This is a genomic window from Klebsiella sp. 141240 (assembly GCF_050600805.1).
Lineage (GTDB): Bacteria > Pseudomonadota > Gammaproteobacteria > Enterobacterales > Enterobacteriaceae > Klebsiella > Klebsiella aerogenes.
This window is the reverse complement of sequence record NZ_JAQIRK010000001.1, coordinates 514,661-626,207: the sequence shown is the minus strand read 5'-3', so window position 1 is coordinate 626,207 and position 111,547 is coordinate 514,661. Positions and strand designations below refer to the sequence as shown.

The following is a 111,547-nucleotide window of genomic DNA, read 5'->3' as shown; positions in this document are numbered from 1 at the left end:
CGCCTGCTCTTGCGGCGCGTTATCGCCGAAGTATTTTTTCAGCTCTTCCGGCATATTCTGCACCGGCGAGGCGGTGCCTTCTACCTGCACGCTCACCACCGCAGGCAATACTTTTTCCAGCATCGGCGCGAGGCTCGGTAGCGCGCCCTGGCCTGGAACCTGGGTCGGCAGTGATGCCGCCGCCGGAGGCAGGACCGACAACGATAATCCAATGCTTAACGCTAACGCACTCAACAGCAAAGTCTGTTTCTTCATTAGATGCTGGCTCTCGTAACCTGAGGTGTATGGAAAAAACGTCCGAATGATTTGATGTTATTGAATTTTCGACCGGCTAACAATGCGGTCCGTGCTTAAATTGTAGCTGGGATGCAGGGGGAAGACGGGCGCGGAAGGCGCGCCCGGTAAATATTTTTACGCAGACAGCGGGATCAGTCGCGTTTCGCGCCACCGCGCAGCAGGCCGGATGCGCCTTCAGAATAATCGCGCGGCATCTGGACAGGCGCCTGATCGTTGCTGGCTTCGGACTCCGCCAGGCGATTGCGGAACGGATTAGCTTCCGCCATCGCGTCCGGCAACAGACTGCTGGAGCTTTTTGCCATGTGCTGATACAGCTGACGGTAGTCATCCGCCATGTTGTCCAGCAGTTCTGCGCTGCGCGCAAAATGGCTGACCAGCTCTTCGCGATACTCTTCAAGCTCTGCTTTATTCTTTTCCAGTTCGAACTGCAGCGCTTGTTGCTGACGCAATTTGCGGTTACCAAAACGCATGGCGACGGCACCGATGATGATACCGACGACTAATCCAATTAGCGCGTATTCCCAGGTCATGAACATCTCCCGTTGTTTTGTGGTTCCGTAGGGTGGCTGTTAGGCTCTCCGCCTGCGCCCGATAGTGCCACTATAACCGCTAATTCCACAGAAGTGGAATCCTGGCGTATCATCGCGTACTGTAGAACCGCCTTTTTTTCGTCAATCGTGCGTCACGGCGCCACGGTTTTCAAGGAATAACAATAAGATCATGCAAAGCCTGTCCCCAACATCGCGTTACCTTTTAGCTCTCAAAGAGGGCAGCCATCAACCTGACGACGTGCAACAAGAAGCGGTCAGCCGCCTCGATACCATCTATCGTGAACTGCAGGAAAAACCTGTAGCCGCAGCGCCCGCGGGCGGCGGTCTGCGGGCGAAATTCAGCAAACTACTCGGCAAGCGCGAACCGACGGCGGAAGCAACCGCCGTGCGTGGCCTGTATATGTGGGGCGGCGTGGGGCGCGGTAAAACCTGGCTGATGGATATGTTTTATCAAAGCCTGCCGGGCGAACGTAAACAGCGCCTGCATTTCCATCGCTTTATGTTGCGCGTGCACGAAGAGTTAACCACCCTGCAGGGGCATAGTGACCCGCTGGAGATCGTTGCCGATCGCTTTAAAGCGCAAACCGATGTGTTGTGCTTTGACGAGTTTTTTGTCTCCGACATCACCGATGCCATGCTGCTCGGCGGCTTAATGAAAGCGCTGTTCTCGCGTGGGATTACGCTGGTCGCTACCTCGAACATCCCGCCGGACGAACTCTACCGCAATGGTCTGCAACGCGCGCGTTTCCTGCCGGCGATAGACGCCATCAAACAGCACTGCGACATTATGAACGTGGATGCAGGGATTGATTACCGCCTGCGCACGTTGACCCAGGCGCATCTGTGGCTGTCGCCGCTCAATGGCGAGACCAGCCAGCAAATGGATAAGCTCTGGTTGGCGCTGGCGGGGGCCAAACGCGAGCAGATGCCGACGCTGGAAATTAACCACCGGCCGCTGCCGACGTTGGGCGTGGAAAACCAGACCCTGGCGGCGTCGTTTGACACCCTGTGCGTGGATGCGCGCAGCCAGCATGATTACATCGCGCTGTCACGCCTGTTCCACACCGTGATGTTGTTCGATGTGCCGGTGATGACGACGCAGCTCGAGAGCGAAGCGCGGCGTTTTATCGCGCTGGTGGATGAATTCTACGAACGCCACGTGAAGCTGGTGGTCAGCGCGGCGGTACCGCTGTATGAGATCTATCAGGGCGAACGCCTGAAATTTGAGTTCCAGCGCTGTTTATCGCGCCTGCAGGAAATGCAAAGCGAAGAGTATCTGAAGCAGCCGCACATGCCCTGAATCCAGCCTTCTTCTCACGCTGAGAAAAACCTGCTGCAAATCACATAAAGGGGTCGATCTTTGGCCCCTACTTCTCTATAATCTTGCGACCCCACGTTACGAGAAGGTTTTTTTTCCCGAAATCTTCTATGTGCTGGCATAGGCTATTCGAAGGGGTAGGTTTGCCGGACTTTGTCGTGTGAACCTCAACTGACTAAACGTTTGGGTGTTCACCAACGTGTAACTTATTTATTTGGGTAAGCTTTTAATGAAAACTTTTACAGCTAAACCAGAAACCGTAAAACGCGACTGGTATGTTGTTGACGCGACCGGTAAAACTCTGGGCCGTCTGGCTACTGAACTGGCTCGTCGCCTGCGCGGTAAGCACAAAGCGGAATACACTCCGCACGTTGATACTGGTGATTACATCATCGTTCTGAACGCAGAAAAAGTTGCTGTAACCGGCAACAAGCGCGAAGACAAAATGTACTACCACCACACCGGCCACATCGGTGGTATCAAAGAAGCGACCTTTGAAGAGATGATTGCCCGCCGTCCTGAGCGTGTGATTGAAATCGCGGTTAAAGGCATGCTGCCAAAAGGCCCGCTGGGTCGTGCTATGTACCGTAAACTGAAAGTTTACGCTGGTAACGAGCACAACCACGCGGCACAGCAACCGCAAGTTCTTGACATCTAATCGGGATTATAGGCAATGGCTGAAAATCAATACTACGGCACTGGTCGCCGCAAAAGTTCCGCAGCTCGCGTTTTCATCAAACCGGGCAACGGCAAAATCGTAATCAACCAGCGTTCGCTGGAACAGTACTTCGGTCGTGAAACTGCCCGCATGGTAGTTCGTCAGCCGCTGGAACTGGTCGACATGGTTGAGAAACTGGATCTGTACATCACTGTTAAAGGTGGTGGTATCTCTGGTCAGGCTGGTGCGATCCGTCACGGTATCACCCGCGCTCTGATGGAGTACGACGAGTCCCTGCGTTCTGAACTGCGTAAAGCTGGCTTCGTTACTCGTGACGCTCGTCAGGTTGAACGTAAGAAAGTCGGTCTGCGTAAAGCACGTCGTCGTCCGCAGTTCTCCAAACGTTAATTGTTTTCTGCTCACGCAGAACAATTTGCGAAAAAACCCGCTTCGGCGGGTTTTTTTATGGATAAAACGGCTGTTATCCACAAAGAAATGGCCTGTTCTTACCACTTTTTCAGCATTTCCAGAATACCCTCACCACAACGTCCGCAAAATCTGGTAAACTATCATCCAATTTTCTGCCCAAATGCTGGTGGTTGTTCATTTTTTAGTTAATCAATGAACATATCGTCGCCGTGCGAATGGGGTTTATACATCTGGCTGGCCATGCGTGGTCGGCAGCAGTAAAAATTCTGAATATACCTGGAGGTTTTCATGGCTGTCGCTGCCAACAAACGTTCGGTAATGACGCTGTTTTCTGGTCCTACTGACATCTATAGCCATCAGGTCCGCATCGTGCTGGCCGAAAAAGGTGTCAGTTTTGAGATAGAGCACGTGGAGAAGGATAACCCGCCTCAGGATCTGATTGACCTCAACCCGAATCAAAGCGTCCCGACGCTGGTGGATCGTGAGCTCACTCTGTGGGAATCCCGCATCATTATGGAATACCTGGATGAGCGTTTCCCGCATCCGCCGCTAATGCCGGTTTACCCGGTGGCGCGTGGTGAAAGCCGTCTGTACATGCAACGTATCGAGAAAGACTGGTATTCGCTGATGAATACCATCCAGACCGGTACCGCGGCCCAGGCTGATGCCGCTCGTAAGCAGCTGCGTGAAGAACTGCAGGCGATTGCGCCGGTCTTTACTCAGAAGCCTTACTTCCTGAGCGACGAATTCAGCCTGGTCGATTGCTACCTGGCTCCGCTGCTGTGGCGTTTGCCGGTTCTCGGCGTAGAACTGGTGGGTGCTGGCGCGAAAGAGCTTAAGGGCTATATGACTCGCGTCTTCGAACGTGATTCTTTCCTCGCTTCTTTAACTGAAGCCGAGCGTGAAATGCGCCTCGGCCGGGGCTAAATAATGGATGTATCACAGCTGACGCCGCGTCGCCCGTACCTGCTGCGGGCGTTCTATGAGTGGCTGCTGGATAACCAGCTGACTCCGCACCTGGTCGTCGATGTGACGCTGCCAGGCGTTCTCGTGCCGATGGAGTACGCTCGCGACGGCCAAATCGTTCTGAACATTGCGCCGCGTGCGGTGGGCAATCTGGAACTGGCGAATGACGAAGTGCGCTTTAACGCTCGCTTCGGCGGCGTACCGCGCAACGTTTCCGTGCCGCTGGCTGCGGTACTCGCTATCTATGCCCGTGAGAACGGCGCAGGAACGATGTTTGAACCTGAAGCGGCCTATGACGAAGATGTCAGCAGCCTCAACGATGATGACGTTGCGCCTGAGAGCGAAAACGAAACGGTGATGTCGGTGATTGATGGCGATAAGCCGGATAATCACGATGACGATCCTGACGATACGCCACCGCCGCCGCGCGGTGGTCGTCCGGCGCTGCGCGTTGTGAAGTAATTCCTGACAGGCCCTCCGGGGCCTGTTTTTTTTGCCCACGCTTAACCACGATCAAGCATAAAAAAGCCCGGTGGCGTTAACCATCGGGCTTTTATGCGCTGAGACTCAGGCTTTAATCAGACTTCAAGGTAATTGAGGATACCGTCCGCCGCTTTGCGGCCTTCGGCAATCGCCGTTACCACCAGGTCTGAACCGCGAACGATATCGCCGCCGGCAAAGATTTTCGGGTTGCTGGTCTGGAACGCGTTGTCGCTGCCTTCCGGGGCGATGATGCGGCCCTGAGAATCCAGCTCGACGCTATGCTTCGCCAGCCATTCCATGCTGTGTGGACGGAAACCAAACGCCATCACCACCGCGTCTGCGGGCACCACGTGCTCGGAACCGGCGACGATTTCCGCGCGGCGGCGGCCTTTCGCATCCGGCTGGCCCATTTCGGTGCGCGCCATTTTCACGCCGCACACTTTGCCGTTGGCGTTCACTTCCACGCCCAGCGGCTGGACGTTGAACTGGAATTCGACACCCTCTTCACGCGCGTTTTTCACTTCACGTTTGGAGCCTGGCATGTTTTCTTCGTCACGGCGATAGGCGCAGATAACGTGCGTCGCCCCCTGACGAACAGAGGTCCGCACGCAGTCCATCGCGGTGTCGCCGCCGCCGAGAACTACCACGCGTTTGCCTTCCATACTGACGAAGGGTTCGTGCGCCGTTTCGCCAAAGCCCATGATCTGTTTGGTGTTGGCGATAAGGAACGGCAGCGCGTCATACACGCCGTTGGCATCTTCGTTTTCCAGCCCGCCGCGCATGGACTGGTAGGTGCCCACGCCCAGAAATACCGCGTCGTATTCTTTCAGCAGATCGTCGAGCTGGACGTCACGACCCACTTCGGTATTGAGCCGGAATTCAATCCCCATGCCGGTGAAGATCTCGCGGCGGCGGGTCATCACCTCTTTTTCCAGCTTAAACGCCGGGATGCCGAAGGTCAGCAGACCGCCGATTTCCGGATGACGATCGAAGACGATCGCCTTCACGCCGTTGCGGGTCAGCACATCCGCGCAGGCCAGGCCTGCCGGACCGGCGCCGATAATGGCGACGGTTTTTCCGGTTTGCTTCACGCCGGACAAGTCCGGGCGCCAGCCCATCTCAAACGCTTTATCGTTGATATAGCGTTCAATGTTGCCGATGGTCACCGCGCCGAACTCATCGTTCAGGGTGCAGGAACCTTCGCACAGGCGGTCCTGCGGGCAGACACGTCCGCAGACTTCCGGCAGGGTGTTGGTCTGATGCGACAGCTCCGCCGCTTCAAAAATACGCCCCTCGTTGGCCAGTTTCAGCCAGTTAGGGATGTAGTTGTGCACCGGACATTTCCATTCGCAGTACGGGTTGCCGCAGGAGAGGCAGCGATCCGCCTGCGCCTTGGCCTGGCCTTCTGAAAACGGCTCGTAAATTTCTACAAATTCAATTTTACGGATCTTCAGCGGTTTCTTTGGCGGATCAACGCGCTGCAGGTCGATAAATTGGTATACGTTCTGACTCATCTTAACCCCTTACTGCGCCTGCACCCGCAGCTCAGCTGCGGAACGACTACGGTGACCCAACAGTGCTTTAACATCGCTGGACTTCGGTTTAACCAGCGTAAACTTCGCCGCGAAGGCCGGCCAGTTGGCGAGAATCTCTTCGCCGCGCTGCGAACCGGTAAGCTGGACGTGCTCGGTAATTAAGCCGCGCAGGTGCTCCTCATGGATAGCCAGCGTGTCCACGTCCAGAACTTCCACCAGTTCGGGGTTAACGCGTTTACGGAAGTCGCCATCTTCATCCAGGACGTAAGCAAAGCCGCCGGTCATACCTGCGCCGAAGTTCACGCCGGTTTTCCCCAGGATACAGACAATACCGCCGGTCATGTATTCACAGCCGTTGTCGCCGATGCCTTCCACCACAGTGATGGCGCCGGAGTTACGAACCGCAAAGCGTTCGCCCGCGCGTCCTGCCGCGTACAGACGACCGCCGGTCGCGCCATACAGACAGGTGTTGCCAATGATGCTTGCTTCATGGCTACGGAAGGCGGAGCCGACCGGAGGACGAATCGACAGCAGACCGCCCGCCATGCCTTTACCCACGTAGTCGTTGGCGTCGCCGGTCAGGTGCAGCTCAACGCCGCCGGCGTTCCAGACGCCGAAGCTCTGGCCCGCGGTACCGCTAAAGTGGGCGGTAATCGGGTCGGCGGCCAGCCCCTGGTCGCCGTGAGTCTGGGCGATATAACCGGACAGCGACGCCCCAACGGAACGGTCGGTGTTGCGAATATCGAACCAGAACGTTTTGCTCTGTTTGTTATCCACATACGGCTTCGCCTGCTGCAGCAGCTGCGCGTTGAGCACGCCGTTATCGAACGGCGGGTTGCTCTCGGTGCAGTACAGCGCCTTGCCTGGCAGCGGCTCAGCGGTTTCCAGCAGCTTGCCGAGCTCCAGTTTCTGCTGTTTCGCCGTAAAGCCTTCCAGTTCTTTCAGCAGGTCGGTGCGGCCGATCAGGTCCACCAGACGCTTCACGCCCAGCTGCGCCATCAGCTCGCGGGTTTCGCGGGCGATGAATTCAAAGTAGTTGGTCACTTTGAACGGCAGGCCGTGGTAGTGGTTCTTACGCAGTTTGTCGTCCTGGGTCGCCACGCCGGTGGCGCAGTTGTTCAGATGACAGATACGCAGGTATTTACAGCCCAGCGCGACCATTGGGCCGGTGCCGAAGCCGAAGCTTTCCGCGCCAAGGATCGCCGCTTTGATGATATCGAGGCCGGTTTTCAGGCCGCCGTCTACCTGCAGGCGAATTTTATGACGCAGACCGTTGGCGACCAGCGCCTGCTGGGTTTCCACCAGGCCAAGTTCCCACGGACAGCCGGCATATTTCACCGATGAGAGCGGGCTCGCCCCGGTGCCGCCATCGTAGCCGGCGATAGTGATAAGGTCTGCGTAGGCTTTCGCCACGCCGGTGGCGATAGTGCCGACACCCGGTTCGGAAACCAGTTTGACGGAAATCATCGCCTTCGGATTGACCTGCTTGAGGTCGAAAATCAGCTGCGCCAGATCCTCGATAGAGTAAATATCGTGGTGCGGCGGCGGGGAGATCAGCGTCACGCCCGGTACCGAATAACGCAGTTTGGCGATATAAGGCGTCACTTTGTCACCCGGCAACTGTCCGCCTTCACCAGGTTTCGCGCCCTGGGCGACTTTAATCTGGATCACGTCGGCATTCACCAGGTAGGCTGGGGTAACGCCGAAACGACCGGAAGCCACCTGCTTAATACGCGAGACTTTGTTGGTGCCGTAGCGCGCCGGGTCTTCACCGCCTTCACCGGAGTTGGAGAAGCCGCCGATGCTGTTCATCGCTTCCGCCAGTGATTCGTGCGCTTCCGGGCTCAGTGCGCCGATCGACATGGCCGCGGTATCGAAGCGTTTAAACAGCTCTTTCGCTGATTCCACCTCATTGATGCTTACGGCTTCATCGCCTGGGTTGAGCGCCAGCAGATCGCGCAGCGTGGCCGCCGGGCGTTCATTAACCAGCTTCGCGTATTCCTGATAATCACGGTATTCGCCGCTCTGAACCGCCTGCTGCAGGGTGCGAACGACGTCCGGGTTATAGGCGTGATATTCGCCGCCGTGGACATATTTCAGCAAGCCGCCCTGAGCCAGCGGTTTACGCGCCAGCCATGCGCGTTTCGACAGATTCAGCAGGTCCTGCTGGAAATCGTCGAAACCGGCGCCGCCGATGCGGCTCACTACGCCCTGGAAGCAGAGGTCGGCCACGTCGCGATGCAGACCGACCGCTTCGAACAGCTTCGAGCAGCGGTAGGAGGCGATGGTCGAGATCCCCATCTTCGACATGATTTTGTACAGGCCTTTGTTGATGCCGTTACGGTAGTTCAGCATCACCGCACGGTATTCTTTATCGATAGCTTTGCTATCTACCAGCTTCGCCAGGGTTTCATAAGCTAGATACGGATAGATAGCCGTCGCGCCAAAGCCCAGCAGCACCGCAAAGTGGTGCGGGTCTCGGGCGCTGGCGGTTTCGACGATGATGTTAGCGTCGCAGCGCAGGCTCTTATCGACGAGGCGCGTCTGGATGGCGCCAACGGCCATCGGCGCCGGTACCGGCAGACGATCTTTCGCGATGTTGCGGTCGGACAGCACCAGCAGTACGGTGCCGTTACGCACCATCTGTTCCGCTTTATCGCACAGCGCTTTTACCGTCTCGGCCAGCGTGGTTTCGTTGGCATCAAAGGTAATATCCAGGGTGTCGGCGCGATAGTGCTCCTCTTCCATGGTGGTCAGCTGTTTAAAGTCTGAGTACAGCAGGATCGGCGATTTGAAGCTCAGGCGGTGCGCCTGGCCTTCCGCTTCGCAGAAGACGTTCATTTCACGGCCGATACTGGTAGCCAGCGACATCACGTGCGCTTCACGCAGCGGATCGATAGGCGGGTTTGTCACCTGGGCGAACTGCTGGCGGAAATAATCGTAAATGATACGCGGCTGGCTGGAGAGCACGGCGAATGGGGTATCATCGCCCATCGAACCGACCGCTTCCTGGCCATTTTCCCCAAGGACGCGCAGGACGGAGTCCAGCTCTTCGGCGCTGTAGTTAAACTGTTTCTGGTAGCTGGCGAGCGTGTCATCATCCAACTGACGGCTGCCGACTTCTTCTTCCGGCAGGTCTTCGAACGGCACCAGACGGCGGACGTTTTTCTCCATCCACTCTTTGTACGGATGGCGGCTTTTCAGATCGTTATCGGTTTCCGCCGAGTGCAGAATACGCCCGCTGCGGGTATCGATGACCATCAGCTCGCCAGGCCCAACGCGGCCTTTTTCCATCACCTCATCCGGCTGGTAGTCCCAGATACCGACTTCAGACGCACAGGTGATGAGTTTGTCTTTAGTGATGACGTAGCGCGCCGGACGCAGACCGTTACGGTCGAGGTTACAGGCGGCGTAGCGGCCGTCGGACATGACGATGCCCGCCGGGCCGTCCCACGGCTCCATATGCATGGAGTTAAAGTCGAAGAACGCGCGCAGCTCCGGATCCATGTCCGGGTTATTCTGCCAGGCTGGCGGTACCAGCAGGCGCATCGCGCGGACGATATCCATCCCGCCTGCCAGCAGCAGTTCCAGCATATTATCCATCGAGCTTGAGTCAGAGCCGGTTTCATTGACGAACGGCGCGGCGTCATGCAGATCGGGGATCAGCGGGGTCTGGAATTTATAGGTACGGGCGCGGGCCCACTGGCGGTTACCGGTGATGGTATTGATTTCACCATTGTGCGCCAGATAGCGGAACGGCTGCGCCAGCGGCCAGCGCGGCACGGTATTGGTGGAGAAGCGCTGGTGGAACAGGCAGATGGCGGATTCCAGGCGCAGGTCCGCGAGGTCCAGGTAGAAGCGCGGCAGATCCGCCGGCATACACAGACCTTTATAGATATTAACCAGGTTCGACAGGCTACAAACGTAGAAATCTTTGTCTTCTTGCAGGCGCTTTTCAATGCGACGGCGGGCGATGAACAAACGGCGTTCCATATCGCGCGGACGCCAGCCTGCCGGGGCGTTAACAAAAATTTGTTCAATACGAGGCAGCGAGGAGAGGGCGATTTCACCGAGTACGCCTTCGTTAGTTGGCACATCGCGCCAGCCAACGATAGACAATGTTTCGCGTTGCAGCTCTTCTTCAACGATACGGCGCGCAGCGCTTGCCAGCTCGGGGTCTTTATTCAGGAACAGCATCCCGACGGCGTAGTTTTTGGCTAAGCGCCAGCCGCGCTCTTCCGCCACAATCCGGAAGAAACGATCGGGTTTTTGTAACAGCAGGCCGCAACCGTCGCCGGTTTTACCATCGGCAAGGATCGCGCCGCGGTGCTGCATTCGGGCCAGTGCGTGTATAGCGGTGCGCACTACCTTGTGGCTAGGTTCGCCTTCTATGTGGGCGATCAGGCCGAAACCACAGTTATCCCGCTCAAGGGATTTGTCGTACAACATATCAGTGAACCTCCCCAGGCTCTACGGGACGCCCCCTTAATCGATTGCGCGCAAGGCACAGCAAGAGCATGGCGACGGGGTAAGGGCATCTTTGCCTACCTCGCATTCGCCCTCTTTAAATCCTTTTCGCATCGGTACACAAGTTTGAGGACTTGCTATTAAGAGGGAATCTCAATTACTGCATAAATATGATGAGCAGAGCGCTCATCCAGAAAGCTTCCAGCGGATTCCCAACTTATCGAGAATCCACACTTACGTCAAATGGCAATCTTATTTATACAAAAGTGTGCTAAGAGGTGTTTAATATTATGATTTTAAAAAGAATTGTTGTTTTTTTAAAGGCATATAAACTCTCAGGGATGCGTAATCTAGTGTGATCTGTCTCACTATATCCGCAGCCTAAGATTACCTTTCTGTGCTGAATTGTTTTTTTATAGCAGAGTATTTGACTGCTGGTGTTCTTAATGGCAGGAAATAAAACTGTTTTTTGCTGCGTCAAAGATAATTGAAACTCAGTATTGAAGTATAAGTAAATGTTATTACCGCGGGCGTGAATGAAACCGCATTTATTTTGATTGATTATGCAATGAGGTAAGCGGCCGCGCTGACGATTGATCCAGGTCATCGCCGTCGGAGGCTAAAAATGGCAGGCTTGGCCCCTTTCTTGAGGCCGGTCTATCAGATTATGCAGTTACAAAAATTAGTCAACATGTTTGGTGGGGATCTTACGCGCCGCTACGGCGAAAAGGTACATAAACTGACGCTGCATGGTGGATTTAGCTGCCCGAATCGCGATGGCACAATCGGCCGCGGCGGCTGCACATTTTGTAATGTCGCCTCCTTCGCCGACGAGGCCCAGCAGTACCGTTCGATTGCCGATCAACTGGCGCACCAGGCGCAGTTGGTTAACCGAGCGAAACGCTACCTTGCTTATTTCCAGGCCTACACCAGCACCTTTGCCGAAGTACAGCTGCTGCGTTCAATGTATCAGCAGGCGGTGAGCCAGGCGAATATCGTTGGGCTGTGCGTCGGCACCCGTCCCGACTGCGTTCCCGATGCGGTGCTGGATCTGCTCAGCGAATATCGGGAGCAGGGCTATGAAATCTGGCTGGAGCTGGGATTGCAGACCGCGCATGATAAAACGCTGCATCGTATCAATCGCGGCCATGACTTTGCCTGCTACCAGCGCACCACCCGACTGGCGCGCGAGCGCGGATTAAAGGTCTGCGCGCATCTTATCGTCGGTCTGCCGGGCGAAACCCAGCAGCAGTGCCTGCAAACCTTGCAACGGGTAGTCGCAACCGGGGTCGATGGCATCAAGCTGCACCCGTTGCACATCGTGACCGGCAGCATCATGGCGAAAGCCTGGCAGGCGGGGCGCCTGAACGGTATTGCGCTGGATGATTATACGGTCACCGCCGGTGAGATGATTCGCCATACCCCGCCGGAGGTGATTTATCATCGCATCTCGGCCAGCGCCCGTCGCCCGACGCTCCTGGCGCCGCTGTGGTGCGAAAACCGCTGGACCGGTATGGTCGAGTTGGACAAATACCTTAATACCCATGGCGTTCAGGGGTCGGCATTGGGGACGCCGTGGGTCCTGCCCGCCTGATGTTCCACTTCCTTAACGGCTGATTACCGCCGCATTTTTTGCACAACTTACAGCGTAATGTTCAGAATTGGGTATTATTGTGCGGAGTTGGCGATAAGGAATCCCTCATGAAGCAAATTCGTATGCTGGCGCAGTACTATGTCGATCTGATGATGAAGTTAGGTCTGGTGCGCTTTTCAATGCTGTTGGCTCTGGCGCTGGTGGTGCTGGCTATCGTGGTGCAGATGGCCGTCACGATGGTGCTGCATGGGCAGGTTGAGAGTATCGATGTTATCCGCTCTATATTCTTCGGGCTGCTGATTACCCCCTGGGCGGTCTATTTTCTGTCGGTGGTGGTCGAACAACTGGAAGAGTCGCGCCAGCGACTCTCGCGGCTGGTGGAAAAGCTGGAAGAGATGCGCGAGCGCGATCTTAAGCTTAACGTGCAGCTCAAGGACAATATCGCCCAGTTGAATCAGGAAATTGGCGAACGTGAGAAAGCGGAAGCGGAACGTGAAACCACGCTGGAACAGCTGAAAATAGAGATGAAAGAGCGTGAAGAGACGCAGATTCAGCTGGAACAACAGTCCTCCTTCCTGCGCTCTTTCCTTGATGCCTCACCGGATCTGGTTTTCTATCGTAACGAAGATAAGGAGTTCTCCGGCTGTAACCGGGCGATGGAGCTGTTGACCGGAAAAAGCGAAAAGCAGTTGATTCACCTCAAGCCGCAGGATGTCTATAGCGAAGAAGCCGCGGTGAAAGTGCTGGAGACCGATGAGAAAGTCTTCCGCCATAATGTCTCGCTGACCTACGAACAATGGCTCGATTATCCCGATGGGCGTAAAGCCTGCTTTGAGATCCGCAAGGTCCCCTACTATGACCGCGTGGGCAAGCGCCGTGGCCTGATGGGCTTTGGCCGCGATATTACCGAGCGTAAGCGCTATCAGGACGCGCTGGAGCGCGCCAGCCGGGACAAGACCACCTTTATCTCAACCATCAGCCACGAGCTGCGTACGCCGCTCAACGGCATCGTTGGGCTCAGCCGCATCCTGCTGGATACTGAACTGACCAACGAGCAGGAAAAATATCTGAAAACTATCCATGTTTCAGCGGTGACGCTGGGGAATATATTCAATGATATTATCGACATGGATAAAATGGAGCGGCGTAAAGTGCAGCTCGATAATCAGGAAGTGGACTTCACCAGCTTCCTTGCCGACCTGGAAAACCTCTCAGGCCTGCAGGCGCAGCAGAAAGGTTTACGCTTTGTGATGGAGCCAACCCAGCCGCTGCCGCATAAAGTGGTAACTGATGGTACGCGCCTGCGGCAGATCCTGTGGAACCTGATCAGCAATGCGGTGAAGTTTACCCAACAGGGCAATGTCACCGTGCGCGTCCGCTATGACGAAGGCGATATGCTGCACTTCGAAGTTGAGGACTCCGGTATCGGTATCCCGCAGGCGGAGCAGGACAAAATTTTCGCCATGTATTATCAGGTGAAAGACAGCCACGGCGGTAAACCGGCAACCGGTACCGGGATTGGCCTGGCGGTGTCGCGCCGTCTGGCGCGTAATATGGGCGGCGATATCAGCGTGACCAGCCAGCCGGGGCAGGGGGCGACGTTTACCCTGACCGTACACGCGCAGGCGGTGGCTGATGAAGTTGAAGATACGCTGGCCGAAGACGATATGCCGCTGCCGGCGCTGAACGTGCTGCTGGTGGAAGATATCGAACTGAACGTGATTGTCGCCCGTTCGGTGCTGGAAAAATTGGGCAATAGCGTGGACGTGGCGATGACCGGTAAAGCCGCGCTGGAGATGTTCGAACCCGGCGAATACGACCTGGTGTTGCTGGACATTCAGCTACCGGACATGACCGGCCTCGATATCTCGCGACAGCTAAAACAGCGCTATGCCGCCGATGAGCTGCCGCCGCTGGTGGCGCTGACCGCCAACGTCCTGAAGGATAAAAAAGAGTATCTTGATGCCGGCATGGACGATGTGCTGAGCAAGCCGCTGTCTGTACCCGCATTAACCGCAATTATTAAGAAGTTCTGGGATGCGCCGGAAGACGATGGCCATGAGCCGCCCGCGGTGGATGTGGCGAAATCGGCATCGGTACTGGATACCGACATGCTGGAACAATATATCGAGCTGGTGGGGCCGAAGCTGATTACCGACGGGCTGGCGGTGTTCGAGAAGATGATGCCGGGCTACATGTCCGTGCTGGAATCGAATCTCACCGCGCGCGACCAGAAAGGTATCGTCGATGAAGGCCATAAAATTAAGGGCGCGGCGGGGTCGATAGGCTTGCGCCATATCCAGCAGTTGGGGCAGCAGATCCAAACGCCAGATTTACCTGCCTGGGAAGACAACGTAGGTGAGTGGGTGGAAGAGATGAAATCCGAGTGGCAAAACGATGTTGCGGTACTGAAGGCCTGGATTGCGGCGGCGGATAAAAAATGACCCCGGATAAACCGGGGTGCGCGAATACTGCGCCAACACCAGGGAACTGGTTGTTGAGCCAGGATTGTTCGAGTGATTTTTTTACACGGCGCAACCTGAGGATTTGGCTTGCTCGCTCATTAAGATAGCAAACCATAAATATTTTGTTACGTGAATCGGTAAAATATGTGAAGCATAGCGAGTAAATCAAAATTATTTACTTGTTTCATAGAGTTGCGCTAAGGGGTTAGCAAGATGAAGAAGATTGGCGTGGTACTAAGCGGCTGCGGCGTTTACGACGGCGCAGAAATCCATGAAGCGGTCATTACCCTGTTGGCCATTGCGCGTCGCGGCGCGCAGGCGGTTTGCTTTGCGCCGGATAAGGCGCAAACCGACGTGATCAACCATCTGACCGGCGAAACGATGGCGGAAAGCCGCAATGTGCTGATTGAAGCGGCGCGCCTGGCGCGCGGCGCTATTCAGCCTTTGGCCAGCGCCCGCGCGGACGAGCTGGATGCGCTGATTGTGCCAGGCGGCTTTGGCGCGGCGAAAAACCTGAGTAATTTTGCCGCCCAGGGAAGTGAATGCGTTGTTGATCGCGATCTGCAGGCATTAACGCTGGCGATGCACGAAGCGGGTAAGCCGCTGGGCTTTATGTGTATCGCGCCGGCGCTGTTGCCGAAGATTTTCCCGACGCCGCTGCGGATAACCATCGGTACCGATCCGGATACTGCCGAGGTGCTGGAAGAGATGGGCGCGGAGCACGTGCCGTGCCCGGTTGACGACATCGTGGTCGATGAAGACAACAAGGTGGTGACCACGCCTGCTTATATGCTGGCGCAGAATATTGCCGAGGCCGCCAGCGGTATTGAGAAACTGGTCGATCGCGTACTGGTTCTCGCTGAATGAGTAAGCGTGTTGCGCCGCTGGCGATGATCAAGCGCCTGCTGTTACGCCTGGCGCTTATCTGCGTGGTGTTCTGGGGCGGCGGTATCGCCTTATTCAGCGTCCTGCCGGTGCCGTTCTCAGCGGTGATGCTGGAGCGCCAGGTTAGCGCCTGGTTCTCCGGTGATTTTCATTATGTCGCCCATTCTGATTGGGTTGGGATGGACGAGATTTCCCCCTGGATGGGGCTGGCGGTGATTGCCGCTGAAGATCAGAAATTCCCCGACCACTGGGGTTTTGACGTGCCGGCAATCGAAAAAGCGCTGGCGCACAACGAACGGAATGAAAATCGAATTCGCGGCGCGTCGACGCTCTCTCAGCAGACGGCGAAAAACCTGTTTTTATGGGATGGCCGTAGCTGGTTGCGCAAGGGGCTGGAAGTGGGCTTGACCGTCGGTATCGAAACGGTCTGGAGCAAGAAACGCATTCTCACCGTGTACTTGAATATTGCCGAGTTTGGCGACGGTATTTTTGGTGTTGAAGCGGCGGCCCAGCGCTATTTTCATAAGCCGGCCAGCCGTTTAACCCCTGCAGAGGCCGCGCTGCTGGCGGCGGTATTACCGAACCCGATTCGTTTTCGCGCCGATGCGCCGTCAGGCTATGTTCGCAGCCGACAGGCGTGGATCCTGCGCCAGATGCGTCAGTTAGGCGGCGAAGGCTTTATGCGGGCCAATAAGCTGCATTAATCGCGATCCCGCCGGGAGATGATTAGTCTTCATCAAACCCGGCGTTGAACAGCGCAATCACCGCCGCCAGCGCTTCGACTTCCTGCGGGCCGCTGGCCTCAACCTCAATTTGGCGTCCTTTGGCGGAATCCAGCATCAGCAGGGCGATAACGCTGTTGGCTTCCGCCTCCGTGCCTTCGTCGTTGCGTAGCAATACTTCCGCATCGAAATTCTGCATCAGCTCGAAAAGCTTCATTGCCGGGCGCGCGTGCATGCCCAGCTTGTTGGTGATTTCAACGGTGTGCTTGACGGTCATGATTTACGTTTTTCCAGCGTCCGGTGACGAGATTGTACGTTCTTACCGCGCGAGCGGAAGTAGTCAGCCAGCTGTTCGGCAATATAGACCGAGCGATGCTTACCGCCGGTACAACCAATGGCCACCGTCAAATAGCTGCGGTTATTGGTTTCCAGCATTGGCAACCATAGCTCAAGATAGCTACGCGTCTGATAAATAAAGTTATGCACTTCCGTATGGCGATCGAGGAAGGCGGCAACCGGTTTATCGAGGCCGGTCATCGGGCGCAGCTTTGGATCCCAGTGCGGGTTTGGCAGGAAGCGGACGTCAAAGACGTAATCGGCATCGATAGGGATACCGTGTTTGAAGCCGAATGATTCAAACACCATCGTCAATTCACGCTCGCGTTTACCTAACAGACGAGTACGCAGCATCTCGGCCAGTTCATGCACCGACATTTCGGAAGTATCGACGATCAGATCCGCACGGGAGCGCAGCGGCTCGAGCAGATCGCTCTCTTCGTCGATCGCGCTTTCGAGCGACAGATTCTTGCTGGAGAGCGGATGCAAGCGGCGGGTATCGCTGTAACGGCGGATCAGGGTGTTGCGGTCGGCATCAAGGAACAGCAGCTGCGGGGAGAAGGATTCCGGCAGATTCTGCATCGCTTGTTCAAAGATTTCCGGTGATTCCGGCATATTACGCACGTCAATGCTGACGGCCGCGGAGATATCGCGGTCGGCCAGCGTTCGCGCCAGCTCAGGCAACAGCACTACCGGCAGGTTATCCACACAGTAGAAGCCCATATCTTCCAGCGCTCGCAGGGCGACGGATTTCCCCGAGCCAGAGCGGCCGCTGACGATCATCAGTACCATGTACCGTTTCTCCTCAGTACGATAAAGGTTAAGTCGCGACTCACGTTAAGCGTCATCGCTGCTTCCTGCTTCGGTGATGATCTCATACAACTCTTCATCGCTCACCGCAGCGCGCAGGCGACGGCAGATGGTTTTGTCCGCCAGACGTTTGGCGACCAGCGAGAGCGTATGCAGATGGGTTTTGGTTTGATCGGCCGGCACCAGTAGCGCAAACAGCAGATCGACCGGCTGATTGTCGATAGCATCGAAGGCGATCGGCGTTTCCAGCTGCACAAAGACGCCAACGGCGCGCAGGGTATCCTCTTCAAGCTTGCCGTGAGGGATCGCAATGCCGTTGCCGATCCCGGTACTGCCCATTTTTTCACGGGTCAGGATCGCTTCAAAGACCACCTGCGGCGGTAAACCTAGCTGCTTCGCCGCCAGTTCGCTGATGATTTCCAGCGCGCGTTTCTTGCTCTGGCAGTGAACCTGGCTACGGGTACAATCCTGGTTAAGGACATTGCTCAGTTGTAGAGCGGAATCGTTGTTCATCATAATTTCACCTGAGCTGCCCTTATCCGCGGGCTGCGGATAAGGGCGATCGCCCGGACAATTAGTGTTGTTTCAGTTTATCTTTATGTTTTGTTAACTGTCTTGCCAGCTTATCGATAAGACCATCGATAGCGGCATACATATCCTGCCCTTCCGCACTGGCATGGATTTCGCCACCGTTGACATGCAAATTGGCGTCCGCGATTTGCGTCACCTTCTCTACTTTTAACACAATATAGACCTGGTTGATCCTATCGAAAAACTGCTCCAGTTTGCTGAACTTCGTGGTAACGAAGTCGCGCATGGCGGGAGTGATCTCGACGTTGTGTCCTGTAATGTTGAGCTGCATAGTGTCTTCCTTATCGGTTGTGTCAGACCAGTTGTTTGCGCTGGTTTGACGGCGGAATGGATAAAGACTCTCGGTACTTAGCAACAGTGCGTCGCGCCACCATAATACCCTGATCGGAGAGCATGGTGGTGAGCTTGCTGTCGCTCAACGGCTTCGCGGGGTTCTCCGCGGCGATTAACTTCTTCACCAGCGCGCGAATGGCGGTAGACGAGGCTTCGCCGCCGCCTTCGGTATTGACGTGGCTGGAAAAGAAATACTTCAACTCAAAAATACCGCGTGGACTGTGCAGATATTTTTGCGTGGTAACGCGTGAAATTGTTGATTCATGCATCTCGACGGCCTGGGCGATGTCCGCCAGCACCATCGGTTTCATAAATTCTTCGCCCTGCTCAAAGAAGGCCTGCTGTTGCTCGACGATGCAGCGGCTCACGCGCAGCAGGGTATCGTTACGGCTCTCAAGGCTTTTAATCAGCCAGCGGGCTTCCTGCAGGTTGCTGCGGATAAACTGGCTGTCGGCGTCGTTGCGCGCATTATTGCCCATCGCCGCGTATTGCTGATTGATTTTCAGCCGCGGAATGCTGTCGGAATTGAGCTCGACGACCCAGCGGCCGCTGACTTTACGCACCAGCACATCCGGGATCACGTATTCCGGCTCGCTGGTTTGAATGGACTGCCCCGGGCGCGGATCCAGCGACTGGATCAGGCAAACCGCCTCTTTCAGAACGTCTTCTTTCAAGCGGGTGACGCGCATCAGGCTGCGGAAATCATGGTTGGCCAGGAGATCAAGATGCTCGCTGATGATCAACCGGGCTTCTTCCAGCCATGGTGTCTCTTTGGCAAATTGTGAAAGCTGGATCAGCAGACAGTCACGGAGATCCCTGGCGGCGACGCCGACCGGATCGAAGCGCTGTACGCGCTTGAGTACCGCTTCAACTTCCTCAAGACCAATTTCATCATCTTCGATACTGTCGACAATGTCCTGAATGGGAATAGTGAGGTAGCCGGTATCGTCAACGGCATCGACGATGGAGGTGGCAATTGCGCGGTCGGTATCGGTGAATGGCGTGAGCTCGACCTGCCACATCAGATAATCCTGCAGGCTTTGGGTGGTCTCGCCCTGATAGATCGGCAGTTCATCGTCCTGGTAGTCGACGCCATTACCCGACGGCGTGCCGGCGGTGTAGATTTCATCCCAGCTGGCGTCCAGCGGAAGCTCATCCGGCATCTCTTTTTGTTCGAGCGCGTCGACGGTATCCAGAGATTCGCGGTCCTCGGCTTCTGTGGTCTCAACCTCTTCGTGAAGATCGGTTTGCTCAAGCAACGGGTTACTCTCCAGCGCCTGCTGGAGTTCTTGCTGGAGTTCTAACGTGGACAGCTGCAACAAGCGGATAGCCTGCTGCAGTTGGGGCGTCATGGCAAGCTGTTGGCTTAGCCTTAATTGCAAACCTTGCTTCATGTTCAGGGTCAATATCTCCGGCTAAAACGTCTATAACCTCTACCCTATCAGAGTCTGAAGTCTTCCCCAAGGTACACGCGTTTTACCTGCTCGTCTTCAAGGATTTGCTGCGGGGTGCCGTGGGCGATGAGGTGGCCCTGGCTTACGATATAAGCTCGTTCACAAACCGCCAGCGTCTCCCTGACGTTATGGTCAGTAATGAGTACGCCCAGCCCGCTGTCGCGCAGGTGTTCGATGATGCGTTTAATATCGATAACGGAGATAGGGTCAACCCCGGCGAACGGTTCATCCAGCAGGATGAATTTTGGGTTCGCCGCCAGCGCGCGGGCGATTTCGACGCGGCGGCGTTCACCGCCGGAGAGCGCCTGACCCAGGCTATCGCGCAGGTGTTCGATGTGGAACTCTTCCATCAGCTCTTTAGCGCGATCTTCACGCTGCTCGCTGCTGAGATCGTCGCGGATTTGTAGCACCGCCATCAGGTTATCGTAGACGCTCAGGCGGCGGAAAATAGAGGCTTCCTGCGGCAGGTAACCGATGCCGCGGCGCGCGCGGGCATGTAGCGGCAGCAGGCTGATATCTTCATCGTCAATGATAATGTTGCCGGCATCGCGCGGCACGATGCCCACTACCATATAAAAGGTGGTGGTCTTACCGGCGCCGTTCGGGCCCAGCAGGCCGACTATCTCACCGGAGTTGACGGTCAGGCTGACGTCTTCCACCACACGGCGGCCTTTGTAGGCTTTGGCGAGGTTTTTTGCAGTTAATGTTGCCATAACGGATTACTTACCTTTTTTCTGCTGATCGCCGCTTTTGTCCTGCAACTGCGAAGGCACCAGCACCGTAGTCACGCGACCGCCTTTGTTGCTGAAGGCCTGCATTTTCTGCTCTTTCACCAGATAGGTGATTTTGTCGCCCTGAATATTGCTATCCAGCTGTTCCAGATGCGCGTTGCCGGTCAGCACCACGAAATCGTTCTGCAGTTCATAATGCATTTTCGACGCGCGGCCTTTCACCGGCTTACCGTTGTCCTGCATCTGATAGAAGGTGGCCGGATTGCCGAAACCGTCGATCACTTCTTTGCCTTTTTCACCGCCAGGGCGGGTAACCACGACTTTGTCGGCATTGATCTTAATGGTCCCCTGGGTGACGACCACGTTGCCGGTGAAGGTCACGACGTTGCCCTGCATATCCAGCGACTGCTGATCGGATTCGATGTGAATCGGCTGATCGGTATCGCCGGTTTTTGCCAGAGCCGGCAGGCTGGCGGCCAGAAGCGCGCTTGCGAGCGCAATGTTAAGGCTGAGTTTGTTTGTTCTGAATTTCATAAGAGGTTCTAACCTTTTCAATCAGCTCGGCATTTTTGCTGCGTAGGTTCCCGCGCATTTTCAGGCCGCTGGAATTAAATGTTGTTCCGTATAACGTCACCATATCGTCAGAGGTTACATCCTGGGTCACCAGGTTTACCTGCGCGTTATCGGTGGTAATTTTGCGCAGTTGAGAGTCGGGACTCAACGCGTCGACCTCAACGTGGCCGTAAAGATACAGCATACGGTCGTTGGTTAACTTGGCTTTATCCGCTCTGATTGACCAGGTCGGAACCTTATTGGTATCAAAGGTGGTCATCACCGGGTTGGTGAACCACGATACTTCTTGTTCGGAAAAGTATTCGACATGCTCGGCTATCAGACGATAGCTCAGCGCGCCTTCCGGGCTGTACACCACGGTATCGGTATGCTCGCTTTTATACGTCGGATCGTTAGGATTGACCGCGACGGTCGCGGTGTCGTCCGTACTCGCCAGGTTCAGGCCGATCAGGATCAACGCGACCAGCGATAGTAAGATGATAACCCAACGTCTGGTTTTACTCATATTGATTGCCCTTTGGCCTCATCAAGCTTGCCCTGCGCCAATAGTAACAAATCGCAGACTTCGCGTACCGCGCCGCGTCCGCCGTTAATTCGCGTGACGTAATTCGCCCGTGGCAGCAGCAGCGGATGCGCATCGGCGACGGCGACGCTTAAACCGACTTCCGCCATTACCGGCCAGTCGATCAGATCGTCGCCAATATAAGCCACTTCATCCGGGCGAACCGCCAGTTTGCTTAATAATTCACGAAACGCCAACAGCTTATCGGACTGACCTTGATACAGATGCGTAATGCCCAGCGTCTGGCAGCGGTCTTCTACCAGTTTAGCTTTTCGCCCGGTAATAATCGCGACTTCAATACCGGAAGTCAGCGCGCAGCGGATCCCGTAGCCATCGCGGACGTTAAACGCTTTCAGCTCTTCGCCGTTGTTGCCCATATAGATAAGGCCGTCGGAAAGCACGCCGTCGACGTCGAGGATCAGTAAACGGATCTTCGCCGCCCGGTCGATAAATTCCTGGCTTACCGGCCCGTAGCAGGTGTCGACCTGGGCATCAGCATTATTCATTATTTTATCCTTACTTACACTACGCCAGCGCGCAGCAGATCGTGCATATGTACCACACCTAGCAGTCGGTCGCCATCGGCAACCAGCACGCAGGTGATATGGCGGGACTGCATCAGGTTGAGCGCATCTACCGCCAGCATGCCCGGACGAATGCGGATCCCGCCTGGAGTCATGACTTCAGCGATGCTGGCGTTGCGCATATCGACGCCGGTATCGAAGACGCGGCGCAGGTCGCCGTCGGTGAAGATGCCGATGATATTCATCTCGTCATCGCAGATGGCCGTCATGCCCAGATTTTTGCGGGTGATTTCCAGCAGCGCGTCGCGCAGGGTAGCCTGCAGGCCGACGTGGGGGATCTCGTCGCCGGTATGCATAATATCATTGACCCGCAGCAGCAGCTTACGACCGAGTGCGCCGCCGGGGTGCGACAGGGCGAAATCTTCGGCGGTAAAACCGCGCGCTTCGAGCAGCGCCACGGCGAGGGCGTCGCCCATCACCAGCGCGGCGGTGGTGCTGGAGGTCGGCGCCAGACCTAGCGGACAGGCTTCTTTCGGCACTTTCACGCACAGATGAATATCGGCGGCGCGCGCCATGCTGCTATCCGGACGGCTGGTGACGCAGATAAGCGGCACCTGCTGGCGTTTAAGCACCGGAATCAACGCCAGGATTTCATTGGATTCACCGGAGTTAGATAACGCGATGACCACATCCTGCGGCGTCACCATCCCCAGATCGCCGTGCGCGGCTTCACCGGGATGGACAAAAAAAGCCGAGGTACCGGTACTGGCGAAGGTCGCCGCCATTTTGCGCCCGATATGACCGGATTTGCCCATACCCATCACGACGACCTTACCGCCGCAGCGGAAAATCGTCTCACAGGCGCGGGTGAAATCTTCATTAATATACTGATCGAGCTGGGCCAGACCTTCACGTTCAATTTCCAGAACCTGACGTCCTGCCTGTTGAAAGTCAAAATCCGTTGGCAAATCTATTTGCGACATGATGTTATCCCAATTCATTCAACGAAGTACGGCGCTGAACAAAACAGCAGCGCCAACCAAACCATAAAGCCGCCGACCAGCAAGGCGCCCGCTACGCGACCCGGCTGCCGTTTACGCCGCCAGCACAGCAGCGCGAAGATCGCGCTCACCAGCAGCATCACGCTGTAGTCGCGCGTAAAAGCTTCGGCAGGGAAGGCGCCAGGGGCGATTAACGCCGGCAGCCCGAGCACCAGCACGAGGTTAAGAATATTGGCGCCAATGATATTCCCGATGGCGATATCGTCTTCCCCTTTTCGTGCGCCGGCGATGGCGGTGGCCAGTTCCGGCAGGCTGGTGCCGATAGCAATAACCGTTAAGCCGACCGTCAGTTCACTAATGGCGAAATAGTTCGCCAGCACCGTGGCGTTATCCACCACCATGCGGGTGGCCATCGGCATGACGATCATCGCCACCCCGAGCCACAGCAGGGCGACGGGCAGCGAACCGCCGCGCGGCAGCTCCGCCAGCTGTTCCCGCGTCAGGCTATCGCTGCCCTGACGTTCCGCCAGGCGCGCTATTTTTAGAGTGAACACCAGCCATAGTATGGCCAGCGCCAGTAAAAACAGACCATCCAGACGCGACAGCTGGCCATCGTAGAGCACAAATCCCGCCAGTAAACTAACCAGCAACATTAACGGCAATTCGCGGCGCAGGATATCAGAATGCACGGTAAATGGATGGAGCAGGGCGGCAAGACCGAGAATTAATAGAATATTCGTAATATTGGATCCCAACGCCGTACCGATCGCCAGATCGGTTTGCCCGTGAAGGGAGGCCGCGGTGGAAACGATGATCTCTGGCAGGCTGGTACCGATGCTCACGACAGTCATGCCGATGATGAGCGGCGGGATCCCCATCATGCGACACAGTATTGAAGCGGCGTATACCAGACGATCGGCGCTGTAAACTACCAGCAGTAAACCAATTATTAACAGAGCCGTTGCTAAGAGCATCTAAAGTCCTTTCTTCAGGTATAATCGTCGCCTCGCTGGCCGTCCGTACACAGCGTAACGAATTCTTAATTTTGACTTTATGTGTGGCAAAAGTAAAACAAATGCCAGCTTTCGCTAACCCGGGCAGGTAAGATTCTGTAAAAATGTTGGGTTTGTGGTGAAAGAAAGCGCCATGCTTAGCCCGAAGGTTTAGTAAGGATGATTTTATGAGCCAAACTCTGGCGAATTTAGTCGAGGTTCGCGGTATTCGTTTCTCTCGGGGCGACCGCGTCATCTTCGATGATATCTCGCTATCGGTGCCTCGCGGCAAGATTACCGCCATTATGGGGCCATCGGGGATCGGCAAGACGACCCTGCTGCGTTTGATAGGCGGCCAGATCCCGCCGGACAGCGGCGAGATCCTGTTTGACGGCGAAAACGTGCCGCAAATGACGCGCTCGCGGCTGTATACCGTGCGTAAACGCATGAGCATGCTGTTTCAGTCCGGCGCGCTATTCACCGATATGAACGTGTTTGATAACGTAGCTTACCCGCTGCGCGAACATACGCAGTTGCCGGATGCGTTGCTGCATACCACCGTCATGATGAAGCTGGAAGCGGTTGGGTTACGCGGCGCGGCGAAACTAATGCCTTCGGAGCTCTCCGGTGGGATGGCGCGGCGCGCGGCGCTGGCGCGGGCGATTGCCCTTGAGCCGGATCTGATCATGTTTGACGAACCCTTCGTCGGACAGGATCCCATCACCATGGGCGTATTGGTTAAACTTATCTCAGAGCTGAATAGTACCCTGGGAGTGACCTGCATTGTGGTATCGCACGACGTGCCGGAAGTGCTGAGCATTGCGGATTACGCCTACATTGTGGCGGATAAGAAAATCGTTGCCCACGGCAGCGCGCAATCGCTGCGTGAAAATAGCGATCCGCGCGTGCGCCAGTTCATTGATGGCATCGCTGACGGCCCGGTGCCGTTCCGCTATCCTGCGGGCGATTACCACCATGATTTATTAGGCAAAGGGAGTTAAACGACTCATGCTATTTAATGCGCTGGCAGCGCTCGGACACCGCGGCATCAAAACCACCGCGACCTTCGGGCGCGCCGGATTAATGCTATTTAATGCCGTGGTGGGCAAGCCGGAATTTCGCAAGCATGCGCCGCTGCTGGTACGCCAGCTGTATAACGTCGGCGTGCTATCGATGCTGATTATTATCGTCTCGGGGCTGTTCATCGGTATGGTACTGGGGCTGCAGGGCTATCTGGTATTAACGACCTATAGCGCAGAGACCAGTCTGGGTATGCTGGTGGCGCTGTCGCTGCTGCGCGAGCTGGGGCCGGTGGTGGCCGCGCTGCTGTTCGCCGGACGAGCCGGTTCGGCGTTAACCGCTGAGATTGGCCTGATGCGGGCGACCGAGCAGCTCTCCAGCATGGAAATGATGGCGGTAGATCCGCTGCGCCGGGTGATTTCGCCGCGCTTCTGGGCCGGAGTCATCTCGCTACCGCTGTTGACGATCATTTTCGTCGCCGTGGGCGTCTGGGGCGGTTCGCTGGTTGGCGTCAGCTGGAAAGGCATCGACGCGGGGTTCTTCTGGACCGCGATGCAAAACGCCGTCGACTGGCGAATGGATCTGGTTAACTGCCTGATTAAAAGTCTGGTTTTTGCCGTTACGGTAACCTGGATTGCGTTATTCAATGGTTATGACGCTATCCCCACTTCCGCTGGGATTAGCCGGGCAACGACGCGCACCGTGGTGCATTCGTCGCTGGCGGTTCTGGGGCTGGATTTTGTGCTGACTGCGCTGATGTTTGGGAATTAAGTTCATGCAAACGAAAAAAAATGAGATCTGGGTAGGTGTGTTCTTACTGGCAGCGCTGCTGGCGGCGCTGTTTGTCTGTCTGAAGGCGGCAAACGTGACCTCGTTACGTACCGAACCGACTTATCGTCTTTATGCGACCTTCGATAACATCGGCGGCCTGAAAGCGCGTTCACCGGTGCGTATTGGCGGCGTGGTGGTTGGTCGCGTCGCGGATATCACCCTCGATCCAAAAACCTATCTGCCGCGCGTTGCCATCGATATCGACGAAAGCTACAACCACATTCCGGATACCAGTTCGCTGGCGATTCGTACTTCTGGTTTGCTCGGGGAGCAGTACCTGGCGCTGAACGTCGGTTTCGAAGACCCGGAACTGGGCACCGCTATTCTTAAAGACGGCGGTACGATTCAGGACACCAAGTCCGCGATGGTACTGGAAGATCTGATAGGCCAGTTCCTCTATAACAGCAAGGGCGGCGATAATCAGAATTCTGACAATGATAAGGCGGCGGCTGAGGGTCATACTGACGCTACGCCGCAGGCCGGCATGACGCATTAATTTCAGGAGAGACAAGATATGTTTAAACGCTTACTCATGGTCGCCATGCTGGTGATTGCTCCACTGACCGCCGCGCATGCCGCGGATCAAACTAACCCGTATAAGCTGATGGACGAGGCGGCGCAGAAGACCTTCGATCGTCTGAAGAACGAACAGCCGAAGATCAAAGCGAACCCGAACTATCTGCGTGATATCGTCGATCAGGAACTGCTGCCTTACGTGCAGGTGAAATACGCCGGCGCGCTGGTGCTGGGCCGTTACTACAAAGAGGCTACGCCTGCACAGCGTGAAGCCTACTTCGCCGCCTTCCGCGAGTATCTGAAACAGGCTTACGGTCAGGCGCTGGCGATGTATCACGGCCAGACATACCAAATTGCGCCTGAGCAGCCGCTGGGCAGCGCAACCATCGTGCCGATTCGCGTGACCATCCTCGACCCGAACGGCCGTCCTCCGGTACGTCTGGACTTCCAATGGCGTAAAAATACCCAGACCGGCAACTGGCAGGCTTATGACATGATCGCCGAAGGCGTCAGCATGATCACCACCAAACAAAACGAGTGGAGCGACCTGCTGCGTACGAAAGGCGTTGATGGTCTGACCGCGCAGCTGAAAGCTATTTCTGCCCAGCCGATCACTCTGGATCAGAAGAAATAATGAGCGAACAACTGAGCTGGAACCGCGACGGTGAACGCCTGGCGTTGCGCGGCGAACTGGATCAGGAATTTATACTGCCGCTATGGAATGCACGCGCGCAGGCGACCGACGGCGTATCCACTATCGACCTCAGCGACGTTTCACGGGTCGATAGCGCCGGGGTGGCGTTACTGGTTCATTTTGTCGCGCTGGTACGTCGGCAGGGCAAAACGGCGCAAGTGGTGGGGAAAAGCGAAAACCTGCAAACGCTGGTCAGTCTTTACAACCTTCCGGCGGACATGATCCCGTAATTTTTTCAGTGAGTTAATGCTGAAGCTATTCTGAAAGCCCCATCAATCTGTTCGATGGGGCTTTTTGCTTGTTTAAGACAGCGCCACTTTCCTCTAAGATGTTGGGCTGTTTTCACACTCAGAAAAATGTGATCCCATGGAAAATCATGAAATTCAGACCGTGCTGATGAACGCACTCTCCCTTCAGGAAGTCCACGTCTCTGGCGATGGCAGCCACTTTCAGGTTATCGCTGTGGGTGAGATGTTCGACGGCATGAGCCGGGTAAAAAAACAGCAGGCTATCTACGCGCCGCTGATGGAATATATTGCCGACAATCGCATTCATGCGCTGTCGATCAAAGCGTTTACCCCGCAAGAATGGGCGCGCGATCGCAAACTTAATGGCTTTTAAGCTGTAGGGATGTTCCCTACAGCATTGATGAATTTTTAACCGAGAACAGAATCAATGGATAAATTCCGTGTTCAGGGGCCGACTCGCCTGCAGGGCGAGGTCACCATTTCCGGCGCTAAAAACGCTGCCCTGCCAATCCTCTTTGCCGCGCTGTTAGCCGAAGAGCCGATTGAAATCCAGAACGTACCGAAGCTGAAAGATATCGATACCACCATGAAGCTGCTGAGTCAGTTGGGCGCGAAGGTCGAGCGCAATGGTTCCGTATGGATCGATGCTGGCCCGGTAAATGTTTTCTGTGCTCCGTACGATTTAGTGAAAACCATGCGTGCTTCCATTTGGGCGCTGGGGCCGCTGGTGGCGCGTTTCGGCCAGGGCCAGGTTTCTCTGCCGGGCGGCTGCGCTATCGGCGCGCGTCCGGTCGACCTGCACATTACCGGCCTGGAACAACTGGGCGCGGAAATCAAACTGGAAGAAGGTTATGTGAAGGCGTCAGTCAACGGGCGTCTGAAAGGCGCGCACATCGTGATGGATAAGGTGAGCGTAGGCGCGACCGTGACTATCATGAGCGCGGCGACGCTGGCTGAAGGCACCACCGTTATCGAAAACGCCGCGCGCGAGCCGGAAATCGTCGATACCGCCAACTTCCTTAACGCGCTGGGTGCGAAAATCAAAGGCCAGGGCAGCGACCGTATCACCATCGAAGGCGTCGCGCGTCTGGGTGGCGGCGTTTATCGCGTACTGCCGGACCGTATCGAAACCGGTACCTTCCTGGTTGCCGCGGCGATCTCCGGCGGTAAAATTATGTGCCGCCATGCGCAGCCGGATACCCTGGATGCGGTACTGGCGAAGCTGCGTGAAGCTGGCGCGGATATTGAAGTCGGTGAAGACTGGATTAGCCTCGATATGCACGGTAACCGTCCGAAAGCGGTCAACGTGCGTACCGCGCCGCACCCGGGTTTCCCAACCGACATGCAGGCGCAGTTCACTTTGTTGAACCTGGTGGCTGAAGGGACTGGTGTTATCACCGAAACCATCTTCGAGAACCGCTTCATGCACATTCCGGAACTGATCCGTATGGGCGCGCACGCGGAAATTGAAAGCAATACCGCGATTTGCCATGGTGTCGCGAAGCTGTCTGGCGCACAGGTCATGGCGACCGACCTGCGTGCATCTGCAAGCCTGGTGCTGGCGGGTTGTATTGCGGAAGGGACGACCATCGTCGACCGTATCTATCACATCGATCGCGGCTATGAGCGCATCGAAGATAAACTGCAGGCTCTGGGCGCGAATATCGAACGCGTCAAAGGCGAGTAATCCCGCTTCGGTAGCAGCCCTCTGACGTCCGTCCGGGGGCTGTTATCGAGCTCTCCCTCACATTAGGTCTTATTTCTCTTCTGACGCATCATCTGCGTTCTGTCGATGAACTGATGGGTAATGGGATCGTGATAACGCGATGGCCAGATAACCCACGGCTCGGTTCCCAGCGCGTTAGCAATAATCAATTCGCCCTTTGGCCACGGACGGGTTAGCGCGTTGGCAAGCGTAGAAGAGCTTAAACCGTGACGTCGCGACTCAGCTGCGAGCGACGTCCCCTTTTTGCGAAGGCCGGCAATAATATCCGCTGAATGCCAGTCGATGAACTTATCCATAAATTCTCCCGGTGATAACTGTCTGCGCGTCAATACGGACGGCTGGAATACTATACCCTGGTTCTTATATGGTTTTAACAAGTTCCCTTATTGTTCCTGTATATTCAGAATATATTAAGGTTTCTAGCGTCATTTGAAGGATATTGGATTTTATTGGAACTCTCCCGCGCAATGCGCGCGGGAGAAAGGGGGGGATTAGTGGTCGCGCTGAACGGCGATATGGGCAAGGCCGATGAGCGCCTCGCGCCACGGCGTATCCGGCAGAACCTGCAGCGCGGCGATAGCTTTATCGGCTTCTTCTTCCGCACGTTTCTGCGTCCACTCCAGCGAACCGCAGGCCGCCATGGTTTCAAGTACCGCGTCAAGCAAATGGCGCCCGTTCCCCTGCTCGATAGCGCCGCGAATCATCGCCGCCTGATCCGGGGTACCGTGATGCATCGCGTGCAGCAGAGGCAGCGTTGGTTTGCCTTCGTTCAGGTCATCACCGACGTTTTTGCCAAGGCGTTCGCCATCGGAACTGTAATCCAGCAGATCGTCAATCAGCTGGAACGCGGTGCCGAGGTAACGGCCATAATCCTGCAGCGCCTGCTCTTCTTCCGCGCTGCAACCAGCCAGGATGCCGGAACACTGCGAAGCGGCTTCGAACAGACGGGCGGTCTTACTGTAGATGACCCGCATATAGTTCTCTTCCGTGATATCCGGGTCGTTGACGTTCATCAACTGCAGGACTTCGCCTTCGGCGATGACGTTTACGGCTTCCGACATCACTTCCAGCACCTTCAGCGAACCGAGACGGGTCATCATCTGGAAGGCGCGGGTGTAGATAAAGTCGCCCACCAGTACGCTGGCGGCATTGCCGAATGCGGCATTGGCCGTCGCCTTGCCGCGGCGCATATCGGACTCGTCGACGACGTCGTCATGCAGTAGGGTCGCGGTATGAATAAATTCGATCAGTGCGGCAATGTTGACGTGCGCATTCCCCTGATAGCCGACCGCGCGAGCTGCAAGCACGGCGATCATCGGACGAATACGTTTACCGCCTCCGCTGACGATGTAGTAGCCTAACTGATTGATAAGCTGAACATCTGAGTTGAGCTGCTCAAGGATTGCCGCATTGACACCCGCCATATCCTGCGCGGTTAACTCATTGATTTTTTCTAAATTCATCGCAAAAGCCGGGCCAAATGTCCTGTTACCGCGAATCCAGGTGGGATCACAGAAGGATTAAGATAGAATTAAAAGAAGATATGATTGTACTGAAAAATCAGCGCAGATAAACGTTAGCGTGAAAGTTGTGTTTTTTTTCTGCGTTGATCGATGATCGCTCTTGTCAAAGGGTCGCGTTTTGCGTAATATTCGCGCCCTATTGTGAATATTTATAGCGCACTCTGAATCACACGAAGAGGTGCGCGGAAGCGGAGTTTTATATGTACGCGGTTTTCCAAAGTGGTGGTAAACAACACCGAGTAAGCGAAGGTCAGACCGTTCGCCTGGAAAAGCTGGACATCGCAACTGGCGAAGCTGTTGAGTTCGCTGAAGTTCTGATGATCGCAAACGGTGAAGAAATCAAGATCGGCGTTCCTTTCGTTGAGGGCGGCGTGATCAAAGCTGAAGTTGTTGCTCACGGTCGTGGCGAGAAAGTTAAAATCGTTAAGTTTCGTCGTCGTAAACACTATCGTAAGCAAGCAGGCCACCGTCAGTGGTTCACTGATGTGAAAATCACTGGCATCAGCGCCTAAGACTTGAGGGAGTAGATTTAAATGGCACATAAAAAGGCTGGCGGCTCGACTCGTAACGGTCGCGATTCAGAAGCTAAACGTCTGGGCGTAAAACGTTTCGGCGGTGAAGCAGTTCTGGCAGGTAGCATCATCGTTCGTCAACGTGGTACTAAATTCCACGCTGGCACCAACGTTGGTTGCGGCCGTGACCACACTCTGTTCGCTTTGACTGACGGTAAAGTCAAGTTCGAAGTTAAAGGCCCGAAAAACCGTAAATTCATCAGCATCGTTGCTGAATAAGTTTTTCGCGTCCTGGTGACGGATGAAAGCCCCGCAACACGTTGCGGGGCTTTTTACATTAGAATCCCGGAAAAAATTTCTGCAGGGAAAACGGGCATCATGAAGCAGCAGGCCGGCATTGGCATTCTTTTGGCGCTAACCACCGCGATGTGTTGGGGAGCACTGCCAATTGCAATGAAGCAGGTTCTCGAAGTGATGGAGCCGCCAACGGTGGTCTTTTATCGCTTTTTGATGGCCAGTATTGGTCTTGGCGCGATCCTCGCCATCAAAGGCAAGCTGCCGCCGCTGCGAATTTTTCGCAAGCCGCGCTGGTTGGTTTTATTAGCGATTGCTACCGGCGGTTTGTTCGGTAACTTCATTCTGTTCAGCTCTTCCCTGCAATATCTCAGTCCAACGGCCTCCCAGGTCATCGGCCAGCTATCGCCGGTCGGTATGATGGTGGCAAGCGTTGTGATTCTGAAAGAGCGCATGCGTGGTACCCAGGTTGTGGGAGCGCTGATGTTGCTCAGCGGGCTGGTGATGTTCTTCAACACCAGCCTGATTGAAATCTTTACCCGTCTCACGGACTACACGTGGGGGGTAATTTTTGGTGTCGCAGCGGCAACGGTGTGGGTAAGCTACGGAGTCGCGCAAAAGGTGTTATTGCGGCGCCTGGCATCACAGCAGATACTATTTTTGCTGTACACTTTATGTACGATTGCTTTACTGCCGCTCGCTAAACCGGGGGTTATCTCCCAACTGAGCGACTGGCAACTGGCTTGCCTGATTTTTTGCGGGCTGAATACCCTGGTCGGCTACGGGGCGCTGGCGGAAGCCATGGCGCGCTGGCAGGCGGCGCAGGTCAGCGCGTTAATTACCTTAACGCCACTGTTTACGCTACTGTTTTCTGATTTATTATCAATGGCCTGGCCCGATGTTTTCGCCAGACCGATGTTAAACCTGATTGGTTATCTCGGTGCGTTTGTCGTGGTTGCGGGCGCGATGTATTCCGCCATTGGCCATCGTCTTTGGGGACGTTGGCGCAAGCGAGAAGCGGTTGTACCGCTGCCCCGCTCAGGCGAATGATTTACGGAGAGTAAAATGAAGTTTGTAGATGAAGCAACGATCCTGGTCGTAGCAGGTGACGGCGGCAATGGTTGCGTTAGCTTCCGCCGCGAAAAATATATTCCGCGAGGCGGCCCGGACGGCGGTGATGGCGGTGACGGCGGCGACGTTTGGCTGGAAGCGGACGAGAACCTCAACACCCTGATCGACTATCGATTCGAAAAATCTTTCCGCGCAGAACGCGGACAGAACGGTCAGAGCCGCGACTGCACCGGTAAACGCGGTAAAGATGTTACGGTGAAAGTGCCTGTAGGGACCCGCGTCATCGACCAGGGGACCGGCGAGACCATGGGCGATATGACCAAGCACGGTCAGCGTTTAATGGTCGCAAAAGGCGGCTGGCACGGTCTGGGCAACACGCGCTTCAAATCATCCGTTAACCGTACCCCGCGTCAGAAAACCATGGGTACGCCGGGCGATAAGCGCGATCTGCAGCTCGAACTGATGCTGCTGGCTGACGTGGGGATGCTGGGGATGCCGAATGCCGGTAAATCCACCTTCATTCGCGCGGTCTCCGCGGCGAAGCCGAAAGTAGCCGATTATCCATTTACCACCCTGGTGCCGAGCCTGGGCGTGGTGCGTATGGACAACGAGAAGAGCTTTGTGGTCGCCGATATTCCGGGGCTGATTGAGGGCGCGGCGGAAGGCGCTGGCCTTGGTATTCGCTTCCTTAAGCACCTCGAACGCTGCCGCGTGCTGCTGCACCTTATCGACATCGAGCCTATCGACGGTTCCGATCCGGTTGAGAATGCGCGCATTATCATCGGCGAACTGGAGAAATACAGCGAGAAGCTGGCCTCTAAACCGCGCTGGTTGGTCTTCAACAAGATTGACCTGATGGACAAAGCGGAGGCTGAAGCCAAAGCGAAGGCCATCGCCGAAGCGCTGGGTTGGGAAGATAAATTCTATCTGATCTCCGCGGCCAGCCAGCAGGGCGTTAAAGACCTGTGCTGGGACGTGATGACCTTTATCATCGAAAACCCAATCGCGCAGGCGGAAGAAGAGCAGAAGCCGGAGAAAGTCGAGTTCATGTGGGACGACTATCACCGTCAGCAGCTTGAAGAAGCCGAACTGGAAGAAGATGACGAAGACTGGGATGACGACTGGGACGAAGACGACGAAGAAGGCGTCGAATTCATCTACAAACGTTAATCCTGAGTAAAAAGGGCCGCATCATCCAATGCGGCCCTTGTGTTTTTAGTTGTTCTGGTACAAATCTTTATACAGTCGACTTTCGAAGCGCACCAATGGTATGCGGCGGTTGCGCTGGTCACCCGGCGGCACCGCGTAGCCGGAGAGGTACTGCACGAAAGCCATCTTTTGCCCGCTGGCGGTGGTGATGAAACCTGCCAGGTTATATACCCCCTGCAGAGAACCGGTCTTCGCCGAAACCTTACCGTCTACGCCCGCCTGATGAAGACCGGCGCGATACTGCAGTGAACCATCGTGTCCGGCAAGCGGCAACATCGAGATAAAGTTGAGCTCGTTATCGTGCTGAGCGATGTACTGCAATACCTGCATCATCGTCGCCGGCGCGATAAGGTTGTGTCGGGACAGGCCTGAGCCATCGGCGATAATCGTGTTACCGAGGTCAATACCCGCCTGCTGGCGCAGGATTTGCCGCACCGCGTCGGAACCTGCGCGCCAGGTTCCCGGCACGCCCATCCGCGCGTGGCCGATAGTACGAAACACCGTATCAGCAATCATGTTATCGGATTTCTTCAGCATGATGCGCAGAAGATCGTGCAACGGCGCCGATTGGGTCGTCGCCAGCACGGTGCCCGGATCGTTGGCCAGGGTCTGGCGCAAGAGAGTGCCGCTGTAGGTAATACCCGCATCGGTGAGCTCAGCTTTCAGGATCGCACCTGCATAGCCTGCGCCGTCCTGAATGGCGAACGCCAACGGTAGCGGTTCGCTGCGCTGCGGCAGGCAGCCAGTGAGGGTGTAGCGGTTGAGATCGCCTGGTACGACGTCCAGCTCGCAGTACTGCGCTTCTGCGGAGCCGCGCGCCAGCGTCCGCACCTGGCTGAACATGGTGACCGGATAGTAAGAGGCCACGCGGATAAAGGCCAAATCGCCGGGTTTCTGTGCGCTATAGAGCGAGACGGAGAAACAGTTACGATCAACGATCGCTGCCGCTGGCGGGGCGCTGAAGCACTGCGTCATGTCATTCCATGGCCAGCCGGGGGCTTTATCGTGGCTGGCGAAAACCGAGGTATCGATAAGCACATTTCCTTCAATGCGCTGCACGCCGGCTTTTTTCAGCGACGCCACCATGTTGCGGATATCCTGACGCTTTAGCGTCGGATCGCCGCCGAAGCGGGCAATCAGGTCGCCTTTCAGCACGCCGCCGTCAAGGGAACCTTTGGTTTCCAGCGTCGTAGTGAAGCGGAAGTCCGGCCCCAGCTGCAACAACGCGGCCAGCGCGGTGATCACCTTCTGGGTACTGGCAGGCAGCGCCATCTGCTGGCTGTGAAAGTCTATCTCCGGCGTCGGGGAGCCAACCTTTTGCGCCATGAAGGCAAGGTTCGCGCCGGCAGGAAGCTGGCTGATGTACTCGTCAATATTCGCGGCCTGAGCGCTAAGCGCTATACCGGCAGTCAATCCGATGATAAATCTGGGAAATCGCATAATCTCGCGCTAACAACCTGAAACCAAGCCGTCATACTACGGTGCATCGCCCTGTAAAGTAAACGATGACCCATAGTGAACTTCAGGGTAAAATGCGTATCAAATTGAAAATTGCTGCTGACCTGGGGAGTGTTTCCCGGGTCGGTTTTCTTTTTGCTTCGGCCATGGCTAAGACGTGACCGATGGCGGAACGACTCCGTCCGTTCCATGAAGGAATGATAAAGAGGTATAACAAATGCAAGCTATTCCGATGACCTTACGTGGCGCAGAAAAACTGCGCGAAGAACTGGATTTCCTGAAGTCCGTACGTCGTCCAGAGATTATTGCTGCTATCGCTGAGGCGCGTGAGCACGGCGATCTGAAAGAGAATGCGGAATACCACGCCGCCCGCGAACAGCAGGGCTTCTGCGAAGGTCGTATCAAGGATATCGAAGCAAAACTGTCGAATGCGCAGGTTATCGATATCACTAAGATGCCGAATAATGGCCGCGTGATTTTCGGCTCTACGGTCAGCGTGCTGAACCTGGATAACGACGAAGAGCAGACTTACCGCATCGTGGGCGATGACGAAGCGGATTTTAAACAGAATCTGATCTCTGTGAATTCACCGATCGCCCGCGGCCTGATCGGCAAAGAGCAGGATGACGTCGTCACTATCCGTACCCCGGGTGGTGAAGTGGAATACGAAATTACCAAGGTTGAATACCTGTAAGGCGTATTTCCCGCTACGATGTTTATAGATTGTAAAGAAAGGAAAAAGGCCGCATAGCGGCCTTTTATCAACGTCAGGAGCATGGCATTTTGCTCGCCTGGCCACAGAAATCCCTCGTTTTACACAATGTTGTGTCGGGATTCAGGATATTCTTAGCGTGGCAGCGAGATTTTACGCTCTGGCGTTGGGCGGTACAGAACCAGCGTTTTACCGATGACCTGTACGTTACAGGCGCCGGTTTCACGCACGATGGCTTCCACGATCAAGGCTTTAGTTTCGCGATCTTCTGAGGCGATCTTCACCTTGATGAGCTCATGGTGCCCTAACGCTTGTTCGATCTCGGCCAGTACCCCTTCGGTCAAACCATTATTGCCAAGCATAACTACCGGCTTGAGCGGATGTGCCAGACCTTTCAGGTGCTGTTTTTGTTTAGTACTCAGATTCATCGTATTTTTTTGCTTACGTTGGGATTGAAAACGGGTCATTCTACCGCCATCTCCCATATATCGCCAAACTACCGCGTCGATTTTTACGCAGTAAAGTACGATGAACCCGAATGGGAATGTTAAATGACAGGTAAAAAGCGTTCTGCCAGCTCAAGCCGCTGGCTTCAGGAACACTTTAGCGATAAATATGTTCAACAGGCACAGAAAAAGGGGTTACGTTCCCGTGCCTGGTTTAAACTTGATGAAATACAGCAAAGTGACAAGATTTTTAAGCCGGGGATGACGATAGTCGATCTCGGCGCTGCTCCCGGTGGCTGGTCGCAATACGCGGTTACGCAGATCGGAAACAGCGGCCGCATCATCGCTTGCGATCTTTTACCAATGGATCCAATCGTCGGTGTGGACTTCCTTCAGGGCGATTTTCGTGATGAATTAGTCCTGAAAGCGTTACTTGAGCGAGTAGGCGACAGTAAAGTACAAGTTGTCATGTCCGATATGGCGCCGAATATGTGCGGAACACCGGCGGTGGATATTCCCCGGGCTATGTATCTGGTAGAACTGGCGCTTGAAATGTCTCGTGATGTATTAGCGCCAGGTGGTAGTTTTGTTGTGAAGGTGTTCCAGGGCGAAGGCTTCGATGAGTATCTTAGAGAAATTCGCTCCCTGTTTACGAAGGTCAAAGTTCGTAAGCCGGACTCTTCCCGCGCTCGTTCGCGTGAAGTGTATATTGTAGCGACCGGGCGTAAACCATAACCGGTAGATTTCAAACGAAAGTTTGAAAGACGCTGGATATAGAGTATCCTGACGCTGTTTTTAACACAGTTGTAATAAGAGGTTAATCCCTTGAGTGACATGGCGAAAAACCTAATACTCTGGCTGGTCATTGCCGTTGTGCTGATGTCAGTATTCCAGAGCTTTGGGCCCAGCGAGTCGAATGGCCGCAAGGTGGATTATTCTACCTTCCTGCAAGAGGTCAATCAGGACCAGGTTCGCGAAGCGCGTATCAACGGACGTGAGATCAACGTTACCAAGAAAGATAGTAACCGTTACACGACTTACATTCCGGTTAACGATCCGAAGCTGCTCGACAACCTGTTGACTAAAAACGTCAAAGTTGTTGGCGAACCGCCGGAAGAACCGAGCCTGCTGGCTTCCATCTTCATTTCCTGGTTCCCGATGCTGCTACTGATCGGCGTCTGGATATTCTTTATGCGTCAGATGCAGGGCGGCGGCGGAAAGGGCGCGATGTCCTTCGGCAAGAGCAAGGCCCGAATGCTGACCGAAGACCAGATCAAAACCACCTTTGCTGACGTTGCCGGTTGCGACGAAGCGAAAGAGGAAGTGGGCGAGCTGGTTGAATATCTGCGCGAACCGAGCCGTTTCCAGAAGCTGGGCGGTAAAATCCCGAAAGGCGTCCTGATGGTCGGCCCTCCGGGTACCGGTAAAACGCTGCTGGCGAAAGCTATCGCCGGCGAAGCCAAAGTGCCGTTCTTTACTATTTCCGGTTCTGACTTCGTAGAAATGTTTGTGGGTGTCGGCGCGTCTCGCGTACGCGACATGTTCGAACAAGCTAAGAAAGCAGCGCCTTGCATCATCTTCATCGATGAAATCGACGCCGTCGGTCGCCAGCGTGGCGCCGGTCTTGGCGGTGGTCACGATGAGCGTGAACAGACCCTGAACCAGATGCTGGTTGAGATGGACGGCTTCGAAGGTAACGAAGGTATCATCGTTATCGCCGCGACTAACCGTCCGGACGTTCTGGACCCGGCACTGCTGCGTCCTGGCCGTTTCGACCGTCAGGTTGTCGTTGGTCTGCCGGATGTTCGTGGTCGTGAGCAGATCCTTAAAGTTCACATGCGTCGCGTACCGCTGGCGCCGGATATCGACGCGGCAATTATTGCCCGTGGTACTCCTGGCTTCTCCGGTGCTGACCTCGCGAACCTGGTGAACGAAGCAGCCCTGTTTGCTGCCCGTGGCAACAAACGCGTCGTCTCGATGGTTGAGTTCGAAAAAGCGAAAGACAAAATCATGATGGGTGCGGAACGTCGCTCCATGGTGATGACGGAAGCGCAGAAAGAATCGACCGCATACCACGAAGCGGGCCACGCGATTATCGGCCGTCTGGTACCAGAGCACGATCCGGTACACAAAGTGACGATTATCCCGCGCGGCCGTGCGCTGGGTGTGACCTTCTTCCTGCCGGAAGGCGATGCTATCAGCGCCAGCCGTCAAAAACTGGAAAGTCAGATCTCCACTCTGTACGGCGGGCGTCTGGCTGAAGAGATTATCTACGGTGCGGAACATGTTTCTACCGGCGCGTCCAACGATATTAAAGTTGCGACTAACCTGGCGCGTAACATGGTCACCCAGTGGGGCTTCTCTGACAAACTCGGCCCGCTGCTGTATGCCGAAGAAGAGGGCGAAGTGTTCCTCGGCCGTAGCGTCGCGAAAGCGAAGCATATGTCTGATGAAACCGCGCGCATCATCGACCAGGAAGTGAAATCGCTGATTGAGCGTAACTACGGTCGTGCTCGCCAGCTGCTGAACGACAACATGGATATTCTGCACGCGATGAAAGATGCGCTCATGAAATATGAGACCATCGATGCGCCGCAGATTGACGACCTGATGGCTCGTCGCGATGTTCGTCCGCCGGCGGGTTGGGAAGAACCTGGTTCTTCTAACAACTCTGGCAACAATGGCACCCCGACGGCGCCGCGTCCGGTTGATGAGCCGCGTACGCCGAACCCGGGCAATACCATGTCGGAACAGCTGGGCGACAAATAAGTCTCCACGCTTTGCTAAAGCGCTCTGACTAATAAGGGCCGCAGCCTAATCCGCTGCGGCCCTTTTGTTTTTATACGCCCGTCTTTACCGGCTGGCGCGGGATCCTCTTTCAGAACATAACTATGGCGATGGCGTGCTATCGTCCATCGCGTAAAATGTTTTCGGGATGGCAGCGGCTGCAACACGCGCGGATGAGCCGTCTGTCTGATAATATTCATTTTTTGAATATTTAAACGCCGGTGCTTCATTATCCTCTTGAGGAATTGAATGATGTCACCGCCAGAATCTCTAAGATGTGCGGGCCGAGCCCTGTCCGTACTACAACTGTATAAACCATAGCGGAAAGAAAACATGCAATTACACGCCCAGGGGTCAACGCTCGATCTCTCCCATCCGCATGTGATGGGGATCCTTAACGTTACGCCGGATTCCTTCTCCGATGGCGGCAGCCACAATTCACTGATTGAAGCGGTTAAGCATGCCAACCTGATGATTAACGCCGGGGCGACTATTATTGATATCGGCGGTGAATCAACCCGACCTGGCGCGGCGGATGTCAGCGTCGAGGAAGAGCTGGCGCGGGTGATCCCGGTGGTTGAGGCAATTGCACAGCGTTTTGAAGTCTGGATCTCGGTTGATACCTCGAAAGCCGAGGTCATCCGCGAATCCGCGCGCGCTGGCGCACATATCATTAACGATATCCGTTCATTAACCGAGCCTGGCGCCCTGCAGGCCGCCGCGCAAACCGGGCTACCGGTGTGCCTGATGCATATGCAGGGGCAGCCGAAAACGATGCAGGAAGCGCCGAAGTACGAAGATGTTTTTGCCGATGTTGACCGTTTTTTTGCTGAACACATTGTGCGCTGCGAACAGGCGGGGATCGCAAAAGAAAAATTGTTGCTCGACCCGGGATTCGGATTCGGTAAAAATCTTTCCCATAACTATGAACTGCTTGCCCGACTAGGGGAGTTCCATCATTTTGGGCTCCCGCTGCTGGTGGGGATGTCGCGTAAGTCGATGGTGGGTCAGCTGTTGAACGTAGGGCCGTCGGAACGGCTGAGCGGCAGCTTGTCCTGCGCAGTCATTGCTGCAATGCAGGGCGCGCAGATAATTCGCGTCCATGATGTCAAAGAAACGGTAGAAGCGCTGCGCGTGGTGGAAGCCACCCTGGCCGCTAAGGAAAATAAACGTTATGAGTAACCGCAAATATTTTGGCACCGATGGTATTCGTGGCCGCGTTGGCGACGCACCTATTACACCTGAGTTCGTGCTGAAGCTGGGTTGGGCGGCAGGCAAAGTGCTGGCACGCCATGGTTCACGTAAAATCATTATCGGCAAAGACACGCGAATTTCTGGCTATATGCTGGAATCCGCGCTGGAAGCTGGCCTGGCGGCTGCGGGTTTGTCCGCCTCGTTTACCGGCCCTATGCCGACGCCGGCTATCGCCTATCTGACCCGCGCCTTCCGCGCTGAAGCGGGAATCGTCATCTCTGCCTCTCATAACCCTTTCTACGACAACGGTATTAAATTCTTTTCCATCGAAGGCACTAAGCTTCCGGATGACGTCGAAGAAGCGATTGAAGCAGAAATGGAAAAAGAGCTGACCTGCGTTGATTCCGCTGAGCTAGGAAAAGCCAGCCGTATCGTCGACGCCGCCGGCCGCTATATTGAGTTTTGCAAAGGCACCTTCCCGAATGAGCTGAGCCTCGGCTCGCTGAAGGTGGTGGTGGATTGCGCCCACGGCGCGACTTACCACATTGCGCCGAATGTATTCCGCGAATTGGGCGCGCAGGTTATCGCGATGGGCTGTGAACCTGATGGGCTGAACATTAACGAAGAGGTCGGCGCAACCGACGTACGCGCGCTGCAGGCTCGCGTGCTGGCGGAAAAAGCCGATCTGGGTATTGCCTATGACGGCGATGGCGATCGCGTCATCATGGTTGACCATGAAGGTAATAAAGTCGATGGCGATCAGATCCTCTATATTATCGCCCGTGAAGGCCTACGTCAGGGCCAGCTGCGCGGTGGCGCAGTCGGCACGCTGATGAGCAACATGGGTCTTGAGCTGGCGCTTAAGCAGCTTGGCATTCCGTTTACCCGCGCGAAAGTGGGTGACCGTTACGTGCTGGAAAAACTGCAGGAAAAAGGCTGGCGTATCGGTGCGGAAAACTCCGGCCATGTGATCCTGCTGGACAAAACCACCACCGGCGATGGCATTGTCGCCAGCCTGCAGGTGGTGGCGGCGATGGTGCGCAATCATATGAGCCTGCACGATTTGTGTAGCGGTATGAAAATGTTCCCGCAGATTCTGGTCAACGTGCGCTTTACCGAAGGCAGCGGCAACCCGCTGGAGCATGAAAGCGTAAAAGCGGTCACTGCCGAAGTAGAGGCCGCTTTGGGGAACCGTGGACGCGTGCTGCTGCGTAAATCGGGCACTGAACCGCTGATCCGCGTGATGGTTGAAGGCGAGCATGAAGCGCAGGTGAAGGAATTTGCCCACCGTATCGCCGATGCGGTCAAAAGCGTATAACTATCCCAGCTAAGTGATTAAAAAGGCGGCTCTTGCTGCCTTTTTAAGCATATAAAAACGCTTTTTGCTGTTTTTTTCCGCAGTTGATACAATACGCCAAAATTGCCCTTGCGAAGGTTATTCGCTTTGGTTAGTATTCACACCCGCTTCAGTGGGAAATATTAAAAGTCCCGCTTTATTGGTGAAGCACTTGGTATGCGGCGAATCCGCAAGGAACAGGTTGATTATGTACGAAGCTCTTTTAGTAATTTTCCTTATTGTAGCGATTGCCCTTGTTGGCCTGATCATGCTGCAGCAAGGTAAAGGCGCTGACATGGGAGCCTCCTTCGGAGCAGGCGCTTCTGGCACGTTGTTTGGTTCTAGCGGTTCTGGTAACTTCATGACCCGTATGACCGGCATTCTGGCCGCGCTGTTCTTCATCATCAGTCTGGCGCTGGGTAATATCAACAGCAACAAGACCAATAAAGGAAGCGAGTGGGATAACCTGAGTGCGCCGAAATCTGAGCAGACTCAGCCAACTGCACCGGCTCAGCCGGCCAGCGATATCCCGCACTAAGTATTCTGTACCGAGGTGGTGGAATTGGTAGACACGCTACCTTGAGGTGGTAGTGCCCTAACGGGCTTGTGGGTTCGAGTCCCATCCTCGGTACCAATATTCCAGAAAAAAGACGCTGAAAAGCGTCTTTTTTTGTTTTTGTCCTTCCTGTTGGCTGTTTATTTATAAACAACACTCCGCTGGTTTTGAACCCCGTGAAATCGCTAAAGTCGCCCTCATCAATTTTGACGAGGTTCAGTGACGCCATGCGTACTTTAAAAGTAGTTATCATTGCCGGTATGTTGGGCCTGGCCGGATGCAGCAGCCATTCGTCGCCAGAAACAGTAGACACGTTGAATACCCTACAGGTGCCGGTTATTAATAATTCCGCGCCCGCGCCGGAATCATCAACGGTCGTTAACTGTTTTAAGGATAACAGTCTACTCATCAGCAAGTTAAGCCAGTCGCTTAAAAGCAACTATTTACAGGATGTGGATAAACGGGATGTCTTTGATAAGGATAGCGAGGCGTTTCAAGTCTACGGTGCGTTAACCAAACTTGAGCAAATGGCGTCGATGAACGATGTCTACCGTAAAGAGAACAATATGGCAGGCTTGCAGGAAATTAATAAGCTGCTGAAAACCATCCCATCAGTCGCATAATAAGGAGGGATTGCCGGCAGGCAATCCCTTTTGTCGAACTTAGAAACGGAAATTGAAACCTGCATAGGCGCCATCCGCCAGGACGTTATCGCGGTGGTCATGTTTCCCCGCCATATCAATGTAGCGATAGCCCGCTTCTATGCTCATGGATTTGATGATATTCACGCGTAAGCCGGCATTGGCTTCGAGATATTCATCAACGCCGCTGGATATGGAATCCGGGGAATAATAAGCCTCACCGAACAAGGTAAAGAAATCGCCAAGCGGTAGCTGAGCGCCGCCGCCGAGGGCAATCGCATAGCCTTCATCGCCATCGTTCGGATTCAGGTATACCGCTTTACCGCCGGCCGTCAGCAGGAACGGACCCAGATCGAAGTTATAACCCATACCTAATCCCACCGTATCGCCATCGTTATCGCTATGCGCCCAGTTACCGTTAAAGGTCATTCCGGGAGACTGCGGATTAAAGCTGGCTGATAAGTTGGTGAATTCTGAACCGGCTTCACCGTGAAGACTAACGGAAGCGAAGGCGGCGCTGCTGGCGCTCAGGGCGGCGATAAGCAGGATGGATTTCAGTCTGAACATGCTCATTATTCGTATTCCTTCGGGTAAAAAAATGCCCGATACGAGCGTTCGGGCAAAAATTAACGGGTTTCTGGTTTAATAGTTATGTGCAGAATAAAAGCATTTATCGCCCACCGTTACCGTTTATATGTTTAATTTTAAACAATGGTGGGGCGATAAGTGGCAGGGTCGATAGGGGATTAAAACTTCTCAGGCAGGGAGGTGATACTCTGTAAATAACCACCGCGGGCAAACTCGATATAGCCACCCTTTTTCAACGCTGATAACACATTCAGAATGCTGCTTCGCGACAGGTGTGTGCGGTCCTGAATATATTCCAGCATGGATACCCGCAATCGGGTTTCTTCCGGAAGGAGTAACATTTCCATTAAATGATTACGAATGACCGAATAAGTCCGCTGTTGTAATACTAAATCGTCGCGATACACCAAATAAGAGGTGTGGTAAGCCAGCAGCCGGGTGACCTCTTCCCACATGTTATGCTCACTGAAGAGTTGCATGGCTTTATCGCTGTCAATCCGCAGGATCTCCGTATCGACTTCCGCACGAAGGCCGTGGCTACGGCTGGGCTGCAGCATCTCGGCTACGCCAAACAGGTGCGGTTCATAGACGGTGACCATGAGTAATCTGTCCGATGAGCGAAAAATAGATAACTCACCTTTCTTAAACAGATAGAGCTGGATTTTGCCTTTATATTCCCAGCTAAGCCTTTTCCTTGCGACCATATTTATTGGCGTGGCATACGGTTCCAGCAGCGCCATCAGACGATTGATCGCCTCTTGCGGCCGAACGGGAGGTTTAATATTCATTGCGATCCTCTCGGTATAAGAGTACAGGTATTCGATAAATTATAGATGGTGATTATTAAAAATAGTGATGCCATAAACTATAACGATAAAGTAGGGTTGTCATTTAGGATTTATTGCGGAAATAAAAAAGCCGGCGGGTTAGCGCCGGCTGGTGAGTTTGGCTTCGCGGTTTATTTATCGCGATTTTCCAGGTTTTCAACTTGTGGCAGACCGGTGGCGGAAGATGCGCTGAGCAGCCCGGATTGGGCATAGCCGAAGAGCTTCTCACGGGTATCGGTAATGTCCAGGTTGCGCATGGTCAACTGGCCGATACGATCTTCAGCGGTAAACATGGAATCGCCTTTTTCCATGGTCAGACGCTCTGCTTTATAGGTCAGGTTGTCTGACACGGTATTCAGGATCGAGTAGTCGTTGCCGCGACGCAATTCAAGGGTGACTTCGCCAGTGATCTGGCTGGCAACCCAACGCTGCAGCGAATCGCGCAGCATCAGCGCCTGGGAATCGAACCAGCGACCCTGATAGAGCAGGCGACCCAACTGGCGGCCATGAGCATGATATTGCTCAATGGTATCTTCGTTATGGATACCGGTCAGCAGGCGCTCGTAGGCGATATGCAGCAGTGCCATCCCCGGAGCTTCATAGATGCCGCGGCTTTTCGCTTCAATGATGCGGTTTTCAATCTGATCGCTCATGCCCAGACCGTGGCGACCACCGATGCGGTTAGCTTCCAGCATCAGTTCGACGTCATCGCTGAACGTTTTGCCATTCAACGCAACCGGGTGGCCCTGTTCAAAACGCACGGTCACTTCTTCAGCGGCGATTTTTACGCTTTCATCCCAGAACTTCACGCCCATAATCGGGTTGACGATTTTCACGCTGGAATTAAGGAATTCGAGATCTTTCGCTTCGTGCGTCGCGCCCAGCATGTTGGAGTCGGTGGAGTAGGCTTTTTCGACAGACATTTTGTAGTCGAAGCCGCAGGCTATCATAAACTCGGACATTTCATGACGACCGCCCAGTTCATCAATGAAGTCGCTATCCAGCCACGGTTTGTAAATCTGCAGTTCCGCATTGGTCAGCAGGCCGTAGCGATAAAAACGCTCGATATCGTTGCCTTTATAAGTGCTACCGTCGCCCCAGATGTTGACGCCGTCTTCTTTCATCGCGGCAACCAGCATGGTGCCGGTTACGGCGCGGCCAAGCGGCGTGGTGTTGAAATAGGTTAAGCCGCCGGTGGTGTTATGGAATGCGCCGCACTGAATCGCCGCGATGCCTTCCGCCACCAGTTGTTTGCGGCAATCAATCAGACGAGCGCCTTCAGCGCCATACTCTTTTGCACGACGCGGAATGGCCTCGTAGTCGTCTTCGTCAGGCTGGCCCAGGTTCGCGGTATATGCATAAGGAACCGCGCCTTTTTTACGCATCCACAGCAGGGCGGCGCTGGTATCCAGTCCACCAGAGAAAGCAATACCAATACGTTGACCAACCGGGAGATGCTTAAGAATCGTCGTCATAAAATAAAACCCTGCTAGATAGACTGTGGTGAGTTCGACTCAACAACAAATTTGCATTTTTATGCACTAATTGTGAGTTTTCATTTAATCATCTTTTGCTGGCGACAGGAAGAGCCTGATGGTGATTTTGCTAAAAAAGCCTGAAATGCCAGCATAAACGGCAAGCGGGTGGTGTAAAATGGATGTTGACAAAATATATGATTTATCGATACAATTCACCACGATTTTATGTCCCGTCCTCGGTACCAAATCCCAGCAGTATTTGCGTCTTTTACTCAGAAAGAGTAAAATATGCCACGTTTCAGGCGCGGGGTGGAGCAGCCTGGTAGCTCGTCGGGCTCATAACCCGAAGGTCGTCGGTTCAAATCCGGCCCCCGCAACCACTTTCCCATTAAGTACTTTTTCAAATATACTGTGAGGACTAGGTCCTTCGTAGCCGGATTTGAAAGAATTCTTCTGGAAGGTGTTCCAGATCGCAATTGCGGTCTCAGGGTTCAGTTATCTAAAGCCCCGATTTATCGGGGTTTTTTGTTATCTGACTTCAGAATAACTGGGCTATACGCCCTTTTTTTATGTCTTGGGGGTGGGTTTGTCCACATTAGAGCAAAAATTAACAGAGATGCTCACTGCGCCAGTTGAAGCGCTTGGCTTTGAGCTGGTCGGCATCGAATTTATTCGCGGTCGCACATCCACACTGCGCATCTATATTGATAGTGAAGATGGCATCAATGTTGATGATTGTGCTGATGTGAGCCACCAGGTCAGTGCTGTCATGGATGTCGAAGATCCAATCACCGTCGCTTACAACCTGGAAGTCTCTTCGCCTGGTCTCGACCGTCCGATGTTTACTGCTGAACACTATCAACGTTTCACCGGTGAAGAAGTTTCGCTGGTGCTGCGTATGGCGGTACAGAACCGTCGTAAATGGCAGGGCATTATCAAAGCGGTAGACGGTGAGATGATCACGGTAACCGTCGAAGGCAAAGATGAAGTGTTCGCGCTGAGTAACATCCAGAAGGCGAACCTGGTTCCCCACTTTTAACAGTCTGGATTGAGGTGAAAGGCCCCGATGAACAAAGAAATTTTGGCTGTTGTTGAAGCCGTTTCCAACGAAAAAGCGCTGCCGCGCGAGAAGATTTTCGAAGCGTTGGAAAGCGCTCTGGCAACGGCGACCAAGAAAAAATACGAACAAGAGATCGACGTTCGCGTAGAAATCGACCGTAAAAGCGGCGATTTCGATACCTTCCGTCGCTGGCTGGTGGTTGAAGAGGTGACTCAACCGACTCGCGAGATCACGCTGGAAGCCGCGCGTTACGAAGATGAAAGCATGAATGTCGGCGATTACGTTGAAGATCAGATTGAATCTGTCACCTTCGACCGTATCACCACGCAGACCGCTAAACAGGTTATCGTACAGAAAGTACGTGAAGCTGAGCGCGCGATGGTTGTCGATCAGTTCCGCGAGCACGAAGGTGAGATAATCACCGGCGTGGTGAAAAAAGTAAACCGCGACAACATCACTCTGGATCTGGGCAGCAACGCTGAAGCCGTGATCCTGCGTGAAGACATGCTGCCGCGTGAAAACTTCCGTCCGGGCGACCGTATTCGCGGCGTACTGTACGCCGTTCGTCCGGAAGCGCGCGGCGCGCAGCTGTTCGTGACTCGCTCCAAACCGGAGATGCTGGTCGAACTGTTCCGCATTGAAGTGCCGGAAATCGGCGAAGAAGTGCTGGAAATCAAAGCCGCAGCCCGCGATCCGGGTTCTCGTGCGAAAATCGCCGTGAAAACCAATGACAAGCGTATCGACCCGGTTGGCGCTTGCGTAGGTATGCGCGGCGCGCGCGTTCAGGCGGTTTCTACCGAGCTTGGCGGCGAGCGCATCGATATCGTCCTGTGGGATGATAACCCGGCGCAGTTCGTGATTAACGCTATGGCGCCGGCTGACGTCGCGTCCATCGTGGTGGATGAAGATAAACACACCATGGACATCGCGGTAGAAGCAGGCAACCTGGCGCAGGCGATCGGCCGTAACGGTCAGAACGTCCGCCTGGCATCGCAGCTCAGCGGCTGGGAACTCAACGTCATGACCGTTGATGACCTGCAGGCTAAGCACCAGGCTGAAGCCCATGCCGCTATCGATACCTTCACCAAATATCTCGATATTGATGAAGATTTCGCAACCGTACTGGTTGAAGAGGGCTTCTCCTCGCTGGAAGAACTGGCCTATGTGCCGATGAAAGAACTGCTGGAAATCGACGGCCTTGATGAAGCGACCGTTGAAGCACTTCGTGAGCGTGCGAAAAACGCACTGACTACACTGGCGCTGGCTCAGGAAGAAAGCCTGGGAGACAACAAACCTGCCGACGATTTATTGAATCTGGAAGGTTTGGACCGTGCTCTGGCGTTTAAGCTGGCTGCCCGTGGTGTTTGTACGCTGGAAGATCTCGCCGAACAGGGCGTTGATGACCTGGCTGATATCGAAGGTATGACCGACGAGAAAGCTGGTGAACTCATCATGGCTGCTCGCAACATTTGTTGGTTCGGCGACGAAGCGTAATAAACTGTAGCAGGAAGGAACAGCATGACAGATGTGACTATTAAAGCGCTGGCCTCAGAAATTCAGACCTCTGTGGATCGCCTGATACAGCAATTTGCTGATGCAGGTATTCGCAAATCGGCTGATGATTCTGTGACCGCGCAAGAGAAGCAAACCTTGTTAACGCACCTGAACCGTGAACACGGCTCGGCGCCTGACAAGCTGACGTTGCAGCGTAAAACGCGCAGCACGTTGAATATTCCAGGTACCGGTGGAAAGAGTAAATCGGTACAAATCGAAGTCCGCAAGAAACGCACCTTTGTGAAACGCGATCCGCAAGAGGCTGAACGCCTGGCCGCGGAAGAGCAGGCGCAGCGTGAAGCGGAAGAGCAGGCCCGTCGTGAAGCTGAAGAAGCAGCTAAACGCGAGGCGCAATTAAAAGCTGAACGTGAGGCCGCAGAACAAGCTAAACGTGAAGTCGCTGATAAAGCGAAACGTGAAGCCGCGGAAAAAGACAAAGTGAGCAATCAACATACCGACGAAATGACCAAGACCGCCCAGGCTGAAAAGACCCGCCGTGAGAACGAAGCAGCGGAGCTGAAGCGCAAATCGGAAGAAGAAGCACGCCGCAAACTTGAAGAAGAAGCGCGCCGTGTAGCGGAAGAAGCACGCCGTATGGCTGAAGAAAATGAAAAAAACTGGAGTGAAACTCCGGAAACCCCAGAAGAAACGACCGACTATCACGTAACCACGTCTCAGCATGCACGTCAGGCTGAAGATGATAACGATCGTGAAGTTGAAGGCGGTCGCGGCCGTGGCCGTAACAGCAAAGCTGCGCGTCCGGCGAAGAAAGGCAACAAACACGCTGAATCTAAAGCTGACCGTGAAGAAGCCCGTGCGGCCGTTCGCGGTGGTAAAGGCGGCAAACATCGTAAAGGTTCTTCTCTGCAGCAGGGCTTCCAGAAGCCGGCTCAGGCCGTTAACCGTGATGTTGTGATCGGCGAAACCATTACCGTTGGCGAGCTGGCCAACAAGATGGCGGTCAAAGGCTCTCAGGTCATCAAAGCGATGATGAAACTGGGCGCGATGGCGACCATCAACCAGGTCATCGACCAGGAAACCGCTCAGCTGGTTGCCGAAGAGATGGGCCACAAAGTTATCCTGCGTCGTGAAAACGAGCTGGAAGAAGCAGTAATGAGCGACCGTGACACCGGCGCTGCGGCTGAACCGCGCGCACCGGTAGTGACCATCATGGGTCACGTTGACCACGGTAAAACCTCTCTGCTGGACTACATTCGTTCTACTAAGGTTGCCTCCGGCGAAGCGGGTGGTATTACCCAGCACATCGGTGCGTACCACGTAGAAACCGACAACGGCATGATCACCTTCCTGGACACCCCGGGCCACGCCGCGTTTACCTCCATGCGTGCTCGTGGCGCGCAGGCGACGGATATCGTGGTTCTGGTCGTGGCGGCAGACGACGGCGTGATGCCGCAGACTGTGGAAGCTATCCAGCACGCCAAAGCGGCGCAGGTGCCGGTAGTGGTTGCAGTGAACAAGATCGATAAGCCGGAAGCGGATATGGATCGCGTGAAGAACGAACTCTCCCAGTACGGCGTTATGCCGGAAGAGTGGGGCGGCGAAGCGCAGTTCATCCCAGTATCAGCGAAAGTCGGTACCGGTATCGACGACCTGCTGAACGCTATCCTGCTGCAGGCTGAAGTTCTCGAGCTGAAAGCGGTACGTAACGGTATGGCGAGCGGCGCGGTCATCGAATCCTTCCTGGACAAAGGTCGTGGCCCGGTGGCTACCGTTCTGGTTCGCGAAGGTACTCTGCACAAGGGTGATATCGTACTGTGTGGCTTTGAATATGGCCGCGTACGTGCGATGCGTGACGAGCTGGGTCGCGAAGTGCTGGAAGCGGGTCCGTCCATTCCGGTGGAAATCCTCGGTCTGTCCGGCGTTCCGGCGGCGGGTGATGAAGTTACCGTCGTTCGTGACGAGAAAAAAGCGCGTGAAGTTGCGCTGTATCGTCAGGGCAAATTCCGTGAAGTTAAACTGGCTCGCCAGCAGAAATCTAAACTGGAAAACATGTTCGCTAACATGACCGAAGGCGAAGTTCACGAAGTGAACATCGTGCTGAAAGCGGACGTGCAGGGTTCTGTCGAAGCGATTTCCGATTCCTTACTGAAACTGTCTACCGACGAAGTGAAAGTGAAGATCATCGGTTCCGGCGTAGGTGGTATCACCGAAACCGACGCGACCCTGGCTGCAGCTTCCAACGCGATTCTGGTTGGCTTCAACGTTCGTGCCGATGCTTCCGCACGTAAAGTTATCGAGTCAGAAAGCCTGGATCTGCGTTACTACTCCGTCATCTATAACCTGATCGACGAAGTGAAAGCGGCGATGAGCGGCATGCTGTCTCCGGAACTGAAACAGCAGATCATTGGTCTGGCTGAAGTGCGTGATGTCTTCAAATCGCCGAAATTCGGCGCCATCGCGGGCTGTATGGTTACCGAAGGTACGATTAAGCGTCACAACCCAATCCGCGTCCTGCGCGACAACGTGGTTATCTATGAAGGCGAGCTGGAATCCCTGCGCCGCTTCAAAGATGACGTTAACGAAGTCCGTAACGGCATGGAATGTGGTATCGGCGTGAAGAACTACAACGACGTTCGCGTTGGCGATATGATCGAAGTGTTCGAAATCATCGAAATCCAGCGTAGCATCGATTAATCGTCAGATAGCTAAGCGTAAGCCGGGTAAGCGAAGCGCCACCCGGCAATAATTTTAAAAAGGGGCTTTTGGCCCCTTTTTTGTCTTTATTCTGGAGAATTTATTATGGCGAAAGAATTTGGTCGCCCGCAGCGCGTGGCCCAGGAGATGCAAAAAGAAATTGCCATCATCCTGCAGCGTGAAATCAAAGACCCGCGTCTGGGCATGATGACTACCGTTTCCGGCGTAGAAATGTCCCGTGACCTGGCCTATGCCAAAGTGTATGTCACCTTCCTCAACGACAAAGATGAAGCCGCGGTGAAAGCGGGCATCAAAGCGCTGCAGGAAGCGTCTGGTTTTATCCGCTCTCTGCTGGGCAAAGCGATGCGCCTGCGCATCGTGCCGGAACTGACTTTCTTCTACGACAACTCGCTGGTAGAAGGGATGCGCATGTCCAATCTGGTTACCAGCGTGGTGAAACACGACGATGAGCGTCGTGTGAACCCGGACGACAGCAAGGAGGACTAATGAGTCGTCCTCGTCGTCGCGGCCGCGACGTGCACGGCGTATTGCTGCTGGATAAGCCTCAGGGCGCCTCCAGCAACGATGTGCTGCAGAAAGTAAAACGCATTTATAACGCCAACCGCGCTGGGCATACCGGCGCGCTGGATCCGCTGGCGACCGGTATGCTGCCGGTGTGTCTAGGCGAAGCGACTAAGTTTTCCCAGTATCTGCTGGACTCTGATAAGCGTTATCGCGTAATTGCCAAACTTGGTCAGCGTACGGATACCTCCGACGCCGATGGCCAGGTGGTAGAAGAACGCCCGCTCACCTTTAGCGAAGAACAGCTGGCGGCGGCGCTGGATAGCTTCCGCGGCGAAACGCAGCAGGTGCCGTCGATGTACTCGGCGCTGAAATATCAGGGTAAAAAGCTGTACGAATACGCTCGTCAGGGCATTGAGGTCCCGCGTGAAGCCCGGCCGATTACGGTCTATGAGCTGCTGTTTATTCGCCATGAAGGCGATGAACTGGAGCTTGAGATCCACTGTTCGAAAGGCACCTACATCCGTACGATTATCGATGATTTGGGCGAGAAGCTTGGCTGCGGCGCGCACGTGATTTTCCTGCGTCGCCTGGCGGTGAGCAAATACCCGGTCGAGCGGATGGTGACTCTTGAGCAACTGCAGGCGCTGGTCGAACAGGCGGCGGCGCAGGATATTCCCGCCGCTCAACTGCTTGACCCGCTGTTGATGCCGATGGACAGCCCGGCGTCGGATTATCCGCTGGTTCATATTCCAGAAACTTCCGCGGTCTACTTTAAGAACGGTAATCCGGTTCGTCAGTCAGGCGCGCCGCTTAACGGGCTGGTGCGGGTGATGGAAAGCGAGTCCGGCAAGTTCCTCGGCATGGGCGAAATCGACGATGAAGGCCGCGTCGCGCCTCGTCGTTTGGTGGTGGAATACCCGCAGTGAGCGCTTTTGTTGCGATAAAAGCCTGCTACGAGTAGAATATCGCCGCTTAACGTCCGCTAAAGTGTTTTAACATTTTCGGGCGTTGCATCAGGGGTTGCTGAATTAGAGATCGGCACCCTTTCTTTACTTATAATTTTGGAGTTTGAAAATGTCTCTAAGCGTTGAAGCTAAAGCACAAATCGTTTCTGAGTTCGGTCGTGGCGCAAACGACAGCGGTTCTACTGAAGTTCAGGTTGCACTGCTGACTGCACAGATCAACCACCTGCAGGGTCACTTTGCAGAGCACAAAAAAGATCACCACAGCCGTCGTGGTCTGCTGCGCATGGTTTCTCAGCGTCGTAAACTGCTCGACTACCTGAAACGTAAAGATGTTGCACGTTACTCTTCGCTGATCGAGCGTCTGGGTCTGCGTCGCTAATTCTGCGAGTTTCAGAAAAAGGGGCCTCACGGCCCCTTTTTTCGACCAGGCGGCAGCAATTCATTAAAAACTCATGTATTGTTGCTATTAATGATCTTCATGCAGAGGTTCGCGCGGCTAATGAGAGGCTTCATCCGCAGGGGCGGGTAAAGGTTGTCATTAGTCGCGAGGATGCAGAGGATCGGGTCATCAGACGCGATATCGTGGATATGGCGTCATTTTTAGATAAAAGGATAGAATTTTGCTTAATCCGATCGTTCGTAAATTCCAGTACGGCCAACACACCGTAACCCTGGAGACCGGCATGATGGCGCGCCAGGCAACGGCCGCTGTGATGGTTAGCATGGATGACACCGCGGTATTCGTTACCGTTGTGGGTCAGAAAAAAGCGAAACCGGGCCAGGACTTCTTCCCGCTGACTGTTAACTACCAGGAGCGTACCTACGCTGCCGGTAAAATCCCGGGTGGCTTCTTCCGTCGTGAAGGCCGTCCAAGCGAAGGCGAAACCCTGATCGCGCGTCTGATTGACCGCCCGGTTCGTCCGCTGTTCCCGGAAGGCTTCGTTAACGAAGTTCAGGTTATTGCCACCGTCGTTTCCGTTAACCCGCAGGTTAACCCGGATATCGTCGCGATGATCGGCGCTTCCGCAGCGCTGTCGCTGTCCGGTATTCCGTTCAATGGCCCAATCGGCGCCGCTCGCGTGGGTTACATCAACGACCAGTACGTACTGAACCCAACCCAGGAAGAGCTGAAGTCCAGCAAACTGGATCTGGTGGTTGCCGGTACCGAAGCGGCCGTACTGATGGTTGAATCCGAAGCTGAACTGCTGAGCGAAGACCAGATGCTGGGCGCGGTGGTCTTTGGCCACGAGCAGCAGCAGGTTGTTATTCAGAACATCAACGACCTGGTGAAAGAAGCCGGTAAACCGCGTTGGGACTGGCAGCCGGAAGTGGTTGACGCCGCCCTGAATGCGCGCGTTGCTGCGCTGGCTGAATCCCGCCTGAGCGATGCTTACCGTATCACCGACAAACAAGAGCGTTACGCTCAGGTTGACGTGATCAAATCTGAAACTATCGCGACGCTGGTTGCCGAAGACGAAACCCTGGACGCCAACGAACTGGGTGAAATCCTGCACGCTATCGAGAAAAACGTCGTTCGTAGCCGCGTACTGGCAGGCGAGCCGCGTATCGATGGCCGCGAAAAAGACATGATCCGTGGTCTGGACGTTCGTACCGGCGTACTGCCGCGTACCCACGGTTCCGCACTGTTTACCCGTGGCGAAACTCAGGCGCTGGTTACCGCGACTCTGGGTACCGCACGCGACGCGCAGAACATCGACGAACTGATGGGCGAGCGCACGGACTCCTTCCTGTTCCACTATAACTTCCCTCCGTACTCCGTAGGTGAAACTGGTATGGTTGGTTCTCCGAAGCGTCGTGAAATCGGTCACGGTCGTCTGGCTAAGCGCGGCGTTCTGGCCGTGATGCCGACAATCGACGAATTCCCGTACACCGTTCGCGTGGTATCTGAGATCACCGAATCCAACGGTTCTTCTTCCATGGCTTCCGTCTGTGGCGCATCTCTGGCGCTGATGGACGCTGGCGTGCCGGTAAAAGCCGCCGTTGCGGGTATCGCAATGGGTCTGGTGAAAGAAGGCGATAACTTCGTCGTACTGTCCGACATTCTGGGTGACGAAGACCACCTTGGCGATATGGACTTCAAAGTTGCGGGTTCTCGCGACGGTATCTCTGCGCTGCAGATGGATATCAAAATTGAAGGTATCACCAAAGAAATCATGCAGGTTGCTCTGAACCAGGCTAAAGGTGCGCGTCTGCACATCCTGGGCGTGATGGAACAGGCGATTAACGCGCCGCGCGGCGACATCTCCGAATTCGCACCGCGTATCCACACCATCAAGATCAACCCGGACAAGATCAAAGACGTTATCGGTAAAGGCGGTTCTGTTATCCGTGCCCTGACCGAAGAAACCGGCACCACCATCGAAATCGAAGATGACGGTACCGTGAAGATCGCAGCGACCGACGGCGACAAAGCGCAGCACGCTATCCGTCGTATCGAAGAGATCACCGCTGAGATCGAAGTTGGCCGTATCTACAATGGTAAAGTGACCCGTATCGTTGACTTTGGCGCATTCGTTGCCATCGGCGGCGGTAAAGAAGGTCTGGTCCACATCTCTCAGATCGCTGACAAGCGTGTTGAGAAAGTGACTGATTACCTGCAGATGGGTCAGGAAGTACCGGTTAAGGTTCTGGAAGTTGACCGTCAGGGCCGCGTACGTCTGAGCATTAAAGAAGCAACTGAGCAGACTCAGCCAGCTAACGCGCCGGAAGCTCCGGCTGCAGAGCAGGGCGAGTAAGGTTGCCGATTGCCCTCCGCTTCGGCGGAGGGTCTATTCCGGGCAGGATGCCTTTTTGCAGCCGGGGAACTGGACGTTCATCCAATCGTTGTCTTCGGGAGTGGGAAATGAAGCCTTTTCTGCGCTGGTGTTTCGTGGCGACAGCTCTCACGCTGGCAGGATGCAGCAACTCTGCCTGGCGTAAGGACGCCGTCCTCGCGGTACCATTGCAACCGACTTTGCAGCAAGAAGTGATTCTGGCGCGCATGGAACAAATTCTTGCCAGTCGGGCTTTAACCGATGACGAACGCGCACAGCTTTTATATGAGCGCGGAGTGTTGTATGATAGTCTCGGTCTGAGGGCACTAGCGCGAAATGATTTTTCACAAGCGCTGGCAATCCGACCCGATATGCCTGAAGTATTCAATTACTTAGGCATTTATTTAACGCAGGCAGGCAATTTTGATGCTGCCTATGAAGCGTTTGATTCTGTACTTGAGCTTGATCCAACTTACAACTACGCGCACTTAAACCGCGGCATCGCTCTGTATTACGGCGGCCGTGCTAAGTTAGCGCAAGATGATCTGCTGGCGTTTTATCAAGACGATCCCAATGATCCTTTCCGCAGTCTGTGGTTATACCTCGCCGAGCGTAAGCTTGATGAGAAGCAGGCGCTTGAAGCACTGAAACAGCGCTTCAACAAGTCGGATAAAGAGCAATGGGGATGGAACATTGTCGAGTTCTACCTTGGCGACATTAGCGAAAAAGAGCTGATGACCCGTCTGAAGGCAGACGCAACGGATAACACCTCGCTCGCTGAGCATCTCAGTGAAACCAACTTCTATTTAGGTAAGTACTACCTAAGTCTGGGGGACAAGGACAGCGCTACGGCACTGTTCAAACTGGCGGTCGCTAACAACGTTCATAACTACGTTGAGCACCGATACGCATTGTTGGAATTATCGCTCTTGGGCCAGGAGCAAGATGACCTGGCAGAATCGGACCAGCAATAGCTGACGAACACACATCAGCCCATTTTTTGATTGCCATCACCTTCGCGGGTGAGGGCGTTGTTGTTCGTTAATACACCTACTTTGAGCCGGTTCACACTTTTCAATGAAAATTACTCTAAATTTTCACGATGAGTTATGTAGACTGGCCGCCATTAATTTTGAGGCACACGTACTACATGGCTGAATTCGAAACCACTTTTGCAGATCTGGGCCTGAAGGCTCCTATCCTTGAAGCGCTTAACGATCTGGGTTACGAAAAACCATCTCCGATCCAGGCTGAGTGCATTCCGCATCTGCTGGACGGCCGCGACGTTCTGGGTATGGCCCAGACCGGTAGCGGTAAGACCGCAGCGTTCTCTTTACCGCTGCTGAACAACATCGATCCTGAGCTTAGAGCACCACAGATTCTGGTGCTGGCGCCGACCCGCGAACTGGCGGTACAGGTTGCTGAAGCAATGACGGAATTCTCTAAACATATGCGCGGCGTAAACGTGGTTGCCCTGTACGGCGGCCAGCGTTATGACGTGCAGCTGCGCGCCCTGCGTCAGGGGCCGCAGATCGTCGTCGGTACCCCGGGTCGTCTGCTGGACCACCTGAAGCGCGGTACGCTGGATCTCTCTAAACTGAGCGGTCTGGTACTGGACGAAGCAGATGAAATGCTGCGCATGGGCTTTATCGAAGACGTAGAAACTATCATGGCGCAGATCCCGGAAGGTCATCAGACCGCTCTGTTCTCCGCCACTATGCCGGAAGCGATTCGTCGCATTACCCGCCGCTTTATGAAAGAGCCGCAGGAAGTGCGCATTCAGTCCAGCGTCACCACGCGCCCGGACATTAGCCAGAGCTACTGGACTGCTTACGGCATGCGGAAAAACGAAGCGCTGGTGCGTTTCCTGGAAGCGGAAGACTTTGATGCGGCGATTATCTTCGTGCGTACCAAAAACGCGACTCTGGAAGTGGCAGAAGCGCTGGAGCGTAGCGGCTATAACAGCGCCGCGCTGAACGGCGATATGAACCAGGCGCTGCGTGAGCAGACTCTGGAGCGCCTGAAAGACGGTCGTCTGGACATCCTGATCGCCACCGACGTTGCGGCCCGCGGCCTTGACGTTGAGCGTATCAGCCTGGTTGTTAACTATGACATCCCGATGGATTCCGAATCTTACGTTCACCGTATCGGCCGTACCGGTCGTGCGGGTCGTGCGGGTCGCGCGCTGCTGTTCGTTGAGAACCGTGAACGTCGCCTGCTGCGTAACATCGAACGTACGATGAAGCTGACGATCCCTGAAGTAGAACTGCCGAACGCGGAACTGCTGGGCAAACGTCGTCTGGAGAAATTCGCCGCTAAAGTTCAGCAGCAGCTGGAAAGCAGCGATCTGGACCAGTATCGTGCGCTGCTGGCTAAAATCCAGCCGACTGCGGAAGGCGAAGAGCTGGACGTAGAAACGCTGGCCGCTGCGCTGCTGAAAATGGCCCAGGGCGAACGTTCTCTGATCGTTCCGCCGGATGCGCCGATGCGTCCTAAGCGTGAGTTCCGCGATCGTGATGACCGTTTCGAACGCCGTGGCGACCGTAATGACCGCGGTCCGCGTGGCGATCGTGAAGATCGTCCGAAGCGTGAGCGTCGTGACGTGGGTGAAATGGAACTGTACCGCATTGAAGTGGGCCGTGATGACGGCGTTGAAGTTCGTCATATCGTTGGCGCGATCGCTAACGAAGGCGACATCAGCAGCCGCTACATCGGCAACATCAAGCTGTTCGGTTCTCACTCCACCATCGAACTGCCGAAAGGTATGCCGGGCGAAGTGCTGCAGCACTTTACTCGTACCCGCATCCTGAACAAGCCGATGAACATGCAGCTGCTGGGCGATGCGCAGCCGCGCACCGAACGTCGTGGCGGCGGCGAGCGTCGTGAAGGCGGTCGTGGCTTCGGCGGCGAGCGTCGTGAAGGTGGCCGTAGCTTCGGTGGCGAACGTCGCGAAGGCGGACGTGGTGAAGGTCGTCGTTTCAGCGGCGAACGTCGTGAAGGCGGCCGCGCGCCGCGTCGTGACGATGCTTCTGCGCCGCGCCGTGATGACTCCGCTGGTCGTCGTCGTTTCGGTGGCGATGCGTAATAAGCGCAATCCGCTAGCGTAAAGTAAATAATACAGCCCCGATCGTCATGATTGGGGCTTTTTTTATTTCTTTTGTACTCGTGTACTGGTACAGTGCGTCATGCTCAACGTGAGCGAAGTATTTTCCACTGGAGATTTCGGCAAATGGCGACACTAACGACTACGGCCACCCGACCGTCTTTATTTGGCGGCGTGGTGATTATCGGCGGCACGATTATTGGCGCAGGCATGTTCTCGCTGCCGGTGGTCATGTCCGGCGCGTGGTTCTTCTGGTCGTTGGCGGCGCTGGTTTTTACCTGGTTCTGCATGCTGCACTCCGGTTTGATGATTCTGGAAGCCAACCTTAACTACCGGATTGGCTCCAGCTTCGACACCATTACCAAAGACCTGCTCGGCAAAGGCTGGAACCTGGTGAACGGCGTGTCGATCGCCTTTGTGCTGTATATCCTGACCTACGCCTATATTTCGGCGAGCGGTTCGATCCTGCACCACACCTTCAGTGAGATGTCGCTGAACGTACCGGCGCGCGCTGCGGGCTTCGGCTTTGCGCTGCTGGTGGCCTTTATCGTCTGGATGAGCACGAAAGCGGTGAGCCGCATGACGGCTATCGTACTGGGCGCTAAGGTGATTACCTTCTTCCTGACCTTCGGCAGCCTGCTGGGGCACGTCGAGCCGACGACGCTGTTTAACGTCGTGGAGAAGAATGCCTCCTATGCGCCATACCTGCTGATGACGCTGCCGTTCTGCCTGGCCTCGTTTGGCTATCACGGTAACGTGCCGAGCCTGATGAAATATTATGGTAAGGATCCACGCACCATTACCCGCTGTCTGATTTACGGTACGCTGCTGGCGCTGGGTCTGTATGTGGTCTGGCTGCTGGTGACGATGGGTAATATCCCTCGTCCGCAGTTTATCGGCATCGCCCAGAAGGGCGGCAACATTGATGTGCTGGTGCAGGCGCTGAGCGGCGTGCTGAATAGCCGCGGTCTGGATCTGCTGCTGGTGGTGTTCTCCAACTTTGCCGTCGCCAGTTCCTTCCTCGGCGTGACGCTGGGGCTGTTCGATTATCTCGCGGATCTGTTTGGCTTTGACGATAGCGCGATGGGACGCTTTAAAACCGCGCTGTTGACCTTTATCCCGCCGATGATTGGCGGGCTGGTGAAACCAGATGGGTTCCTTTATGCCATCGGCTATGCCGGCCTGGCGGCGACGGTATGGGCGGCGATTGTGCCGGCGCTGCTGGCTCGCGCTTCGCGTAAACGCTTCGGCAGCCCACAGTTCCGCGTTTGGGGCGGAAAACCGATGATTGCGCTGATCCTGCTGTTCGGGCTCGGCAACGCGGTGGTGCATTTCCTGTCGAGCTTTAATCTGCTGCCGGTTTATCAATAACCGTATTGCCCGGTGGCGTGACGCGCACCGGGCTTACCGCGTTACTAACCTGGCAATTCCTCTTTCACCTGCATCGCTAAATCAAACGAATGCAGGCGCGCCTGGTGGTCGAAGATCTGGCCGTTGACCATGATTTCGTCTGCTTCCGTTTCGCGAAGAATCGACGCTAACCCATGGCGAACTTTAGTCTTATCGCCAACCAGCGACATGCTCAATGCCTGCTGTACACCATACTGCTCGGACGCTGACCACAGTTGATGCATATTTTCCACCGGCGGCGGCAACTGCCCGGTTTCACCGCGGCGCAGCTTAACGAAGGCCTGCTGCATCGAGGTAAAGAGGAACTCCGCATCGCGATTACTATCGGCGGCGATAATATTGATACATACCATCGCGTACGGTTTTTCGAGCCGCGCCGAAGGTTTGAAGTTGCTGCGGTACAGATGCAGAGCCTGGAATAGCATGTCCGGCGCGAAGTGAGAGGCGAAGGCAAACGGCAGACCAAGCTGCGCCGCCAGCTGCGCGCTGTACAGGCTTGAGCCCAGCAGCCACACCGGAATTCGTTCGCCATAGCCGGGAACCGGGCGCACCTGCGGATTAGCCTCGCGAGCGTCAAACCAGTCCACCAACTCCGCCACATCGCGCGGGAAATTATCGACATCGCCGCTCATGTGGCGACGCAGCGCGCGCATGGTCGGCTGATCGCTGCCCGGCGCGCGGCCAAGGCCGAGATCGATACGTCCGGGATACAGCGTATTCAGGGTGCCGAACTGTTCGGCGATCACCAGCGGCGAGTGGTTTGGCAACATCACGCCACCGGATCCCAGATGCAGGGTGGTGGTATTGGCGGCAAGATAGCCAATCAACACCGAGGTCGCCGCGCTGGCAATGCCCACCATATTATGGTGCTCAGCCAGCCAATAACGGTGGTAGCCGCGGGATTCCGCCAGTTGGGCGAGAGCGAGAGAATGGGAAAAGGCTTCTTTAGCAGAAGAACCCTGCGGGATCGGCGCCAGATCGAGCACCGAGAACGGAATGGTTTTATCAGTCATAACAGCTCACTTTGTCGACGGTGAATCTTTTAATAGTGCATTAAAAATTAATAACCGTTGTTAACAAAGTGAGCTTTTACACTTCACCTTACGCCTGCAGCTCCAGCCCGGCCAGCCGTTTCCAGTAGCCGTTGCAATCGCTGTTAGCGGTGAGATCCAGCGGCGCAGCGCCATTTTCATTGGCGCGGAAGGCGTCGAGCATGGCGAAGGTCTCGCTACCCATCGGCGACAGGCGCACCATATCAACCAGACCGTGCATCGAGGTTAACTCGTTGCCAAGGTTATAGACGTAGCCGCTCATCGTCTGAATGCCGTTAAGCACAAACACCAGCTGGTTCTCCTGCGACAGCATGCTGCGCCCGGTTGGGTACTTGATGCAGCAGGTTTCGCATTCGTCTTTTGGCCGGTCTTCCGAGCGAGCGGTAAAGCAGCGCGCGGAATAGGCCAGCGGCAGATGGCCGTAGCTCAGCACTTCGACTTCAAACTGGTTGCGAATACCCAGCTCTTCACACTGGGTCAGTAAATTAGCCAGCCAGTCGCGGGAGAGTTCAACCGGCATACACCAGCGCACCATGCCCTGTTTCAGCAGCAGGCGCAGGGTGACGGCGTTGTAGCAGTTCAGCGCATGACCCGCGACGAAGGGCAACTTGCGTTCGGCACAGAGATTGACCACGCCGAGGTCGCTGGCTTCAATCAGGAATTCGCCGTTCTCGACATAGCGCTTCAGCTCGCCCAGTTCGGAGGAGGCCTGCACCAGCGCGAGGGTGGAAAGCACCACCTGCTTGCCGCTACCGGCCAGCGTTTTCGCCATCTCAAGCCAATCGCCGACTTTAGTGGCGCGGCGTTTGCTGCACACTGCTTCGCCCAGATAAATGGTGTCAGCGCTACTGTTTGCCGCCTGCTGGTAAAAATCTTCCAGCGTCTCTTTTGGCCAGTAGTACAGCACTGGCCCTAATGAATATTTCATGTTTCTCACTGCCATTTACGGTGATAGGCGCCAAGGGTGGTTTGCGTTCCTTCGGACATCGAACCAAGGGTTTCCATCCATGCGGATTGCGGTACGAAGTTCTGCGGATCGGCTTTACAGCGATCGATCGCCTGACGCCAGACCTTCGCTACCTGGGTGACGTATGCCGGGCTGCGCTGACGGCCTTCGATTTTTACCGAGGCGATATTGGCGGCCATCAGTTCTGGCAACAGCTCCAGGGTATTGAGGCTGGTGGGTTCTTCCAGCGCGTGGTAGCGCTCGCCGTCGACCAGGTAGCGGCCTTTGCACAGCGTCGGATAACCGGCATTTTCGCCATCCTGATAGCGATCGATCAGCACTTCGTTAAGGCGTGACTCCAGCCCCTGCGGCGTTTGCTGCCAGCGGACGAAGCGCGCGGGCGAACAGGCGCCGACGGTATTTGGCGATTCGCCGGTGAGATACGACGAGAGATAGCAGCGGCCTTCCGCCATGATGCATAAGCTACCGAAGGCGAAGACTTCCAGTGGCACCGGCGTGGCGCGGGCTAACTGTTTCACCTGGTGAATGGATAACACCCGCGGCAGTACGACGCGGGCAACGTCAAAGTTGCGGTGATAAAAACGCACCGCCTCTTCGTTAGTGGCGGACGCCTGCACTGAAACGTGACGTTCGATGTGCGGGTAGCGTTCCGCGGCGTACTCCAGCATCGCGATATCGGCGAGGATGAGCGCGTCGGCGCCCAATTGCGCGGCCATATCCACCGCTCGCTGCCAACGGGCATAACCGTCGGGATGGGCGAAGGTGTTAATCGCGATATGTAGCTTACGGCGATGCTGGTGCACAAAGCTGACGGCTTCCTGCAATTTCTTTTCGGTGAAATTAAGGCCGGCAAAGTGGCGGGCATTGGTGTCATCTTTCAGCCCGATATACACGGCATCGGCGCCGTTTTCGATGGCCGCCTTAAGAGCCGGGAGGTTACCGGCGGGGCAGAGCAGCTCCATAATTTTTCCTGAAAAACGCGGCCGGTCAGGGACGCAAAATGGTTAACGAGCTGGGATTTTAGTTAACCTTCTGGTGACAATTTTTGATTTGAGGCAGTTAAAAGCGTATTGGTGGGCTCAATAGCTGGCGGCCATCATCGCGATTTTGTTGATTTACGCCGCTATGTCGTTTATTTGATATGGCACAATAGCGAAACTATTGCATGCATGGAGTGAAGCTTGTGTTGGATGAACTGCGTTCCCGGCTGGTCCGTTTTGGCCCGTCTTTAATGAGCGTGCCGGTTAAGCTGGCGCCTTTTGCCCTCAAGCGCCAGGTGCTGGAACAAGTATTGAGCTGGCAATTTCGCCAGGCGCTGGCGGATGGAGAACTGGAGTTTCTCGAAGGTCGCTGGTTAAGTATTAATGTGCGCGATATTGGCCTGCTGTGGTATACCTCGGTAGTCGACGGTCGCCTGGTGGTCAGCCAGCAGGCTGACGCCGATGTCAGCTTTAGCGCCGATGCCAGCGATCTGCTGATGATTGCCGCGCGTAAACAGGATCCGGATACGCTATTCTTCCAGCGTCGTCTGGTGATTGAAGGTGATACTGAGCTGGGTCTATACGTGAAGAACCTGATGGATGCCATCGAGCTGGAGCAGATGCCGAAAGCACTGCGCGTCATGCTGCTGCAGATGGCGGATTTTGTCGAAGCAGGCCTGAAGAGCCCGCAGAAACCTGAACAGACATCGGTAGGTGAGGCATGCTGATTCGAGTGGAAATTGGGATTGATGCGCCGGGTATCGACGCGCTGCTGCGCCGTACGTTCGGCAGCGACGCGGAAGCGAAGCTGGTGCACGATCTGCGTGAAGATGGTCTGATCACGCTGGGCTTAGTCGCCACTGACGATGAAGGCCAGGTGGTTGGCTATGTCGCCTTTAGCCCAGTCACCGTCGAAGGCGAAGAGCTGCAGTGGGTAGGGCTGGCGCCATTGGCGGTAGATGAAAGCTATCGCGGCCAGGGTATTGGCCGACAGCTGGTCTACGAAGGGCTGGATTCATTAAATGAATTTGGCTACGCCGCGGTGGTCACGCTGGGCGAACCGGCGCTGTATGGCCGTTTGGGCTTTGAACCCGCGGCCGCGTTCGATTTACGCTGCCGTTGGCCGGACACCGCGGAAGCCTTCCAGGTGCATCGTCTGGCGGATGACGCGCTGCAGGGCGTACACGGTCTGGTCGAGTACAGCGATCATTTCAATCGCTTCTGAGCCCCTCCAGTAGGGTCTCGAACGAACCATCCCCGGCAACGAGGCGCTCTTTCTGGCGCTTCGTTAGCTGCTTGATGCGATACTCCAGCCGCAGCGCAAGTGAGTGGTCACCAACTTTCTGACTAAACGCCAGCGCCAGTTCTCCTTTGCCGCGCAGCGCTTTCGCCCCTTTGCCTTCCTGATGCTGAAGAAAGCGGCGTGGGACATCGGTGGTGATGCCGGTATACAGGCGGTTATCAGCGGTTCGAATAAGATAGAGAAACCAGCACACGGTAATAATGTCAGTCTGTTAGGGTGTGTGCACCATAACATAATGGAGAATAAAGATGGATACGCTTGCCGCGATTAGCCGCTGGCTGGGCAAACAGCACGTCATCACCTGGTGCGTGGCACGTGATGACGAGCTCTGGTGCGCCAATGCGTTTTATGTTTACGACCCGGATAACGTCGCTTTTTATCTACTAAGCGACGAAAAAACCCGTCACGGCCAGATGACCGGCGAAGGCGCGAAAGTCGCCGGGACGGTCAACGGCCAGCCAAAGACCGTTGCCTTGATCCGCGGCGTGCAGTTTAAGGGGGAGATCCGCCGCCTTCACGGTGATGAAGAGGCTGAGATGCGCAAGCGCTACGTCAAGCGCTTCCCTGTTGCCCGCATGTTGTCGGCGCCGGTGTGGGAGATTCGTCCCGACGAGCTTAAATTTACCGACAACACGCTGGGTTTTGGCAAAAAGCTATACTGGCTGCGCGACTCAAGCGCCGAGCAGGCGTAGCGCCTCGCGATTGAACGCCGGCAGGTCGTCTGGCGTTCTGCTGGTGACTAACTGATCGTTATCAAGCACCACTTCCTGATCGTAAAACTCACCGCCGGCATTTTTCACGTCGACCACGATGGGTTTAACCGCTGTGAGTTTACGCCCGCGAATGACGCCTGCGCTGATAAGCAGCTGCGGGCCATGGCAGATGGCAAAGACCGGCTTACCGCTATTCACGAAGTCGCGAGTAAAAGTGACGAAGCGCTCATCCCCCCGCAACTGGTCCGGTGAATAGCCGCCTGGCAGCAACAACGCGTCAAACTGTGCCGGCGTCACGTCATCTATTGCTTTGTCGATCGCCACTTCAGCCTCGCCTTGTTTCCCTTTTACCGTTTTTCCTGCCTGTTTCTCAATCGTCACGACCTGATGCCCGGCAAGTTTAAAGGCCTCGGCAGGTGAGGTGAATTCAGAATCTTCGAAGTCGTCGGTGATTAGTACGGCAATCTTTTTACTCATTCTTCCTCCGATCTTTTGGCAGTGAATGAGGCATTTCCATGATGATGGTGGATACTTACCTCGTAAGCTATTAAGCCTGGAACATGTGGGGCAAAGTGCAAGGCAGACAATTCTGCAAAGGAGATTCGATGAGTCAGGTATTATTAACCGGCGCGACTGGTTTGGTTGGTGGGCACTTACTTCGTTTGCTGCAGAGTGAGCCGGGCATTAGCGCGATTACTGCGCCGACTCGCCGCCCACTCCCGCCCGCGGAAGGGGTCTTTAATCCTTACGATCCGCAGTTGACCGATGCACTGGCGCAGGTGGTTGATCCTGTCGATATCGTTTTCTGCTGCCTGGGCACCACGCGACGGGAAGCGGGGAGTAAAGAAGCGTTTGTGCATGCTGACTATACGCTGGTGGTGGATACGGCACTGGTCGGGAAGCGCCTTGGGGCGCAACATATGCTGGTGGTCAGCGCGATGGGCGCCAATGCGCATTCGCCCTTCTTCTATAACCGCGTGAAAGGGGAAATGGAAGAGGCGCTGATGGCGCAGGAGTGGCCGCGGCTGACCATTGCCCGTCCTTCAATGTTGCTGGGGGAGCGGGAGCACAAACGCGCCAATGAAACGCTCTTTGCACCGCTATTTCGTTTTCTGCCTGGAGACTGGAAAGCTATTCAGGCTCGCGATGTAGCGACTGCCCTGCTCGCGGAGGCGCTGGCGCCGAGCCATGAAGGCGTCCAGATCCTTACCTCGTCTCAGCTACGGGAGCGCGCTGCCCGGCAGGCGGATTAACCATTTTCAAATTTGGACGGCAGGCGTAGTATTCACCTCCTTATTTGTTATCACTTCTCCCTGGGGAATGCTATGGCTGGTCAGTCTTCATCTCAGGCGGCATCACCATTTCAATGGTGGAAACCCGCGCTGTTCTTTCTCGTCGTTATCGTTGGTCTGTGGTACGTCAAATGGCAGCCGTATTACGGTAAAGCCTTTACGGCCGCGGAAACCCACAGTATCGGTAAATCTATTCTCGCGCAGTCTGATGTAAACCCGCTGCAGGCGGCATGGGATTACGCGATGGTTTACTTCCTCGCGGTCTGGAAAGCGGCGGTGCTCGGCGTGCTGCTCGGGTCGCTTATTCAGGTGCTGATCCCCCGCGACTGGCTGCTGCGCACGCTTGGGCAATCTCGTTTTCAGGGCACGCTGCTGGGAGCGATTTTTTCGCTACCGGGGATGATGTGTACCTGCTGCGCCGCGCCGGTCGCCGCCGGTATGCGTAAACAGCAGGTGTCGATGGGCGGAGCGCTGGCGTTCTGGATGGGCAACCCGCTGCTGAACCCGGCAACGCTGGTCTTTATGGGCTTCGTGCTAGGTTGGCAGTTTGCTCTGATCAGACTAGTGGCCGGGCTGGCGACGGTGCTAGTGGTGGCGACGCTCGTGCAAAAATGGGTAAAAGAGGCGGCGACGCAGCCGGTGGCGACAGAAGACATTAGCCAACTGCAGCGCGATGAGGGCAGTTTTATCAGCCGTTGGCTACGCGCGCTGTGGTCGCTGTTCTGGAGTACGATCCCGGTTTATATCCTCGCGGTGCTGGTACTGGGCGCGGCGCGGGTCTGGCTGTTCCCGCACGCTGAGGGCGCGGTCGATAACACGCTGTTCTGGGTGATCGCAATGGCGATAGCCGGTTGCCTGTTCGTTATCCCGACGGCGGCGGAAATCCCGATTGTGCAGACGATGATGCTGGCCGGAATGGGCACCGCGCCGGCGCTGGCGCTGCTGATTACTTTGCCGGCGGTGAGCGTGCCGTCGCTGATTATGTTGCGTAAGGCGTTCCCGGCTAAAGCGCTGTGGCTAACCGGCGGGCTGGTGGCGTTGTGCGGGGCGATCGTTGGCGCGCTGGCGCTAGTGTAATTTTCCGGGGCGGGGCTGTAGCCCCGGCGCCGGATTTTGTGCCGGGTGGCGGCTACGCCTTACCCGGCCTACAGTCCGTGCGGCCTGTCGTTAATTTATACTGCCGGTGCTGGTGGCCTCAAAATCCCCCCGGTGGCGCTGCCGCTTACCGGGGCTACAGCGCTTTGCGATTTGGTAGCCCGGAGAAGGCGCAACGCGCCGCGTCCGGGAAAACCCCTTAAAAAAGTTGCCAACCGATAACAGTATCTACGGTCCGTGCGACCTGCCTTTAATGTCTTCACCACGCTGGCTGAAACTGCCGGTGCTGGTGGCCTCAAAATCGCTGAGACGTTCCCGGAAGGCCGGGGCAGCCCGCATGGATGCGGGCTGAGGGCCGTGATTTGCAAGGACGCTGCCTCGGCCCGACCCGAAGCCTGCAGGGATAAGTCGAAGGTACCACGAAGTGGCGATTTTGGCGGCCAGAGCCCGGGAGTACAGAGGGCGGCGGCGACTGGCCGCCCTCTGTGCGCTCCCTGCGCCACGGAAAACATATTGCATATAACTCAACCAGGAGCGCAATGTTCTCTGAAGCGACACGCGATAAACGTTTTTCTCAAGAGAAAAGTTGCCAACCGATAACAGTATCTACAACTCATACAGGGCTTTTATTTAATATAGGTAAAGGCGGTGGTGACGCGGCTCACACCGCTTACCCGGCTGGCGATATCCGCCGCTGCGCGGCCTTCACGGTCGGTGACCAGGCCCATCAGGAACACTTCGCTATTTTCGGTCGTCACTTTCACATTGGAAGACTTCACCTGATCGCTGCCCAGCAGTTGGGAACGAACTTTGGTGGTGATCCAGGTATCCGACGACGCGGTGCCTAAGCCAATCGGCTGGCCTTGACGTACTTCATTGAAGACTTCGGTAGTCCCTTCAACCCCCATCGCAATTTGTTTGGCGCGAGAGGAGAGATCGGCGGTCGGCGATTGGCCGGTCAGCAGGACTTTGCCCTGATAAGCGGTGACGTTAATACGCGCTTCTTTCTTAATCTGTTCATCTTTCCCTAAGGCGCTGTTAACGCGCAGCTCCAGGGTGCTGTCATCAACCTGCGTACCCACCGTACGCGGGTCCGTTGCCGCTTTGGTGCCGACGGCTGCCGTACCGACTACCGCTGCGGCGACGCAGCCCTGTAGCAGTAGCGCAGAAAGCAGGATGGCGAGGGGCGAGAGAGCCTTCATGTGTTCTCCTTATTCGTCCTGGTGTGGAAAAAGCGTGTTATCAATCAAATCGCACAGACAATTGACGGTGAGCATATGCATTTCCTGGATCCGCGCGCTGCGGTGTGAAGGAATGCGGATTTCAACGTCCTGCTGACCTAACAGGCCAGCCAGCTCGCCGCCGTCGTAACCGGTTAGCGCCACGATAGTCATATCGCGGGTGACCGCCGCTTCCACGGCTTTCACGATATCCCGGCTATTTCCGCGCGTAGAAATCGCCAGCAGTACATCGCCGGCGTGTCCCAGCGCGCGCACCTGCTTAGCATAGATTTCATCATGCAGGCGATCGTTGGCGATTGCGGTTAAGACCACATTATCGGTATTTAGTGCAATGGCGGGTAAACCAGGGCGCTCTGTTTCGAAACGATTGATCATGCTGGCAGCAAAATGCTGTGCGTTGGCGGCGGAGGTGCCATTACCACAACAGAGGATTTTGTTGCCGTTAAGCAGCGACTGAACGAGCGTCATTGCCGCGCGCGAGATGGCGTCCGGGAGCGCTTCCGCGGCGGCGATTTGGGTTTGAATGCTTTCGGTAAAGCAGGCTTTAATTCTGTCGAGCACGGGATCCCTTAAATCTGATAATACGCTATTCGCCAAAGGCGTTTTTCAGCCATTGGATGTCGTTGCCGGTGAAGGCTACCACATCGAAACGGCAATCCACAGTATCAAAACTCCCATTCTGTCGGGAGAGCCACAGACGAGCGGCCTTGAGAAGGCGTTGTTGCTTTTGCGGCGTGACGCTGGCGGCGGCATCGCCGTAGCTGGCGCTGCGCCGGTAGCGCACTTCGACGAACACGATAACCGCGCCGTCGCGCATAATAAGGTCGATCTCGCCGCCGCGCTCGCGGGCGTTGGCGGCGATAAAACGCAGTCCATGCCGTTCTAACCACCGACGCGCCTGGCTTTCCCAGGCGTCGCCGGTCTGTTTACTTAGTTGGCTGCGACGATTTGTCCCTGTTGGTACTTGAGCCATGATAACTTCCTGTTAATCACGCAGTCCGGCGTGGCCGTCAGATCGCCCGTATTGCCGTTCAGCTGGTAACCTGGGCTCTGGCGCATTTGCGCGAAATGATTCGCCAGCGACCAGGCATCGGCGCCCATTGCATACAGCCGCGCCAGCGAGTAGTCGTTACGCACGGTGGAGAGCGCCTGCTGCATCAGCGCCGGGTTACTGCCGGCCAGCATCGGGATTTCGCTATATTGCAGGCCTTCCATCTCCAGACGGAAATCCGGGCCAGAGGTGCCTTGCGCGCTACGGGAGCTGGCGTACAGGGTGACGTTGCTCTGGCTGCCGTTGCGCATCGCGATCAGCGGCTTGATATAGCCAATTTGTTCCGGGGTGGCGACGATATAGGCGGCATCGATGCTGCCGCCGCTGCTGACCGGAACGTCGCTTGGGCTGCCGAGCGAGCTATCTACAGATGACGGCAGCGTCGATACCGGGCTGCCGGTCAGTGAGATCCCGCCGCCGTTGACGCCGGATTTCAGCTCCGCTGTCGATCCCAGACGCTGCTGCAGCACCGTACCGCCGCCCAGCCTCAGCCACTCGTCGGCGAAAGCGCTGACCACGCGGTCGCCAAGCGCGCCGCGCGGCACCAGCAGTAACGGCGTTTGTTTGCCCTGATCGTGAATATGACGCGCCGCGTCGCGGGCTTCATCTTCCGGGGAGAGCGCGAAGTAGCACAGGTTCGGGCGGTTCTCGACTTTCCCCGGCTGGTTAAGGGCCAGCACGTTCAGCGAGGTGTTGCTTTTCATCACCTCTTCGACGTTTTCTTTCAATAGCGGGCCGACAACGATGGTCGCGCCGTCCTGCTGTACCTGCGCCAGAAGCTGGCTCATCGGCTGGCTGGTGGTGTCGTAAATTTTCAGCTCAGCGGCAGGATTGGCGGTTGCCGCCACCGCGGGCTGCGGCTGCGCGGCTGGCGCGCTCACCGGTTGTGCTACTGGCTGTGCTGCCGGCGTTGCGGCAACCGGGGCGGGTAGCGGAGCGGCTGCTGGTTTTGCGGCAGGCGCGGCCTGCGTTTCCGCTGGCGCCTGCACCGGTGCGGCCTGGCTGCCGGTGGCGGTGAGATCGCCGACTTCCGCCTGCGAAGGGCTCACCACATCATTATTGCCGGCAACATTCGCCGCCTGGGCGACCTGCGCCGGCACTGCGTTGCCCTGGACCGCTGGGGCGCCATTCTTCGCCGCTTCAAAACCCTGCTGGATAGTGCGGCCGAAAATCGCCGCCTGGCCGTTCAGAGGCAGCAGCAGGGCGATTTTATTGGTCGAGGCCGGTTTATAGTTTTGCATGTTCACCAGCGCGGTGGGCAGCATCTGCGCCCCCGGGTTCTGCGGATAACGGATTTGCCAGTCTTTGACGCCCGCTTTCAGCATCGCCGGATCGTTGCGGTTATCGAACCACATCCGCTGCAGATCCAGCCAGCCCTGCAGCACGTTTTCGTCGGCATTGATCACCAGCGCGTTGGCCTGCTGTGGGGTCATCGCCGTCAGCGCTTTCCACGTGGCGTCGATGTTTTGTTGTTTTTGTTTCGCCTGGCTTAGCAGGGGCTGCTGGGCAATCAGCGCGCGCAGCAGCGCCAGAGAGGGCTGCCCCTGGCTGGCGTCAATTTGCGCCTGCCAGTAGCGCGGCTGCTGATTTTTCTCAAAACTGAGAGGGTCGAGTTTGCTCAGTAATGCCTTCGCGCCCTGGTAATCGCCTTGCGCCAGTTTGACTTCCACCGCCAGCAGCGACTGTTCGCGGGCCTGCGTGCTATTCAGGTTCGACGGCAGTTGGTTGTACAGGTCGATAGCCTGCTGCTTCTTACCTTCCTGCAGCAGTGCACGAATGGCGAGTAATTGCCAGTTGGTCTTGCTATCATTCGTGCTTTGCTGCATCTGCTGTAGGTAGAAACTGGAGTTGGCCTGCGACGTACCCTGCATAAACGCCGTGCTTTGATCCTGCGTGTGGGTGCCGCAGCCAGCAAAAAGAAGAGTAGCCAGCAATACGGGCAGACAGCGCGCGGGCTTAGAACGAAGAAATGTTGACGGTACCATATGTATCCAGTGATATTTTTTTGGCTCAATGCTCAATATTAAATCGGCAATACGGACGAGACAATGAAACAACACGAATCAGCGGATAATTCTCAGGGGCAACTGTATATTGTGCCCACTCCGATAGGGAATCTGTCTGATATCACGCAGCGCGCACTGGAAGTGTTGCAAGCTGTTGATTTAATTGCTGCGGAGGATACCCGCCACACCGGTTTGCTGCTGCAGCATTTTGCGATTAACGCCCGTTTATTTGCCCTTCACGACCATAACGAGCAGCAAAAGGCCGAAACACTTTTAGCGAAATTAAAAGAAGGACAAAACATCGCGCTGGTGTCCGATGCCGGCACGCCGCTGATTAACGATCCCGGCTACCATCTGGTGCGCACCTGCCGTGAAGCCAATATCCGCGTGGTGCCGCTGCCGGGCCCTTGTGCAGCGATTGCCGCTCTGAGCGCCGCCGGTTTGCCGTCCGATCGTTTCTGCTATGAAGGTTTCCTGCCGGCGAAATCGAAAGGCCGCCGCGATACCCTGAAGGCGCTGGAAGAAGAGCCGCGCACCATTATCTTCTATGAGTCAACGCACCGCCTGGTGGAGAGCCTGGAAGATATCTGCGCGGTTCTGGGCGAATCCCGCTACGTGGTGTTGGCGCGCGAGCTGACCAAAACCTGGGAGTCTATCCACGGCGCGCCGATTGGCGAGCTGGTGGCGTGGGTGAAGGAAGACGAAAATCGCCGCAAAGGCGAGATGGTGCTGATCGTCGAAGGGTTTAAGGCCCAGGAAGAGGCGCTGCCGGCAGCCGCGCTGCGGACTCTGGCGCTGCTACAGGCGGAACTGCCGTTGAAGAAAGCCGCCGCGCTGGCCGCGGAAATCCACGGCGTGAAGAAGAACGCGCTGTATAAATACGCGCTGGAGCAGCAGGGGGAGTAAGCCTGTCAGGTGTAGCTGAGGACAGCAAGGTGCCCTTCTGATGTTGAAGGGCACCTTGGATTTCATCCTACATGTCGGAATAAATGTCGGAATAAATGTCGGAATAAAACCGCCGATTCGCGCGCAATTACACGATCTTCAATTCAACCTTCTTGCTATTTAACGCCGCGCGGTCGGCGTCACTGATGCCGTCGTCGGTAATCACGCAGTCAATTTTGTCCATCGGCAGGACCTGGTTAAAGCCCCGGCGATTGAATTTGCTGGCATCGAGCACGGCGATCACTTTATGCGCGGCGGCGGCCATCACGCTGCTGATCGAATAGCCTTCATTAAAGGTGGTGATGCCGTTGGTCGCATCGATACCATCGGCGCCAACGAACATCAGGTCAGCGCAAATCCCCTGCAGCGAACGTTCAGCGATGGTTCCGTGCATTGAATGCGTTTTGTGCCGAACCGTACCGCCGCATACCACCAGCGTAATATCTTTATTTTCCGACAGCGTAAACGCGGCGGGTAGGCTATTGGTGATGACGGTGATATTGGTCATTCGTACCAGCGCCTCGGCTATCAGCAGCGTGGTGCTGCCGCTATCGAGGATCACCGTCATGCCTTCATGGATCATTGCCGCGGCGGCCTGGGCGATGCGCTTTTTCGGATCGCTGGCGAGCTGATAACGATCTTCCAGTACCACTTCCAGGTTATCACTCTCGGTCAGATCGCTACCCGGGCGGGCGGCGCCGCCGTGAAAACGGGTCACCAGGCCTTTCTCTTCCAGCATACGGAGGTCGGCGCGAATGGTGACTTCAGAGATGCCAAAGAGATTCGAAAGGTCTAAAACCAATACGCTGCCCTGCGTATTCACCATATCGACGATTTTGTTCCTTCGTTCAAATGAGTTCATCTTGATTTGCCTGATAATTAACTCAACTTAGTTTAATCGAAGGATAACGAAAGTTGAACGATAATTTTCGAAAGGTAATGTGAGCCAGCGCAGATTGCTGGCTCAAGCGATCAGGAAAGTTTAAGTAGGATTTTACCCTGCATCGGTGCGCCGTTTAGCGCCTGAACTTCGCGAGCAAAACTCTCGGCATCGCCGCGATGAGCTATCAACGGCGCCAACTGCAGGCGTTTTTCCGTCAGCAGGCGGGTTGCTGTTTGCCACTCTTCTCCCGGCCACGGGCCTGAGTAGTTCATCCAACTGCCGACGATATTCAGCTCTTTACGCAGAATTTGCCCGAAGGTGACGGCAGGCAGCGTTAGGTCGTGATGCAGGGTACCGACCAGCGCCAGCTGCGCCCGCGGCCCGGCGGCTTCAATTGCTAATGCGACGGTCTGCGGCGTACCGGCGGTCTCGAGGACGAGCTGATCGAACTGGATTTCCTCCAGCGCCTGTTGAATCGCCTGGCTGCTCATCTCGCGGCTGTTGAACACCCGGCTCGCGCCAAGGGTTTTGGCCAGCTCCAGCTTCTGTGGATTAATGTCGATAGCCGTGACGCTATTGGCTCCCAGCTCGCGGGCGCACTGCAGCGCCAGCAGGCCGATGGTGCCGGCGCCGATAATAATGACGTTTTTACCCTCGCAGCCCTGCGCCAGATGAAAAGCGTGCAGGCCAACGGTTATTGGCTCGATAAACGCGCCATCATCAATGGGCATCTGATCCGGCAGGCGGAACAGGTTGGCGCGCTTCACCACCACGTATTCGGCGTTGCCGCCCTCGCTGCGGGAGCCGACGAACTGATACTGCTTACATAAAGAAAAATATTCGCGCTGGCACTGCGGACACTGGAAGCAGGGCAGCAGCGGCACGCAGGCAACAGCATCACCGGGCTGTAGATCGGTCACCGCCGCGCCGTAGGACTCGACATAGCCGCTGAATTCATGCCCAAGCGTAATAGGGTAGTAATGCGCGCCTTTGGCGAAAATGCGCGGGATATCGGAGCCGCACAGCCCGGAGCTGACCACTTTGACCAGGACATCGTCTTCCGTTTGCAGCGTGGGGATGGGGCGTTCTTCAACGCAGACGTTCCCCTCAGCATGGATTACCACTGATTTCATACCATTCTCCAGAAATGTTCAGGGGAGCGGCGCTCCCCTAATGCTTAAGATGCGGTTGGATGCTGTTGCGCGGCGGCGCTTTTCTCTGCTTTCTCTACCGCCATGAAGCGGCGGGCGCGACGCCAGGTCAGCAGGACGCCAGCCAGATAGATGATGCCGATAATTGCGAAGCCGACCACGTTCTGCCAGGTGAAGAGCTGGATCAGCAGCCAGGTAATCGGCGAGCCGCCCTGGTCCATCGAAGCCACCATACCGCCCGCTTTTAACGCCCCGGCGTTTGCCGCCAGCTGCGTGTGTAAGCCGATGGTCTGGGTTGCGATCCATAGGGTGATACCCATAATGATGACCCCGGAAATCAGGGTGCGGAACAGGTTGCCCTGATGCACCGCTACCGCCATCGCCACGAAGAAACCAATGGTCGCCAGGTCGCCGAACGGCAGGACCTGGTTGCCTGGAACCACGACGGCGATCAGAATGCTCAGCGGGATGAAAATCAGGCTGGCGGACACCACCGAGGTATGGCCAAGCAGCAGCGCCGGGTCGAGACCAATCAGGAACTCCTGGCCGCCGAATTTAGCCTGCAGACGTTTACGCGCCTGTTTGGCTATCGGGTTGAGGCCATCCATAATGGGTTTGATCACCCGCGGCATCAGCAGCATCACCGCCGCGGTTTTCACCGCCAACTGCAGAATGCCTTTCAGGTCATAACCCGCCAGCGCGCCAATCACCAGCCCCATGACGAAACCGACGGTGACCGGTTCGCCGAAGGGGCCGAAGCGTTTCTGGATATCATCGGCGCTAAAGTGAATGCGGTTAAGGCCGGGGATTTTGTCGATGATGGTATCGACGAGCACCGCAATCGGCCCTAAGTACGCCGAACTGCCGTGCGGTATCGCGATGCCATCAAGGCCGAAGAAATCGCGGGTATCCCTGGCAAACCAGTCGCCCAGTTTGTAAACGAAGGCGGCATGAACCACGACGCCGAGAATCCCTATCCAGTAGGAACCGGTCGCGATATGCAGCATCGCGCCGGTAAAGGTCATATGCCAGATGTTCCAGATATCGACGTTCACCACGCGGGTCATGCGGGTGACCAGCATGACGATATTGACCACGATGGCGACCGGAATGGCTACCAGCGCGATTTGCGACGCCCAGGTCATCGGCGATGACCCCGGCCAGCCGATATCAATCACGTGAAGGTTAATCTGGAAATGCTCCGCCATCGCCTTTGCCGCCGGGCCGATGGAGTCGAGCATCAGGCCAATAACCAGGCCGATGCCGACAAAACCGATCCCGATGTGCAGACCGGATTTGAAACAGTCCCCGAGCTTCATCCCCAGCAGTTTGGAGAAGATAATGATCACGATCGGCAGCATCACCGTCGGACCAAGATCGAGGATATAACGCATGATTTCGCTGAACATGGCGTTTACTCCGCGAGGATGCCGAGGATTTTCTGCTGTAAGGCTTCAATGCCGACGCCGGAGACAAACGGCATGCCGTGAACCACTGGAATATCGCCGAAGGCGCGGTCCACGCGGGCGGTGGTGCAGATAAGGTCCGCGCCGTCCATGTAGGTTTCGATTTCATTGACCCGGCACTGCACCAGATCCAACTCAATGTTGTGGTCTGCGCACAGCTCTTTAATCTCTTCTGCGGCCATCGTGGAGGTGGCGACGGCGCCGCCGCAGGCGACGATTACTTTGCGTTTCATAGGGTACCCCTTTTATTATCAGTATGTTATGAAGCCTGGGCGCTAAGCTCGGGCTCAAGGATAAATTGCTGGAACAGCACCGGTAACTGCTCGTCGGAAGCGGAGAGCAGAACCTCCAGCGTGTTTGGATTTTGTAGCTCACTAAATAACCGGCGCAGCAGCTTCAGCTGTGCCGCCGGGTTTTCAACAATCAGCGCGATGATAAGCGAAACGTCGATATCGCCATCGTCATCAGCGCGCTGAAAAGGGACCGGCGCGTCCGGGCGAATCAGGTAAATCGCCGGTGACTTCGCGTGCATGGCTTCGCAATGGGGAATGGCCACGGCGTGTTGCTCCAGCGCGATGCCGGTCGGAAAAGTTGCTTCGCGTTCGAGCAGGGCTGCCGGATAGCTATCATGCACAACACCTCGCGCCAGCATCTCCGCGCCAATATGCTCCAGCGCCTGCTGGCTGGAGCTGAAATGAATGCCGGTACGAACAAACAATTGACTCATAGATCCTCTTTATTTCACGCGGTTTCAGAAGAACAGCCGTAGCGGTAGGCGCGCAGAACATCCTGGATTTTGTCGAGGATGAGCTCGTGCGGCACGGCGTTCAGTTCATTCAGCGACAGTCGTTCAAACTGCACCGGCATATATTGGCTGATAAGCCCCAGCGGCAGCTTAGCGTCGGTCAGGTTCGCGATAAGTTTCTCAACGCTCTGCCGAATACGCGGATGCGGCCAGTAGTAACGGATACGGTCGGAAAGGCTAAAGTGGATATCGACCATCGCCTGACTCCAGGTCGGGCGATAGTATTTTTTCCAGTAGCCCGGTTCGTTGAGCATCACTTCGTCGATCACTTCCATCACCCGGCTACGGGACTCGGGCGCGATGAGCTCATTTTCCATCTGTGCGAGAGCGAAAATGGCTTCGCGCAGGGCAAAGGTGAGCGCCGGGCCGACTTTCAGAATGGCGAAGTGGTCGCGGACCAGCGCGCGGTAGGCCTGGCGGGATTGGTAGTCGGTGGAGTGGGCTTCGTACACCATCGGGGTATTTTCGATCCACGCGGACAGCGCTTTCGCTTCCTGCGGTTGGTAATGGATGATTTGCGTGTGGTCGAACTCCACGCCCGGCTGCACGACGATGGCGATGACGCGCTTCAGCGCGGCGTCGAGCCCCAGCTTGCGGAACGCCGCTTCATGGGTTTCGAGGGTGGCGGCGGCATCCTGCGCCCGGGTGACATGTACGCTGCCGATGGTGCTGGCTTCGCCGCCGGGAACCGGTACTTCTGTTCCGATAACGTAGGTCAACTGGCGCTTTTGTTCATCGCTGGCGGTCTCTTCAGCAGCCTGACAGAGGCGGGCGGCGCGCTCTGCCACCACGCTTGGGTTCAACGGTATCGGGTCATCGGCGCAGGACATTGATGCATCCAGGTGGATCTTACTAAAACCTGCGGCGACATAGGCTTTGATAAGGTCGATGGATTTTTTCATCGCATCGGCAGCCGGTTCGTCTTGCCAGCAGTTTGGGCCCAGATGATCGCCGCCAAGAATAATGCGTTCTGCCGGGAAACCGACGGTGTGGGCGATGTTGTAGACGAAGTCGCGGAAATCGGCCGGCTGCATACCGGTATAGCCGCCAAACTGGTTGACCTGGTTTGATGTTGCTTCAATCAGCACTTTGTTGTTGGTCGGCAGATCGAAACGTAACGCCGCTTCGATAACCAGCGGATGAGCTGAACAAACTGAGCAGATGCCGATGTGTTCGCCGGATTTATGGCGAGAGATAATACCTTTCATTTACAACCTCCGTTTTCTTTCGAATATATTCGTTATGTTTTGTTTTGGTCGCAAATGTCTTTGTTTTGAATTGTGATCTGTATCGATAAATTGCTGTGCAAGCGTTGAACAGGGTGTCTTACTGGCAAAAAAAACGCCCTGACCAACACGGCAGAGCGTTTTTAATTAATTGAAAATTAACTGAATAACCGGGACAGCCAGCTGCGTTTGCTTTTTTCTGCCGCCTGAGAGACCTGCTGCGGTTGGGCGGCGATCTCGCCGAGCCCGGCGTTAAAGGCGTCGCCAATTGCTTTCAGCGCCTGATGCGCATCGCTGCCGCTGGCCATAAAGTGCAGACGATGACCCTGTTTGGCGCCAAGCGATACGACGCGCATCAGATTTTTGGCATCGACAATTGACGATCGAGTATCCAGGTTTTCGACCTGGATTTGCGACTGCCACTGCTTGACGGCTTTCACCAGTACCGCGCTGGGCCGGGCATGCAGGCCGTGCGGATTGCGCAGCGTAAAGATTGCCTCTTCATCAAAGCGCGGCGGCGGTTCCGGTTCTTCGCCTTGCGCCGGCGCGATATCGCCGGCAAGTATCTCCAGCACCGCCTGCGGAGTATCGGCCCGCGACAGCGCGGCGGGCACCCGATCGTCGCCTAGCGCATGAGTGAGCTGGCGTAAGATATCGAGATGTTCGTTGTCCTGTGCGGCGATACCAACAATCAAATAGGCGGTTTGCCCTTCGCCCCAGTCCACCCCCTGCGGACAGGCTAGCACCTTCACGCCGGTTCTTAGCACCGCATCGCGGCTTTGCGGCGTGCCGTGAGGAATGGCGATGCCGTTGCCCAGATAGGTACTGATTTGCCCCTCGCGTTCGCGCATTCCCTCCAGATAGGCCATCTGTGTATGCCCGGCTGCGGTCAGGGAACCGACGACGCGCTGTAGCGCTTCATCTTTCGTTTTGACCTGATGGTCGAAATGAATGTCTGCGGAAGTCAGCTGCATAGTTCGCTCCTTATTTAATGGCGCCGGCAAGCGCCGTCGCTTCCTGAGTGCGTTTTTGCCACAACCGCCAGCATCCCAGCATGAGCGCGCCGCAGGCGGAGCCGGTAAGAATGCACAGCACCCACACCAGCGGTTTGCTGACCAGCGGTAGGATCAAGAAGCCGCCGTGCGGCGCCGGGACCTGAATATGTAGGCTGTAGCTGAGGACGGCCGAGATTGAAGAGGCGATCATCATCATCGGGATCACCCGTAGCGGATCCTTAGCGGCAAAGGGAATCGCGCCTTCGGTGATGTGCGTGCAGCCGAGGATATAGTTCACCATCCCGGCGGCGCGCTCTTCTTCGCTAAAGCCTTTCGGGAAGAACGTGGTTGCCAGCGCAATCACCAGCGGCGGGGTAATGCAGGCAGCGGAGACGCCGGCCATAAAGAAATAGTTGCCCTGTCCTAGCAAGAGCGTTCCGGTGACGTAGGCCGCTTTATTGACCGGGCCGCCGAAGTCGAATGAACACATTGCCCCGACCACAATCCCCAGCAGAATGGGATTGGCTTCTTGCAGAGAGCTAAGCCAGTTCATCATGCCGTTGTTGATCGCCGCCACCGGTTGGCCAAGTAGCACCATCATCACGCCAATCACCAGTACGCCAATCAGCGGCATAATAAAGATCGACTTTAGTCCTTCGTACTGACGCGGCAGGCCGTCGAGCAGGCGGCGGATAAGCAGCATAAAGTAACCGGCGGCGAAACCGGCGATGATCCCGCCGAGGAACCCGGCGCCGGTGGCGTTTGCCAGCAGGCCGCCGACAAACCCGGCGACCATCCCCGGACGGCCGGAAATGGACCAGGCAATGTAGGCCGTGAACACCGGTACCATGATCGAGAACGCCTGCTGGCCGACTTTCATCAGGGTGGCGGCAATCACGTTGTACTGCGCTGAATTTGGATCGGCGGAGTAGATACCCCACAGGAAAGAAATGGCGATTAAGATCCCGCCGGCCACCACGAAGGGCAGCATATTGGAAACACCGCTCATCAGATGTTTATAAATCTGTCGGCCGAATGATTCCTGCTCATATTTCTCCGCAGGATCCGCTGTGGCGGAGATCCCCTGACGGCGTTGCGCCTGGCCGCTGACGACTTTATTAATTAATTCTGCCGGATGATGAATGGCCTCTTTAACCGGCACTTCGATGACCGGCAAACCATTAAAACGTTCGGCATTAACATCTTTATCGGCAGCGATAATAACACCATAAATATCTTTCAGATCTTCCGGTGTAATGACATTTTCTACCCCGGAAGCGCCGTTGGTTTCAACTTTGATCTCAACGTTTAATTTTTTTGCTGCGGTCTTTAAGGCTTCTTCAGCCATAAATGTATGGGCAATACCTGTAGGGCAGCCGGTAACGGCAATAATCTTTTTCATAATCGGACCTTTATAATTGGACGATCTGAAGTTGTTGTAATAATTCTTGTGTACGGTTTAATTTGCCAAGCCCGGCGGAGGCGGCAACATCGGCGCCGGTGGCGCTGGCCAGCGCCAGAGCGGGAACGACATCATCTTCGTTAAGCCATTTACTCAGGAATGCTCCCAGCGCGGCATCGCCGGCGCAGGCCGAGCTAACCAGCTTGATTTTCGGCGCCGAGCAGAACCACAGTTGCTCGCCGTTTGAAAAGTAGAGCCCCTGCGCGCCCAGGGTGAGCAGCACGTTTCGGGCCCCGAGCTGGTGGAGCGTGCGCATTGCGTCATGTACCTGCTGCGGGCTGCCGACGTCGAGATCGAAGATCTCTTTGAGTTCGTCGTCATTGGGTTTAATCAATAGCGGGCGTAGCTCGAGCAACTGCCGCAGCGCCGGGTGGCTGATATCTAAAATAACTTCACAGCCTTTTTGCTGACACAAGGCCATTATTTCGCTATAGAACCGGCTTTCAATTCCCGGCGGCAAACTGCCGCTGATTACCAAATAATCACCGGGTTCGACGCACTGTAAATGATGAATAATTTGCTCTTTGCCTTCATCATTAATACGAGAGCCGGGATTTACTAACTTATATTCTTCGTGTCCGTCATTAATAAAAACATTAATACGGGTGGGTTCGGCGACCCATGCCGGAGTCACTTTAATATGCTGTCTGCGCAGCTCTTCGACTATATAGCGGCCAGTAAAACCGCCAAATATACCCATGACGTGGGTGGGCTGTAGGTAATGATCTAATACCAGCGAAACGTTCACCCCTTTACCATTTGGGCAATATTCCGTCTGCCGGGGGCGGTTGACGGCCGCAGGCCGAAGCGGATCGCAAAAGATATTCATATCGATCGCGGTATTCAGTGTCAGGGTATGGATCACGACATTGCTCCTTCGATCCGCGGATTATAGTTGCCCTTCGCAGCCACAAACGTGAATCACTTTGCGGACAACCTCTTTCATTGCCGCTTTCGCCGGCGTCATATAGTGACGCGGATCGTTGGCGCCCGGATTTTCCAGGAAGTAGGTTTTCAACGCATCAGAGAAGGCGATTTTCAGTTCGGTGGCGACGTTGACTTTGCAGACGCCCAGAGAAATGGCGCGGCGAATATCGCTATCCGGGAGGCCAGAAGCGCCGTGCAGTACCAGCGGAACGTCAACGCAGTCGCGGATGGCGGCCAGGCGGTCAAAATCAAGTTTCGGTTCGGCGGTGTAGAGCCCGTGCGCGGTGCCGATGGCGACGGCCAGCGAATCAATACCGGTACGGGCGACGAATTCACGGGCCTGTTCCGGGTTGGTATAGAGCGCATCTTTGGCATCAACCACCAGATCGTCTTCCACGCCCCCCAGTCGGCCCAGCTCGGCTTCCACGCTGGCATCGTAGCGATGACTTAATTCCACCACGCTTTTCACCAGCGCTACGTTTTCTTCGAACGGTGAATGAGATCCATCGATCATGACTGAGCGAATGCCCGCCTGAACTTTGTGTGTAATGTCGACCAGATCCTCGTGATGATCGAGGTGCAGGGCGAGCGGGAGATCCCATATTTTCGCCAGATCGCGGGCGATCGCCACCACATTGCCGGTGCCGGCATAGCTGTAGGTTCCCGGCGTGCCGGCGAGGATCAGCGGCGAGCGGAGCTCTGCTGCCGTTTCCACCACCACCTGCATGGTTTCAAGGTTATGAATATTGAAAGCGGGGACCGCGTAACCATGACGCTGGGCCTTTAACAACATGTTTTTACTGGAAATGATGTACATTCTAACCCTCTATTTTCAATTTGTAAGTAATTGGTTCAATTAAACCTTCAGTTTGAAAGTAATGTAACGATCGTTTCCGCGTTTAGGTGTGATCCATCGCACACAATGAGGAATTGATTTTTAAAATGAAAGTTAATAATCTTTTTTATGTTTCTTTTTTAAAATATAAATGAAGCGATAGGGTGTTGTTATCTATTTGAATTTTATTGTCTTTATTGATTTTTCTTCACGGGGATAACTGGCGTGGTTTGACATTACGATGGGGAAATTTAAAAATGAAAGTTATTCCAGGAGAAAATAAAAAGGCATAACCCGTGGCAAAACCGTCAACCAGCCTGCTGAAAAGGCGCTTGGACATCGCGGAGATCGTTCGTAAGAACGGCGAGATTAAAGTCGACGATCTGGCTGAAATGCTGGCCGTTTCCGGAGTGACAATTCGTAACGATCTTAACTATCTGGAGCAGCAGGGGTATCTGAAGCGTTCATTCGGCGGGGCGATTTACACGGCTCAGGCCGGCACGCCGGTCGCTACGGTTCGCGACGCTCCACAGGTGACGGACAAAGCGCTGGAAACGGAAATGGCGCGTCAGGTGGCGGTGCAAATTGAAGATAGCGAAACGCTATTTTTAGGCCAGGGTTCCATTTTGCGTAAAGTGATCCCGTTTCTGGCTAACAGTGAGGAACTTTGCTTGCTGCTTAACGATCTGGCCCACGTTGCGCTGGCGCAGGAGTTCCTGAATGGCGAAACGGTGCTGCTCGGCGGCGTGCTTGGCGGCAACGGGCGGATAGTCGAAGGTGATTTGGCGCTGAAAGCGTTAGGCCATTATCGGCCATCACGCGCGCTGATTGCGGTTGATCACGTCGCTGAAGACGGCACCCTGAGCGTACGCAACGAAACTAGCGCTCGCCTGCTGAGCGAAGTCGTGGCGCAGAGCGAGCGGGTTATCGCGGTTGTTGCTTCCCGTCCGGTCTATGGTGAAAAACGCTATGCCATCGGCGAACTTCAGCAAATGAGTAGCGTGGTGACGCCGCAGGTTGTCGCCGCGGAATATCATGCCCGTTTCCTCGCCGCGGGTTTAACTAACAGCTACACCAACAATGAATGCCTGACATGGCTCAACACGGCTTTGCAGAAGACAAACCAGGAGCGGTGATGAACGTAACCATTTGCACCATCGGCGAGCTGCTGGTGGAATTTCTCGCCAAGGAAGAAAATCAGGGATTTTCCCGCCCCGGTGAATTTTGGGGTCCCTATCCCAGCGGCGCGCCGGCAATTTTCGCCGATCAGGTGGCGAAACTGGGTTTTGGCTCCGTGCTGTTTAGCTGTGTCGGTAGCGACGCATTTGGCGAAATGAATATTGCGCGGCTGGAGAAAGATGGCGTTAACGTTAACGGCATTGCCATGCTGCATAAAGCGACAACCGGCAGCGCGTTCGTCAGCTATCGTAGCCAGGCACAGCGCGATTTTATTTTTAATATGCCTAACAGCGCCTGTGGTCTGCTGACTGCGGACCACATCGACGAGGGGCTGCTTAACCAGTGCCAGCACTTCCACATTATGGGGTCATCGCTGTTCTCATTTCGCATTATCGATGCGATGCGTAAAGCGATTGAAAACATTAAAGCGCGCAACGGCACGGTGTCGTTCGATCCTAATATTCGCAAAGAGATGCTGAATATTCCCGAGATGTCGCAGGCGTTTGAATACATTCTCGATTACACCGATATCTTTCTACCAAGCGACGGTGAACTGGACTACTTTGGCCTGAATCCGGGGCGAAATGAGCAGGTGCTGGTTGATAAGCTGCTGAAACGCGGTGTTAAACACGTGGTGATTAAACGCGGCCCGCGTGGCGCGAGCTACTTTAGCGCCGCTGAAACACACCACGTCGCCGGTTTTAACGTGCCGGTTGTCGATCCGACTGGCGCAGGCGACTGTTTCGGCGCGACCTTCGTTAGCCTGTTCCTCAGCGGCGCCTCGCCGCAGGAAGCGCTGAAATGGGCAAACGCCAGCGGTTCACTGGCGATCGGTCAGCGTGGCCCCATGGAAGGCACTTCGACGCAGGCGCAAATCAAAAACTTTTTGGCAGCGCAACACAACTAATAATAAGCCCGGATTTTCCGGGCTTATTATTATAGTTGGACGGGGGCATATCACGTCACCGGCGCCGGGTTAAACACCGCTAGCTGGTTATGCAGACCCCATTGATCGGAGAAGGTTTTCTTACGTCCGCTGGCGACGTCGAGAATGAACTCGAACAGTTTCAGCCCGACATCCTCAATCGTCTCTTCGCCGGTTGCGATGGTACCGGCATTGATGTCCATTAAGTCATACCAGCGGTTGGCAAGCTCGGTACGGGTCGCCATTTTAATCACCGGGACCGCCATCAGCCCGTAAGGGGTGCCGCGCCCGGTGGTGAACACCTGAACGGTAATGCCGGAAGCCACCTGTTGAGTGCCGCAGACAAAATCGCTGGCCGGCGTCGCCGCATAGATAAGCCCGCGTTTCGTCGGGCGCTGACCCGGCGAAAGGACTTCGACGATGGCGCTTTTGCCTGATTTGGCAATCGAACCCAATGCTTTTTCCACTACGTTCGCCAGACCGCCTTTCTTATTGCCCGGTGACGGGTTGGCGCTGCGGTCGGTTTTCCCCAGCTCCAGATAGTTATCATACCAGGCCATCTCTTCCAGCAGGCGCTTGCCAACTTCTTCGTTGATGGCTCGCGGGGTTAACAGATGAATAGCATCGCGTACCTCGGTCACTTCCGAGAACATCACCGTCGCGCCGCAGCGCACCAGCAGGTCGGAGGCATAGCCCACAGCCGGGTTGGCGGTCACGCCGGAGAAGGCGTCGCTGCCGCCGCACTGCATACCGACGACTAATTCCGAAGCCGGGCAGGTTTCACGCTGGCGGGCGTTCAGCTTCGCCAGGTGGCGCTCGGCAACCTGCAGGATATCATCGACCATCGATTTAAAACCGACATGCTGTTCATCCTGCAAGCGCACTACGCTTGCGCTATCGACGGCGATCGGCTGCACGTCTTCGGTTCCCTGCAGCAGACGTTCCGGCTGCAGCTTTTCACAGCCAAGACCAATCACCATTACCTCGCCGCCAAAGTTGGGGTTCAGCGCGATATTGTGGATGGTGCGAATCGGCACGATGGCCGCCGGGGCGTTAATCGCCACGCCGCAGCCGTAGAGGTGGTTTAATCCCACCACGCCATCGACATTGGGGTATTTCGGCAGCAGGTCGCGTTCAATGATCTTGACCACATAATCCACCACGCCGGCGACGCAGTGCACGCTGGTGCTGATCCCCAGCAAATTCTTGGTTCCCACGCTGCCATCGGCATTGCGATACCCTTCAAAGGTGTATCCTTCCAGCGGCGGTAGCGGCTCGGGGACTTTAGTCGCCAGCGGTAGGGTGTTCAGCGGTGGGGCGGTCGGCAGTTCGACCAACGACTCATCAATCCAGCTTCCCTTTGGTATATCGCGAACGGCGAAGCCAATCACTTCGCCATAGCGGATGATTTCACCATGGGCAGGAATATCGACAAGAGCGACTTTATGGCCTTGCGGGATATGTTCAACGAGGGTCAGGCCATCCGGAAAACGCGTTCCGGCGGTTAAACCGCGATCGTTAACAATAATTGCCACATTATCAGTAGGGTGTACTTTTATATAAAACGCCGTCGGCGACTGTTGTCGAATTTCAATGTCAGCCATTGTCCAGTGCTCTCCAAACCGGTGCTAATAATAAAATAAAACGCTAATTAAATTTCTGCTTAGCAGAATGATGAAATAAAGAATGTCAGGAGTTATCGCGTTAGGATGTGATCTACGTCACTCCTTGCCGCGCCGGCCATGACACATAGATGGGTAATCCTGAGAACTGTGGATTAGCGCCCATGGCCTATGGCATTTGCATAACTAAAATGATTATTTAGGCATTTATATTGTGATTATGCATAGTGTCTGGTGGCGGAGGGCTGATTATACTGAGCCATGTTTTTGAGGAATCTGATATGTGAATAGATAGCTTAAAATAAATAGCTCGCTGAAAATAATAAAAGGTGTTCTGTGTCAGATGAATATTTAAATGATTCTGCATTGGGCCACAGAAAAGGAGTACCAGCCCGCTATTTAACTCTGCTAATTATATTGGTGATTGGCGAGATGAAACGTATAGAGCAGCAGAAGTAAGCAACGATTAACCCAAGGTAAAAATCATGGATAACGCAATTTTCCCAAACAAGTTCAAAGCCGCGTTGGCGGCTCACCAGGTACAAATTGGCTGCTGGTGCGCCCTGGCGAATCCGATTAGCACCGAGGTATTAGGACTTGCTGGTTTCGACTGGCTGGTGCTTGACGCGGAGCATGCGCCGAATGATGTGACCACGCTTATCCCGCAACTGATGGCGTTGAAGGGCAGCCACAGCGCGCCGGTTGTGCGCGTGCCGACCAATGAACCGATTATCATCAAGCGCATGCTGGACATCGGTTTCTATAACTTCCTGGTGCCGTTTGTCGAAACCGCTGAACAGGCGGCGCAGGCGGTGGCATCAACCCGCTATCCGCCGGAAGGGATCCGCGGTGTTTCGGTTTCTCATCGCGGCAATATGTTCGGCACCGTGCCGGACTACTTCGCTCAGTCCAACAAGAATATCTCCATTCTGGTGCAGATTGAGAGCCAGACCGGGGTGGATAACGTTGATGCTATCGCTGCGACCGATGGCGTTGATGGCCTGTTCGTCGGTCCGAGCGATCTTGCTGCGGCGTTGGGCCATCTGGGTAACGCCGCCCATCCTGAGGTTCAGCGTGCTATCCAGCATATTTTCTCCAGCGCGAAGAAACACGGTAAGCCGAGCGGCATTCTTGCACCGGTAGAAGCCGATGCGCGTCGCTATCTGGAGTGGGGCGCGACCTTCGTCGCCGTCGGTAGCGATTTAGGCGTCTTCCGTTCAGCAACCCAGAAACTTGCTGATTCTTTTAAAAAATAATCACCAGGATTAAGAGAGAATATTATGACAATCAAAGTGGGTTTTATTGGCCTTGGCATCATGGGCAAGCCGATGAGCAAAAATTTGCTGAAGGCGGGTTATTCGCTGGTGGTATCCGACCGTAACCCTGAAGCTATTGCTGACGTGATTGCCGCGGGCGCAGAGACCGCGAGCACGGCGAAGGCCATTGCTGAGCAGTGCGATGTCATTATTACCATGCTGCCAAACTCTCCGCACGTGAAAGACGTTGCGCTGGGTGAAAACGGCATTATCGAAGGCGCGAAACCAGGCACCGTGGTGATCGATATGAGCTCCATCGCGCCGCTGGCGAGCCGCGAAATCAGTGAAGCGCTGAAGGCCAAAGGCATCGATATGCTGGACGCTCCGGTAAGCGGCGGCGAACCCAAAGCGATCGACGGCACCCTGTCGGTGATGGTTGGCGGTGACAAGGCGATTTTCGATAAATACTACGACCTGATGAAAGCGATGGCGGGATCCGTGGTGCATACCGGCGATATTGGCGCAGGCAACGTCACCAAGTTGGCCAACCAGGTGATTGTGGCGCTGAACATCGCGGCAATGTCGGAAGCGTTAACCCTGGCCACCAAAGCCGGTGTTAACCCGGACCTGGTGTATCAGGCGATTCGCGGCGGCCTGGCGGGCAGCACAGTACTCGACGCTAAAGCGCCGATGGTGATGGATCGCAACTTCAAGCCGGGCTTCCGCATCGATCTGCATATTAAAGATCTGGCCAATGCGCTGGATACTTCTCACGGCGTCGGCGCCCAGCTACCGCTGACGGCGGCGGTGATGGAGATGATGCAGGCGCTGCGGGCGGATGGTCTGGGCACCGCTGACCATAGCGCTCTGGCGTGTTACTACGAAAAACTGGCGAAAGTGGAAGTCACTCGCTAACAAGATGGGCGTGTTCCTGCGCCCTGTTATGCTTACTTTTAGCAGCGCCTTCAGGCTACATCACCACGAACATTTTCTTCGTCCCAGACTCTTATAAACAAAGCCTTTCTGCCGGCGAGGGAAGGGTAAAAGCCATGATTGCCGCGAGGCTGGCGAGCGGAATGCGCTATGCGGGGTGACAAAGGCGCGCGAACCCTCTATACTTCGCGCCGAAGCTGACCAGACAGTCGCCGCTTCGTCGTCGTCCTCTTAGGGGGAGACGGGCGGAGGGGAGGAAAGTCCGGGCTCCATAGGGCAAGGTGCCAGGTAACGCCTGGGGGGTGTCACAGCCCACGACCAGTGCAACAGAGAGCAAACCGCCGATGGCCCGCGCAAGCGGGATCAGGTAAGGGTGAAAGGGTGCGGTAAGAGCGCACCGCGCGGCTGGTAACAGTCCGCGGCACGGTAAACTCCACCCGGAGCAAGGCCAAATAGGGGTTCATAAGGTACGGCCCGTACTGAACCCGGGTAGGCTGCTTGAGCCAGTGAGCGATTGCTGGCCTAGATGAATGACTGTCCACGACAGAACCCGGCTTATCGGTCAGTTTCACCTCTTCAATGTAAAAACCCCGCTCCGGCGGGGTTTTTGCTATCCGGAAGGTGGTACAAAGATGAATGACTGTCCACGACGCTATACCAGAAAGAAAGCGGCTTATCGGTCCGTTTCACCTCTTCAATGTAAAAACCCCGCTCCGGCGGGGTTTTTGCTATCCGGAGGGTGGAACAAAGATGAATGACTGTCCACTTTTAAACAGCTTTCTGGCTGCATTGCAGGCCGCGCTCGTTGATACTGTCACGCTTTGAAAATGTATCTTCTATTCATTAATCTCAATCCCTCATTTGCAGCGGTCATCATTCAGCTTAATGGATAGCAGGTTTTAGGTATTATCCAGACAGGGCGGTGGACGTGAAAAATGTAGTGTTATTCCCCCAAATCAAAGCGGCGCTCGCCTGGCTTGTCGGCCATGGCGATACAATTATGCAGTTTGCGTGGAATATCGCGGCGGCGCTAATCATTTTGTTTGTTGGTAAGCTGATTTCGAAACTACTCGGCAAAACTCTCGAGAAAATTCTGCTGCGACGCAACGTAGATGCGACAATCGTCCACTTCTTCGCCGCGCTGGTGCGCTATATCACCATGGCTTTTGCGATTATCGCCGCGTTAGGCCGGGTAGGGATTGAAACCTCATCCATTATCGCCGTCCTTGGCGCGGCAGGTCTGGCCATTGGCCTGGCGCTGCAGGGCTCGCTGTCAAATTTTGCCGCAGGCGTATTGCTGGTGACGTTACGCCCCTTCCGCGCGGGTAACTTTGTGCAGGTGGGGGCGGTATCCGGTCTGGTACAATCGGTACATGTTTTTTCCACCACACTGCTGACTGTGGATAATAAAGAAGTCATTATCCCGAACGGTAAAATTATTGCCGATAGCATCGTTAACTATTCCCGCCATCCCTATCGCCGCATCGATCTCACGCTTGGGGTGGCATGTCATAGCCAAATATCACACGTTAAACAGGTGATCCAGACGCTTATCGATAATGAAAAGCGCATCGATCGTTCTCGCGGTACCACGGTTCGCCTGATCGAGTTGGCTCCTGGTTCGCTTAATTTTACCATTCGCGTATGGGTAAAAAATGCGGAGTATTGGGATACCTATTTTGATTTTCTGGAAAATATCAAAAATGCGCTCGATGAAAATAAAATCATGCTGGCTGCGCCGCGCATGGATATTAATTTAACGTCGCCGGATTTAGTGCGTATTCAATAAGCAAGAAGAATTTTATATTTCAGATAATTCATTTGGTGAATGTATTATCTGAATATTTACACTGGTGAACATGCTTTTTTACACATCGTCATTATTGTTCAGGGAATAATAGAGCGTCTTATCACTACGTACTTATTCAGGATAACAAGATGAACAAACTTTCTCGGATGGTATTAATGACGGCTGCAGCCGCGGGATTCTCCATGGCGGCGCAGGCTGCTGAGGTTAACGCCGCTCCGGCGCCGGCTCAGGATCCTATCGTTCAGCATTTAAAATTGAGCCAGGATCAGGTCGCTAAAATTAAGAGCCTGCATCAGGAAATGGAAAAGAACGTCCAGCAGGTTTCGCAGAAAGATATTAAAGATGGCGTTTTATTTGACGTGATCGATTCCGGTAAGTGGAATGAGAAAGCGGTGAAAGATCAGCTGGCGGCCTTTGGCAAGGTTGAACAACAGGTGCGCTATTATCGCGTGAAGTACTATTTCGGTGTAAATCAGGTTCTGACGCCGGAACAGCGTACTCAGGTGAAAAAAGATCTCTCTCAGGCATTAAGCGAGTAATAAAGTCGGCCCCGTTATGGGGCCGATTTTCATCAGGCGGCGTTATCTTCGTCCTGCAACCGCGTTTGCGCATCTTCCACGATGGCTTCCAGTTCACTCAGCATCTCTTCATAGCCAAAGCCGATTGGGCTCATGGTTTCCACAGCGACTGGCTGGTCTAACGGTTGCGCCTTTTTGCTCTTTTTCTTGCTCACTCACAAACTCCCGGCTTCCTTGTTACACCGGTAAATCTATCAGCAAAGCGCGCAGCGGCGTATCGGCGACGAGGGTAATGTTAGCTTCGTCACGAATAAAAGCGCCATCACCGCAGGTTAATGCCTGTTTCTCTTCCTTTTTTGCCACGACATGTACCGTACCGTGAATCGACTGCAGATAGGCGCGCGGGCCGTGCAGTTGAACGCTAATCTCTTCACCCTTCGCCAGCTGCAGATGATGGATCCATACCTGTTGGCGCAGCTGTACACTGTCACCGCTGCCATCCGGTGAAGCCAGTAACTGGATTGACGAGTCGCTAACCGCGAGTTTCTGCACCAGCGGATTTTCGCGTTCCGGGCAGGCGTCGAGCCACAGCTGCATGCGCGTCAACGACTGCTCTTTACTGAGATTATGCTCACTGTAGCTGACCCCCGGTTGGGTGGAGAGCAGCAAGGCTTCACCAGCCTTTGCCTGTACGTGGTTGCCGTCGCTATCGCGGTATTCCGCTTCACCTTCCAGAATCAGATTCAGGATATCGACCTTTGGATAGGTACGCGGCTGAAATGACGCGCCCGGCGCCAGCACTTCTTGATTGAGTACGCGCAGCGAGGCGTAACCCAGCAATTTAGGGTCGAAGTAGTGGCCAAAGGAAAAGGTGTAGCGGGCCTGCAGCCAGCCGAAGTCTGCTTGACCGCATTGTTTGGCTGTTCGGGTTGTAATCATTTTCTTGACCTCTCTTTACACTAAATCAATGGTAAAGGTATGGACGCTGTATTGTTAGCCAGATATTCTGCCCGGTATGTTCAAAATTCCTGAATGAGAGCGAAATGGCGAAAGAGAGAGCATTAACGCTGGAAGCGTTACGCGTAATGGATGCGATAGACCGACGCGGGAGCTTTGCCGCTGCGGCTGACGAGCTGGGGCGCGTGCCTTCGGCCCTAAGCTACACCATGCAAAAACTGGAAGAAGAACTGGATGTGGTGCTGTTTGACCGTTCTGGCCATCGCACAAAATTTACGAACGTTGGCCGCATGCTGCTGGAACGCGGGCGCGTGCTGCTGGAAGCGGCGGACAAGCTGACCACCGACGCCGAAGCGCTGTCGCGCGGCTGGGAAACTCACCTGACCATCGTTACCGAAGCCTTGGTTCCGACCACCGATCTGTTTCCGCTGATTGAGAAGCTGGCGACCAAATCCAATACCCAGCTGTCGATTATTACCGAAGTGCTGGCCGGCGCCTGGGAGCGGCTGGAGCAGGGGCGTGCTGATATCGTCGTCGCGCCGGATATGCATTTTCGTTCATCGTCAGAAATTAACTCACGTAAGCTCTATTCGGTGTTAAGTGTTTATGTTGCCGCGCCGGATCACCCGATTCATCAGGAGCCAGAACCGCTTTCCGAGGTGACGCGGGTGAAATATCGCGGCGTCGCGGTGGCGGATACCGCGCGCGAGCGCCCGGTGCTGACGGTGCAACTGCTGGATAAACAGCCGCGTTTAACCGTCAGCACCATTGAAGATAAACGCCAGGCGCTGCTGGCGGGGCTTGGCGTGGCAACCATGCCTTACCCGTTGGTTGAGAAAGATATTGCCGAAGGGCGTCTGCGGGTCGTAAGCCCTGAATATACCAACGAAATCGATATCATTATGGCCTGGCGCCGTGACAGCATGGGCGAAGCCAAATCCTGGTGTCTGCGTGAGATCCCGAAACTGTTTGCCGGCAGATAACGGTAAGATGCGCTCCTCCGCGGCGAGGAGCGCGTAAATCAGTAGGAGTAGGGTTTTGGATTTGGCCCAAAGCGATTGTCGCCGGGCGTGCCGTTCTGGCAATTGAAAATCAAAATCACCAGCCAGCCGATGACCGGGATCAGCAGCAGCAGTAGCCACCACGCCGAGCGGTCGGTGTCATGCAGGCGACGAAACTGCACCGCCCACCAGGGTAAAAAAACCAGCACGCCGTAAATGGTCGTCAGGATGCCTTCACCCCCAGCACGCTGCCAGCCGAGCATCTTATCAATGATGCTGAGCACTGCGGTGAGAATGATGTTGACCAGAATAAACATCCAGTACTCTTTGCGCCGGGCGCGACCGCCAAAGCCAATATAGTTTCGTAATACTTTTAGATACCAGTCCATTTTCTCACGCCTTAGTTAACCATTAATCACTTGTTTTTAAAGCGATCAAAATAATGATAGGCGTGAATATCAAACTGGTAAATATCCGTTATCTGAATAAAAGGCGCCTTTCGGCGCCTTATCGATCAGCGGGAAAAGCGATCCCGTCCGTGCGGTTCGTTGAGATCCTGCTGCGGACCCACGGAGATGATCCCCGTCGGGTTGATGGTTTTGTGGCTGCGATAATAGTGATTGCGGATATGCGGGAAATTCACCGTTTCCGCAATCCCCGGCATCTGGTAGATATCGCGCAGGAAACCGTACAGGTTGAGATAGTCGCTGATGCGGCGCTTATCGCATTTAAAGTGGGTGACATACACCGGGTCGAAACGAACCAGCGTTGTCCACAGGCGGATATCCGCTTCCGTTAACTGGTTTCCGGTCAGATAGCGGTGCTGACCGAGGATCTGCTCAAGGCGTTCGAGCGAGGTAAACAGCGCGTCTACGGCTTCGTCATAGGCCTGCTGGCTGGTGGCGAAACCGGCTTTATACACCCCGTTGTTAACGTTGTCGTAGATCCAGCTATTCAGATCGTCGATCTTTTCGCGCAACGCCGGCGGATAATAGTCGCCCGCGCGCGCGCCCAGGCCATCAAACGCGGTATTGAACATGCGGATGATTTCAGCCGACTCATTGCTGACGATGGTCTGTTGTTTTTTATCCCACAGCACCGGAACGGTCACCCGGCCGGTGTAATGCGGATCGGCCTGCAGATAAAGCTGATAGAGGAACTGATGATGATAGAGCTGGTCGCCGGTCGCATCGGGGAAATCGTCGGCGAAGGTCCAGCCGTTTTCCAGCATCAGGGGATTCACCACTGAGACGGATATAAAGGGTTCTAATCCTTTTAACTTGCGCAGAATCAGGGTGCGATGCGCCCACGGGCAGGCCAGTGAAACGTACAGGTGATAGCGGTCTTTCTCTGCGGCGAAGCCACCTTCGCCCGCAGGGCCCGGCGCGCCATCGGCGGTGAGCCAGTTGCGGAAGGCTGAAACGGAACGCTTGAACCGTCCTCCGGTGGATTTGGTGTCATACCAGGTATCTTGCCAGACGCCGTCGACTAATTGTCCCATTACTTCCTCCTTCAGATAGCAAAAGCGAGGAGATAGCCCCTCGCTTTTTTAGATTTTTACTCAGTATAGTGCGCTTACCACTTTTTATTCAGCACGCGGTCGATGCTGAATGCGCCCGGACCTGTCACGGCCAGCAGCAGATAACCACCAGCGATGGTCAGGTTTTTCATGAACATCAGCGAGTTCACGCCTTCAGCAAAGTTGCTGTGGAACAGGAACGCGGTCAGCAGGGTGAAGCCTGCGGTGAACAGCGCGGTAGTGCGAGTCAGGAAACCGAACAGAATCGCCAGACCGCCGCCAAACTCAAGCAGAATAGTCAGCGGCAGCAGCGCTCCCGGAACACCCATTGCTTCCATATACTGCTGCGTACCTGCATACCCGGTGATTTTTCCCCAACCAGCGGTAATGAACAGAATCGGCATCAGAATACGCGCTACCAATACACCAACATCTTCTAATTTTTTCATTTCTTACTCCAGAAAACCCAAAGGGCGGCGATTTCGTTTTTTAGTGCAATCCTGCGTGGTTACGCGGGCTTGCTGTCGATGGAGAGGATATTAGCGAGCTTGTGAGGGGATTGTTAGCAAGGAAAACTGTAGTTCTTTTTCAAAGTTTCTGAGCAATTGGTGCGATCGGTGAAAATATTTTCCGAGGCGCCTCGCAGCGTGCGTGGCTATTGATTGTGGTGGCGGGGATAAAAGAGGATATCTGTCGCCAACTTATTTTTGCATAGACAGGATGTCATGAAACAATTCAGCTCTACGCCTCACGATGCGTTGTTTAAAACATTTCTCACTCATCCGGAAACGGCGCGAGATTTTCTCCAGATCCATCTACCGGAATCGTTACGTATGCAATGCGATCTCAGTACCCTGCAGTTAGAGTCCGGCAGCTTTATTGAGGACGATATGCGTGCGTTGTACTCGGATGTGTTGTGGTCAATTAAAACGCAAAGCGGAAGCGGATATGTGTACGCGCTGATTGAACACCAAAGCACGCCAGACAAACATATGACCTTTAGACTAATGCGCTATGCATTTGCCATAATGGCTCGTCATCTGGATGCCGGTAATGAACATCTGCCATTGGTTATTCCGATGTTGTTTTATCATGGGCGGATTACACCTTATCCCTTTTCGATGTGCTGGCTGGATAGTTTTGCGCAACCCGCGTTAGCACGGGAGATATATGGGGATAATTTTCCGTTGATTGATGTGACATCCTTCACGGACGATGAAATCCAACAGCATCGGCGTATAGCAATTTTGGAATTCCTGCAGAAAAATATTCGCCAGCGCGATCTGAATGACCTGGTAGATCAACTTGTAGCCTTGCTGCTGCCGGGTTATACCACCGAGCATCAATTTAACGTGTTGATGAACTACATTGCCCGTTCCGGCCATTTGACCAGCCCTGGCAGATTTTTTCGTCAACTGGCGCAGGGAATGCCTGAACATAAGGAGCAGCTGATGACATTAGCAGAATGGTTTGAAGAGCGTGGGCGCACAAAGGGAAGAAAACAGGGTCGTGAAGAGGGGCGTGAAGAAGGTAGAGAAGAAGGCGAACGTCAGGCGACGCGTAAAATAGCTCTTGCGATGCTTCGTAACGGCGTTGATAGCGCGCTGGTCAGTAAAACCACCGGTTTAAGCGAACAAGAGCTCAGCGCGCTGGCGCACTGAGCGAGCAATTAACGCGATGCGGACTGGCGCAGAATCCCTTTGACCATCCGCCAGGTGCTCCAGATGCCGAGGCCGCGTTTGCCCCAGCGGATTAAAAAGCGCGGATGGCGTACTGACCAGATAGCCATCACCCCGCTGCCGACCATCGCCCATGAACGCAGGTGTTTCAGCGTTTGCCAGCCGCGATCGATAGGCGAGGTGGCTTCCAGCCAGTGACGATGGCTGGCGGCCAAATCCAGCCGCTGTTGCTGGATTTGGCGCAGCAGCAGCGCTTTTCGCTGGTCGCGTTCCTGTTGGCCGCTCATCGACGATCGTCCTCAAGCAGCGCGCGATCGTTCGCCAGCTCGTCGCGGGTGTGGCGTAAAAACGTTGAGCGGCGAGCTTTCCTGAGGGTCCAAATACCCCCTATCAATGAGGCGAGCAACAGGACGCTGGTGGTCGCGATCATCACATGCAGGCGGTACTGTGGATCGACGGCCCAGATGATCAGCACCAGCAGGCTCATCAGCCCAAAAGCGGCGAATAACAGCGTTAGCCCGAGCATCAGCAACAGCTGGAAGAGGTTCGCTTTCTCCTCTTCCAGCTCCACGACGACCAGGCGCAAGCGCGTTTCCACCATTTCGACCAGCAGCGTGATAATCCGCTGGCCGATGCCGAATACGCTCTGTCCCGGGCCCTGCGTGTGTTGAGAGTTTGCCATAATTAACGGCGCGACAGCAGTACGCCGACAACCAGCCCGACGGCTGCGCCAATGCCCACGCCGGTCCATGGATTTTCGCGGACGTACTCATCGGCGCGAGCGGCGGTTTCACGCGTCTGCTTGACGATGGCATCGCTGGTGTCGCTGAGACGCACACGGCTGTCTTTCAGTACGCTTTCCGCTTTGCTACGCAGTTTGCCGAGTTCTTCTTTCGATTTATCGGTGGAGGAGTTCAGTACTTCTTCCAGCGTGTCAGCCAGATTTTTCAGCTCAGCGCGTAGATCTTCTGCAACGTTATCTTTAGCCATCTTGTTCTCCTGTAGCGTTTACCAATTAATAATCGCGTGACTCAAGCGCTTTCAGTTCCTGCTGCGCTTCATCCAGTTTGCGTTCCCGTTTGCTAATTTTGTCTGCATCGCCTTTCTGCTTCGCCTCGCTCAGATCGCGCTGACGTTCGGCAACTTCGGCCTTCTGTTTAGCGATTTTCTGCTGATGTTCAGCCCTGACTTTGCTGTCGCTGCAGTTAGCGCGAACTTCCTGCAGCGCTTTGTTCAGGCCGTCTATGCGATGCTGATTATGGTGTTTTTCGGCATAGCTGATCTCCCGTTGGATGCTTTGTTCTTTTTCCTGACAAGGAGAGGCTGCGAAGGCGCTGGCGCTAAGTGAGGTCAGAGCCAGTAATAGTGCGATGCGGTAATTCATGGATTCTACCTTCCATTGTGTGAGGGGATATCGGTGATATACCCAATCCAGTCAACATTACAAGCCAGGCGGTTCCCGCAGTGTTAATAATAGACACGAAAGCGAGACTTCACCAAACCGTGCGAAAAGATTCGGAATTTTTGACGCGTTATCCCAAACGGCGCGGAGCATCGCGCAGGCGGGATAACCAGGCGGTGGCCGAATTTTCTTCATCCACCAGAGCAATAATATAACCGTGAGGCAGAGCTCGGCCCAATACTTCTTTTGCCGCGGCGCCCTGAGCATTGGAGTCGAATTTGATCAGCAGGCCGTCTTTTTGCGGCGTGATGCTCTTAAAACGGATGCCGTTGGCGTCAAGATGATGCCAGACGGAAAAACCGTCCGGCATAGCGACGCCCTGGCTGACGGGACGGATGGCCAGGGTGGACTCATGCTGACTGACGGTCAACCACAGCCAGACGATGGCGCAAAGCAGCAGTGAGCCGCCCAGCAGCCACCGCAGCTGGCGCCAGGAAGGACGTTTGATGACCATGCTCAGCTCCGACTGCTGTGTTTTTTCTTCCACAGTACAACCAGGGAGCCGATCAGACCAAAGACCAGCAGCGCAACCGGTAGCAGCATCAGACATGACATCAGCTGATCTTCATACTTCAGGAACACCGGTGTTTTCCCCAGCAGATAGCCGAGAGAGGTAAGAATCAGCACCCACAGCAGGCCGCTCATCCAGTTAAAGAACTGAAAACGCGCGTTATTCAGACCAGAGATACCGGCAATTGTTGGCAGAAGCGTACGCACGAAGGCGATAAAGCGGCCAATCAGCAGCGCCGACAACCCGTGTTTGTGGAACAGGTGATGCGCTCGCTGGTGATAATGCGAGGGTAAATGCGAGAGCCAGTTTTGCACGATCCGCGTATTGCCCAGCCAGCGTCCCTGAATGTAGCTCACCCAGCAGCCGAGGCTTGCCGCCGCCGTCAGAAGCAGTAAGGTTTCCGGGAAGCCCATCGCCCCTTTGGCGATCAAAACGCCGACCAGCACCAGCAGGCTATCGCCCGGTAAAAACGCCGCCGGCAGCAAACCGTTCTCAAGGAACAAAATCATAAATAAGACAAAATAGAGCATGCCAATCATGGAGGGATTAGCGAGCGTTTCGTAATCCTGGGCCCATAAGGCATTCAGTAATTGGGTTAGTAGTTCCATTCACGATTCCTGGTACATCGGTTAACGGTACGTCTTATACATAGCGACTAGATTATTTTTAGAGTATGGCCGCTGTTGAGACGTTCTGATCGGATCCTTGATTAAACAGTAAGTAAACACTTACCTACAGAACGGCAAAATGCATCTAATTGTAACAAACTAGCTGACTTTCCGTCAGAGAAATTGCAGTTTGTTGCTGATTGATTTTGCGGGTTGCGTGGACGAGTAGCGAGAGGATTTACACAGGCTGACACTATATATGCTTTGCTTACCCTGTCGGGTTTGCGGGCAGAAAAAGAGGTTCTGCCCGTGGAGGGGATAATACGTTATTTTGCTCCGTTCGCCGCGGTATCGAGATGAACCACCGGATTTTCGGCAAACAGATAGCGATCGGCATTGAATTCAAAGTCATCGCTGGTTTCGTTAAACAGCATCAGCTTGGTATTCTCCAGATGTTGCCACATCGCCAGCTTCGCCGCATGAGGGTCTTTACGAATGAGCGCTTTGAGGATTTGGTCATGATCGTCGCACCAGTTATCGACGGTGCGCAGATCGATATGATCGTGTAGTTTTTTCCAGTATGGGTTATGCACACGCTGGGTCCACATCTTCTCAACGATGGCGGCAAGGGCGGTATTCTGGGTGGCCAGCGCGACCTGGACATGGAACTGCAGGTCCCATTCGGAATCACGGAAACACTTCTCGTTGCGGGCTTTCTCCTGAATTTCCATTAGCTTCATGATGTCCTGTTTGGTCACCTGAGTCGCGGCGAATTCAGCGATATTGCTCTCAATTAACTGACGGGCCTGGAGTAATTCAAACGGACCATAGTTGGCGAACTCCAGCGATTCATCCACCACCTGTTGGTATTTCGGGTGGTTGGAAATAACGTGGATGCCGGAGCCTTTGCGGACTTCAACATAGCCTTCGACTTCCAGCATGATGATGGCTTCGCGAACCACGGTGCGGCTGACGCTTTTTTCATCGGCGATGAAGCGCTCTGCGGGCAGCTTATCCCCTACAAGGTAGACGCCTTGTTCGATACGCGTCTTTAGCTCAGCGGCAAGCTGCTGATAGAGACGGCGCGGTTCACTGATTTCCATATTCGCTCCCGGAAGATGGCGACAATATTCGATTTGTTATACCACTTTTACGCGCTTTCCACCACTGGAAGCCACAAAAAAAGCCGCCTTAAAAGGCGGCTTAGTCGGTGCAAAATCATCTTGCAGTTTAGCTTTGCGTCACCGGTTTACTGGTATTGAGCGGCGTCGAGTCATCGTCGGCCGATTTGTTTTTCAGTACCGTCCAGATAACCAGCGCGCCGAGTAAGTCGAAGACCGCCAGCACCGCAAACAGCGGGCTGAAGCCGATGGTATCCGCCAGCGCGCCGACGACCAGCGCGAACATGGTGCTGGCCAGCCATGCGGCCATCCCGGTCAGGCCGTTGGCGGTCGCCACTTCGTTACGACCAAAGACGTCGGAAGAGAGGGTGATCAGCGCACCGGACAAGGCCTGATGAGCAAAACCGCCGACGCACAGCAGCGCAATCGCCACATACGGGCTGGTGAACAGGCCAATCATGCCAGGACCAATCATCAGCAGGGCGCCCATCGTCACGACCATTTTACGTGAGACGATAAGATTCACGCCAAACCAGCGCTGGAACAGCGGCGGCAAATAGCCGCCGACGATGCAGCCGAGGTCGGCGAACAGCATCGGCATCCAGGCGAACATGGCGATCTCTTTCAGGTTAAAGCCGTAAACCTTAAACATGAACAGTGGGATCCAGGCGTTGAAGGTACCCCAGGCCGGTTCTGCGAGGAAGCGCGGTAGCGCAATACCCCAGAACTGACGGTTACGCAGGATCTGCCACGGCGACATTTTTTTCGCGTTATTGGTCTGATGCTGAGATTCCTGGCCGCCGATGATGTAGTCACGTTCTTCATCGGTGAGTTTTTTCTGATCGCGCGGGTGTTTGTAGAAAATCAGCCAGGCCATTGCCCAGGCGAAGCTCAGTACCCCGGAAATAATAAATGCCATCTGCCAGCTATGCATGACAATCGCCCATACCACCAGCGGCGGAGCTATCATCGCGCCGATAGAAGAGCCGACGTTGAAATAGCCGACGGCGATGGAACGCTCTTTCGCCGGGAACCATTCGGAGCTGGCTTTCAGACCGGCAGGGATCATCGCTGCTTCCGCTGCGCCGACCGCGCCGCGGGCCAGCGCCAGGCCGCCCCAGCTGCCTGCCAGCGCCGTTGAACCGCAGAATACCGCCCAGGCGATAGCAAAGAAGGCGTAGCCAATTTTGGTGCCAAGCACATCGAGCACATAGCCGGCAACCGGCTGCATAACGGTATATGCAGCGGAGTAGGCGGCGATGATATAAGAATATTGTTGGGTTGAAATGTGCAACTCTTCCATCAGCGTCGGCGCAGCCGCCGCTACGGTGTTACGAGTCAGGTAACCCAGCACGGTGCCCAGCGTCACCAGTGCGATCATATACCAACGTAACCCTTTAATTTTACGCATGTAAAACCTCATCGTTGTTGTCTCTCCGCAGCGTCTGCGGCCATCTTTCCCCTCGTTAAGAGGAGCAGGATGGGGAAACGGAGGGTTCAGGACGTGAACTGAACCTTGCCATCAGTGGTTAAAGTGAAACCGGCATCCCTACCGTTTAAGCCGATGTCATTCACACCGGTAATACATTCCGTCGGTTTATATGTTGCGACGGCAGAAAGATAACTTGTCATACAACTTTAAAAGTTGAGTACTGTCACAAAAGTGGGAAAGTTTGTAGGGACATTATTCGCGGCAATCAAAGCCAGTTCTGGCGCGGCTTACAGCGATGTTTACTCCTTTGGTGGTGCTTTTTTTGTCGACGTTTATTGATCTAACTCACGAAAAATACTTCGGCCTGTAGAAATTGGTGTGATAACTTTGTCAGCATTAGAGTCAATCATCTGATGGGCTCCTTGATGGGGCGAAGAGGACACGACAATGACACCGTTTATGACCGAAGATTTTCTGCTTGATACCGAGTTTGCCCGCCGCCTGTACCACGATTACGCCAAAGATCAGCCGATTTTCGACTACCACTGCCACCTTCCGCCGCAGCAGGTTGCCGAAAATTATCGTTTTAAGAACCTGTATGACATCTGGCTGAAAGGCGACCATTACAAATGGCGCGCGATGCGTACCAACGGCGTGGCGGAGCACCTGTGTACCGGCGATGCTGCCGATCGCGAGAAATTTGACGCCTGGGCGGCAACCGTTCCTCATACCATCGGTAACCCGCTATACCACTGGACGCATTTAGAGTTGCGCCGTCCTTTTGGTATTACAGGTAAGTTGTTGTCGCCAGCCACGGCGGATGAAATCTGGAACCAGTGTAATGAGTTGCTGGCTCAGGAGTCGTTCTCCGCCCGTGGAATCATGAAGCAGATGAATGTGAAGATGGTGGGGACGACCGACGATCCGATTGATTCGCTGGAGCATCACGCGGCGGTCGCCAAAGATAGCACCTTTGATATCAAGGTACTGCCGAGCTGGCGCCCGGATAAAGCGTTCAATATCGAGCAGGCCACTTTTAACGATTACATGAACAAGCTTGGCGAAGTCTCCGATACCGAGATTCACCGTTTTGCCGATCTGCAAAGCGCGCTGACTAAGCGTCTGGATCACTTTGCCGCTCACGGCTGTAAAGTTTCCGACCACGCGCTGGACGTTGTGCTGTTCGCTGAAGCCACTGATAGCGAACTGGATAGCATTCTGGCGCGCCGTCTGGCGGGCGAAACGCTCAGCGAGCATGAAGTCGCGCAGTTCAAAACGGCGGTGCTGGTGTTCCTCGGCGCGGAATACGCGCGCCGCGGCTGGGTACAGCAGTACCACATCGGCGCGCTGCGTAATAACAACCTGCGTCAGTTCAAACTGTTAGGGCCGGATGTGGGGTTCGATTCCATCAACGACCGTCCGATGGCCGAAGAACTGTCAAAGCTGCTGAGTAAACAGAACGAAGAAAACCTGCTGCCGAAAACTATTCTGTACTGCCTGAACCCACGCGATAACGAAGTGCTGGGCACCATGGTCGGTAACTTCCAGGGCGAAGGCATGCCGGGCAAGATGCAGTTCGGTTCCGGCTGGTGGTTCAACGATCAGAAAGACGGCATGGAACGTCAGATGACCCAGCTGGCGCAGCTTGGTCTGCTGAGCCGCTTTGTCGGTATGCTGACCGACAGCCGCAGCTTCCTCTCCTACACCCGTCACGAATACTTCCGCCGTATTCTGTGCCAGATGATCGGCCGCTGGGTGGCTGCTGGCGAAGCGCCTGCGGATATCGCGCTGCTGGGCGAGATGGTGAAAAACATCTGCTTTAACAATGCGCGTGATTACTTCGCCATTGAATTGAACTAAGGCCTGAGGTCGGTTGATATGCAATACATTAAAATCCATTCGCAGGATAACGTCGCGGTGGCGCTGGCGGATATGGCGTCAGGAACCGTGGTGACGATTGATAACGATACCGTCACCCTCCGCCAGGATGTTGTCCGCGGTCATAAGTTCGCGCTGCGGGCCATTGCGAAAGGTGAAAACGTCATTAAGTACGGGTTGCCGATTGGTCATGCGCTGGCGGATATCGCGCCGGGCGAGCATGTTCATGCGCACAATACGCGTACCAATCTGAGCGATCTCGACGCGTATCGCTATCAACCTGATCGGGTTGAACAACCGGCGCAGCCTGCGGATCGCGACGTTGAGATTTATCGTCGCGCCAGCGGTGAAGTCGGCGTGCGTAACGAGTTATGGATCCTGCCGACCGTGGGCTGTGTTAACGGCATCGCCCGGCAGATCCAGAACCGTTTCCTGAAAGAGACCAACGACGCAGAAGGCACCGACGGTGTCTTCCTTTTCAGCCACACCTACGGCTGCTCGCAGTTGGGAGACGACCACATCAACACCCGTACCATGCTGCAAAACATGGTCCGCCACCCGAATGCCGGGGCGGTGTTGGTGATTGGTCTTGGCTGTGAGAACAACCAGGTTGATGCCTTCCGTGAAACGCTGGGGGATTTTGACCCGGAACGCGTGCACTTCATGATTTGCCAACATCAGGAAGATGAAGTGGAAGCGGGAATTGAGCATCTTCATCAGCTCTATGAAGTGATGCGCCATGATAAACGCGAAGCGGGTAAACTGAGCGAACTGAAGTTTGGCCTTGAGTGTGGCGGCTCGGACGGCCTGTCCGGCATTACCGCTAACCCAATGCTGGGGCGTTTTTCTGACTATCTGATTGCGAACGGCGGCACCACGGTGTTGACCGAAGTGCCGGAAATGTTCGGCGCCGAGCAGCTGCTAATGAGCCACTGTCGCGACGAAGAGACCTTCGGCAAACTGGTCACTATGGTCAATGATTTTAAACAGTATTTTATTGCCCACGACCAGCCTATCTATGAGAACCCGTCGCCGGGTAACAAAGCGGGCGGTATCACGACGCTGGAAGATAAGTCGCTTGGCTGCACGCAGAAAGCCGGTTCCAGCCAGGTGGTTGACGTTCTGCGCTACGGCGAACGTTTGAAAGTCCACGGGTTGAATCTGTTGAGCGCTCCGGGTAACGACGCGGTGGCGACCAGCGCGCTGGCGGGCGCTGGCTGTCATATGGTGCTGTTTAGTACCGGTCGCGGCACCCCTTATGGTGGTTTCGTACCGACGGTAAAAATCGCTACCAACAGCGAGCTGGCGGCGAAGAAAAAGCACTGGATTGATTTCGATGCCGGGCAGTTGATTCACGGGAAAGCGATGCCGCAGGTGCTGGAGGAGTTTGTCGATCTGATCGTTGATATCGCCAACGGCAAGCAAACCTGCAACGAACGCAATGATTTCCGCGAACTGGCTATCTTTAAAAGCGGCGTCACGCTGTAACGACGGTGTTTGCAAGGTCAGGACCGTAGGTCGGATAAGCGTAGCGCCATCCGACAAAGTAACGTCCCCGCCGTTGAGCTCTCCCCGGTCGCGCTTACGCTTACCGGGGCTACCAGCCGAATACCGGACCGTAGGCCTGATAAGCGTAGCGCCATCAGGCAATGCTTTAACTACGCAGGGCGTTTTTCGCCAGCTGTTCGTCTTCGGCCATACAGGCCGCAGCGGTAAACAGCGCATCGGTTGATGAGTTGAGCGCCGTTTCGCAGGAGTCCTGCAGCACGCCGATAATAAAGCCGACGGCGACGACCTGCATGGCGACATCGTTCGGAATACCGAACATGTTACAGGCCAGCGGGATCAGCAGCAGTGAACCGCCCGCCACTCCGGAAGCGCCGCAGGCGCACAGTGAAGCCACAACGCTCAGCAGCAGCGCTGTCGGCAGGTCCACCGGAATATTCAACGTATGCACCGCCGCCAGCGTTAGCACGGTGATAGTAATCGCCGCACCCGCCATATTGATGGTCGCCCCCAGCGGAATAGATACCGAATAGGTATCGCGATCCAGATTCAGCTTCTCGCACAGCGCCATATTTACCGGAATGTTGGCGGCGGAGCTGCGGGTAAAGAAGGCGTAGACACCGCTTTCACGCAGGCAGGTCAGCACCAGCGGATACGGGTTACGGCGGATTTTCCAGAATACCAGCAGCGGGTTAATCACCAGCGCCACCAGCAGCATGCAGCCGACCAGCACCAGCAGCAGCTGGGCGTAGCCCCACAATGTGTCGAAACCGGTCGTCGCCAGCGTCGAGGCGACCAGGCCAAAAATACCCAGCGGCGCAAAACGGATGACCATCTTGACGATAAAAGTCACGGCGTGCGAGACGTCGTTAATCAGGTTTTTAGTGCTGTCGTTACCGTGGCGCAGCGCGAAGCCCAGGCCCACCGCCCACACCAGAATACCGATGTAGTTGGCGTTCAGCAGCGCGTCGATAGGATTAGCCACCATACTCATCAGCAGTCCGCGCAGCACCTCTACAATCCCCGACGGCGGGGTGATGCTGTCCGCCGCGCTGGTCAGATGCAGCGTAGAAGGGAAAACAAAGCTAAACAGCACCGCGGTGAGCGCCGCGCTGAAGGTGCCCAGCAGATAGAGAAACAGAATCGGGCGGATACTGGTTTTTTGTCCGTGCTGATGGTTAGCGATCGACGCCATCACCAGCATTAATACCAGTACCGGCGCGACGGCTTTTAGCGCGCCGACGAACAGCGTTCCCAGCAGCCCGACCGCGATAGCGGCCGGTTTCGAGACCAGCGCCAGTATCACGCCAAGTACCAGTCCCAACAGGATTTGTTTCACCAGACTGCCATGCGCCAGGCGCTGCAGCAGCCCCGACGGGCGGGTTTGTGTTGTCATAAATCATTCCTTCCAGTGATGTAGCAGTCCATCCCGGCGACGTATTATTTGTTACGTTTATGTCCGGATGTAAATGAATGTTTGCATGGTCGAGTATACGGAAAGAACGCGAGGGAGGAAGCGTAATCTACTGTTTCTTACGCGCCGATCTTGTTTTTTAACTATGTATTAACGTTTTTGTGACATAGATAAAGATTATGCGCGGGAAGCCTGAAGCAGTGATGCGTATCCCGGCCAGATACGCGATATCTGACCGGGAGCAGGGAGTTATTGCAGCTGTTTCTTCTTATCGTTCTGTTTGTTCACCCAGGCGTTAATCAGCAGCGTCGCCGCCAGAATGCCGCCCACCACGCCGAGGGAAACGGCGATCGGAATGTGGTAGAAATCGACGATCAGCATCTTGATACCGATAAACACCAGGATCACCGACAGGCCATACTTCAGCATCGAGAAGCGTTCGGCCACACCCGCCAGCAGGAAATACATCGCACGCAGACCGAGAATCGCAAATAGGTTAGAGGTCAGCACGATAAACGGGTCGGTGGTCACCGCGAAAATCGCCGGGATGCTATCAACGGCGAAAATCACGTCGCTCAGCTCAACCAGAATCAGCACCAGCAGCAGCGGCGTGGCGAACAGTACGCCGTTTTTACGGGTGAAGAAGCGCTCGCTCTCGATTTTATCCGTCATACGCAGATGGCTGCGGATCCAACGCACCAGCGGCTTATCGCCGATCCCGGAATCATCTTCTTTCGCCAGCGCCATTTTCACCCCGGTAAACAGCAGGAATGCGCCGAACACGTACAGTAGCCATTCGAACTGCGAAATCAGCCAGCTGCCGGTGAAGATCATAATGGTACGCAGGACAATCGCCCCGAGGACGCCATACACCAGTACCCGGCGCTGTAGCGCAGGCGGCACGGCAAAGTAGCTAAAGAGCATTAACCAGACGAAGACGTTATCGACCGCCAGTGATTTTTCAATCAGATAACCGGTGAGGAAGGCTAACGCCTGCGGATCGGCGACGGCGCGGCCCTGCGTTTGCACCAAATACCACCAGAAAGCGGCGTTAAACAGCAGGGAGAGGGTGACCCACAGGATGGACCAACCGGCGGCCTGCTTCATGGTCATGGTATGCGCACCGCGCCTTCCCTGAAGCAGTAAATCGATCGCCAGCATGATAACCACGACTACAGCGAATCCGCCCCATAACAACGGCGTGCCGACACTATTCATTGCGTTATTCCTTACATAAAAACAAAACGGCTGTCGTCGGAAGACGGCAGCCGCTGCGCTTTTATGCATAGACCTCGCCTTCCGGCAAGGTCTCACTTACAACAAGACGGGAACTGGACCCTTGGTCTTGTTGCCCGGCGACCGGATGCGGTTTTGCACGCATCGTAATGACGATCGACCGGCCAGGAAGTTACTCCCCTTTGCACGTAACAAAGTATTACAAGTTATAAAGGGCGTCAATGGAGGTCGAGGGCCCATTTACACTCCTTTACTCCACAGGCTGAGTATCCGCCGGGAAGACCACGCCGGTCTGGCGACGGATTTCGCTGAGCAGTTTTGCCGTAATACGGCTGACTTCAAGCCCGGGATGATCGACGTCGTTGGTTTCCACCAGCCGCGCGAACGCCTCCGCTTCATACAACATAGTATTGATGTGCTGAGGCTGGGTGAGATCCTGCGCTTTTCCGCCGCGTGGAATAAAGGCCACCTTCTGGCATTCGGAGATTTTCTCAATCACCAGCGCGCCTTCTTCACCCTGGATTTCGCTAGGGATAGTGGAGTCGCTGACCTTCGAGTGGTGCAAGGTGACATCGAAATCGCCGTAGCTCAGCACCACCGTACCCTGGCCATCAACGCCGCTCGCCAGCAGGCTGGCGCTGGCATGGACCGCTTGCGGTTCGCCCCACAGCGCGACCGCCGAGGCGAGGCAGTAAAAACCGATATCCATAATCGAGCCATTGGAAAAGGCCGGGTTGAAGGTATTTGGATTTTCGCCGTCGAGATAGCGCTGGTAACGCGAAGAGTACTGACAGTAGTTGATGAAGGCTTTACGTAATTTGCCCACTTTATCGAGCGCTTCGCGCAGCAGCAGGAAGTTGGGCAGGCTGGCGGTTTTGAAGGCTTCAAACAGCACCACGTTGTTTTCTTTAGCCACGGCAATCGCCGCTTCGACTTCCTGGAGGTTTGATGCCAGCGGCTTTTCGCAAATCACGTGCTTTTTATGGCTCAGGAACAGGCGGGTTTGCGGGAAGTGCAGCGAGTTCGGACTGGCAATATAGACCGCGTCAACGTCAGAACTTTGCGCCAGTTCATCGAGCGAAGTAAACAGATGCTCGACCGGGTAGTCATTAGCGAAAGCTTGCGCCTGTTCAAGGCTGCGGGAATAAATCGCGGTGAGTTTAAATTTACCGGTTTCATGGGCGGCATCGACAAACTGCTTAGTAATCCAGTTTGTGCCAACAACTGCGAAACGTATCATAAACGTTGACGAACTCCGTTAAAGGGGACCTTTCGTCACTCTAGCACGCCATGATGACAAAACGAGTGCGCAAATACGCACTCTGGTAAATTGCTAGTTCTTGGTGGGGCATCCTCGCTGAACCTCTTGACCTATGCTAACTACTGAACCCAGATATTTAGGTTGTCGATGTAATATCTTTGCATCAATAACTGCGCTAACTCGGGCTAGTTTTTCTCTAAAATGCGTGAATATTCGCGCTTTTTGGGGGATATCGGGAGCATTAACGGCAATAGCGCGAATACCATATTCTCTGGCCAGCCACAGCGCCCGCGGATTATGGAAGCCCTGGGAAATAATAGTCATATCGGTTATGCCAAAAACTTTTTGCGCGCGCACTACCGAGTCTAGCGTCGAAAAACCTGCGTAATCGCAGAAAATCGCTTCTTCAGGCACCCCTTGATGGATGAGCGCCTGCTGCATCGCCGAGGGTTCGTCATAATTTTTTTTGCTATTGTCGCCGCTGACCAGTAGCCACTTTACTTTTCCGGCATGGTACAGCGCGGCTGCGGTATTAATACGGCGAACAAAGAATTTATTGCCAGGCTTGGCGCCGAGAACTAATCCAACATTATTGTAGGGAAGCGTGTTGATATCGTTCCAGATAAGATGTTGTGTTGTTTTGATAATGAGCGTGTCGGCGTAAAAGATTAATGTCACGCAGGCGGTAAGCAACATGCAAGCGGCGAAAATAAATCGACGGATAAGTTGGGCCGTCCTGATAGTAAAAGTACCGCTTATTTTGTTATATAACTCTGTTATGAACATCCAGTTCATTGACACATTCCCTGTGCTGAAATTAAACGAAAACTCCTTTAACTAATTGATTCTAAATTTAAGCGTATAAAAAAACTATCGGGACAAAAATTTTTCAGAATCAGGGTAAAGCAAGATGCGTCAGCCACAGGCGGGTATCGAACTCTAACTGGTGATACTGCGGCTCCATATGACAGCACAGCTGATAGAAGGCTTTGTTGTGATCCTTCTCTTTTAAATGCGCCAGTTCATGAACCACGATCATACGCAGAAACGCTTCCGGCGCATCGCGAAATACCGTCGCTACGCGAATTTCCGCTTTAGCTTTTAGTTTGCCGCCCTGAACGCGGGAAATAGCGGTATGCAGACCAAGCGCGTTCTTCAGCACGTGGATTTTACTGTCGTACATCACCTTATTGATTGGCGCCGCCCCGCGCAGATAGCGGGCCTTCAGATCCTGGGTATATTGATATAACGCCTTATCGCTGTTGACATCATGCCCCTGCGGATAGCGCTTTTGCAGCACCTCGCCGAGGCGACCTTGCTCGATTAAGGTCGTCACCTGCGACAGCAGCGATTCGGGGTAGCCCTGAAGGTAAGGTAGCGTGTTCATGGTGAAAAAAGTTTACTTCTCCGGAGAATTGAGCGATAACACGCGCGAATTTTAGCATTTCGGAGGGGCGATGAGCCAGGTAGAGTTAAACGGTGAGTTATTCACATTAGAGCGGTTCCCACCTAACGCTGAAGAAGAAGCGCTTCAGGCGTGGGAAGCGGCGGATGAATATCTGCTGCAACAGGTGAATGACGTCGACGGCCTGACGCTCATCTTCAACGACGGCTTCGGCGCGCTCTCCTGCGCGCTGGCGGAGCGCAACCCGGTCAGCATCAACGACTCCTTTATTTCCGAGCTGGCGACTCGCCACAACCTGCGGATGAACGGTATCGATGAAGAGAGCGTGCGCTTTCAGGATAGCCTGAGCCCGCTGCCGGTCGCGCCGGCGCTGGTGCTGATTAAGGTGCCAAAACAGCTGGCGCTGCTGGAACAGCAGCTGCGCGCGCTGCGCGAAGTGGTGACGCCGGAAACCCGCATTATCGCCGCGGCGAAAGCCCGAGATGTGCACAACTCGACGCTGGCGCTGTTTGAAAAAATCCTCGGTACCACCACCACTTCGCTGGCGTGGAAAAAAGCGCGTCTGATCCACTGCGTTTTCACCGCCCCTAAGCTTGCCGAAGCGCCGCAAACCTACAGCTGGAAGCTGGACGGCACGCCGTGGACCATCCATAACCATGCCAACGTTTTTGCCCGCAGTGGCCTGGATATCGGCGCGCGTTTCTTCCTACAGCATTTACCGTCTGATTTAGAAGGCGAGATCGCCGATCTCGGCTGCGGCAACGGGGTGATTGGCCTGCAGGCGCTGGCGCAAAACCCAAACGCCAGCGTGATGTTCACCGATGAGTCGCACATGGCGGTGGCTTCCAGCCGTTTGAACGTCGAGCGCAATCTGCCGGACGATATCGAACGCTGTGAATTCATGGTCAACAATTCGCTTTCCGGCATTGAGCCCGACCGCTTTACGGCGATTCTGTGTAATCCGCCGTTCCATCAGCAGCACGCTATTACCGACCATATTGCCTGGCAGATGTTTAACGATGCCCGCCGCAGCCTGAAATACGGCGGCGAGCTGTACGTCGTCGGCAACCGCCACCTTGATTACTTCCGTAAGCTGAAGCGCGCTTTTGGTAATTGCACGACCATTGCGACGAACAATAAGTTTGTCATTTTGAAAGCAACGAAGGTGCGTAAGCAGCGCTGATGCATGTCGCTGCTTCCCCCGGCTTGCGGATGTCGCCTTAGCCGGGCTACCGACTGTCGCTTTAGCCGGGCTACCGTCCGGGATTATCGTGGTAGCCCGGGGAAGACGCATCGCGCCGCCCCCGGGACACCGCTAAATCGCCAGCGCCAGTTTTGTGCCCTGGGCAATCGCCCGGCGCGCATCCAGCTCCGCCGCCACGTCGCAACCGCCGATTAAATGCACCGTTTTCCCCGCCGCGCGCAGCGGTTCCGCCAGCTCGCGGCGCGGTTCCTGACCGGCGCAGATAATTACCTGATCGACCGCCAACAGTTGGCGCTCGCCGCCGATAGTGACGTGTAATCCTTCATCATCGATCTTTTCATAGCTGACCGCCGGGATCATTTTCACGCCGCGCGCCAGCAGCGTCGCGCGGTGGATCCAACCGGTGGTTTTGCCGAGCCCTTCGCCCGGTTTGCTGGCTTTGCGCTGTAGCATCACAATCTGTCGCGGGCTTTTACTCAACTGTGGGCCTTCAGCACTCAGCCCTCCCGCCGTTTTCAGGCTGGTATCGATACCCCATTCGCGGCAGAACTCGCCGATATCCTGGCTGGTGGCCGCACCCGACTGGCTTAAATACATCGCGGTGTCGAAGCCGATGCCGCCGCAGCCGATAATCGCCACCTTCGCGCCAACCGGCGCTTTATCGCGCAAGACATCCAGATAGCTCAGCACTTTGGGATGTTCGATCCCGTCGATCGCCGGCAGGC

The 111,547-nt window shown here is 55.1% G+C and carries 115 protein-coding genes, 2 tRNA genes, 1 other RNA gene and 1 pseudogene (2 of these 119 cut by a window edge); 58 read left to right on the top strand and 61 right to left on the bottom strand.

Translation table 11 applies throughout. The features are described 5' to 3' along the window. Together degQ and zapG are read right to left on the bottom strand one after the other, a co-directional pair. A protein-coding gene (gene degQ, locus PGQ95_RS02975) for a serine endoprotease DegQ (RefSeq protein WP_045394989.1) crosses the window boundary here: on the bottom strand, nt 1–255 show its start. Its footprint begins 1,113 nt before the window's first position; 255 of the gene's 1,368 nt are visible here — the first part of the coding sequence; the start codon lies at nt 253–255; its stop codon lies beyond the left edge, outside the window. 173 nt (nt 256–428) lie between these two features. Continuing rightward, nucleotides 429–827, bottom strand: a complete 399-nt coding sequence (gene zapG, locus PGQ95_RS02970; protein WP_015703613.1) for a Z-ring associated protein ZapG — start codon at nt 825–827, stop codon at nt 429–431. A 190-nt stretch (nt 828–1,017) separates the two neighbouring features. Here zapG and zapE point away from each other — a divergent pair, with 190 nt between their 5' ends. The 5 genes from zapE to sspB all read left to right on the top strand — a co-directional run bounded on the left by zapE (nt 1,018) and on the right by sspB (nt 4,681). After that, nucleotides 1,018–2,148, top strand: a complete 1,131-nt coding sequence (zapE, locus tag PGQ95_RS02965) for a cell division protein ZapE (protein WP_213793689.1) — start codon at nt 1,018–1,020, stop codon at nt 2,146–2,148. A 247-nt stretch (nt 2,149–2,395) separates the two neighbouring features. After that, on the top strand, nt 2,396–2,824 hold the full coding sequence (rplM, locus tag PGQ95_RS02960) for a 50S ribosomal protein L13 (RefSeq protein WP_002918559.1): 429 nt from the start codon (nt 2,396–2,398) through the stop codon (nt 2,822–2,824). Nucleotides 2,825–2,839: 15 nt separating this feature from the next. After that, entirely contained in the window at nt 2,840–3,232 is a 393-nt protein-coding gene (gene rpsI, locus PGQ95_RS02955; RefSeq protein ID WP_000829818.1) for a 30S ribosomal protein S9, read from the top strand. Nucleotides 3,233–3,541: 309 nt separating this feature from the next. Continuing rightward, on the top strand, nt 3,542–4,180 hold the full coding sequence (gene sspA / locus PGQ95_RS02950) for a stringent starvation protein SspA (protein ID WP_015369483.1): 639 nt from the start codon (nt 3,542–3,544) through the stop codon (nt 4,178–4,180). Nucleotides 4,181–4,183: 3 nt separating this feature from the next. After that, nucleotides 4,184–4,681, top strand: coding sequence for a ClpXP protease specificity-enhancing factor (sspB, locus tag PGQ95_RS02945; RefSeq protein WP_045394985.1), 498 nt, complete (start codon nt 4,184–4,186; stop codon nt 4,679–4,681). Nucleotides 4,682–4,797: 116 nt separating this feature from the next. Here sspB and gltD read toward each other — a convergent pair whose 3' ends face one another. Together gltD and gltB are read right to left on the bottom strand one after the other, a co-directional pair. Then, the gene (gene gltD, locus PGQ95_RS02940) at nt 4,798–6,216 is read right to left on the bottom strand and encodes a glutamate synthase subunit GltD (protein ID WP_045377999.1); all 1,419 of its coding nucleotides are present in this window, start codon (nt 6,214–6,216) and stop codon (nt 4,798–4,800) included. Between the two features lie 9 nt (nt 6,217–6,225). After that, nucleotides 6,226–10,686, bottom strand: a complete 4,461-nt coding sequence (gene gltB, locus PGQ95_RS02935; protein ID WP_430916912.1) for a glutamate synthase large subunit — start codon at nt 10,684–10,686, stop codon at nt 6,226–6,228. Between the two features lie 685 nt (nt 10,687–11,371). On the opposite strand from gltB, the gene PGQ95_RS02930 reads away from it, so the two are divergent. The 4 genes from PGQ95_RS02930 to mtgA all read left to right on the top strand — a co-directional run bounded on the left by PGQ95_RS02930 (nt 11,372) and on the right by mtgA (nt 16,352). Further along, nucleotides 11,372–12,298 (top strand): TIGR01212 family radical SAM protein, encoded by a 927-nt coding sequence (locus PGQ95_RS02930; RefSeq protein ID WP_213793688.1) that lies wholly within the window; start codon nt 11,372–11,374, stop codon nt 12,296–12,298. 107 nt (nt 12,299–12,405) lie between these two features. Then, on the top strand, nt 12,406–14,742 hold the full coding sequence (gene arcB, locus PGQ95_RS02925) for an aerobic respiration two-component sensor histidine kinase ArcB (protein ID WP_087859934.1): 2,337 nt from the start codon (nt 12,406–12,408) through the stop codon (nt 14,740–14,742). A 234-nt stretch (nt 14,743–14,976) separates the two neighbouring features. After that, the gene (gene elbB, locus PGQ95_RS02920) at nt 14,977–15,630 is read left to right on the top strand and encodes an isoprenoid biosynthesis glyoxalase ElbB (RefSeq protein WP_032709251.1); all 654 of its coding nucleotides are present in this window, start codon (nt 14,977–14,979) and stop codon (nt 15,628–15,630) included. Continuing rightward, nucleotides 15,627–16,352 (top strand): monofunctional biosynthetic peptidoglycan transglycosylase, encoded by a 726-nt coding sequence (mtgA, locus tag PGQ95_RS02915; RefSeq protein WP_271032059.1) that lies wholly within the window; start codon nt 15,627–15,629, stop codon nt 16,350–16,352. The genes elbB and mtgA overlap by 4 nt, the downstream gene beginning before the upstream one ends. Nucleotides 16,353–16,374: 22 nt before the next feature. On the opposite strand, the gene npr is transcribed toward mtgA, so the two are convergent. Genes npr through PGQ95_RS02860 form a run of 11 tightly spaced genes read right to left on the bottom strand, consistent with a single transcriptional unit; the run spans nt 16,375 to nt 24,259 of the window. Next, nucleotides 16,375–16,647, bottom strand: a complete 273-nt coding sequence (npr, locus tag PGQ95_RS02910; protein ID WP_430916909.1) for a PTS phosphocarrier protein NPr — start codon at nt 16,645–16,647, stop codon at nt 16,375–16,377. Beyond that, nucleotides 16,644–17,498 (bottom strand): RNase adapter RapZ, encoded by an 855-nt coding sequence (gene rapZ, locus PGQ95_RS02905; protein WP_015369491.1) that lies wholly within the window; start codon nt 17,496–17,498, stop codon nt 16,644–16,646. The genes npr and rapZ overlap by 4 nt, the downstream gene beginning before the upstream one ends. Before the next feature lie 45 nt (nt 17,499–17,543). After that, complete coding sequence (gene ptsN / locus PGQ95_RS02900) at nt 17,544–18,032, bottom strand: PTS IIA-like nitrogen regulatory protein PtsN (protein ID WP_015369492.1); 489 nt, start codon at nt 18,030–18,032, stop codon at nt 17,544–17,546. Between the two features lie 58 nt (nt 18,033–18,090). Further along, the gene (gene hpf / locus PGQ95_RS02895; protein WP_004125711.1) at nt 18,091–18,378 is read right to left on the bottom strand and encodes a ribosome hibernation promoting factor; all 288 of its coding nucleotides are present in this window, start codon (nt 18,376–18,378) and stop codon (nt 18,091–18,093) included. Between the two features lie 22 nt (nt 18,379–18,400). Continuing rightward, the gene (gene rpoN / locus PGQ95_RS02890; RefSeq protein WP_045377984.1) at nt 18,401–19,834 is read right to left on the bottom strand and encodes an RNA polymerase factor sigma-54; all 1,434 of its coding nucleotides are present in this window, start codon (nt 19,832–19,834) and stop codon (nt 18,401–18,403) included. A gap of 47 nt (nt 19,835–19,881) precedes the next feature. Beyond that, a complete protein-coding gene (lptB, locus tag PGQ95_RS02885) occupies nt 19,882–20,607 on the bottom strand; it encodes an LPS export ABC transporter ATP-binding protein (protein ID WP_004206203.1) in 726 nt (241 codons plus the stop codon). A 6-nt stretch (nt 20,608–20,613) separates the two neighbouring features. Then, nucleotides 20,614–21,159, bottom strand: a complete 546-nt coding sequence (gene lptA / locus PGQ95_RS02880) for a lipopolysaccharide ABC transporter substrate-binding protein LptA (protein ID WP_015369494.1) — start codon at nt 21,157–21,159, stop codon at nt 20,614–20,616. Then, nucleotides 21,128–21,703: an LPS export ABC transporter periplasmic protein LptC gene (gene lptC, locus PGQ95_RS02875; protein WP_015369495.1), complete on the bottom strand. Its 576-nt coding sequence runs from the start codon at nt 21,701–21,703 to the stop codon at nt 21,128–21,130. Before lptC ends, lptA begins: the two co-directional genes overlap by 32 nt. Continuing rightward, the gene (gene kdsC / locus PGQ95_RS02870; RefSeq protein WP_015369496.1) at nt 21,700–22,266 is read right to left on the bottom strand and encodes a 3-deoxy-manno-octulosonate-8-phosphatase KdsC; all 567 of its coding nucleotides are present in this window, start codon (nt 22,264–22,266) and stop codon (nt 21,700–21,702) included. Before kdsC ends, lptC begins: the two co-directional genes overlap by 4 nt. Before the next feature lie 14 nt (nt 22,267–22,280). Further along, the gene (kdsD, locus tag PGQ95_RS02865; protein WP_015369497.1) at nt 22,281–23,267 is read right to left on the bottom strand and encodes an arabinose-5-phosphate isomerase KdsD; all 987 of its coding nucleotides are present in this window, start codon (nt 23,265–23,267) and stop codon (nt 22,281–22,283) included. Between the two features lie 14 nt (nt 23,268–23,281). Continuing rightward, on the bottom strand, nt 23,282–24,259 hold the full coding sequence (locus tag PGQ95_RS02860) for a calcium/sodium antiporter (RefSeq protein WP_113373138.1): 978 nt from the start codon (nt 24,257–24,259) through the stop codon (nt 23,282–23,284). Between the two features lie 206 nt (nt 24,260–24,465). Here PGQ95_RS02860 and mlaF point away from each other — a divergent pair, with 206 nt between their 5' ends. The 7 genes from mlaF to murA all read left to right on the top strand — a co-directional run bounded on the left by mlaF (nt 24,466) and on the right by murA (nt 29,273). Beyond that, nucleotides 24,466–25,278 carry a phospholipid ABC transporter ATP-binding protein MlaF gene (gene mlaF, locus PGQ95_RS02855; RefSeq protein WP_015369499.1) on the top strand — a complete coding sequence of 271 codons (813 nt, stop codon included), beginning with the start codon at nt 24,466–24,468 and terminating at the stop codon, nt 25,276–25,278. A gap of 7 nt (nt 25,279–25,285) precedes the next feature. Continuing rightward, a complete protein-coding gene (mlaE, locus tag PGQ95_RS02850) occupies nt 25,286–26,068 on the top strand; it encodes a lipid asymmetry maintenance ABC transporter permease subunit MlaE (protein WP_015369500.1) in 783 nt (260 codons plus the stop codon). A 4-nt stretch (nt 26,069–26,072) separates the two neighbouring features. Further along, nucleotides 26,073–26,624, top strand: coding sequence for an outer membrane lipid asymmetry maintenance protein MlaD (gene mlaD / locus PGQ95_RS02845; RefSeq protein ID WP_045378020.1), 552 nt, complete (start codon nt 26,073–26,075; stop codon nt 26,622–26,624). Nucleotides 26,625–26,642: 18 nt separating this feature from the next. Further along, nucleotides 26,643–27,278 (top strand): phospholipid-binding protein MlaC, encoded by a 636-nt coding sequence (gene mlaC, locus PGQ95_RS02840; protein ID WP_015369502.1) that lies wholly within the window; start codon nt 26,643–26,645, stop codon nt 27,276–27,278. After that, entirely contained in the window at nt 27,278–27,568 is a 291-nt protein-coding gene (gene mlaB / locus PGQ95_RS02835; RefSeq protein WP_015369503.1) for a lipid asymmetry maintenance protein MlaB, read from the top strand. The genes mlaC and mlaB overlap by 1 nt, the downstream gene beginning before the upstream one ends. 136 nt (nt 27,569–27,704) lie before the next feature. After that, complete coding sequence (ibaG, locus tag PGQ95_RS02830) at nt 27,705–27,959, top strand: BolA family iron metabolism protein IbaG (RefSeq protein ID WP_015369504.1); 255 nt, start codon at nt 27,705–27,707, stop codon at nt 27,957–27,959. 54 nt (nt 27,960–28,013) lie between these two features. Continuing rightward, a complete protein-coding gene (gene murA, locus PGQ95_RS02825; RefSeq protein ID WP_045394960.1) occupies nt 28,014–29,273 on the top strand; it encodes a UDP-N-acetylglucosamine 1-carboxyvinyltransferase in 1,260 nt (419 codons plus the stop codon). Nucleotides 29,274–29,335: 62 nt separating this feature from the next. Here the strand turns inward: murA and sfsB are convergent, their stop codons facing one another. Together sfsB and ispB are read right to left on the bottom strand one after the other, a co-directional pair. Then, the gene (gene sfsB / locus PGQ95_RS02820; RefSeq protein WP_087859930.1) at nt 29,336–29,608 is read right to left on the bottom strand and encodes a DNA-binding transcriptional regulator SfsB; all 273 of its coding nucleotides are present in this window, start codon (nt 29,606–29,608) and stop codon (nt 29,336–29,338) included. 195 nt (nt 29,609–29,803) lie between these two features. Continuing rightward, on the bottom strand, nt 29,804–30,775 hold the full coding sequence (gene ispB, locus PGQ95_RS02815) for an octaprenyl diphosphate synthase (RefSeq protein ID WP_045394958.1): 972 nt from the start codon (nt 30,773–30,775) through the stop codon (nt 29,804–29,806). A 260-nt stretch (nt 30,776–31,035) separates the two neighbouring features. Between ispB and rplU the strand changes: the two genes are divergently transcribed. The 4 genes from rplU (at nt 31,036) to cgtA (ending at nt 33,882) form a co-directional block, all read left to right on the top strand. Continuing rightward, nucleotides 31,036–31,347 carry a 50S ribosomal protein L21 gene (gene rplU / locus PGQ95_RS02810; protein ID WP_015703604.1) on the top strand — a complete coding sequence of 104 codons (312 nt, stop codon included), beginning with the start codon at nt 31,036–31,038 and terminating at the stop codon, nt 31,345–31,347. Between the two features lie 21 nt (nt 31,348–31,368). Beyond that, entirely contained in the window at nt 31,369–31,626 is a 258-nt protein-coding gene (gene rpmA / locus PGQ95_RS02805) for a 50S ribosomal protein L27 (RefSeq protein ID WP_002434222.1), read from the top strand. Nucleotides 31,627–31,725: 99 nt separating this feature from the next. Next, nucleotides 31,726–32,691, top strand: a complete 966-nt coding sequence (locus PGQ95_RS02800; protein ID WP_015369509.1) for a DMT family transporter — start codon at nt 31,726–31,728, stop codon at nt 32,689–32,691. A gap of 15 nt (nt 32,692–32,706) precedes the next feature. Further along, nucleotides 32,707–33,882, top strand: coding sequence for an Obg family GTPase CgtA (gene cgtA, locus PGQ95_RS02795; protein WP_430916906.1), 1,176 nt, complete (start codon nt 32,707–32,709; stop codon nt 33,880–33,882). A 45-nt stretch (nt 33,883–33,927) separates the two neighbouring features. Here the strand turns inward: cgtA and dacB are convergent, their stop codons facing one another. Further along, on the bottom strand, nt 33,928–35,361 hold the full coding sequence (dacB, locus tag PGQ95_RS02790) for a serine-type D-Ala-D-Ala carboxypeptidase (RefSeq protein WP_047044712.1): 1,434 nt from the start codon (nt 35,359–35,361) through the stop codon (nt 33,928–33,930). 235 nt (nt 35,362–35,596) lie between these two features. Here dacB and greA point away from each other — a divergent pair, with 235 nt between their 5' ends. Next, a complete protein-coding gene (gene greA / locus PGQ95_RS02785; protein ID WP_045394952.1) occupies nt 35,597–36,073 on the top strand; it encodes a transcription elongation factor GreA in 477 nt (158 codons plus the stop codon). 152 nt (nt 36,074–36,225) lie between these two features. On the opposite strand, the gene yhbY is transcribed toward greA, so the two are convergent. Next, a complete protein-coding gene (gene yhbY / locus PGQ95_RS02780; RefSeq protein WP_002918374.1) occupies nt 36,226–36,519 on the bottom strand; it encodes a ribosome assembly RNA-binding protein YhbY in 294 nt (97 codons plus the stop codon). A 123-nt stretch (nt 36,520–36,642) separates the two neighbouring features. Here yhbY and rlmE point away from each other — a divergent pair, with 123 nt between their 5' ends. From rlmE to PGQ95_RS02745, 7 genes are all read left to right on the top strand, one after another. Next, complete coding sequence (gene rlmE / locus PGQ95_RS02775) at nt 36,643–37,272, top strand: 23S rRNA (uridine(2552)-2'-O)-methyltransferase RlmE (RefSeq protein ID WP_008806638.1); 630 nt, start codon at nt 36,643–36,645, stop codon at nt 37,270–37,272. Between the two features lie 99 nt (nt 37,273–37,371). Beyond that, the gene (gene ftsH / locus PGQ95_RS02770) at nt 37,372–39,306 is read left to right on the top strand and encodes an ATP-dependent zinc metalloprotease FtsH (protein WP_015369514.1); all 1,935 of its coding nucleotides are present in this window, start codon (nt 37,372–37,374) and stop codon (nt 39,304–39,306) included. Between the two features lie 351 nt (nt 39,307–39,657). Continuing rightward, nucleotides 39,658–40,506 carry a dihydropteroate synthase gene (gene folP, locus PGQ95_RS02765; protein ID WP_063414636.1) on the top strand — a complete coding sequence of 283 codons (849 nt, stop codon included), beginning with the start codon at nt 39,658–39,660 and terminating at the stop codon, nt 40,504–40,506. Then, on the top strand, nt 40,499–41,836 hold the full coding sequence (glmM, locus tag PGQ95_RS02760) for a phosphoglucosamine mutase (RefSeq protein ID WP_032712585.1): 1,338 nt from the start codon (nt 40,499–40,501) through the stop codon (nt 41,834–41,836). Before folP ends, glmM begins: the two co-directional genes overlap by 8 nt. 226 nt (nt 41,837–42,062) lie before the next feature. Next, nucleotides 42,063–42,392: a preprotein translocase subunit SecG gene (secG, locus tag PGQ95_RS02755; RefSeq protein WP_015369517.1), complete on the top strand. Its 330-nt coding sequence runs from the start codon at nt 42,063–42,065 to the stop codon at nt 42,390–42,392. Nucleotides 42,393–42,401: 9 nt separating this feature from the next. Further along, nucleotides 42,402–42,488: transfer RNA gene (locus PGQ95_RS02750), tRNA-Leu, on the top strand. A gap of 149 nt (nt 42,489–42,637) precedes the next feature. Beyond that, nucleotides 42,638–43,033: a hypothetical protein gene (locus PGQ95_RS02745; RefSeq protein ID WP_113373136.1), complete on the top strand. Its 396-nt coding sequence runs from the start codon at nt 42,638–42,640 to the stop codon at nt 43,031–43,033. Between the two features lie 39 nt (nt 43,034–43,072). On the opposite strand, the gene PGQ95_RS02740 is transcribed toward PGQ95_RS02745, so the two are convergent. From PGQ95_RS02740 to argG, 3 genes are all read right to left on the bottom strand, one after another. After that, entirely contained in the window at nt 43,073–43,624 is a 552-nt protein-coding gene (locus PGQ95_RS02740; protein ID WP_430916904.1) for a YfaZ family outer membrane protein, read from the bottom strand. A 173-nt stretch (nt 43,625–43,797) separates the two neighbouring features. After that, entirely contained in the window at nt 43,798–44,427 is a 630-nt protein-coding gene (locus PGQ95_RS02735) for a winged helix-turn-helix transcriptional regulator (RefSeq protein WP_395227044.1), read from the bottom strand. Between the two features lie 170 nt (nt 44,428–44,597). After that, on the bottom strand, nt 44,598–45,941 hold the full coding sequence (gene argG / locus PGQ95_RS02730; protein WP_015369521.1) for an argininosuccinate synthase: 1,344 nt from the start codon (nt 45,939–45,941) through the stop codon (nt 44,598–44,600). 306 nt (nt 45,942–46,247) lie between these two features. On the opposite strand from argG, the gene PGQ95_RS02725 reads away from it, so the two are divergent. From PGQ95_RS02725 to mtr, 12 genes are all read left to right on the top strand, one after another. Continuing rightward, nucleotides 46,248–46,324 (top strand) — tRNA-Met (locus PGQ95_RS02725). Between the two features lie 206 nt (nt 46,325–46,530). After that, a complete protein-coding gene (rimP, locus tag PGQ95_RS02720; RefSeq protein WP_015703598.1) occupies nt 46,531–46,983 on the top strand; it encodes a ribosome maturation factor RimP in 453 nt (150 codons plus the stop codon). 27 nt (nt 46,984–47,010) lie between these two features. Then, on the top strand, nt 47,011–48,498 hold the full coding sequence (nusA, locus tag PGQ95_RS02715) for a transcription termination factor NusA (protein ID WP_015369524.1): 1,488 nt from the start codon (nt 47,011–47,013) through the stop codon (nt 48,496–48,498). Between the two features lie 24 nt (nt 48,499–48,522). After that, nucleotides 48,523–51,213 carry a translation initiation factor IF-2 gene (gene infB, locus PGQ95_RS02710; RefSeq protein WP_087859923.1) on the top strand — a complete coding sequence of 897 codons (2,691 nt, stop codon included), beginning with the start codon at nt 48,523–48,525 and terminating at the stop codon, nt 51,211–51,213. Between the two features lie 105 nt (nt 51,214–51,318). Then, nucleotides 51,319–51,720, top strand: a complete 402-nt coding sequence (gene rbfA, locus PGQ95_RS02705) for a 30S ribosome-binding factor RbfA (RefSeq protein WP_002918248.1) — start codon at nt 51,319–51,321, stop codon at nt 51,718–51,720. Next, complete coding sequence (gene truB, locus PGQ95_RS02700) at nt 51,720–52,664, top strand: tRNA pseudouridine(55) synthase TruB (protein ID WP_045394942.1); 945 nt, start codon at nt 51,720–51,722, stop codon at nt 52,662–52,664. Before rbfA ends, truB begins: the two co-directional genes overlap by 1 nt. A gap of 148 nt (nt 52,665–52,812) precedes the next feature. Beyond that, a complete protein-coding gene (gene rpsO, locus PGQ95_RS02695) occupies nt 52,813–53,082 on the top strand; it encodes a 30S ribosomal protein S15 (RefSeq protein ID WP_015369527.1) in 270 nt (89 codons plus the stop codon). A 241-nt stretch (nt 53,083–53,323) separates the two neighbouring features. Continuing rightward, nucleotides 53,324–55,459: a polyribonucleotide nucleotidyltransferase gene (pnp, locus tag PGQ95_RS02690; RefSeq protein WP_045377942.1), complete on the top strand. Its 2,136-nt coding sequence runs from the start codon at nt 53,324–53,326 to the stop codon at nt 55,457–55,459. 107 nt (nt 55,460–55,566) lie between these two features. Beyond that, on the top strand, nt 55,567–56,451 hold the full coding sequence (gene nlpI, locus PGQ95_RS02685) for a lipoprotein NlpI (protein ID WP_020077841.1): 885 nt from the start codon (nt 55,567–55,569) through the stop codon (nt 56,449–56,451). A gap of 103 nt (nt 56,452–56,554) precedes the next feature. Continuing rightward, entirely contained in the window at nt 56,555–56,635 is an 81-nt protein-coding gene (gene yrbN, locus PGQ95_RS02680; RefSeq protein ID WP_086538083.1) for a protein YrbN, read from the top strand. Beyond that, entirely contained in the window at nt 56,628–58,562 is a 1,935-nt protein-coding gene (locus PGQ95_RS02675) for a DEAD/DEAH family ATP-dependent RNA helicase (RefSeq protein WP_087859921.1), read from the top strand. The genes yrbN and PGQ95_RS02675 overlap by 8 nt, the downstream gene beginning before the upstream one ends. Nucleotides 58,563–58,706: 144 nt before the next feature. After that, nucleotides 58,707–59,951: a tryptophan permease gene (mtr, locus tag PGQ95_RS02670; RefSeq protein ID WP_015369532.1), complete on the top strand. Its 1,245-nt coding sequence runs from the start codon at nt 58,707–58,709 to the stop codon at nt 59,949–59,951. 44 nt (nt 59,952–59,995) lie between these two features. On the opposite strand, the gene PGQ95_RS02665 is transcribed toward mtr, so the two are convergent. The 3 genes from PGQ95_RS02665 to ubiU all read right to left on the bottom strand — a co-directional run bounded on the left by PGQ95_RS02665 (nt 59,996) and on the right by ubiU (nt 62,971). Beyond that, a complete protein-coding gene (locus tag PGQ95_RS02665) occupies nt 59,996–61,003 on the bottom strand; it encodes a luciferase-like monooxygenase (protein WP_430916901.1) in 1,008 nt (335 codons plus the stop codon). A gap of 88 nt (nt 61,004–61,091) precedes the next feature. Then, nucleotides 61,092–61,970, bottom strand: coding sequence for a U32 family peptidase (locus tag PGQ95_RS02660; RefSeq protein WP_430916899.1), 879 nt, complete (start codon nt 61,968–61,970; stop codon nt 61,092–61,094). A gap of 5 nt (nt 61,971–61,975) precedes the next feature. Further along, a complete protein-coding gene (gene ubiU / locus PGQ95_RS02655; protein ID WP_045377933.1) occupies nt 61,976–62,971 on the bottom strand; it encodes a ubiquinone anaerobic biosynthesis protein UbiU in 996 nt (331 codons plus the stop codon). A 221-nt stretch (nt 62,972–63,192) separates the two neighbouring features. Here ubiU and ubiT point away from each other — a divergent pair, with 221 nt between their 5' ends. Next, nucleotides 63,193–63,717 (top strand): ubiquinone anaerobic biosynthesis accessory factor UbiT, encoded by a 525-nt coding sequence (ubiT, locus tag PGQ95_RS02650; protein WP_015369536.1) that lies wholly within the window; start codon nt 63,193–63,195, stop codon nt 63,715–63,717. Next, nucleotides 63,711–64,214, top strand: coding sequence for a GNAT family N-acetyltransferase (locus PGQ95_RS02645; protein WP_015703593.1), 504 nt, complete (start codon nt 63,711–63,713; stop codon nt 64,212–64,214). The genes ubiT and PGQ95_RS02645 overlap by 7 nt, the downstream gene beginning before the upstream one ends. On the opposite strand, the gene PGQ95_RS02640 is transcribed toward PGQ95_RS02645, so the two are convergent. Continuing rightward, complete coding sequence (locus tag PGQ95_RS02640) at nt 64,201–64,491, bottom strand: GIY-YIG nuclease family protein (RefSeq protein WP_026612209.1); 291 nt, start codon at nt 64,489–64,491, stop codon at nt 64,201–64,203. The two genes, PGQ95_RS02645 and PGQ95_RS02640, sit on opposite strands and share 14 nt — an antisense overlap. 49 nt (nt 64,492–64,540) lie before the next feature. On the opposite strand from PGQ95_RS02640, the gene PGQ95_RS02635 reads away from it, so the two are divergent. Next, the gene (locus PGQ95_RS02635; RefSeq protein WP_087859919.1) at nt 64,541–64,984 is read left to right on the top strand and encodes a YhbP family protein; all 444 of its coding nucleotides are present in this window, start codon (nt 64,541–64,543) and stop codon (nt 64,982–64,984) included. Here the strand turns inward: PGQ95_RS02635 and PGQ95_RS02630 are convergent. Then, a complete protein-coding gene (locus PGQ95_RS02630) occupies nt 64,964–65,482 on the bottom strand; it encodes a type 1 glutamine amidotransferase domain-containing protein (RefSeq protein ID WP_020077844.1) in 519 nt (172 codons plus the stop codon). The genes PGQ95_RS02635 and PGQ95_RS02630 overlap by 21 nt on opposite strands. A 128-nt stretch (nt 65,483–65,610) precedes the next feature. Here PGQ95_RS02630 and PGQ95_RS02625 point away from each other — a divergent pair, with 128 nt between their 5' ends. Together PGQ95_RS02625 and PGQ95_RS02620 are read left to right on the top strand one after the other, a co-directional pair. Then, nucleotides 65,611–66,258, top strand: a complete 648-nt coding sequence (locus tag PGQ95_RS02625; RefSeq protein ID WP_213793678.1) for an NAD(P)H-binding protein — start codon at nt 65,611–65,613, stop codon at nt 66,256–66,258. 72 nt (nt 66,259–66,330) lie between these two features. After that, nucleotides 66,331–67,374: a permease gene (locus tag PGQ95_RS02620; RefSeq protein ID WP_113373131.1), complete on the top strand. Its 1,044-nt coding sequence runs from the start codon at nt 66,331–66,333 to the stop codon at nt 67,372–67,374. A 644-nt stretch (nt 67,375–68,018) separates the two neighbouring features. Here the strand turns inward: PGQ95_RS02620 and dolP are convergent. Genes dolP through PGQ95_RS02600 form a run of 4 tightly spaced genes read right to left on the bottom strand, consistent with a single transcriptional unit; the run spans nt 68,019 to nt 71,669 of the window. Further along, on the bottom strand, nt 68,019–68,594 hold the full coding sequence (gene dolP, locus PGQ95_RS02615; protein WP_015369543.1) for a division/outer membrane stress-associated lipid-binding lipoprotein: 576 nt from the start codon (nt 68,592–68,594) through the stop codon (nt 68,019–68,021). A 9-nt stretch (nt 68,595–68,603) separates the two neighbouring features. Next, nucleotides 68,604–69,194, bottom strand: coding sequence for a DnaA initiator-associating protein DiaA (gene diaA, locus PGQ95_RS02610; RefSeq protein WP_015369544.1), 591 nt, complete (start codon nt 69,192–69,194; stop codon nt 68,604–68,606). A 25-nt stretch (nt 69,195–69,219) separates the two neighbouring features. Further along, entirely contained in the window at nt 69,220–69,606 is a 387-nt protein-coding gene (locus PGQ95_RS02605; protein WP_045394928.1) for a YraN family protein, read from the bottom strand. Beyond that, nucleotides 69,564–71,669 carry a penicillin-binding protein activator gene (locus tag PGQ95_RS02600; protein WP_430916896.1) on the bottom strand — a complete coding sequence of 702 codons (2,106 nt, stop codon included), beginning with the start codon at nt 71,667–71,669 and terminating at the stop codon, nt 69,564–69,566. Before PGQ95_RS02600 ends, PGQ95_RS02605 begins: the two co-directional genes overlap by 43 nt. Nucleotides 71,670–71,732: 63 nt before the next feature. Here PGQ95_RS02600 and rsmI point away from each other — a divergent pair, with 63 nt between their 5' ends. Further along, nucleotides 71,733–72,596, top strand: a complete 864-nt coding sequence (rsmI, locus tag PGQ95_RS02595; RefSeq protein WP_047044743.1) for a 16S rRNA (cytidine(1402)-2'-O)-methyltransferase — start codon at nt 71,733–71,735, stop codon at nt 72,594–72,596. 127 nt (nt 72,597–72,723) lie between these two features. On the opposite strand, the gene PGQ95_RS02590 is transcribed toward rsmI, so the two are convergent. The 10 genes from PGQ95_RS02590 to PGQ95_RS02545 form a co-directional block, all read right to left on the bottom strand. Then, nucleotides 72,724–73,497: a DeoR/GlpR family DNA-binding transcription regulator gene (locus tag PGQ95_RS02590; RefSeq protein ID WP_316424668.1), complete on the bottom strand. Its 774-nt coding sequence runs from the start codon at nt 73,495–73,497 to the stop codon at nt 72,724–72,726. Nucleotides 73,498–73,607: 110 nt separating this feature from the next. Next, a complete protein-coding gene (gene gatD / locus PGQ95_RS02585) occupies nt 73,608–74,651 on the bottom strand; it encodes a galactitol-1-phosphate 5-dehydrogenase (RefSeq protein ID WP_213793676.1) in 1,044 nt (347 codons plus the stop codon). Between the two features lie 44 nt (nt 74,652–74,695). After that, nucleotides 74,696–76,078, bottom strand: coding sequence for a galactitol-specific PTS transporter subunit IIC (locus tag PGQ95_RS02580; RefSeq protein ID WP_087859911.1), 1,383 nt, complete (start codon nt 76,076–76,078; stop codon nt 74,696–74,698). A 5-nt stretch (nt 76,079–76,083) separates the two neighbouring features. Beyond that, complete coding sequence (gene gatB / locus PGQ95_RS02575) at nt 76,084–76,368, bottom strand: PTS galactitol transporter subunit IIB (protein ID WP_020077852.1); 285 nt, start codon at nt 76,366–76,368, stop codon at nt 76,084–76,086. Between the two features lie 26 nt (nt 76,369–76,394). Further along, a complete protein-coding gene (gatA, locus tag PGQ95_RS02570) occupies nt 76,395–76,862 on the bottom strand; it encodes a PTS galactitol transporter subunit IIA (RefSeq protein ID WP_087859910.1) in 468 nt (155 codons plus the stop codon). Between the two features lie 14 nt (nt 76,863–76,876). Next, on the bottom strand, nt 76,877–78,148 hold the full coding sequence (gatZ, locus tag PGQ95_RS02565) for a tagatose-bisphosphate aldolase subunit GatZ (protein ID WP_430916893.1): 1,272 nt from the start codon (nt 78,146–78,148) through the stop codon (nt 76,877–76,879). 176 nt (nt 78,149–78,324) lie between these two features. Next, a complete protein-coding gene (locus tag PGQ95_RS02560) occupies nt 78,325–79,140 on the bottom strand; it encodes an HPr family phosphocarrier protein (protein ID WP_087859908.1) in 816 nt (271 codons plus the stop codon). A gap of 10 nt (nt 79,141–79,150) precedes the next feature. After that, nucleotides 79,151–80,563 carry a PTS fructose transporter subunit IIC gene (locus tag PGQ95_RS02555; protein WP_087859907.1) on the bottom strand — a complete coding sequence of 471 codons (1,413 nt, stop codon included), beginning with the start codon at nt 80,561–80,563 and terminating at the stop codon, nt 79,151–79,153. Between the two features lie 10 nt (nt 80,564–80,573). After that, nucleotides 80,574–81,488: a 1-phosphofructokinase gene (pfkB, locus tag PGQ95_RS02550; RefSeq protein WP_430916891.1), complete on the bottom strand. Its 915-nt coding sequence runs from the start codon at nt 81,486–81,488 to the stop codon at nt 80,574–80,576. Between the two features lie 24 nt (nt 81,489–81,512). After that, on the bottom strand, nt 81,513–82,367 hold the full coding sequence (locus PGQ95_RS02545; RefSeq protein WP_087859905.1) for a tagatose bisphosphate family class II aldolase: 855 nt from the start codon (nt 82,365–82,367) through the stop codon (nt 81,513–81,515). A 350-nt stretch (nt 82,368–82,717) separates the two neighbouring features. Between PGQ95_RS02545 and PGQ95_RS02540 the strand changes: the two genes are divergently transcribed. Together PGQ95_RS02540 and PGQ95_RS02535 are read left to right on the top strand one after the other, a co-directional pair. Beyond that, on the top strand, nt 82,718–83,521 hold the full coding sequence (locus PGQ95_RS02540) for a DeoR/GlpR family DNA-binding transcription regulator (protein WP_213793705.1): 804 nt from the start codon (nt 82,718–82,720) through the stop codon (nt 83,519–83,521). Further along, complete coding sequence (locus PGQ95_RS02535; RefSeq protein WP_087859903.1) at nt 83,521–84,471, top strand: sugar kinase; 951 nt, start codon at nt 83,521–83,523, stop codon at nt 84,469–84,471. The genes PGQ95_RS02540 and PGQ95_RS02535 overlap by 1 nt, the downstream gene beginning before the upstream one ends. A 50-nt stretch (nt 84,472–84,521) precedes the next feature. On the opposite strand, the gene garD is transcribed toward PGQ95_RS02535, so the two are convergent. Then, nucleotides 84,522–86,093, bottom strand: coding sequence for a galactarate dehydratase (gene garD, locus PGQ95_RS02530; RefSeq protein WP_271032071.1), 1,572 nt, complete (start codon nt 86,091–86,093; stop codon nt 84,522–84,524). Between the two features lie 503 nt (nt 86,094–86,596). Here garD and garL point away from each other — a divergent pair. The 5 genes and pseudogenes from garL (at nt 86,597) to PGQ95_RS02505 (ending at nt 90,649) form a co-directional block, all read left to right on the top strand. Next, nucleotides 86,597–87,492, top strand: a pseudogene (gene garL, locus PGQ95_RS02525) (2-dehydro-3-deoxyglucarate aldolase). Then, nucleotides 87,392–88,282 (top strand): 2-hydroxy-3-oxopropionate reductase, encoded by an 891-nt coding sequence (gene garR, locus PGQ95_RS02520; protein ID WP_045394913.1) that lies wholly within the window; start codon nt 87,392–87,394, stop codon nt 88,280–88,282. Before garL ends, garR begins: the two are co-directional and overlap by 101 nt. A 211-nt stretch (nt 88,283–88,493) precedes the next feature. Then, nucleotides 88,494–88,874, top strand: an RNA gene (gene rnpB, locus PGQ95_RS02515) — RNase P RNA component class A. A 354-nt stretch (nt 88,875–89,228) separates the two neighbouring features. Next, nucleotides 89,229–90,089 carry a mechanosensitive ion channel domain-containing protein gene (locus tag PGQ95_RS02510; protein WP_087859948.1) on the top strand — a complete coding sequence of 287 codons (861 nt, stop codon included), beginning with the start codon at nt 89,229–89,231 and terminating at the stop codon, nt 90,087–90,089. Between the two features lie 149 nt (nt 90,090–90,238). Continuing rightward, entirely contained in the window at nt 90,239–90,649 is a 411-nt protein-coding gene (locus PGQ95_RS02505; RefSeq protein WP_087859898.1) for a Spy/CpxP family protein refolding chaperone, read from the top strand. A gap of 32 nt (nt 90,650–90,681) precedes the next feature. On the opposite strand, the gene PGQ95_RS02500 is transcribed toward PGQ95_RS02505, so the two are convergent. Together PGQ95_RS02500 and PGQ95_RS02495 are read right to left on the bottom strand one after the other, a co-directional pair. Continuing rightward, a complete protein-coding gene (locus PGQ95_RS02500) occupies nt 90,682–90,843 on the bottom strand; it encodes a hypothetical protein (protein WP_087859897.1) in 162 nt (53 codons plus the stop codon). A gap of 22 nt (nt 90,844–90,865) precedes the next feature. Then, entirely contained in the window at nt 90,866–91,567 is a 702-nt protein-coding gene (locus PGQ95_RS02495) for a pirin family protein (protein WP_430915044.1), read from the bottom strand. Nucleotides 91,568–91,671: 104 nt separating this feature from the next. On the opposite strand from PGQ95_RS02495, the gene PGQ95_RS02490 reads away from it, so the two are divergent. Beyond that, nucleotides 91,672–92,568, top strand: coding sequence for a LysR family transcriptional regulator (locus PGQ95_RS02490; protein WP_045377888.1), 897 nt, complete (start codon nt 91,672–91,674; stop codon nt 92,566–92,568). Nucleotides 92,569–92,606: 38 nt separating this feature from the next. Here PGQ95_RS02490 and PGQ95_RS02485 read toward each other — a convergent pair whose 3' ends face one another. The 3 genes from PGQ95_RS02485 to PGQ95_RS02475 form a co-directional block, all read right to left on the bottom strand. Beyond that, nucleotides 92,607–92,975, bottom strand: coding sequence for a DUF805 domain-containing protein (locus tag PGQ95_RS02485; protein ID WP_087859895.1), 369 nt, complete (start codon nt 92,973–92,975; stop codon nt 92,607–92,609). Between the two features lie 125 nt (nt 92,976–93,100). Beyond that, on the bottom strand, nt 93,101–94,087 hold the full coding sequence (locus PGQ95_RS02480; protein ID WP_020077868.1) for a glutathione S-transferase family protein: 987 nt from the start codon (nt 94,085–94,087) through the stop codon (nt 93,101–93,103). A gap of 74 nt (nt 94,088–94,161) precedes the next feature. After that, nucleotides 94,162–94,554: a DoxX family protein gene (locus tag PGQ95_RS02475; RefSeq protein WP_015703571.1), complete on the bottom strand. Its 393-nt coding sequence runs from the start codon at nt 94,552–94,554 to the stop codon at nt 94,162–94,164. A gap of 276 nt (nt 94,555–94,830) precedes the next feature. Between PGQ95_RS02475 and PGQ95_RS02470 the strand changes: the two genes are divergently transcribed. Continuing rightward, nucleotides 94,831–95,766 carry an Rpn family recombination-promoting nuclease/putative transposase gene (locus PGQ95_RS02470; RefSeq protein ID WP_325895829.1) on the top strand — a complete coding sequence of 312 codons (936 nt, stop codon included), beginning with the start codon at nt 94,831–94,833 and terminating at the stop codon, nt 95,764–95,766. Nucleotides 95,767–95,774: 8 nt separating this feature from the next. On the opposite strand, the gene PGQ95_RS02465 is transcribed toward PGQ95_RS02470, so the two are convergent. From PGQ95_RS02465 to PGQ95_RS02430, 8 genes are all read right to left on the bottom strand, one after another. Next, nucleotides 95,775–96,071 (bottom strand): YqjK-like family protein, encoded by a 297-nt coding sequence (locus PGQ95_RS02465; RefSeq protein WP_015703570.1) that lies wholly within the window; start codon nt 96,069–96,071, stop codon nt 95,775–95,777. Beyond that, on the bottom strand, nt 96,068–96,466 hold the full coding sequence (locus tag PGQ95_RS02460) for a phage holin family protein (RefSeq protein WP_015369572.1): 399 nt from the start codon (nt 96,464–96,466) through the stop codon (nt 96,068–96,070). The genes PGQ95_RS02465 and PGQ95_RS02460 overlap by 4 nt, the downstream gene beginning before the upstream one ends. Nucleotides 96,467–96,468: 2 nt before the next feature. Continuing rightward, entirely contained in the window at nt 96,469–96,774 is a 306-nt protein-coding gene (locus tag PGQ95_RS02455; protein WP_015369573.1) for a DUF883 family protein, read from the bottom strand. A gap of 25 nt (nt 96,775–96,799) precedes the next feature. Further along, nucleotides 96,800–97,168 (bottom strand): DUF1090 domain-containing protein, encoded by a 369-nt coding sequence (locus PGQ95_RS02450; protein WP_047044796.1) that lies wholly within the window; start codon nt 97,166–97,168, stop codon nt 96,800–96,802. A gap of 148 nt (nt 97,169–97,316) precedes the next feature. Further along, nucleotides 97,317–97,694: an EnvZ/OmpR regulon moderator MzrA gene (mzrA, locus tag PGQ95_RS02445; RefSeq protein WP_162750128.1), complete on the bottom strand. Its 378-nt coding sequence runs from the start codon at nt 97,692–97,694 to the stop codon at nt 97,317–97,319. A gap of 8 nt (nt 97,695–97,702) precedes the next feature. Further along, complete coding sequence (gene yqjA / locus PGQ95_RS02440; RefSeq protein WP_015369576.1) at nt 97,703–98,365, bottom strand: DedA family general envelope maintenance protein YqjA; 663 nt, start codon at nt 98,363–98,365, stop codon at nt 97,703–97,705. Nucleotides 98,366–98,691: 326 nt separating this feature from the next. After that, nucleotides 98,692–99,468: a transcriptional regulator ExuR gene (gene exuR, locus PGQ95_RS02435; protein WP_015369577.1), complete on the bottom strand. Its 777-nt coding sequence runs from the start codon at nt 99,466–99,468 to the stop codon at nt 98,692–98,694. Between the two features lie 127 nt (nt 99,469–99,595). Next, nucleotides 99,596–100,897 carry an MFS transporter gene (locus PGQ95_RS02430; protein WP_015369578.1) on the bottom strand — a complete coding sequence of 434 codons (1,302 nt, stop codon included), beginning with the start codon at nt 100,895–100,897 and terminating at the stop codon, nt 99,596–99,598. Nucleotides 100,898–101,365: 468 nt separating this feature from the next. On the opposite strand from PGQ95_RS02430, the gene uxaC reads away from it, so the two are divergent. Continuing rightward, nucleotides 101,366–102,778, top strand: coding sequence for a glucuronate isomerase (gene uxaC, locus PGQ95_RS02425; protein WP_430916888.1), 1,413 nt, complete (start codon nt 101,366–101,368; stop codon nt 102,776–102,778). An 18-nt stretch (nt 102,779–102,796) separates the two neighbouring features. Continuing rightward, on the top strand, nt 102,797–104,284 hold the full coding sequence (locus PGQ95_RS02420) for a UxaA family hydrolase (RefSeq protein WP_087859888.1): 1,488 nt from the start codon (nt 102,797–102,799) through the stop codon (nt 104,282–104,284). 166 nt (nt 104,285–104,450) lie between these two features. Here the strand turns inward: PGQ95_RS02420 and sstT are convergent, their stop codons facing one another. The 5 genes from sstT to PGQ95_RS02395 all read right to left on the bottom strand — a co-directional run bounded on the left by sstT (nt 104,451) and on the right by PGQ95_RS02395 (nt 109,600). After that, entirely contained in the window at nt 104,451–105,698 is a 1,248-nt protein-coding gene (gene sstT / locus PGQ95_RS02415) for a serine/threonine transporter SstT (RefSeq protein WP_087859887.1), read from the bottom strand. 267 nt (nt 105,699–105,965) lie between these two features. Next, on the bottom strand, nt 105,966–106,934 hold the full coding sequence (locus tag PGQ95_RS02410; RefSeq protein ID WP_020077873.1) for a TerC family protein: 969 nt from the start codon (nt 106,932–106,934) through the stop codon (nt 105,966–105,968). 268 nt (nt 106,935–107,202) lie between these two features. Then, nucleotides 107,203–108,192 carry a Gfo/Idh/MocA family protein gene (locus tag PGQ95_RS02405; RefSeq protein ID WP_271032076.1) on the bottom strand — a complete coding sequence of 330 codons (990 nt, stop codon included), beginning with the start codon at nt 108,190–108,192 and terminating at the stop codon, nt 107,203–107,205. A 93-nt stretch (nt 108,193–108,285) separates the two neighbouring features. Then, nucleotides 108,286–108,909: a SanA/YdcF family protein gene (locus PGQ95_RS02400; RefSeq protein WP_087859947.1), complete on the bottom strand. Its 624-nt coding sequence runs from the start codon at nt 108,907–108,909 to the stop codon at nt 108,286–108,288. Between the two features lie 199 nt (nt 108,910–109,108). After that, nucleotides 109,109–109,600 carry a M48 metallopeptidase family protein gene (locus PGQ95_RS02395; protein WP_308958046.1) on the bottom strand — a complete coding sequence of 164 codons (492 nt, stop codon included), beginning with the start codon at nt 109,598–109,600 and terminating at the stop codon, nt 109,109–109,111. Nucleotides 109,601–109,670: 70 nt separating this feature from the next. Here PGQ95_RS02395 and rlmG point away from each other — a divergent pair, with 70 nt between their 5' ends. Further along, nucleotides 109,671–110,801, top strand: a complete 1,131-nt coding sequence (rlmG, locus tag PGQ95_RS02390) for a 23S rRNA (guanine(1835)-N(2))-methyltransferase RlmG (protein WP_087859884.1) — start codon at nt 109,671–109,673, stop codon at nt 110,799–110,801. A gap of 132 nt (nt 110,802–110,933) precedes the next feature. Here rlmG and PGQ95_RS02385 read toward each other — a convergent pair whose 3' ends face one another. Then, nucleotides 110,934–111,547: the end of an FAD-dependent oxidoreductase gene (locus PGQ95_RS02385; RefSeq protein ID WP_430916884.1), read on the bottom strand. The gene runs 1,408 nt beyond the window's last position; only the last 614 of its 2,022 coding nucleotides appear in the window; the start codon falls outside the window, past its right edge; it ends in the stop codon at nt 110,934–110,936.

Bases quoted from the DNA above. Each gene is read 5' to 3' on its own strand.
- PGQ95_RS02400 (WP_087859947.1), bottom strand. From the start codon at position 108,909: ATGTTGCTTACCGCCTGCGTGACATTAATCTTTTACGCCGACACGCTC.
- ispB (WP_045394958.1), bottom strand. From the start codon at position 30,775: ATGAATTTAGAAAAAATCAATGAGTTAACCGCGCAGGATATGGCGGGT.
- yrbN (WP_086538083.1), top strand. From the start codon at position 56,555: ATGAAAATTACTCTAAATTTTCACGATGAGTTATGTAGACTGGCCGCC.
- nlpI (WP_020077841.1), top strand. From the start codon at position 55,567: ATGAAGCCTTTTCTGCGCTGGTGTTTCGTGGCGACAGCTCTCACGCTG.
- npr (WP_430916909.1), bottom strand. From the start codon at position 16,647: ATGACCGTCAAGCACACCGTTGAAATCACCAACAAGCTGGGCATGCAC.
- PGQ95_RS02395 (WP_308958046.1), bottom strand. From the start codon at position 109,600: ATGAACACGCTACCTTACCTTCAGGGCTACCCCGAATCGCTGCTGTCG.
- PGQ95_RS02555 (WP_087859907.1), bottom strand. From the start codon at position 80,563: ATGAAAAAGATTATTGCCGTTACCGGCTGCCCTACAGGTATTGCCCAT.
- PGQ95_RS02635 (WP_087859919.1), top strand. From the start codon at position 64,541: ATGGATACGCTTGCCGCGATTAGCCGCTGGCTGGGCAAACAGCACGTC.
- zapE (WP_213793689.1), top strand. From the start codon at position 1,018: ATGCAAAGCCTGTCCCCAACATCGCGTTACCTTTTAGCTCTCAAAGAG.
- ftsH (WP_015369514.1), top strand. From the start codon at position 37,372: ATGGCGAAAAACCTAATACTCTGGCTGGTCATTGCCGTTGTGCTGATG.
- arcB (WP_087859934.1), top strand. From the start codon at position 12,406: ATGAAGCAAATTCGTATGCTGGCGCAGTACTATGTCGATCTGATGATG.
- rpoN (WP_045377984.1), bottom strand. From the start codon at position 19,834: ATGAAGCAAGGTTTGCAATTAAGGCTAAGCCAACAGCTTGCCATGACG.
- PGQ95_RS02620 (WP_113373131.1), top strand. From the start codon at position 66,331: ATGGCTGGTCAGTCTTCATCTCAGGCGGCATCACCATTTCAATGGTGG.
- kdsD (WP_015369497.1), bottom strand. From the start codon at position 23,267: ATGTCGCAAATAGATTTGCCAACGGATTTTGACTTTCAACAGGCAGGA.
- mlaD (WP_045378020.1), top strand. From the start codon at position 26,073: ATGCAAACGAAAAAAAATGAGATCTGGGTAGGTGTGTTCTTACTGGCA.
- PGQ95_RS02460 (WP_015369572.1), bottom strand. From the start codon at position 96,466: ATGGCAAACTCTCAACACACGCAGGGCCCGGGACAGAGCGTATTCGGC.
- gltD (WP_045377999.1), bottom strand. From the start codon at position 6,216: ATGAGTCAGAACGTATACCAATTTATCGACCTGCAGCGCGTTGATCCG.
- PGQ95_RS02675 (WP_087859921.1), top strand. From the start codon at position 56,628: ATGGCTGAATTCGAAACCACTTTTGCAGATCTGGGCCTGAAGGCTCCT.
- garD (WP_271032071.1), bottom strand. From the start codon at position 86,093: ATGGCTGACATTGAAATTCGACAACAGTCGCCGACGGCGTTTTATATA.
- truB (WP_045394942.1), top strand. From the start codon at position 51,720: ATGAGTCGTCCTCGTCGTCGCGGCCGCGACGTGCACGGCGTATTGCTG.
- gatZ (WP_430916893.1), bottom strand. From the start codon at position 78,148: ATGAAAGGTATTATCTCTCGCCATAAATCCGGCGAACACATCGGCATC.
- PGQ95_RS02735 (WP_395227044.1), bottom strand. From the start codon at position 44,427: ATGAATATTAAACCTCCCGTTCGGCCGCAAGAGGCGATCAATCGTCTG.
- infB (WP_087859923.1), top strand. From the start codon at position 48,523: ATGACAGATGTGACTATTAAAGCGCTGGCCTCAGAAATTCAGACCTCT.
- PGQ95_RS02410 (WP_020077873.1), bottom strand. From the start codon at position 106,934: ATGAATAGTGTCGGCACGCCGTTGTTATGGGGCGGATTCGCTGTAGTC.
- yqjA (WP_015369576.1), bottom strand. From the start codon at position 98,365: ATGGAACTACTAACCCAATTACTGAATGCCTTATGGGCCCAGGATTAC.
- PGQ95_RS02930 (WP_213793688.1), top strand. From the start codon at position 11,372: ATGCAGTTACAAAAATTAGTCAACATGTTTGGTGGGGATCTTACGCGC.
- zapG (WP_015703613.1), bottom strand. From the start codon at position 827: ATGACCTGGGAATACGCGCTAATTGGATTAGTCGTCGGTATCATCATC.
- lptA (WP_015369494.1), bottom strand. From the start codon at position 21,159: ATGAAATTCAGAACAAACAAACTCAGCCTTAACATTGCGCTCGCAAGC.
- dacB (WP_047044712.1), bottom strand. From the start codon at position 35,361: ATGCGATTTCCCAGATTTATCATCGGATTGACTGCCGGTATAGCGCTT.
- PGQ95_RS02560 (WP_087859908.1), bottom strand. From the start codon at position 79,140: ATGCAGCTGACTTCCGCAGACATTCATTTCGACCATCAGGTCAAAACG.
- argG (WP_015369521.1), bottom strand. From the start codon at position 45,941: ATGACGACGATTCTTAAGCATCTCCCGGTTGGTCAACGTATTGGTATT.
- PGQ95_RS02590 (WP_316424668.1), bottom strand. From the start codon at position 73,497: ATGAACTCATTTGAACGAAGGAACAAAATCGTCGATATGGTGAATACG.
- PGQ95_RS02605 (WP_045394928.1), bottom strand. From the start codon at position 69,606: ATGGCTCAAGTACCAACAGGGACAAATCGTCGCAGCCAACTAAGTAAA.
- mlaB (WP_015369503.1), top strand. From the start codon at position 27,278: ATGAGCGAACAACTGAGCTGGAACCGCGACGGTGAACGCCTGGCGTTG.
- sfsB (WP_087859930.1), bottom strand. From the start codon at position 29,608: ATGGATAAGTTCATCGACTGGCATTCAGCGGATATTATTGCCGGCCTT.
- mtr (WP_015369532.1), top strand. From the start codon at position 58,707: ATGGCGACACTAACGACTACGGCCACCCGACCGTCTTTATTTGGCGGC.
- PGQ95_RS02740 (WP_430916904.1), bottom strand. From the start codon at position 43,624: ATGAGCATGTTCAGACTGAAATCCATCCTGCTTATCGCCGCCCTGAGC.
- mlaE (WP_015369500.1), top strand. From the start codon at position 25,286: ATGCTATTTAATGCGCTGGCAGCGCTCGGACACCGCGGCATCAAAACC.
- PGQ95_RS02625 (WP_213793678.1), top strand. From the start codon at position 65,611: ATGAGTCAGGTATTATTAACCGGCGCGACTGGTTTGGTTGGTGGGCAC.
- PGQ95_RS02405 (WP_271032076.1), bottom strand. From the start codon at position 108,192: ATGATACGTTTCGCAGTTGTTGGCACAAACTGGATTACTAAGCAGTTT.
- PGQ95_RS02860 (WP_113373138.1), bottom strand. From the start codon at position 24,259: ATGCTCTTAGCAACGGCTCTGTTAATAATTGGTTTACTGCTGGTAGTT.
- PGQ95_RS02470 (WP_325895829.1), top strand. From the start codon at position 94,831: ATGAAACAATTCAGCTCTACGCCTCACGATGCGTTGTTTAAAACATTT.
- glmM (WP_032712585.1), top strand. From the start codon at position 40,499: ATGAGTAACCGCAAATATTTTGGCACCGATGGTATTCGTGGCCGCGTT.
- PGQ95_RS02485 (WP_087859895.1), bottom strand. From the start codon at position 92,975: ATGGACTGGTATCTAAAAGTATTACGAAACTATATTGGCTTTGGCGGT.
- rplU (WP_015703604.1), top strand. From the start codon at position 31,036: ATGTACGCGGTTTTCCAAAGTGGTGGTAAACAACACCGAGTAAGCGAA.
- PGQ95_RS02535 (WP_087859903.1), top strand. From the start codon at position 83,521: ATGAACGTAACCATTTGCACCATCGGCGAGCTGCTGGTGGAATTTCTC.
- PGQ95_RS02645 (WP_015703593.1), top strand. From the start codon at position 63,711: ATGCTGATTCGAGTGGAAATTGGGATTGATGCGCCGGGTATCGACGCG.
- nusA (WP_015369524.1), top strand. From the start codon at position 47,011: ATGAACAAAGAAATTTTGGCTGTTGTTGAAGCCGTTTCCAACGAAAAA.
- rplM (WP_002918559.1), top strand. From the start codon at position 2,396: ATGAAAACTTTTACAGCTAAACCAGAAACCGTAAAACGCGACTGGTAT.
- secG (WP_015369517.1), top strand. From the start codon at position 42,063: ATGTACGAAGCTCTTTTAGTAATTTTCCTTATTGTAGCGATTGCCCTT.
- PGQ95_RS02495 (WP_430915044.1), bottom strand. From the start codon at position 91,567: ATGATTACAACCCGAACAGCCAAACAATGCGGTCAAGCAGACTTCGGC.
- PGQ95_RS02745 (WP_113373136.1), top strand. From the start codon at position 42,638: ATGCGTACTTTAAAAGTAGTTATCATTGCCGGTATGTTGGGCCTGGCC.
- PGQ95_RS02475 (WP_015703571.1), bottom strand. From the start codon at position 94,554: ATGAAAAAATTAGAAGATGTTGGTGTATTGGTAGCGCGTATTCTGATG.
- rpsO (WP_015369527.1), top strand. From the start codon at position 52,813: ATGTCTCTAAGCGTTGAAGCTAAAGCACAAATCGTTTCTGAGTTCGGT.
- mlaC (WP_015369502.1), top strand. From the start codon at position 26,643: ATGTTTAAACGCTTACTCATGGTCGCCATGCTGGTGATTGCTCCACTG.
- rlmE (WP_008806638.1), top strand. From the start codon at position 36,643: ATGACAGGTAAAAAGCGTTCTGCCAGCTCAAGCCGCTGGCTTCAGGAA.
- sstT (WP_087859887.1), bottom strand. From the start codon at position 105,698: ATGACAACACAAACCCGCCCGTCGGGGCTGCTGCAGCGCCTGGCGCAT.
- ibaG (WP_015369504.1), top strand. From the start codon at position 27,705: ATGGAAAATCATGAAATTCAGACCGTGCTGATGAACGCACTCTCCCTT.
- PGQ95_RS02430 (WP_015369578.1), bottom strand. From the start codon at position 100,897: ATGCGTAAAATTAAAGGGTTACGTTGGTATATGATCGCACTGGTGACG.
- PGQ95_RS02455 (WP_015369573.1), bottom strand. From the start codon at position 96,774: ATGGCTAAAGATAACGTTGCAGAAGATCTACGCGCTGAGCTGAAAAAT.
- PGQ95_RS02660 (WP_430916899.1), bottom strand. From the start codon at position 61,970: ATGAAATATTCATTAGGGCCAGTGCTGTACTACTGGCCAAAAGAGACG.
- uxaC (WP_430916888.1), top strand. From the start codon at position 101,366: ATGACACCGTTTATGACCGAAGATTTTCTGCTTGATACCGAGTTTGCC.
- PGQ95_RS02665 (WP_430916901.1), bottom strand. From the start codon at position 61,003: ATGACTGATAAAACCATTCCGTTCTCGGTGCTCGATCTGGCGCCGATC.
- PGQ95_RS02465 (WP_015703570.1), bottom strand. From the start codon at position 96,071: ATGAGCGGCCAACAGGAACGCGACCAGCGAAAAGCGCTGCTGCTGCGC.
- rapZ (WP_015369491.1), bottom strand. From the start codon at position 17,498: ATGGTACTGATGATCGTCAGCGGCCGCTCTGGCTCGGGGAAATCCGTC.
- gatA (WP_087859910.1), bottom strand. From the start codon at position 76,862: ATGAGTCAATTGTTTGTTCGTACCGGCATTCATTTCAGCTCCAGCCAG.
- gatB (WP_020077852.1), bottom strand. From the start codon at position 76,368: ATGAAACGCAAAGTAATCGTCGCCTGCGGCGGCGCCGTCGCCACCTCC.
- rbfA (WP_002918248.1), top strand. From the start codon at position 51,319: ATGGCGAAAGAATTTGGTCGCCCGCAGCGCGTGGCCCAGGAGATGCAA.
- PGQ95_RS02630 (WP_020077844.1), bottom strand. From the start codon at position 65,482: ATGAGTAAAAAGATTGCCGTACTAATCACCGACGACTTCGAAGATTCT.
- sspB (WP_045394985.1), top strand. From the start codon at position 4,184: ATGGATGTATCACAGCTGACGCCGCGTCGCCCGTACCTGCTGCGGGCG.
- kdsC (WP_015369496.1), bottom strand. From the start codon at position 22,266: ATGAATAATGCTGATGCCCAGGTCGACACCTGCTACGGGCCGGTAAGC.
- mtgA (WP_271032059.1), top strand. From the start codon at position 15,627: ATGAGTAAGCGTGTTGCGCCGCTGGCGATGATCAAGCGCCTGCTGTTA.
- folP (WP_063414636.1), top strand. From the start codon at position 39,658: ATGCAATTACACGCCCAGGGGTCAACGCTCGATCTCTCCCATCCGCAT.
- PGQ95_RS02580 (WP_087859911.1), bottom strand. From the start codon at position 76,078: ATGTTCAGCGAAATCATGCGTTATATCCTCGATCTTGGTCCGACGGTG.
- PGQ95_RS02600 (WP_430916896.1), bottom strand. From the start codon at position 71,669: ATGGTACCGTCAACATTTCTTCGTTCTAAGCCCGCGCGCTGTCTGCCC.
- greA (WP_045394952.1), top strand. From the start codon at position 35,597: ATGCAAGCTATTCCGATGACCTTACGTGGCGCAGAAAAACTGCGCGAA.
- rlmG (WP_087859884.1), top strand. From the start codon at position 109,671: ATGAGCCAGGTAGAGTTAAACGGTGAGTTATTCACATTAGAGCGGTTC.
- PGQ95_RS02480 (WP_020077868.1), bottom strand. From the start codon at position 94,087: ATGGGACAATTAGTCGACGGCGTCTGGCAAGATACCTGGTATGACACC.
- exuR (WP_015369577.1), bottom strand. From the start codon at position 99,468: ATGGAAATCAGTGAACCGCGCCGTCTCTATCAGCAGCTTGCCGCTGAG.
- elbB (WP_032709251.1), top strand. From the start codon at position 14,977: ATGAAGAAGATTGGCGTGGTACTAAGCGGCTGCGGCGTTTACGACGGC.
- ubiU (WP_045377933.1), bottom strand. From the start codon at position 62,971: ATGGAGCTGCTCTGCCCCGCCGGTAACCTCCCGGCTCTTAAGGCGGCC.
- lptB (WP_004206203.1), bottom strand. From the start codon at position 20,607: ATGGCAACATTAACTGCAAAAAACCTCGCCAAAGCCTACAAAGGCCGC.
- rpsI (WP_000829818.1), top strand. From the start codon at position 2,840: ATGGCTGAAAATCAATACTACGGCACTGGTCGCCGCAAAAGTTCCGCA.
- rsmI (WP_047044743.1), top strand. From the start codon at position 71,733: ATGAAACAACACGAATCAGCGGATAATTCTCAGGGGCAACTGTATATT.
- gatD (WP_213793676.1), bottom strand. From the start codon at position 74,651: ATGAAATCAGTGGTAATCCATGCTGAGGGGAACGTCTGCGTTGAAGAA.
- mlaF (WP_015369499.1), top strand. From the start codon at position 24,466: ATGAGCCAAACTCTGGCGAATTTAGTCGAGGTTCGCGGTATTCGTTTC.
- rpmA (WP_002434222.1), top strand. From the start codon at position 31,369: ATGGCACATAAAAAGGCTGGCGGCTCGACTCGTAACGGTCGCGATTCA.
- PGQ95_RS02800 (WP_015369509.1), top strand. From the start codon at position 31,726: ATGAAGCAGCAGGCCGGCATTGGCATTCTTTTGGCGCTAACCACCGCG.
- PGQ95_RS02420 (WP_087859888.1), top strand. From the start codon at position 102,797: ATGCAATACATTAAAATCCATTCGCAGGATAACGTCGCGGTGGCGCTG.
- PGQ95_RS02490 (WP_045377888.1), top strand. From the start codon at position 91,672: ATGGCGAAAGAGAGAGCATTAACGCTGGAAGCGTTACGCGTAATGGAT.
- gltB (WP_430916912.1), bottom strand. From the start codon at position 10,686: ATGTTGTACGACAAATCCCTTGAGCGGGATAACTGTGGTTTCGGCCTG.
- ptsN (WP_015369492.1), bottom strand. From the start codon at position 18,032: ATGATGAACAACGATTCCGCTCTACAACTGAGCAATGTCCTTAACCAG.
- garR (WP_045394913.1), top strand. From the start codon at position 87,392: ATGACAATCAAAGTGGGTTTTATTGGCCTTGGCATCATGGGCAAGCCG.
- yhbY (WP_002918374.1), bottom strand. From the start codon at position 36,519: ATGAATCTGAGTACTAAACAAAAACAGCACCTGAAAGGTCTGGCACAT.
- murA (WP_045394960.1), top strand. From the start codon at position 28,014: ATGGATAAATTCCGTGTTCAGGGGCCGACTCGCCTGCAGGGCGAGGTC.
- PGQ95_RS02545 (WP_087859905.1), bottom strand. From the start codon at position 82,367: ATGTACATCATTTCCAGTAAAAACATGTTGTTAAAGGCCCAGCGTCAT.
- lptC (WP_015369495.1), bottom strand. From the start codon at position 21,703: ATGAGTAAAACCAGACGTTGGGTTATCATCTTACTATCGCTGGTCGCG.
- cgtA (WP_430916906.1), top strand. From the start codon at position 32,707: ATGAAGTTTGTAGATGAAGCAACGATCCTGGTCGTAGCAGGTGACGGC.
- PGQ95_RS02450 (WP_047044796.1), bottom strand. From the start codon at position 97,168: ATGAATTACCGCATCGCACTATTACTGGCTCTGACCTCACTTAGCGCC.
- hpf (WP_004125711.1), bottom strand. From the start codon at position 18,378: ATGCAGCTCAACATTACAGGACACAACGTCGAGATCACTCCCGCCATG.
- dolP (WP_015369543.1), bottom strand. From the start codon at position 68,594: ATGAAGGCTCTCTCGCCCCTCGCCATCCTGCTTTCTGCGCTACTGCTA.
- sspA (WP_015369483.1), top strand. From the start codon at position 3,542: ATGGCTGTCGCTGCCAACAAACGTTCGGTAATGACGCTGTTTTCTGGT.
- PGQ95_RS02505 (WP_087859898.1), top strand. From the start codon at position 90,239: ATGAACAAACTTTCTCGGATGGTATTAATGACGGCTGCAGCCGCGGGA.